This window comes from Pauljensenia sp. UMB3104, assembly GCF_030217285.1.
Taxonomy (GTDB): Bacteria; Actinomycetota; Actinomycetes; order Actinomycetales; family Actinomycetaceae; genus Pauljensenia.
This window is the reverse complement of the sequence record NZ_JASONN010000007.1, coordinates 1-108,151: the sequence shown is the minus strand read 5'-3', so window position 1 is coordinate 108,151 and position 108,151 is coordinate 1. Positions and strand designations below refer to the sequence as shown.

Annotated in this window: 95 protein-coding genes and 4 tRNA genes; 69 read left to right on the top strand and 30 right to left on the bottom strand. The window is 65.1% G+C overall.

Going from position 1 to position 108,151, the window contains the following annotated elements; genetic code table 11:
* A tRNA-Lys gene (locus QP415_RS05535) sits at nt 1-73 on the bottom strand.
* Nucleotides 74-107: 34 nt separating this feature from the next.
* Nucleotides 108-180 (bottom strand) — tRNA-Lys (locus QP415_RS05530).
* Nucleotides 181-373: 193 nt separating this feature from the next.
* On the opposite strand from QP415_RS05530, the gene QP415_RS05525 reads away from it, so the two are divergent.
* A complete protein-coding gene (locus QP415_RS05525; protein ID WP_016461134.1) occupies nt 374-1,042 on the top strand; it encodes a metal-dependent transcriptional regulator in 669 nt (222 codons plus the stop codon).
* 150 nt (nt 1,043-1,192) lie between these two features.
* Here QP415_RS05525 and QP415_RS05520 read toward each other — a convergent pair whose 3' ends face one another.
* Nucleotides 1,193-1,639: an HIT family protein gene (locus tag QP415_RS05520; protein WP_285099245.1), complete on the bottom strand. Its 447-nt coding sequence runs from the start codon at nt 1,637-1,639 to the stop codon at nt 1,193-1,195.
* Between the two features lie 124 nt (nt 1,640-1,763).
* Here QP415_RS05520 and QP415_RS05515 point away from each other — a divergent pair, with 124 nt between their 5' ends.
* Nucleotides 1,764-4,694, top strand: coding sequence for a leucine--tRNA ligase (locus QP415_RS05515; protein WP_285099243.1), 2,931 nt, complete (start codon nt 1,764-1,766; stop codon nt 4,692-4,694).
* A 6-nt stretch (nt 4,695-4,700) separates the two neighbouring features.
* Nucleotides 4,701-5,738 (top strand): Fpg/Nei family DNA glycosylase, encoded by a 1,038-nt coding sequence (locus QP415_RS05510; RefSeq protein ID WP_285099241.1) that lies wholly within the window; start codon nt 4,701-4,703, stop codon nt 5,736-5,738.
* A 58-nt stretch (nt 5,739-5,796) separates the two neighbouring features.
* Here the strand turns inward: QP415_RS05510 and QP415_RS05505 are convergent, their stop codons facing one another.
* From QP415_RS05505 to QP415_RS05490, 4 genes are all read right to left on the bottom strand, one after another.
* The gene (locus tag QP415_RS05505; RefSeq protein ID WP_034475260.1) at nt 5,797-6,288 is read right to left on the bottom strand and encodes a GNAT family N-acetyltransferase; all 492 of its coding nucleotides are present in this window, start codon (nt 6,286-6,288) and stop codon (nt 5,797-5,799) included.
* Nucleotides 6,289-6,373: 85 nt separating this feature from the next.
* Nucleotides 6,374-7,018: a serine O-acetyltransferase EpsC gene (epsC, locus tag QP415_RS05500; protein ID WP_285099238.1), complete on the bottom strand. Its 645-nt coding sequence runs from the start codon at nt 7,016-7,018 to the stop codon at nt 6,374-6,376.
* 93 nt (nt 7,019-7,111) lie between these two features.
* Complete coding sequence (gene cysK, locus QP415_RS05495) at nt 7,112-8,044, bottom strand: cysteine synthase A (protein WP_016461128.1); 933 nt, start codon at nt 8,042-8,044, stop codon at nt 7,112-7,114.
* 37 nt (nt 8,045-8,081) lie between these two features.
* Nucleotides 8,082-8,738, bottom strand: coding sequence for a YigZ family protein (locus tag QP415_RS05490; protein WP_285099236.1), 657 nt, complete (start codon nt 8,736-8,738; stop codon nt 8,082-8,084).
* A gap of 175 nt (nt 8,739-8,913) precedes the next feature.
* Between QP415_RS05490 and rpmF the strand changes: the two genes are divergently transcribed.
* The 6 genes from rpmF to QP415_RS05460 all read left to right on the top strand — a co-directional run bounded on the left by rpmF (nt 8,914) and on the right by QP415_RS05460 (nt 15,957).
* Entirely contained in the window at nt 8,914-9,084 is a 171-nt protein-coding gene (gene rpmF / locus QP415_RS05485) for a 50S ribosomal protein L32 (RefSeq protein WP_003792889.1), read from the top strand.
* Between the two features lie 131 nt (nt 9,085-9,215).
* Nucleotides 9,216-10,487, top strand: coding sequence for a cation:proton antiporter (locus QP415_RS05480; protein WP_285099230.1), 1,272 nt, complete (start codon nt 9,216-9,218; stop codon nt 10,485-10,487).
* 35 nt (nt 10,488-10,522) lie between these two features.
* Nucleotides 10,523-10,598: transfer RNA gene (locus QP415_RS05475), tRNA-Arg, on the top strand.
* A 1,245-nt stretch (nt 10,599-11,843) separates the two neighbouring features.
* The gene (locus QP415_RS05470; protein ID WP_285099228.1) at nt 11,844-12,827 is read left to right on the top strand and encodes a methylenetetrahydrofolate reductase; all 984 of its coding nucleotides are present in this window, start codon (nt 11,844-11,846) and stop codon (nt 12,825-12,827) included.
* Nucleotides 12,828-12,907: 80 nt separating this feature from the next.
* Nucleotides 12,908-15,229: a 5-methyltetrahydropteroyltriglutamate--homocysteine S-methyltransferase gene (gene metE / locus QP415_RS05465; RefSeq protein ID WP_285099226.1), complete on the top strand. Its 2,322-nt coding sequence runs from the start codon at nt 12,908-12,910 to the stop codon at nt 15,227-15,229.
* Between the two features lie 296 nt (nt 15,230-15,525).
* Nucleotides 15,526-15,957, top strand: coding sequence for a winged helix-turn-helix domain-containing protein (locus tag QP415_RS05460; protein ID WP_016461123.1), 432 nt, complete (start codon nt 15,526-15,528; stop codon nt 15,955-15,957).
* A gap of 177 nt (nt 15,958-16,134) precedes the next feature.
* Here the strand turns inward: QP415_RS05460 and ilvA are convergent, their stop codons facing one another.
* Nucleotides 16,135-17,421 (bottom strand): threonine ammonia-lyase IlvA, encoded by a 1,287-nt coding sequence (gene ilvA / locus QP415_RS05455; protein WP_048674552.1) that lies wholly within the window; start codon nt 17,419-17,421, stop codon nt 16,135-16,137.
* A gap of 85 nt (nt 17,422-17,506) precedes the next feature.
* Between ilvA and orn the strand changes: the two genes are divergently transcribed.
* On the top strand, nt 17,507-18,154 hold the full coding sequence (gene orn / locus QP415_RS05450) for an oligoribonuclease (RefSeq protein WP_285099251.1): 648 nt from the start codon (nt 17,507-17,509) through the stop codon (nt 18,152-18,154).
* A gap of 236 nt (nt 18,155-18,390) precedes the next feature.
* Nucleotides 18,391-19,179, top strand: coding sequence for a single-stranded DNA-binding protein (locus tag QP415_RS05445; RefSeq protein WP_048674549.1), 789 nt, complete (start codon nt 18,391-18,393; stop codon nt 19,177-19,179).
* Here the strand turns inward: QP415_RS05445 and QP415_RS05440 are convergent.
* From QP415_RS05440 to QP415_RS05420, 5 genes are read right to left on the bottom strand one after another with little or no spacing between them, the layout of a single operon-like run.
* On the bottom strand, nt 19,176-19,640 hold the full coding sequence (locus QP415_RS05440; RefSeq protein ID WP_048674546.1) for a holo-ACP synthase: 465 nt from the start codon (nt 19,638-19,640) through the stop codon (nt 19,176-19,178). The two genes, QP415_RS05445 and QP415_RS05440, sit on opposite strands and share 4 nt — an antisense overlap.
* Before the next feature lie 3 nt (nt 19,641-19,643).
* On the bottom strand, nt 19,644-28,871 hold the full coding sequence (locus QP415_RS05435; RefSeq protein WP_285099221.1) for a type I polyketide synthase: 9,228 nt from the start codon (nt 28,869-28,871) through the stop codon (nt 19,644-19,646).
* A 44-nt stretch (nt 28,872-28,915) separates the two neighbouring features.
* Nucleotides 28,916-30,472: an acyl-CoA carboxylase subunit beta gene (locus tag QP415_RS05430; protein WP_048674541.1), complete on the bottom strand. Its 1,557-nt coding sequence runs from the start codon at nt 30,470-30,472 to the stop codon at nt 28,916-28,918.
* Entirely contained in the window at nt 30,469-32,262 is a 1,794-nt protein-coding gene (locus tag QP415_RS05425) for an acetyl/propionyl/methylcrotonyl-CoA carboxylase subunit alpha (protein WP_285099219.1), read from the bottom strand. Before QP415_RS05425 ends, QP415_RS05430 begins: the two co-directional genes overlap by 4 nt.
* Entirely contained in the window at nt 32,249-33,133 is an 885-nt protein-coding gene (locus tag QP415_RS05420; RefSeq protein WP_285099218.1) for a biotin--[acetyl-CoA-carboxylase] ligase, read from the bottom strand. Before QP415_RS05420 ends, QP415_RS05425 begins: the two co-directional genes overlap by 14 nt.
* A gap of 318 nt (nt 33,134-33,451) precedes the next feature.
* On the opposite strand from QP415_RS05420, the gene ettA reads away from it, so the two are divergent.
* The 3 genes from ettA to malQ all read left to right on the top strand — a co-directional run bounded on the left by ettA (nt 33,452) and on the right by malQ (nt 37,881).
* Nucleotides 33,452-35,134 (top strand): energy-dependent translational throttle protein EttA, encoded by a 1,683-nt coding sequence (ettA, locus tag QP415_RS05415; protein WP_016461114.1) that lies wholly within the window; start codon nt 33,452-33,454, stop codon nt 35,132-35,134.
* 270 nt (nt 35,135-35,404) lie between these two features.
* A complete protein-coding gene (locus QP415_RS05410; protein ID WP_048674533.1) occupies nt 35,405-35,689 on the top strand; it encodes a PTS transporter subunit EIIB in 285 nt (94 codons plus the stop codon).
* A gap of 41 nt (nt 35,690-35,730) precedes the next feature.
* Nucleotides 35,731-37,881, top strand: a complete 2,151-nt coding sequence (gene malQ, locus QP415_RS05405) for a 4-alpha-glucanotransferase (protein ID WP_285099214.1) — start codon at nt 35,731-35,733, stop codon at nt 37,879-37,881.
* Nucleotides 37,882-37,953: 72 nt separating this feature from the next.
* On the opposite strand, the gene QP415_RS05400 is transcribed toward malQ, so the two are convergent.
* The 4 genes from QP415_RS05400 to QP415_RS05385 form a co-directional block, all read right to left on the bottom strand.
* Nucleotides 37,954-38,427: a PTS sugar transporter subunit IIA gene (locus QP415_RS05400; protein ID WP_285099212.1), complete on the bottom strand. Its 474-nt coding sequence runs from the start codon at nt 38,425-38,427 to the stop codon at nt 37,954-37,956.
* Complete coding sequence (locus QP415_RS05395; protein WP_048674525.1) at nt 38,424-38,654, bottom strand: glucose PTS transporter subunit EIIB; 231 nt, start codon at nt 38,652-38,654, stop codon at nt 38,424-38,426. Before QP415_RS05395 ends, QP415_RS05400 begins: the two co-directional genes overlap by 4 nt.
* 106 nt (nt 38,655-38,760) lie before the next feature.
* A complete protein-coding gene (locus QP415_RS05390; RefSeq protein WP_285099210.1) occupies nt 38,761-40,023 on the bottom strand; it encodes an MFS transporter in 1,263 nt (420 codons plus the stop codon).
* Nucleotides 40,020-40,919, bottom strand: coding sequence for an HAD hydrolase family protein (locus QP415_RS05385; RefSeq protein ID WP_048674522.1), 900 nt, complete (start codon nt 40,917-40,919; stop codon nt 40,020-40,022). The genes QP415_RS05390 and QP415_RS05385 overlap by 4 nt, the downstream gene beginning before the upstream one ends.
* A 130-nt stretch (nt 40,920-41,049) precedes the next feature.
* Between QP415_RS05385 and QP415_RS05380 the strand changes: the two genes are divergently transcribed.
* The 3 genes from QP415_RS05380 to QP415_RS05370 are packed head-to-tail and all read left to right on the top strand — an operon-like array spanning nt 41,050 to nt 45,208.
* On the top strand, nt 41,050-43,509 hold the full coding sequence (locus tag QP415_RS05380; protein ID WP_285099208.1) for a glycoside hydrolase family 3 C-terminal domain-containing protein: 2,460 nt from the start codon (nt 41,050-41,052) through the stop codon (nt 43,507-43,509).
* A 45-nt stretch (nt 43,510-43,554) separates the two neighbouring features.
* Nucleotides 43,555-44,166, top strand: a complete 612-nt coding sequence (locus QP415_RS05375) for a hypothetical protein (RefSeq protein ID WP_285099206.1) — start codon at nt 43,555-43,557, stop codon at nt 44,164-44,166.
* Nucleotides 44,167-44,197: 31 nt separating this feature from the next.
* On the top strand, nt 44,198-45,208 hold the full coding sequence (locus QP415_RS05370; RefSeq protein ID WP_048674513.1) for a glycosyltransferase family 2 protein: 1,011 nt from the start codon (nt 44,198-44,200) through the stop codon (nt 45,206-45,208).
* 9 nt (nt 45,209-45,217) lie between these two features.
* Here QP415_RS05370 and QP415_RS05365 read toward each other — a convergent pair whose 3' ends face one another.
* Genes QP415_RS05365 through QP415_RS05355 form a run of 3 tightly spaced genes read right to left on the bottom strand, consistent with a single transcriptional unit; the run spans nt 45,218 to nt 47,806 of the window.
* Nucleotides 45,218-45,739, bottom strand: a complete 522-nt coding sequence (locus tag QP415_RS05365) for a GNAT family N-acetyltransferase (protein WP_285099204.1) — start codon at nt 45,737-45,739, stop codon at nt 45,218-45,220.
* A complete protein-coding gene (locus tag QP415_RS05360; RefSeq protein WP_285099203.1) occupies nt 45,736-47,094 on the bottom strand; it encodes an ATP-binding protein in 1,359 nt (452 codons plus the stop codon). Before QP415_RS05360 ends, QP415_RS05365 begins: the two co-directional genes overlap by 4 nt.
* 1 nt (nt 47,095) lies before the next feature.
* Nucleotides 47,096-47,806 carry a LytR/AlgR family response regulator transcription factor gene (locus QP415_RS05355; RefSeq protein ID WP_048674505.1) on the bottom strand — a complete coding sequence of 237 codons (711 nt, stop codon included), beginning with the start codon at nt 47,804-47,806 and terminating at the stop codon, nt 47,096-47,098.
* A gap of 161 nt (nt 47,807-47,967) precedes the next feature.
* Here QP415_RS05355 and glf point away from each other — a divergent pair, with 161 nt between their 5' ends.
* The 5 genes from glf (at nt 47,968) to QP415_RS05330 (ending at nt 52,750) form a co-directional block, all read left to right on the top strand.
* Nucleotides 47,968-49,110 carry a UDP-galactopyranose mutase gene (glf, locus tag QP415_RS05350; protein WP_285099200.1) on the top strand — a complete coding sequence of 381 codons (1,143 nt, stop codon included), beginning with the start codon at nt 47,968-47,970 and terminating at the stop codon, nt 49,108-49,110.
* 16 nt (nt 49,111-49,126) lie between these two features.
* Nucleotides 49,127-50,065 (top strand): AEC family transporter, encoded by a 939-nt coding sequence (locus QP415_RS05345; protein WP_285099198.1) that lies wholly within the window; start codon nt 49,127-49,129, stop codon nt 50,063-50,065.
* 184 nt (nt 50,066-50,249) lie between these two features.
* On the top strand, nt 50,250-51,836 hold the full coding sequence (locus tag QP415_RS05340; protein WP_285099196.1) for a sodium-dependent transporter: 1,587 nt from the start codon (nt 50,250-50,252) through the stop codon (nt 51,834-51,836).
* On the top strand, nt 51,833-51,994 hold the full coding sequence (locus QP415_RS05335; RefSeq protein WP_016461098.1) for a methionine/alanine import family NSS transporter small subunit: 162 nt from the start codon (nt 51,833-51,835) through the stop codon (nt 51,992-51,994). Before QP415_RS05340 ends, QP415_RS05335 begins: the two co-directional genes overlap by 4 nt.
* 9 nt (nt 51,995-52,003) lie before the next feature.
* Complete coding sequence (locus QP415_RS05330; RefSeq protein WP_285099195.1) at nt 52,004-52,750, top strand: HAD-IIB family hydrolase; 747 nt, start codon at nt 52,004-52,006, stop codon at nt 52,748-52,750.
* Nucleotides 52,751-52,853: 103 nt separating this feature from the next.
* Here the strand turns inward: QP415_RS05330 and QP415_RS05325 are convergent, their stop codons facing one another.
* The 4 genes from QP415_RS05325 to QP415_RS05310 form a co-directional block, all read right to left on the bottom strand.
* Nucleotides 52,854-53,726: a TrmH family RNA methyltransferase gene (locus QP415_RS05325; RefSeq protein WP_048674491.1), complete on the bottom strand. Its 873-nt coding sequence runs from the start codon at nt 53,724-53,726 to the stop codon at nt 52,854-52,856.
* Between the two features lie 7 nt (nt 53,727-53,733).
* Nucleotides 53,734-54,798 (bottom strand): quinone-dependent dihydroorotate dehydrogenase, encoded by a 1,065-nt coding sequence (locus QP415_RS05320; RefSeq protein ID WP_048674488.1) that lies wholly within the window; start codon nt 54,796-54,798, stop codon nt 53,734-53,736.
* An 18-nt stretch (nt 54,799-54,816) separates the two neighbouring features.
* Nucleotides 54,817-55,371, bottom strand: a complete 555-nt coding sequence (locus tag QP415_RS05315) for a hypothetical protein (protein WP_048674486.1) — start codon at nt 55,369-55,371, stop codon at nt 54,817-54,819.
* Nucleotides 55,372-55,562: 191 nt separating this feature from the next.
* Nucleotides 55,563-56,144 (bottom strand): DUF3043 domain-containing protein, encoded by a 582-nt coding sequence (locus QP415_RS05310; protein WP_048674577.1) that lies wholly within the window; start codon nt 56,142-56,144, stop codon nt 55,563-55,565.
* A 97-nt stretch (nt 56,145-56,241) separates the two neighbouring features.
* On the opposite strand from QP415_RS05310, the gene QP415_RS05305 reads away from it, so the two are divergent.
* From QP415_RS05305 to trpD, 6 genes are all read left to right on the top strand, one after another.
* The gene (locus QP415_RS05305) at nt 56,242-57,615 is read left to right on the top strand and encodes a M20/M25/M40 family metallo-hydrolase (RefSeq protein WP_285099192.1); all 1,374 of its coding nucleotides are present in this window, start codon (nt 56,242-56,244) and stop codon (nt 57,613-57,615) included.
* Nucleotides 57,612-58,580 (top strand): glycerate kinase, encoded by a 969-nt coding sequence (locus tag QP415_RS05300; protein WP_285099191.1) that lies wholly within the window; start codon nt 57,612-57,614, stop codon nt 58,578-58,580. The genes QP415_RS05305 and QP415_RS05300 overlap by 4 nt, the downstream gene beginning before the upstream one ends.
* An 85-nt stretch (nt 58,581-58,665) precedes the next feature.
* On the top strand, nt 58,666-59,019 hold the full coding sequence (erpA, locus tag QP415_RS05295; protein WP_003792846.1) for an iron-sulfur cluster insertion protein ErpA: 354 nt from the start codon (nt 58,666-58,668) through the stop codon (nt 59,017-59,019).
* Nucleotides 59,020-59,038: 19 nt separating this feature from the next.
* Nucleotides 59,039-60,037: an FKBP-type peptidyl-prolyl cis-trans isomerase gene (locus QP415_RS05290; protein WP_016461090.1), complete on the top strand. Its 999-nt coding sequence runs from the start codon at nt 59,039-59,041 to the stop codon at nt 60,035-60,037.
* A gap of 113 nt (nt 60,038-60,150) precedes the next feature.
* Nucleotides 60,151-60,543, top strand: coding sequence for a response regulator transcription factor (locus tag QP415_RS05285; protein WP_016461089.1), 393 nt, complete (start codon nt 60,151-60,153; stop codon nt 60,541-60,543).
* A complete protein-coding gene (gene trpD, locus QP415_RS05280) occupies nt 60,543-61,598 on the top strand; it encodes an anthranilate phosphoribosyltransferase (RefSeq protein ID WP_016461088.1) in 1,056 nt (351 codons plus the stop codon). The genes QP415_RS05285 and trpD overlap by 1 nt, the downstream gene beginning before the upstream one ends.
* 13 nt (nt 61,599-61,611) lie before the next feature.
* On the opposite strand, the gene QP415_RS05275 is transcribed toward trpD, so the two are convergent.
* Nucleotides 61,612-63,345: an exonuclease domain-containing protein gene (locus QP415_RS05275; protein WP_285099190.1), complete on the bottom strand. Its 1,734-nt coding sequence runs from the start codon at nt 63,343-63,345 to the stop codon at nt 61,612-61,614.
* Between the two features lie 58 nt (nt 63,346-63,403).
* On the opposite strand from QP415_RS05275, the gene QP415_RS05270 reads away from it, so the two are divergent.
* From QP415_RS05270 to QP415_RS05260, 3 genes are all read left to right on the top strand, one after another.
* Nucleotides 63,404-64,216 carry a lysophospholipid acyltransferase family protein gene (locus QP415_RS05270; protein ID WP_016461086.1) on the top strand — a complete coding sequence of 271 codons (813 nt, stop codon included), beginning with the start codon at nt 63,404-63,406 and terminating at the stop codon, nt 64,214-64,216.
* Nucleotides 64,217-64,430: 214 nt separating this feature from the next.
* On the top strand, nt 64,431-65,648 hold the full coding sequence (locus QP415_RS05265; RefSeq protein ID WP_016461085.1) for a pyrophosphate--fructose-6-phosphate 1-phosphotransferase: 1,218 nt from the start codon (nt 64,431-64,433) through the stop codon (nt 65,646-65,648).
* A 10-nt stretch (nt 65,649-65,658) separates the two neighbouring features.
* Complete coding sequence (locus QP415_RS05260; RefSeq protein ID WP_016461084.1) at nt 65,659-67,098, top strand: class II 3-deoxy-7-phosphoheptulonate synthase; 1,440 nt, start codon at nt 65,659-65,661, stop codon at nt 67,096-67,098.
* 88 nt (nt 67,099-67,186) lie between these two features.
* Here QP415_RS05260 and pknB read toward each other — a convergent pair whose 3' ends face one another.
* The gene (pknB, locus tag QP415_RS05255; RefSeq protein ID WP_048676321.1) at nt 67,187-69,124 is read right to left on the bottom strand and encodes a Stk1 family PASTA domain-containing Ser/Thr kinase; all 1,938 of its coding nucleotides are present in this window, start codon (nt 69,122-69,124) and stop codon (nt 67,187-67,189) included.
* 83 nt (nt 69,125-69,207) lie between these two features.
* On the opposite strand from pknB, the gene QP415_RS05250 reads away from it, so the two are divergent.
* Nucleotides 69,208-69,561, top strand: coding sequence for an Rv2175c family DNA-binding protein (locus QP415_RS05250; RefSeq protein ID WP_285099186.1), 354 nt, complete (start codon nt 69,208-69,210; stop codon nt 69,559-69,561).
* A gap of 15 nt (nt 69,562-69,576) precedes the next feature.
* Here QP415_RS05250 and QP415_RS05245 read toward each other — a convergent pair whose 3' ends face one another.
* On the bottom strand, nt 69,577-70,680 hold the full coding sequence (locus QP415_RS05245) for a polyprenyl synthetase family protein (RefSeq protein ID WP_285099184.1): 1,104 nt from the start codon (nt 70,678-70,680) through the stop codon (nt 69,577-69,579).
* A 144-nt stretch (nt 70,681-70,824) separates the two neighbouring features.
* Here QP415_RS05245 and QP415_RS05240 point away from each other — a divergent pair, with 144 nt between their 5' ends.
* The 17 genes from QP415_RS05240 to QP415_RS05160 all read left to right on the top strand — a co-directional run bounded on the left by QP415_RS05240 (nt 70,825) and on the right by QP415_RS05160 (nt 86,467).
* The gene (locus QP415_RS05240) at nt 70,825-72,366 is read left to right on the top strand and encodes an RNA polymerase sigma factor (protein WP_285099183.1); all 1,542 of its coding nucleotides are present in this window, start codon (nt 70,825-70,827) and stop codon (nt 72,364-72,366) included.
* Nucleotides 72,367-72,492: 126 nt separating this feature from the next.
* Nucleotides 72,493-72,879 carry a hypothetical protein gene (locus tag QP415_RS05235; RefSeq protein WP_016461079.1) on the top strand — a complete coding sequence of 129 codons (387 nt, stop codon included), beginning with the start codon at nt 72,493-72,495 and terminating at the stop codon, nt 72,877-72,879.
* Between the two features lie 70 nt (nt 72,880-72,949).
* Nucleotides 72,950-74,191, top strand: a complete 1,242-nt coding sequence (gene ftsY / locus QP415_RS05230; protein WP_285099181.1) for a signal recognition particle-docking protein FtsY — start codon at nt 72,950-72,952, stop codon at nt 74,189-74,191.
* 102 nt (nt 74,192-74,293) lie between these two features.
* Nucleotides 74,294-75,877, top strand: coding sequence for a signal recognition particle protein (gene ffh / locus QP415_RS05225; protein ID WP_285099180.1), 1,584 nt, complete (start codon nt 74,294-74,296; stop codon nt 75,875-75,877).
* Nucleotides 75,878-75,879: 2 nt separating this feature from the next.
* Entirely contained in the window at nt 75,880-76,986 is a 1,107-nt protein-coding gene (locus QP415_RS05220; protein ID WP_285099179.1) for an amidohydrolase family protein, read from the top strand.
* A 214-nt stretch (nt 76,987-77,200) separates the two neighbouring features.
* On the top strand, nt 77,201-77,668 hold the full coding sequence (gene rpsP, locus QP415_RS05215) for a 30S ribosomal protein S16 (protein ID WP_285099177.1): 468 nt from the start codon (nt 77,201-77,203) through the stop codon (nt 77,666-77,668).
* A gap of 2 nt (nt 77,669-77,670) precedes the next feature.
* Nucleotides 77,671-77,910, top strand: coding sequence for an RNA-binding protein (locus QP415_RS05210; RefSeq protein WP_003792828.1), 240 nt, complete (start codon nt 77,671-77,673; stop codon nt 77,908-77,910).
* 89 nt (nt 77,911-77,999) lie between these two features.
* Nucleotides 78,000-78,512 carry a ribosome maturation factor RimM gene (gene rimM, locus QP415_RS05205; protein ID WP_285099174.1) on the top strand — a complete coding sequence of 171 codons (513 nt, stop codon included), beginning with the start codon at nt 78,000-78,002 and terminating at the stop codon, nt 78,510-78,512.
* A 4-nt stretch (nt 78,513-78,516) separates the two neighbouring features.
* Nucleotides 78,517-79,869, top strand: coding sequence for a tRNA (guanosine(37)-N1)-methyltransferase TrmD (gene trmD / locus QP415_RS05200; protein ID WP_285099173.1), 1,353 nt, complete (start codon nt 78,517-78,519; stop codon nt 79,867-79,869).
* 172 nt (nt 79,870-80,041) lie between these two features.
* Nucleotides 80,042-80,398, top strand: coding sequence for a 50S ribosomal protein L19 (gene rplS, locus QP415_RS05195; protein ID WP_007588732.1), 357 nt, complete (start codon nt 80,042-80,044; stop codon nt 80,396-80,398).
* A 110-nt stretch (nt 80,399-80,508) separates the two neighbouring features.
* A complete protein-coding gene (gene lepB / locus QP415_RS05190) occupies nt 80,509-81,255 on the top strand; it encodes a signal peptidase I (protein WP_016461072.1) in 747 nt (248 codons plus the stop codon).
* Entirely contained in the window at nt 81,252-81,923 is a 672-nt protein-coding gene (locus QP415_RS05185; RefSeq protein ID WP_285099171.1) for a ribonuclease HII, read from the top strand. The genes lepB and QP415_RS05185 overlap by 4 nt, the downstream gene beginning before the upstream one ends.
* Before the next feature lie 54 nt (nt 81,924-81,977).
* Nucleotides 81,978-82,277, top strand: a complete 300-nt coding sequence (locus QP415_RS05180) for a DUF2469 domain-containing protein (RefSeq protein WP_003795316.1) — start codon at nt 81,978-81,980, stop codon at nt 82,275-82,277.
* Nucleotides 82,278-82,408: 131 nt separating this feature from the next.
* Nucleotides 82,409-82,849 carry a YraN family protein gene (locus QP415_RS05175; RefSeq protein WP_285099249.1) on the top strand — a complete coding sequence of 147 codons (441 nt, stop codon included), beginning with the start codon at nt 82,409-82,411 and terminating at the stop codon, nt 82,847-82,849.
* A gap of 29 nt (nt 82,850-82,878) precedes the next feature.
* A complete protein-coding gene (locus QP415_RS05170; RefSeq protein ID WP_285099167.1) occupies nt 82,879-84,393 on the top strand; it encodes a YifB family Mg chelatase-like AAA ATPase in 1,515 nt (504 codons plus the stop codon).
* Entirely contained in the window at nt 84,386-85,546 is a 1,161-nt protein-coding gene (gene dprA / locus QP415_RS05165) for a DNA-processing protein DprA (protein ID WP_016461068.1), read from the top strand. The genes QP415_RS05170 and dprA overlap by 8 nt, the downstream gene beginning before the upstream one ends.
* Nucleotides 85,547-85,555: 9 nt before the next feature.
* Nucleotides 85,556-86,467: a tyrosine recombinase XerC gene (locus QP415_RS05160; protein WP_285099166.1), complete on the top strand. Its 912-nt coding sequence runs from the start codon at nt 85,556-85,558 to the stop codon at nt 86,465-86,467.
* 58 nt (nt 86,468-86,525) lie between these two features.
* Here QP415_RS05160 and QP415_RS05155 read toward each other — a convergent pair whose 3' ends face one another.
* Complete coding sequence (locus QP415_RS05155; RefSeq protein ID WP_285099165.1) at nt 86,526-87,056, bottom strand: M23 family metallopeptidase; 531 nt, start codon at nt 87,054-87,056, stop codon at nt 86,526-86,528.
* A 406-nt stretch (nt 87,057-87,462) separates the two neighbouring features.
* On the opposite strand from QP415_RS05155, the gene rpsB reads away from it, so the two are divergent.
* The 18 genes from rpsB to aspA all read left to right on the top strand — a co-directional run bounded on the left by rpsB (nt 87,463) and on the right by aspA (nt 103,562).
* Nucleotides 87,463-88,293, top strand: coding sequence for a 30S ribosomal protein S2 (rpsB, locus tag QP415_RS05150; protein ID WP_285099163.1), 831 nt, complete (start codon nt 87,463-87,465; stop codon nt 88,291-88,293).
* Nucleotides 88,294-88,318: 25 nt separating this feature from the next.
* Complete coding sequence (gene tsf / locus QP415_RS05145; protein WP_016461064.1) at nt 88,319-89,146, top strand: translation elongation factor Ts; 828 nt, start codon at nt 88,319-88,321, stop codon at nt 89,144-89,146.
* Between the two features lie 130 nt (nt 89,147-89,276).
* Nucleotides 89,277-89,987 carry a UMP kinase gene (gene pyrH, locus QP415_RS05140; protein WP_016461063.1) on the top strand — a complete coding sequence of 237 codons (711 nt, stop codon included), beginning with the start codon at nt 89,277-89,279 and terminating at the stop codon, nt 89,985-89,987.
* A gap of 38 nt (nt 89,988-90,025) precedes the next feature.
* Entirely contained in the window at nt 90,026-90,583 is a 558-nt protein-coding gene (gene frr / locus QP415_RS05135; RefSeq protein ID WP_048676278.1) for a ribosome recycling factor, read from the top strand.
* Nucleotides 90,583-91,494: a phosphatidate cytidylyltransferase gene (locus QP415_RS05130; RefSeq protein WP_285099159.1), complete on the top strand. Its 912-nt coding sequence runs from the start codon at nt 90,583-90,585 to the stop codon at nt 91,492-91,494. Before frr ends, QP415_RS05130 begins: the two co-directional genes overlap by 1 nt.
* A 56-nt stretch (nt 91,495-91,550) precedes the next feature.
* On the top strand, nt 91,551-92,771 hold the full coding sequence (rlmN, locus tag QP415_RS05125; RefSeq protein WP_285099247.1) for a 23S rRNA (adenine(2503)-C(2))-methyltransferase RlmN: 1,221 nt from the start codon (nt 91,551-91,553) through the stop codon (nt 92,769-92,771).
* Complete coding sequence (locus QP415_RS05120) at nt 92,768-93,181, top strand: DivIVA domain-containing protein (RefSeq protein ID WP_285099157.1); 414 nt, start codon at nt 92,768-92,770, stop codon at nt 93,179-93,181. Before rlmN ends, QP415_RS05120 begins: the two co-directional genes overlap by 4 nt.
* Nucleotides 93,182-93,183: 2 nt before the next feature.
* A complete protein-coding gene (locus tag QP415_RS05115) occupies nt 93,184-93,732 on the top strand; it encodes a DivIVA domain-containing protein (RefSeq protein WP_016461058.1) in 549 nt (182 codons plus the stop codon).
* Nucleotides 93,732-95,003: a 1-deoxy-D-xylulose-5-phosphate reductoisomerase gene (gene dxr, locus QP415_RS05110; RefSeq protein ID WP_285099155.1), complete on the top strand. Its 1,272-nt coding sequence runs from the start codon at nt 93,732-93,734 to the stop codon at nt 95,001-95,003. Before QP415_RS05115 ends, dxr begins: the two co-directional genes overlap by 1 nt.
* A gap of 2 nt (nt 95,004-95,005) precedes the next feature.
* A complete protein-coding gene (locus tag QP415_RS05105) occupies nt 95,006-96,247 on the top strand; it encodes a M50 family metallopeptidase (protein WP_285099246.1) in 1,242 nt (413 codons plus the stop codon).
* A 126-nt stretch (nt 96,248-96,373) separates the two neighbouring features.
* Entirely contained in the window at nt 96,374-97,540 is a 1,167-nt protein-coding gene (gene ispG, locus QP415_RS05100; RefSeq protein WP_034475418.1) for a flavodoxin-dependent (E)-4-hydroxy-3-methylbut-2-enyl-diphosphate synthase, read from the top strand.
* Between the two features lie 20 nt (nt 97,541-97,560).
* Nucleotides 97,561-98,064, top strand: a complete 504-nt coding sequence (locus QP415_RS05095; RefSeq protein WP_048676259.1) for a hypothetical protein — start codon at nt 97,561-97,563, stop codon at nt 98,062-98,064.
* 109 nt (nt 98,065-98,173) lie between these two features.
* Nucleotides 98,174-98,590, top strand: a complete 417-nt coding sequence (locus tag QP415_RS05090) for a hypothetical protein (RefSeq protein WP_285099153.1) — start codon at nt 98,174-98,176, stop codon at nt 98,588-98,590.
* A 77-nt stretch (nt 98,591-98,667) separates the two neighbouring features.
* Entirely contained in the window at nt 98,668-100,476 is a 1,809-nt protein-coding gene (locus QP415_RS05085) for a proline--tRNA ligase (RefSeq protein ID WP_285099151.1), read from the top strand.
* A gap of 1 nt (nt 100,477) precedes the next feature.
* Nucleotides 100,478-100,969 (top strand): peptide deformylase, encoded by a 492-nt coding sequence (gene def, locus QP415_RS05080; protein WP_016461051.1) that lies wholly within the window; start codon nt 100,478-100,480, stop codon nt 100,967-100,969.
* A gap of 170 nt (nt 100,970-101,139) precedes the next feature.
* Nucleotides 101,140-101,643 carry a DUF3145 domain-containing protein gene (locus QP415_RS05075; RefSeq protein ID WP_048676248.1) on the top strand — a complete coding sequence of 168 codons (504 nt, stop codon included), beginning with the start codon at nt 101,140-101,142 and terminating at the stop codon, nt 101,641-101,643.
* Nucleotides 101,643-102,014, top strand: coding sequence for a phosphopantetheine-binding protein (locus tag QP415_RS05070; protein ID WP_285099147.1), 372 nt, complete (start codon nt 101,643-101,645; stop codon nt 102,012-102,014). Before QP415_RS05075 ends, QP415_RS05070 begins: the two co-directional genes overlap by 1 nt.
* Nucleotides 102,015-102,149: 135 nt before the next feature.
* Entirely contained in the window at nt 102,150-103,562 is a 1,413-nt protein-coding gene (gene aspA, locus QP415_RS05065; RefSeq protein ID WP_016461048.1) for an aspartate ammonia-lyase, read from the top strand.
* Between the two features lie 73 nt (nt 103,563-103,635).
* Here aspA and QP415_RS05060 read toward each other — a convergent pair whose 3' ends face one another.
* On the bottom strand, nt 103,636-104,205 hold the full coding sequence (locus QP415_RS05060) for a flavin reductase (protein ID WP_016461047.1): 570 nt from the start codon (nt 104,203-104,205) through the stop codon (nt 103,636-103,638).
* Between the two features lie 150 nt (nt 104,206-104,355).
* Entirely contained in the window at nt 104,356-107,100 is a 2,745-nt protein-coding gene (gene aceE / locus QP415_RS05055) for a pyruvate dehydrogenase (acetyl-transferring), homodimeric type (RefSeq protein ID WP_285099145.1), read from the bottom strand.
* A gap of 323 nt (nt 107,101-107,423) precedes the next feature.
* Here aceE and QP415_RS05050 point away from each other — a divergent pair, with 323 nt between their 5' ends.
* Together QP415_RS05050 and QP415_RS05045 are read left to right on the top strand one after the other, a co-directional pair.
* On the top strand, nt 107,424-107,825 hold the full coding sequence (locus tag QP415_RS05050; protein ID WP_016461045.1) for a DUF3052 domain-containing protein: 402 nt from the start codon (nt 107,424-107,426) through the stop codon (nt 107,823-107,825).
* Nucleotides 107,826-107,927: 102 nt separating this feature from the next.
* Nucleotides 107,928-108,001, top strand: a tRNA-Val gene (locus tag QP415_RS05045).
* Nucleotides 108,002-108,151 lie beyond the last annotated feature (150 nt).

The window sequence follows — 108,151 nt, the reverse complement described above, 5'->3', positions numbered from 1 at the left end:
TGCGTCATGGGGGACTTGAACCCTCAACCCGCTGATTAAGAGTCAGCTGCTCTGCCAATTGAGCTAATGACGCGGGGTACTTTCGCCAGCCGGAGCCGGGAAAGCTGTGCGTCATGGGGGACTTGAACCCTCAACCCGCTGATTAAGAGTCAGCTGCTCTGCCAATTGAGCTAATGACGCGGGGGTTTTGCAACCGAGAGATAAATATACAGGCGTGGCATGCTGCGCGCAAGTTATCCAGGGGTGTCGTGGCCTATGTCGCACGCGTGGCGTGAATCTGGTGGACTGACGTTAACGAGTCTCGCGCAGGGGTGGGCAGTGAGCGGGCAGACTCGGACACTTACAATGGGATCGCGGATGAAAGGGGAACGTCATGTCGGACGCGTCGAGCGCGTATTCCACCGTCGTGGAGGACATTCTCAAGCTCGTGTGGAGCGCCGAGGAAGCCGGGCGCGACGGCGTCAAGCCCAAGGATGTCTCCGAACACATGGGCGTCGTTCCCTCGACTGCGACGGAGAACATCCAGCGCCTGGCCCGCCAAGGCCTCGTGACGCACGAGCGCTACGGCAGAGTGCGTCTGACCCCGCAGGGGCGTGCGATCGCCCTGGGTATGGTGCGCCGTCACCGACTCCTCGAAACGTACCTGCACGAGGCCCTGGGGTTCTCATGGGACGAAGTGCACGAAGAGGCGGAAATCCTTGAGCATGCTGTCTCAGATCGGCTCCTCGATCGCCTCGACCGCGTGCTGGGCTACCCGACCCGTGATCCCCACGGGGATCCGATTCCGCGTGCCGATGGCTCCAGTGATGGCCTCGCCGGTAGCCCTCTCGATGAACTCGACGCTGCGGCTGGGGGAATCGTCGACCGGCTGCCTGACCGCGACCCCGAGGCACTTCGCGCCTGGGAGGAGATTGGCCTCGTTCCCGGCGCTCGCATCGCTGTCGTCGCTACCGGAGCCGACGGCGTGACGGTCCTTCTCGACGATGGGCAGATGCTTCTCCTGGATCCCTCCCAGGCCTCGGGCATTATCGTCCGGGACTGAAGACGTCGGGGCGAACCTCCTGTAGCGGGTTCGTTTGCGCCTGACGCATCCTCATTGACGAGGCCCGGGTACGACCCAGCCCACCTGACCGATGGGGCCGGGTGGGCTGGGAGCGCCCTCGTGGGGCGCACAGGCGGGGAGCGATGGCACTCAGGCGAGCGCAGCGGATCCCATCGACGGGGGCACGTGTGCGCCGTGGCCTGCCGACAGGAGAGCCTGACGCAGCGCCGTCATCGCGCTATCGAGCTCCTCATCGGTGGCCGGCGCCGCCTTCGAGAGCAGCACGTCGGACTCGTCGCGCAGAGGAATCACGTGCAGGTGCGTGTGGGGGACCTCGAAGCCGGCGATGACGAGGCCGGCGCGCGGGACGTCAAAGGCCGCCTTCTGGGCGAGGCCGATCGCGCGCGCCACCTTCATCAGGTGCGCGGCCACGTCGGAAGGGGCGTCGGTCCACGCCTCGTAGGAGGTGCGCGGAACGACGAGAACGTGCCCGGGGGAGGTGGGTTCGATCGTTGCGAAGGCGACGCACAGGTCGTCTGCCCACACGAAGCGTCCGGGCCAGACGCCCGTGATGATGTTGTCGAAGACAGTGCTCATGCGACTATTGTCACCTATTTGCGTCCGTTTCGTACGGTCATCGCATCCGGCGGGGCGCGCGGGCGTGAACTACCCTGGTGGGGAGTATTGTTACGCGACCCATCGTTAAGCGAGGAACGCACAGATGAGCGAAAATCCGCAGAGTGCCCCGGCCCAGCGCTACACCGCTGAGCTCGCAGGCCAGATCGAGACGAAGTGGCAGGACCGCTGGGAGGAACTGGGCACGTTCTACGCGGACAACCCCACGGGCGACCTGGCTGGCCCCCTGGCCTCCCGCAAGCCCTACTTCATCCTCGACATGTTCCCCTACCCCTCGGGTAAGGGCCTGCACGTGGGGCACCCGCTCGGATACATCGCGACCGATACGCTCGCGCGCTACCGCCGCATGAAGGGCGACAACGTCCTGTACACGATGGGCTACGACGCGTTCGGCCTGCCCGCCGAGCAGTACGCCGTCCAGACCGGCCAGCACCCGGCTATCACGACGAATCAGAACATTGCGAACATGCGCCGCCAGCTGCGCCGCATGGGCCTGTCCCACGACTCGCGCCGTTCGTTTGCGACGACCGACATCGAGTACGTGCACTGGACGCAGTGGATCTTCCTGCAGGTCTTCAACTCGTGGTTTGATCCGCAGGCCACGGCACCCGACGGCTCCCAGGGCGCTGCCCGCCCGATCAGTGAGCTGGTCGCCAAGCTTGAGTCCGGCGAGATCCGCCCGGAGGATGGCTCCGACTACAACTCCCTGGACCGCGCAGCCCAGGCGAAGGTCGTCGACTCCTACCGCCTCGCCTACGTCTCCGAGGCGCCCGTCAACTGGTGCCCCGGCCTGGGCACGGTTCTGGCCAACGAAGAGGTCACCGCTGACGGACGTTCCGAGCGCGGCAACTACCCGGTCTTCAAGCGCAATCTGCGTCAGTGGATGATGCGTATTACCGCCTATGGTAAGCGCCTCGCCGATGATCTCGACACGATCAATTGGCCCGAGAAGGTGCGCACCATGCAGCGCAACTGGATCGGCCGCTCGGAGGGTGCGACCGTGCGCTTCGACGTGCCCGGCGCGCGCGAGGCTGGCGCCTCCCTCGACTCCCTGGACGTCTACACGACGCGCCCCGATACGCTGTTCGGCGCGACCTTCATGGTTGTGGCTCCCGAGCACCCGATCCTCGGTGGAACCGTTGGCGGCGACGCCGGCGACGAGGCTGCCCTCACCCTGCCCGCCTCCTGGCCCGAGGGCACGAAGGACGCCTGGACGGGCGGCGCTGCCTCCCCGAAGGAGGCCGTGAGCGCCTACCGCGCCCAGGCCGCAGCCAAGTCCGAGGCCGAACGTGCCGACGAAGAGCGCACCAAGACCGGCGTGTTCACCGGCCTGTTCGGCATCGACCCCGTCAACGGCCGCGAGATCCCGATCTTCGTCGCCGACTACGTCCTGTGGGGCTACGGCACCGGTGCCATCATGGCCGTGCCCGCCCACGACGACCGCGACTGGGCCTTCGCCCGCGCCTACGACCTCGACATCGTGCGCACGATCGGCCCCGCCGACGACCCCTACGGTCCCGACCTTGAGGCCGGCGCGTACACGGGTGATGGCGTGGCCGTCGACTCCGCGAACGACGAGATCGACCTGAACGGCCTGGCCAAGGACGAGGCCAAGGCCGCCATGATCGAGTGGCTGGCCTCCAAGGGCCTGGGCCACGGCACCGTCACCTACCGCCTGCGTGACTGGCTCTTCAGCCGTCAGCGCTACTGGGGCGAGCCTTTCCCGATCGTGTGGGACGAGGACGGTGTGGCGCACGCCCTGCCCGAGGAGATGCTCCCGGTCGAGCTGCCCGAGGTCAGCGACTACAGCCCGCGCACCTTCGATCCGGATGACGCCGATTCGTCTCCCGAGGCTCCGCTGGGTCGCGCCGAGGAATGGGTGAATGTCACCCTCGACCTGGGTGATGGTCCCAAGCGCTACCGCCGCGAGACCAACACGATGCCGCAGTGGGCGGGCTCGTGCTGGTACGAGATGCGCTACACCGACCCGACGAACTCCGAGCGTTTCGCCGGCGAGGAGAACCTGGCCTACTGGATGGGTCCGCGTGAGGGTAAGGTCAGCGGCGGCACCGACATGTACGTCGGCGGCGTCGAGCACGCGGTTCTGCACCTGCTCTACTCGCGCTTCTGGCAGAAGGTCCTCTTCGACCTGGGCCATGTGCCCGACTCCGAGCCCTACCACACGCTCTTCAACCAGGGCTACGTGCAGGCCTACGCCTACACGGACTCGCGCGGCCAGTACGTGCCCGCCGACGAGGTCGAGGGCGACGAGACCAACGGCTTCACTTACAAGGGCGAGCCAGTGGGCCGCGAGTACGGCAAGATGGGCAAGTCCCTGAAGAACATCGTCACTCCCGACGAGATGTACGACGCCTACGGTGCCGACGTCTTCCGCGTGTACGAGATGAGCATGGGTCCCCTCGACCTCTCGCGTCCGTGGGAGACCCGTGCGGTCGTCGGTTCCCAGCGTTTCCTCCAGCGCCTGTGGCGTAACGCCGTCGATGAGGAGACCGGCGAGGTCACCGTGTCCGATGCGCCCTCGGACGACAAGACCCGTCGCCTCGTGGCCCGCACGATCGCCGAGGTCACCGAAGAGTACGAGAACCTGCGCATCAACACCGCGATCTCCAAGCTCATCGTCCTCAACAACCACCTGACCAGCCTGGACGCCGTCCCGCGTGACGCGATCGAGCCCCTGATCCTCATGCTCGCCCCGGTCGCCCCGCACCTGTGCGAGGAGCTGTGGAGCCGACTGGGTCACGAGGCCTCGCTGGCTCGCGAGCCCTTCCCGGTCGTCGAGGACGTGTCTTTGCTGGTCGAGGACACGGTCACGGCCGTCGTTCAGGTCAACGGCAAGGTGAAGGCCCGTATCGAGGTTGCCCCCTCGATCTCCGAAGAGGACCTCGTCGCGGCTGCCCTGGCTGAGGCTCCGATCGTCAAGGCCCTCGGCGGCGCGGAGCCTCTCAAGGTGATCGCCCGCGCACCGAAGCTGGTTAACGTCGTCGTTAAGAAGTGAGGTCGCATGCCTGAAGGCGATGCAGTCCGTCGCCTAGCCGGTACCCTCGACGAGCTTTTCGTCGGGGGTATCGTCTCGGCCTCGTCCCCGCAGGGGCGCTTTGCGTCCTCCGCAGCCCTCCTCGATGGGTGGGTCATGCAGCGGGTGCGAGTGCACGGCAAGCACATGTTCATTGGGTTCGTCCCGCCCATCCCGGGTGAGACGTACGAGGCCGGTGTGTCCCTCCTGGAGGGCGCCGCGGCGGGCAGCGGGGAGCCGATCCTCGGTGAGGACGCCCCCTGGCCGGACCGCTGGGTGCACATCCACTTGGGGCTGTACGGCTGGTGGCGCTTCAACGGCGATGAGACCGTCGTCGACGAGGGCCACGGTGTCGCTCACCGTATCCCCAACGTCGCGAAGGGGGAGTGGAACGGCCACTCTGAGACCCGCTGGGGCGAGGGCTTCGGCGAGTCCAAGGCAGGGGAGTGGGAGCCGCCCGAGCCGGTCGGTGCCGTGCGCCTACGCGTGTATAACGACCACGCGGTCGCCGACCTGATCGGACCGAACCGCTGCGATCTCATCACGGATGAGGAACGCATCAAGGCGGAGTCGAAGCTGGGCCCGGATCCCCTGGATGCCGGGGCGCGTTCGGATGCCGAGGCCATGGAACGTTTCGCCCAGGTCGCTCATTCCAAGAAGCGCGCGATTGGCGAGATTGTTATGGATCAGTCGATCATCGCGGGTGTCGGTAACATCTACCGCGCCGATGCTCTCTTCCTTGCGGGTATCTCGCCGCACCGTAAGGGCGCGAATATTTCGATCAAGCGCCTGCGTGAGCTCTGGGTCCTCATCTGTGACCTGATGAACCGCGGCTTGGCCGCCGGTCGCCTGGACACGATGGATCCCGAGGAGGCCCCCAATCCGCCGATCGAGGGGGACGAGGAGGCCTCGCGCTGGTACGTGTATCACCGTACGGACCGGCCGTGCCTGCATTGCGGGACGCCGATCCGCGAGGCGCTCATGCAGAACCGACGCCTGTTCTGGTGTCCGTCCTGCCAGCGCTGAGCGCGCGAACACGCCTCAGGGGAGTGCGGGCCGACAGGCTCGCACTCCTCGCCCTTTGTCAGGCGATCTCTTCGAATCCGAGCACCGAGTAAAGTTCACGGGCTCCGCCGTGACGCCTGTCGAGGCGCAGGGCGAGAGAGTCGAATCCCCACTGCGAGCAGCGCGTGGCGACCTCGGAGACGAGGGCTGTCGCGATGCCGCGCCTGCGGTAATCGGGGGCGACGATCAGGTCGACCACGAAAGGCCCGTCGGGAGCATCATCCCAGGGGGATTCACGCACGACGAGGATTGCCCCGACGAGCGTCCCCCCGTCCCACGCGCCGATGAACGAGTCTTCCGTGGTCGCTCCGAATGCGCCCTCGAATGTCAGGCGTAGTTCCTCGGAGGTTTCCATGAGCGCCTCAGGCGTGACGTCGTCGTCGTACGCCTCGAGGGTGAGCACCGCGAGCGCGGGGATGTCGAATGTCGTGAGCGTGGCGATCTCAATACCCTGGGGGCGATTCGCCGCTGACAACGCGTCCAGTGGGGCATGTAGAGTTCGAGCTTCCATAAACCAACTATAGGTGAGGGCGCTCACTTTGTCACGGTTCGTGAACGGATTCTCACAGACCACCGGTGACGAGGGCGAACGTCCCTCAGATGTAGAGGGCGGGCTCCTCGAAGAAGTAGTTGGGATCGACGATCAGGTCGCGGTCGCGCGTGTCCTTCTCGGGCTTGGGGAGCAGGCGCGCGGGCACGCCAATCGCGACGTTCCCGCAGGGTACGTCCTTGACGACGACGGCGTTCGCGCCGATCTTGACGCCGGTACCCACGGTGATGGGGCCCAGGACCTTCGCGCCGGCGCCGATCATCACGTGATCTCCGACGGTGGGGTGACGCTTACCCGGAGTCATGGCGACGCCGCCCAGAGTGACTCCGTGGAAGATGACGACGTCGTTGCCGACCTCGGCCGTCTGTCCGATGACGACCCCCGTCGCGTGGTCGATGAAGACGCGTCGCCCGATGGTGGCCTCGGGGTGGATGTCCACGCCGGTGACGGCGCGGGCCATGGAAGACAGGACGCGTGCGGGGGTGCGGGCGCCGTGTGCCCACAGGGCGTGGGAGACGCGGTGGGTCCAGAGGGCATGCACGCCCGGGTACGTCAGGGCGATCTCCAGGGCGGACGTGGCCGCGGGGTCGCGGCGCTGAGCCGTGACGAGGTCCTCACGGAAGAGCCCAAGCGCCTTGGCGGGCAGGGCGCTTGACAGGGTCTTCGACAGGGCGCGTACGGTGAGCTTCACTTCGGTCCTCCTGGATGGTCGTCTGGGTCGGGAACGCACAGGTGGCCCCGGATATTCCATCCGAGGCCACCTTAGCGCGTGAACTGCGGCAGATCAGTCCTCGAGGCCGGCGAACAGCGCGGTCGAGAGGTAACGCTCACCCGTGTCGGGCAGGAGCGTGACGATCTTCTTGCCGGCCAGCTCGGGACGGGCGGCGACGGCCGCCGTACCAGCCAGGGCAGCGCCCGAGGAAATGCCCACGAGCAGGCCCTCTTCAGCGGCCGCGCGGCGAGCGAACTCGAGTGCCTTGGCGGTCTCGACCGAGATGACCTCGTCCACCAGGGAAGCATCGTAGGTCTCGGGCACGAAGTTAGGCATGAGGCCCTGGATGCCGTGCGGACCGGGGGTGCCGCCGGTCAGCAGGGGAGACTCAGCGGGCTGCACGGCGATGACGCGCACGTTCGGGTTCTTTTCCTTGAGGACCTTCGCGACGCCCGAGATCGTGCCGCCCGTGCCGACGCCGGCGACGAACACGTCGACCTGGCCGTCGGTGTCGGCCCAGATCTCCTCGCCGGTGTGCGCCACGTGGGCGGCCGGGTTCGCAGGGTTGGTGAACTGGGAGGCGATGATCGCGCCGGGACGCTCGGATGCGATGCGCTCGGCCTCGGCGACGGCGGCGGAGACGCCGCCCTTCGGGTCGGTGAGGACCAGCTCGGCGCCGAAGGCGCGCACGATTGCGCGGCGCTCGACGGACATCGAGGCGGGCATGACGATGACGACCTTGTAGCCGCGAGCGGCACCCACCATCGACAGGGCGATACCCGTGTTGCCGGAGGTGGCCTCGACGATGGTGCCGCCGGGGGCGAGGGCGCCCGCAGCCTCGGCTGCGTCGATGATCGAGCGGGCGATGCGGTCCTTCACGGAGGACGCGGGGTTGAAGGCCTCGACCTTGGCGACCACGTCGACGCCGTCGCCGGCCACGTGGTTAATGCGGACGAGGGGGGTGCCGCCGATCAGATCGGCAACGGTGGAGGCAATGCGAGCCATGAGGGGTCCTTCCATAGGCAGGTGTACCCCTGAATTGTCATACCCTGGTCGGATCCTCGTCTAGTTCAACCCGACGGGTTTCCACGTAGCGAAACTTTGCAACACCGGACGAGGCCTGGGCCAGGCACGCGTCAATGGCGTCTCGGTCGCTCGGATCGATCGCAATGCGTAGCGTGACGTCCGCGCCCCAGATCGTGTCGACGATCGCGGCTCCTCGCGCGCGCAGCTCGGCTTCGATGCGGCCTGCGTCCCCGGGGCTGAGGTGCGTTTCGAGGACGTCGCGCCCGACCAGGTAGGCGATGGGAGCTTGTGCAACGGCTTCGGACACGGACGTGGAGTAAGCACGTACGAGGCCTCCTCCGCCCAGGAGGATGCCGCCGAAGTAACGCGTGACGACTGCCGTGGCGTTCCAGGTATCGGAGGCGCGTAGGGCCTCCAACATGGGTGTGCCCGCCGTGCCCGAGGGCTCACCGTCGTCCGATGAATGCTGCAAAGGGGCGGCATCCGGCGGGTCGATGAGGTATGCGGAGCAGTTGTGACGCGCCTGAGGATGCTCGGACTTGACCGCGTCGATGAGCTCGCGCGCCTCCTCGGGAGTATCCGTCCTGGCGAGCGTCGTGATAAACCGGGAACGCTTAATCTCAATCTCGTGGGTGAGGAGCCTACCGGAGGCGAGCGTGCGAAGAACGGGCATGCGCCCAGTCTACCGAGAGCTCGCACCCGTCCGTCTGTAACCAGGATCGCAGGCGCGGAAGGCAACGCAATGTGCTTCAGCGCGCTGTTCGTGGTAGTCTTGTCGGGTTGTCGCCGTGCGCCCGCGTGGCGCACCGATCAGAATAGTCGTCGAGAAAGAAGAGGAGCGGTAAGACATGGCAGTTCCCAAGCGCAAGATGTCCCGTGCGAACACCCGCACCCGCCGGTCTACCTGGAAGGCTGATCTTACCGAGCTGAACACCGTCAAGGTTGCCGGCCGTGAGATCCGCGTGCCCCGCCGCCTGGCCAAGGCCTACAAGAACGGCCTCCTGGACGTCGAGGGCTGACCTCGCTTCCACACACGGGCCCGGGACTTGTCGTCCCGGGCCTTTGTCATGCCCGCAATCCCCGAGTGTGAGTCGTCGGCCCCTGCGATCGTCGGCGCACGCCCCATGAGAGAACCCGAGAAGGAACGCACATGAGCCTACCGACGACCATCCTTACTATGAGCGGGGGAGTGGGCCACGGCCTCGTCGCTGCATCCGCCACCGGAGGTACCGAGGACGCCATCGTCTCCCTCTTCCTGATTGCCGCTGCGGCAGCCGTCGCACCCCTGCTCTCGTCGCTCACCCACAAGCGTGTGCCGGACGTCGTCTGGCTCCTGATCTTCGGCGTGATTATCGGTCCGAACGTTCTCGGACTGGCATCCGTCACCGAGCCGATCTCCCTGTTCCGCGAGGTCGGCATGGGCATGCTCTTCCTCATCGCGGGCACCGAAATCGACGTACAAGAGGTGCACGGACGGGCAGGTCGGCGCTCGCTGCTTACCTGGCTGGTGTGCTTCGGCATCGGCTTGGCCGTGTCGTGGGTTGCGGTCGCCGCATCGGGAACGACGGGGGTCGCCACTGCGACGTACATCGCGCTGGCGATCGCGCTGACCTCAACGGCGCTGGGCACCCTCCTGCCCATCCTCATGGAGGCCGGCGTCATGGGGACCACGATCGGCAAGGCCGTCCTCGTTCACGGTGCCGTTGGTGAGCTCGCCCCCATTATTGCCATGTCGCTGCTCCTCTCCGCCCGTAGCCCCTGGGCGTCGGCAATCATTCTTCTCGTGTTCGCGGTGGCATCGGTCGTTGCCGTCGCCCTTCCGACGCGTTTCATCCTGAAGCACCCCGCGTTCGGGCGGACGATCCTGCACGGAGCGCAGACCTCGCAAAAGACACTCATGCGCGTCGTCATGGTTGTCCTCACCGGCCTTATGGCCCTGTCTGCGGTCATGGAACTGGATATGGTGCTCGGCGCGTTTGCTGCCGGCATCATCGTGCGGGCGCTGGCACCCGGCAACTTCACGATGGTCGAGGGGGAGCTGCGTACGCTTGGCTTCTCGTTCCTCATTCCGCTGTTCTTCGTCACCTCGGGCATGAACATTTCGCTGAGCGCCGTCGCGGGCTACCCGTCCCTGCTCGTCGCCTTCGTTGGCGCGATTCTCGTGGTGCGCGGCGTCCCCATCGTCCTGATGGAACGCTTCTATGGATCGATCGAACGAGTCGACTGGACGGACGCGACGCGCGTTGGCCTGTACGGGGCGACGGGCCTGCCCATCATCGTTGCCGTCACCGAGCTGGGAGTCACGACGGGCGTCCTGCCCTCGTGGCTCGCCTCCCTGCTGGTTGTTGCTGGCGCGATGTCCGTGCTCCTGTTCCCGCTCCTCGCGTTCCTGCTTGGGCGCGGCAGTGGAAAGGCGCGCTAACCTCCGCTAGTCTTGCAGGCGGCGCACCGCGCCACGCCTCCGTAGCTCAATGGATAGAGCAAGGGCCTTCTAATCCCGAGGTTGCAGGTTCGAGTCCTGTCGGAGGCGCCAGCTTGTGATGCGGGGCCCGCGACGAAGCATCTTGTTGGTCGCTATGTGGCCGCCCGAACCGGAGCAGCGTGGCATAATGGGGGGAGCCGAACAGTTGCCGCTGTTCGACTCCCCGGTTTCCGGGATGGTCTTAGCTCCCCATCAGGGTGCTAAGCAGGAATGCAATCGCCCAGATCAGCTGCGGCAGTGTCGTGATCACTGCTACAGCGATCTGGGCTTTCTGCTTCCTGTCACAACCTCGCCGCCGTCGAGGCTAGCGATGGTCTTTAGCCATTGCCCAGTCACCTCCTCTCATCGGAACCGCTCCCCGGCAGGAATACAGGTGTCCCGGGGCGGTACCGTGGAGGCAGCTCTATCGTCCCACTGCGTACAGTCATCTCGGGTTAAACGACAAAACGTGGGTTAAAGGACAAAACGTGTTGGTTTTGTGCTGACTTTTCGGCTTGCTGGTGCGGGAAAATCAACATTGAAGGTGGCTGTTTCATCGTGGGGTTATGAATAGCCCCAAATGCCCAGCGTGTGGGCGAACGCGTGGTCGAACGCGTGGGCCAACGCGTGGCCCGGTATGGGCGCTCAGGTTCAGGGGTGCAGTTCAAGAGCTGACCAGCCGGGGTGCCGATAACGCTGGTGAGTCCTCGTGATGACGGGTGTGCGCTGCGGGGCTGCCTCGCGCATGTGGATAGGTTACGGCGATGCGGATAGGTTACGACGATGCGGATAGGTTAATAGGCTATCCGTATGCGCATAACCTATCCGTATGCGCATAACCTATCCGCGAACGCGCTGGATGAAGTGTGCCGCGGGGCCCAAGCGGAACTTCGGATACGATCCCGTGCAGCACCGCGGCTGGGGAGTACAGTCCGACCCGTGGGATGCGGGTGGGGTAGGCCTGCGCCTCCGAGTGCAGCTCGCTGCGGGCGTGTCTAGCACGCTCACAGGCCGTGCGACGATGTGAAGCCTCGTGGGGCACAGCCAATACGAATGACCATCATCCTCACTGTCGACATGAGATGGACGCTGTCACAAACTCCCGTTCCGTGGACCCCTTGTGCGTCACCCACGCGAAGGCGGACATACTGGGGGCATGAACGCACGAACGAACATCACCCGTCGCATGTGCGGGTCTATTCGTGCCCGAATGTGCAGCTGACGCCGACGTCCGCCATTCCCTAGGCTGACCCCACTCCCAAAACCCGCGCCGATGCGCACCCACGTGAGGGCTAGCCGCAACACGAGAGTTACATCGTGCCCTTCTCCGACGACGAATACGCCTGTCCCTGCACCCACGACCACGAGCCCACGCTCCTGTCCTTCGAGGTCATGCCCCCGCGCAAGCCCTCCCTGGAGGAGCCCTTCTGGAACACGGTTGATCAGCTGCTGCGCGTGCGCCCCGACTTCATGTCCGTTACCTATGGTGCCGGCGGCAAGGACCGTTCCAACGCCCGCTCGACGGTCCACCGCCTCGTGCGTGACACCCCGATTCAGCCGATTGCCCACCTGACCTGCGTGGGTAACTCGACCGAAGAGGTTGTCTCCACCGTCTACGACTACCTTGATTCCGGTGTTCGTACCTTCCTGGCTCTGCGCGGTGACCCGCCGGTGGGGCAAGAGGACTGGGAGCCCGGGCCAGGCGGTGTCGGCAGCGCCACCGAGCTCATCCACCTCATCCGCACTGTCGAAAAGCGCCGCTGCGATGCCCATCCGGGCGAGGCCCTGCGCTCCGCGTTCAAGCCGCTGACCATTGCGGTGGCCACCTTCCCGGCGGGTAATCCCGCCGCCGGGACTACGCCCGCGCAGGAAGTCGAGCGACTCCTCGTCAAGCAGGCTGCAGGCGCATCCTTCGCGATCACCCAGCTCTTCTGGGATGCCGAGGTCTACGCCTCCTTCGTCGAACGCGCCCGCCGTGCTGGCGTCACGATCCCGATCGTGCCCGGTCTGCTGCCGGCCACCGACCCGGCTCGCTTGCGTCGCGTCCAGGACCTCACCGGCATCGAGGTCCCCGAATACCTGCTGACGACGCTGTCGGACTACCCGCACCAGGAGGCGCGCGACGAGTTCGGCGCGGTCTTCGGCTCGCGCCTCTTCCACTCCGTCCTCGATGCTGGCGCGCCCGGCGTCCACCTCTACACCTTCAACAAGGCCAAGCCCGTCCTGGACATCCTGGCCCTGCTGGGAGTCACACCCGACTCGCTGCGTCCCGGCGCCTCGACCCCCGATACCCGCGCCTAAGCGCACCACCATCCACCCTGCGGCAGGGTGCGGGCCCCGCCCGCGCACGCCGAACGAGTAGCACACCCAAGGAGAAAACCATGTCCGCTGCGACCACGCAGTTCCCCACCGCCACGATCCTGGCGTATCCCCGTATCGGCCGCGGCCGTGAGCTCAAGCGCGCCCTCGAGGCCCGCTGGGCAGGGCGTATCACCGACGCCGAGCTAATCCAGGCCGCCAACGATCTGCGCAAGGAGAACCTCGCGCGCCTCGTAGAGCTCGGCCTGAACCCCTCCGACGCCTCCCTGGCCGACGCGCCCTCCCTGTACGACCACGTCCTGGACGCGACCATCCTCCTGGGTGCCATCCCGCCGCGCTTCGCCGGCCGTGAGGGCCTCGACCTCTACTTCGCGCTCGCCCGCGGCGATGACAAGGTCGGCCCCGAAGAGATGACGAAGTGGTTCGACACGAACTACCACTACCTCGTTCCCGAGATCGGCCCCGATACGCCCCTGCGCTTCGCTGATGACACGATCACCCGTCGCTTCACCGACGCCCGCGAGTGGGGCTACGTGACCCGTCCCGTCCTGGTCGGTCCGGTCACCTACCTGGCCCTGGCCAAGGCCGACCCGGCCACCCCCGACTTCGACCCGCTCACCCGCATCGACGAGGCAGTGGCCGCGTACGAGGAGGCGCTGGCCTCGCTGCACGCGGCGGGCGCCCCGTGGGTCCAGCTCGACGAGCCGGCCCTCACCTCCGACAACCTCTCGCGCAGCCGCGCCGAACTGGGGGAGCTGGCCGCTCGCGTCTACGAGCGCCTGGCCGCCTCGCAGAACCGTCCGCAGATCCTGCTCACCACCCCCTACGGCGACGCCTCCCACGCGGTGGCTGCCCTGGCCAAGACGGGCGTCGAGGCCCTCCACGTCGACACGCTGCGCGGCTCGCTGCCGAAGGACGCGGACCTGTCGGGCGTCACCCTCGTCGTCGGCGCCGTCGACGGCCGCTACATCTGGCGCGCCGACCTGGCCCAGCTGCGCGAGACCCTGAAGGCCGCACAGGCCCTGGGAGCCACGCGCGTCACCGTCGCCACCTCCAACTCGCTCCAGCACGTGCCCCACGACACCGCGCTGGAGACCTGGGACGACGAGACCCTCAACGCAAACCTGCATGCTTGGCTCGCCTTCGCCGACCAGAAGGTTCTCGAGGTCGTTACTCTGGCTCGCGGCCTCGACGAAGGATGGGACGCCATTGACGCCGAGGTCGCCGAAGCCACCCGCGTCCTCGAGCAGCGCGCCGCCGCCCCCGGCGTCGTGCGCCCCGAGGTCCGTGCCCGCACGGCCGCTCTGACCGACGCCGATCGCGCCCGCGAGCCCTACCTCGAGCGCGAGGCCGCCCAGACCGAGCGTCTCCACCTGCCCCCGCTGCCCACGACGACCATCGGATCGTTCCCGCAGACCACCGAGATTCGCAAGGCCCGTGCGGCCAACGCCCGCGGCGAACTCTCCGACGCGGACTACGAGGCTCGCATGCGCGAGGAGATCGCTTCGGTCATCGCTCTCCAGGAGGAGCTGGGTCTGGACGTCCTCGTCCACGGCGAGGCCGAGCGCAACGACATGGTCCAGTACTTCGCCGAGCTGCTCGACGGCTTCGCGGCCACCCGCAACGGCTGGGTGCAGTCCTACGGTTCGCGCTGCACGCGCCCGTCGATCCTGTGGGGCGACGTCTCGCGTCCCGCGCCCATGACCGTGGGGTGGACCAGCTACGCTCAGTCGCTCACCGACAAGCCCGTCAAGGGCATGCTCACCGGTCCCGTCACGATCATCGCGTGGTCCTTCCCCCGCAACGACCTGCCGCTCGGCGAGATCGCCGACCAGATCGGCCTGGCCCTGCGCGACGAGGTCTCCGATCTCGAGGCAGCCGGCATCGCCGCCATCCAGGTCGACGAGCCCGCCCTGCGTGAGCTCCTGCCCCTGGACGCCGACCGACACGCCGACTACCTGAACTGGTCCGTGGGATCCTTCCGCCTGGCCACCTCCTCGGTACGACCCGACACCCAGATCCACACGCACCTGTGCTACTCCGAGTTCGGCCAGATCATCGACGCCATCAAGGGCCTGGACGCCGACGTGACGTCTATCGAGGCCGCGCGCTCCAAGATGGAGGTCGTCCCCGAGCTCGCCGAGGCCGGATTCGACCACGGCATCGGCCCCGGCGTGTGGGACATCCACGCCCCCCGCGTCCCCAGCACCGAGGAGCTCGCCGAGCTCATCGGCCTGGCCGCCGACGCCGTGCCGGTCTCGCGCCTGTGGGTCAACCCCGACTGCGGCCTCAAGACCCGCGGCTACGAGGAAACGAAGGCGTCGCTGGACAACCTTGTCTCTGCTACTCGGCAAGTGCGTGCCCAGCGCGGCCTGGAGGGCTGAGCGTTCTCCTAGGCGATAGGTGAGGGGCGGGCCCAACGGGCCCGCCCCTTTCCGTCTGTCCCGTGAACACCTGCTGTTACACAATCTCATTCTGTGAACATCATGTTGCCCGGAGTGAATACGTCCGACAAACTAGAGGCATGACGACCTTCGCGAACCCCATGTGCTGCCCCTGCGGTGGCATGATGTCGCGAATGTGTATGTGATTGACGCCCCAGATACCCCTGTCAATCACCGCCGCAGTGATATACCCACGCCGATAGTGGGAGTGCGGCCCCGAAGAATCGGATACACTCATGACCCTCGTCAACACCCCTGCCGCCTCCGTCCGCGCTGACAACGACACCCCCACCTCCTACGAGGAATTCCTCGACGTTCTCGCCGGCCTGCGACTGAGCTCCTCCCGCATCGACATTGACATCGACCGCGGACAGGTCACCCTCGACGGACGCGACGCCGGCCTGTCCGCCAAGGAACACGACCTCCTGGCCCACCTCGCCGCCAACGCCGACCGCTCCGTCACCCGCGACGAACTCTTCGCCTCCGTCTGGGCAGATGCCGACCTCGGCTCCGACTCCCGCACCGTCGACGCCCACATCCGCCGCTTGCGCAAGAAGCTCTCCATCCTGCCCGACCTCATTTCCACGGTCCGCGGCGAAGGTTACCGCTTCAACTCCACACCCTCGGTGCGCGTGCGCGTCACCCGCCCCGTCACCCTCGCCGCCTGATTTCCCATCACCAACGGACCCCGCAGTCACCACGCGGCGCGCCACCGCGCGCATGTACGCAGCGGCCACCCAGGCGGCTCCCAAGCCAGCCACGCGCCCAGGGACAGACAAAAGGGGAGAGGGGCCACGGCCTCGTCCCCGAAACCGCGCCCCTCTCCGACGCTATGCGTGACGCGCTCAGATCACGAGTCGCGTGATCTCCGAATCCAGCGGTAGCTCCTCGACATGCAGGGGAGAGGCCTCCATGCGGTGTCGAAGCCCGTCGATGTCATCCGGGTTCGACAAGTCAATGCCCACCAGCGCGGGGCCGAGCTCGCGGTTGTTCTTCTTCGTGTACTCGAAGTGCACGATATCGTCCGCGGGACCCAGGACATCCGAGAGGAAGACACGCAGCATGCCCGGCTGCTGCGGGAAGGTCACGAGGAAGTAATGACGCAGACCCTCGTGGCGCAGCGAACGCTCCATGACCTCGGCGTAGCGCGTCAGGTCGTTGTTACCGCCCGACACGACGCAGACAATCGCGCCGTCGGAGCGGCCGAGCAGGGCCTTGCGATCCGCGGGATCCGTCAGGTACACGTGCGCGGCCGTGGACGCGAGAGCGCCAGCAGGCTCGGCGATAACGCCGTCGGACTGGTAGAGCTCCAGCATCTCCGTGCACACTGCGCCCTCGGGTACGACTAGCACGGAGTCAACGAACTGTGACGCGATGTGGAAGGGGAGCGAGCCCGCGCGGCCCACCGCCGTGCCGTCCACGAAAGGATCGACCTTCGCCAGGGACATCGGCTGCCCCGCCTCGAGGGCCGCGTGCATCGACGCTGCCCCCGCAGGCTCCACGCCGATGATCTTCACCTCTGGGCGGTTCGCGCGCAGCCACGTCGCGATACCCGCGATGAGGCCGCCGCCGCCCACAGGAACGAGCACCGCCGCCGTGTCCTCGGGCATCTGCTCCTCGAGCTCGACGCCGATCGTGCCCTGACCTGCGATCGTGAACGGATCGTCGTAAGGATGGACGTAGGTGCGGCCCGTCGCGCGAGCGGCCTCCTGAGCCAGGGCATTGGCACGGTCGAACGTGCCATCCACGATGACCTGCTCGACCCACTGCCCACCAATCGTCGCGATACGGCGGCGCTTCTGGCGGGGAGTATTCGACGGCAGGTAGATGGTGCCGCGCACGCCCAGGTGAGCGCAGGCATAGGCCAGACCCTGCGCGTGGTTGCCCGCCGACGCGCACACGACGCCGCGCTCGCGCTCGGCGGGGGACAGCAGCGACATCCGCGCGTACGCACCGCGCACCTTGAAGGAACGGCACTTCTGCTGGTCCTCACGCTTGAGCAAAATATCGACGCCGGCCTCGGTAGACAGGCGCTCCGAACGATCCAGGTTCGTGCGGACGGCCACCCCCTCCAGGGCGGTCGCAGCCTGACGGATGTCCTTCGGTGTCGTCACGTGAGAACTAGCGGTCATGAGAACTCCTTCCAATACCCTCCTAGTGTAGTAGTGGCCACCGTGAGTGCGACCCACCCAACCGTATGACCCAGAGCGCACTACCATAGAAGGCGTGAAAACTCTGAAAGACCCCTTGGTCTGGATTGACTGCGAAATGACCGGCCTGGACGTCCAGCGTGACGCCCTCATCGAGGTGGCGGTCGTCATCACCGACGGCGACCTCACGATTGTCGACCCCGGCATGGACGTGCTCATCACGCCGCCCGCCGAAGCCCTCGACAACATGAACGACTTCGTGCGCAACATGCACACGTCCTCCGGGCTGCTCGATGACCTGAAGACGAGCGCCGTGTCGATGGAGGAGGCGACCGAGCAAGTCCTGTCCTACATCAAGCGCTTCGTGCCCCAGCAGGGGAAGGCTCTCCTGGCGGGTAACTCGGTGGGCACCGACAAGATGTTCCTCGAAGCCAACATGCCCTCCGTTATCGACCACCTGCACTACCGCCTGGTGGACGTGTCCTCCATCAAGGAACTGGCCAAGCGTTGGTACCGTGCCGCTTTCGCGGAGTCGCCCAACAAGCATGGCGGCCACCGCGCGCTGGCGGACATCCTGGAGTCCATCCAGGAGCTCGAGTACTATCGCCGCGTGCTGTTCCCGGCCGAGCCGGTGACGACTGAGCGTGCCCGCGAGGTGGCGCGCGAGGTCGTTGCCCTGGGCATCCCCTCCATGGGCGAGGGCACCGAGGCCTGATCTGAACGCTGAGCGGCGGTATCCCTGCTGGGTGCCGCCGCTTTGCTATGTCTGGCGTGCCCGCCGTGAGAAGCGCTGTGCACAGGGACTATCGGGATATTCCGGTTATCCACAGGGCCGCAAGTGGCACGTGCGTTATCCACAGGGGGAGTGCGAGCGCTTGAAAGGACATGCCTCGCGGGGCTTTCCTGGACGTATCCGGCCAGCGCCGGCCAGACCAGACAAAGGATGCAACGATGCAGGATATTTCGACGACCCTGAGGGGCCGCATCGGGTCAGAACCCTCGATGAAGCACGTCAAGGGTGACATCTGCGTGACGACCTTCCGGCTCGCGATCACGCGATGGCGCTTCACGACGGATGCGCGCACAGGCAACGCTTCCTACGTGGAGGACGGTGCCTACTGGTACACCGTGGAAACCTGGGACACGCTCGCCTCTAACGTGTTCCGCAGCTGCCGTAAGGGCGATCCCGTTGTCGTGGTTGCCCGGCCCGTTCCCAACGGGTGGGTCGACGGGGCGGGACAGATCAGATCATCGATCGTCTACCGGGCCTCCTCGGTCGGCCATGACCTGGCGCGGGGAACCTCCCAGTTCAGAAAGAATGGATCGCATTCGACCGACGAAGCCGCGGGAGGTACGGAGGGCGATCCCTATTCGACGAGGTCTGGGCCGGGTTCTGCGGTGATGCCGCAGGGGTCGGGATCGGAGCCCGAGCTCACGAACGAGACGCACACGAACGCGGTTGCTCGGGACGGAGGGACGGATAGTGTGCCTGATGAAGCAGGCACACAGCACGAAGAGTTGGCGCTTCACGCTCCGATTGCTGGGGCGGGAGGCGACCTGACGCCTGTGGCTGCACCGGAGGGAGACGTTGGGTCCGAGGATGAACCCTCGGACCCGGGCACAAACGCTGTCTCGTGCTTTGACTATTCGGCGGTGGACCACGGCGGTATCGATGCGACGAAAAACGCGTCGTTCGATCCTCTTGACGCTGATGCAGTCGAACCGTCCGACGCCGCCTAGGCGGGCGCGTCCACGATCGCGACCTGCGCGATGGCGTACGTCCCGTCGTGGCTGATGGAGACGAGCACGCTCCATGAGGAAGGAACCCCGAACGATTCCTCGCAGGCAGCCGCGACTTGGCCGTGCAGCGCGAGAGCGGGACGGCTCCACTCGTCGTGGATCACCTCAATCTCGCGCCAGTCCACGTCGTCGGCTCCAATGCGGGGTGGAGTACCGAAGAGGGCACACGACCAGGCCTTCACGAAGGCCTCCTTTGCGGCCCACAGGCCGCCCGCGTGACGGGCCACGGCCTCGTCATAGCGGGCGGAACCGGGCTGAGCGCCGGACGTGGCGGCTGCGCGGGCGCGGACCCGGCGGGCCTCCCTGGGCGTCAGAACGCCGTCTAGGAAGGCCGACCCCGGCTCCCTCACCTGAGCGGCAAACTCAGGGAGGGAGACCAGGTCAACGCCGAGCCCGCGCATCGCTCACTTGCTTTCCGGCAGGTGGTAGAAGCCGTCCTCGCCGAGGCGTGCATTCGGATCCAGCAGGATCGCGGCCTCGACCTCGTGCGCGTCTCCCGCAGCGCCCGCAGCCGGATCGTCGGGCAGACGGCGACCCTCCACCGAGGTGAACAGCGGGGCGTGGCCCAGCATGCCCATCTCGATGTGACGCTGGCCGTTGCGCAGTCGGCGATCCGATGCTGCGCGCCACGCCTCGAGACGCTCGCGTCCGGCCTCGCGCTCCACGATGGCCTCGAAGGCGGCCGGGTTAACCAGTGCCAGGAAGCCGGAGACGTGACCGAAGCCAAGCGAGGTCGCGAACGCCGCACGCACCGGTCCGCGAGAGGACAGGTTGAGCGGGGAACGCAGCCACACGAGCGGGCTGTACTGCTCCATCGCGTCGTCGACGCAATCCAGCGCGACGTTCGCGGGGATCAGACCCGTGCGGAACACATCGATGATGCCGCCCACCTGGAACACGCAGGCGCCGCCCTTCGCGTGACCCGTGAGGGTCTTCTGCGAGATGACGAGCAGCGGGTTGCCGGGGGTGCGGCCCAGCGCCATGCCGACGCGGGTGTGCAGATCCGACTCGTTGGGATCGTTGGCGTTCGTGGACGTGTCGTGCTTGGACACGAAGGCCACGTCGTCGATACCCACGCCGAGCTCAGCGAGGTTGCGGGCGATGACCGAGTCACGTCCGCCGCGTGCCACCGCGAGGGCACCCAGTCCGGGCGCCGGAATCGAGGTGTGGGCGCCGTCGCTGAAGGTCTGTGCGTGTCCCACGACTGCCAGGACCGGCAGGTTCATGTCGAGCGCCACCGACGCGCGGGTCAGCAGCACGGTGCCGCCACCCTGCGCCTCGACGAAGCCACCGCGGCGGCGGTCGTTGGCGCGCGAGACGAAGCGCGAGGAAATGCCGCGAGCGAGCAGCTCGTTCGAGTTCGCCGTCGCGTTCATCGCGCCGAAGCCCACGATCGACTCGACCTGGATGTCGTCGATCGCGCCGGCCACGACGAAGTCAGCCTTGCCAGCCTTGATCTTGTCGACGCCCTCCTCGATGGACACCGCGGCGGTCGCGCAGGCGCCGACCGGGTTGATCATCGAGCCGTAGCCGCCCACGTAGGACTGCATCGTGTGTGCAGCCACGACGTTGGGCAGGGTCTCCTGCAGGATGTCCTGCGGGTATTCCTCGCCCAGGAAGCGGTCAACGAACAGCTTGTGCATCGAACGCATGCCACCGAAGCCGGTGCCCTGCGTGGAAGCAACGGTCGCCGGGTGGACGACGCGCAGCAGTTCGGCGGGGCTGAAGCCAGCGGACACGAACGCGTCGACGGCGGAGACCAGGTTCCACACGGCGATCGGGTCGATCGAGTCCAGCATCGAGGCCGGGATACCCCAGCGAGCCGGATCGAAGTCGGTGGGGAACAGGCCACCGATGCGGCGGTTGAGGGTCGCGCGACGAGGCACGCGCACCTGTGCGCCGGACTTGCGGGTCACCTGCCACTCACCGAACGCGGTCTGCTCGACCACGGTGAACTGCGGGTCGGCCTCGGCGTAGGAGCGGGCCTCGGCCTCATCCTCCACGGTGAACGTGATGTCGCGGTCCAGGAAGACCATCGCCGACTCGGGCGTGTAGCCGTCGTGCAGCGGTCCGTCGTCGTGGAAGAAGCGCACGCCGGAGCGGGCCACGACCTCGTCGCGGTAGCGATCGAAGATCTCCGACTCGGGGACGAGCTGGTCGTCCTTGTCGTACCAGCCGCCCACGGGGGTGTCCGACCAGGTCAGCAGGCCGGTCATCCAGGCCAGCTCGAGCACGCCCGCAGGGGTGAGCTCGACGGTGCCGTCGGTGTGGATACCGAGCTCGGCCTGCACGCGGGTACGAGCGCTGCCCCACGGGCCGACCTCGCCGTGACCGACGATGACGACCGTGTCGGCCAGCGACGCCGTGGTGTGACCCCACTGCGACGGCTCGACGTGCGGCACGGTGACCTGCGAAGGCGAGGGCAGCGCGGAGACGGTCGCGACCGGCTCAGATGCGGGTGCCTCGGGAGCGGCGGCCTCGGCCTGGGCGCGCAGGGCGCGCAGGTCGATGGAGGAGTCCAGGCCGCCGGTCAGGTCGGCGTCCACCGGGGCGTTGGCGGCCTGGGCGCGAACCTCGGCGCTCGAGAGCGCGAGCAGCTGCTCGGCCATTTCCTCGGTCGACCAGGTACGAACGCCCGCAGCCTCGACGGCGGCGACCATCGGGTCGTTGCCGCCCATGAGGCCGGTGCCACGCACCCAACCGATACGCGGGTGAGCAATCGACACGCGCGAACCCCAGATCGGCTCGGCTGCCCAGCGGGTCGCGATCGCGTCGAAGGAAGCCTTCGCCTCGGCGTACGCGCCGTCGCCGCCGAAGATGCCGCGGTTCGGAGAACCGGGCAGCACGACGTGCAGGCGGTGGTCGGCGTGCGTGTCGGAGCCGATCGCGCACAGGCCGGCGATGGAGCGCTCGACGCTCCACAGCAGCAGGCGCATCTGGTTCTCGGAGGCAGCGCCCGCGTCGGCCAGCGTGCCGGAGACGCGCGGAGCGGCGAAGGGGTAGAACAGTGTCGGGACCAGGGCTTCCTTGGTCACCTTGATGTCGGCGCCCACGGACTTGGTCTGCTCGGTACCGATCCACTCCACGAGCGCATCCACGTCGCGGTAGGAGGCCAGGTTCGCGGGAACCAGCCACAGCTTCGCGCCGCCGGCGGCGTGCGTGCGGTAGAGCTCCTTGGCGAAGGCCAGGCGCGCAGCGGAGATCGACGAGGAGGTCGCGATGACGGTGGCGCCCCCGGCAAGTAGGCCACCCACGACCGCGCCGCCGATGGACGCGGGGGTCATGCCGGTGACCACCGCGACGTCGTTCGCGTAGGGCAGCTCGTCCGAGGAGGAGAGCGCGTCGGCCGCGATCTGTTCCAGGCGAGCCGCGCGCTCGTGATCGCCCTCGGCGCGCAGGCGGTTCGCCCAGTACGAGGCCTGATCAGCCACGGCGCGGCCGGTGCCCACGAAGGACGCGCCCTCGGCGAGGGTGCCTTCGGTGACAAAGCGGGCGACGTCCTCACGAGCGGATGCCCAACGGTCGTCCAGCAGGACGGCGCGCGCGGCGTCGAAGCGAGGCTCAACGAGGTCGACCCAGCCCGAACCGAGCTCGGCCGCAACTGCGTCGATGACGCGCGCGTCATCGGAGGAATCCTCGCCGGTGGGGGCAGGAGCGTTTAGGCCCAGCTCGGACAGGATCGTGCGAGCGGTCTTGGCCAGGACGCCGTCCTCACCGGTCACAGACGCGGCGTAGGCGTCGAGAGCGGCGGAGTCGACGACACCGCCACCGGCGGAACCGCCTGCGCTGGGCAGGGACACGGCAATACCTTCGCGGGCCGCGACGGCAGCCACGGCAGCATCGATGAGGGCATCGACGCCGGCGGCGTTCGTCGGAGCATCCAGCGGCAGGGTCGCCAGGTCACCGTCGCGGGTCGAGACGCCCTCACGGGTGCCCAGGACGATTTCGGCGGTCACATGCTGGGCCCAACCGGTGCCCAGCTGCCACGTTCCGGTGACACGCTCCGTGATACGGCCCGCCTTGACGCCAGCGGCACCGAACAGCTTGCGCGTGCGCTCCTTGACGGCTTCGGCCAGAACCGGGCCGAAGGGCTTGTAACCCTTGGCAGCCTTGTCGACCGTCGCAGACAGCGTGGCCACATCGGCCTCGCCGGCGCCGTCGATCGAGTTCAGGCCCAGCTCGGAGGACATGTCCATGAGCAGCTGGTTGCGACGCGAGGAGACGCCGTTGGTGAGCGACTCGGTCGTGTCGGTGGCGCCGATCTCGTCGATGCGGATCTTCGCGGAGAGCGCCAGCAGGGCGTGAATCGCAGAGGACGCCGTGAAGGGCAAATCTGCGACGTCGGCACCCGAGGGGCCGCCGGTCGGAGCGGCGGGGGCGGGGGCCGGAGCAGCCTCGGCCACGGCGGCGGCCGGAGCGGGCGAGGGAGCGGCCTCGGCGGCGGGAGCCTCCGGGGTGATCTCCTCGTCCTCATCGTCCTCGATCACGGCGACATCGGTCGCGTAGACGCGAGACTCGTCGCGCTGGACGTTGAAGACATCCACGCGCGAGAGCGCGAACTCGGGGGCGAGCAGGGTGCGGGATGCCAGGTTAGCCAGGGTCGGGGCGGCACCCAGGCCGACCTCGATAACCTGATCGACGCCCAGGCCAGCAACGCCGGGGGCGGCTTCTTCGGTCGAGAGCAGCACGCGCTGTGTCTCGATCCAGCGCACCGGGGAGGCGAACTGCCAGCACAGCAGCTCGATGAGCAGTGTGCGGGTCAGGACACCCGGGTTGGCCAGAGCCGCGTCCCACGCGCCTTCCGTCTCGAGCAGGTTGCGCACCGTGTCGGAGGGAACCACGTCGAGGATGGACTGGGCGAACTCGCGGGTCAGCTCGAAGGGACGCGCCACCAGGTTCGGGATGTAGCGGCCCACGAGCTTAGCGGGATCAATCTCGGCAGGGATGCGTTCGTCGAGCTTCGTACGGAAGTCCGCCACACCGCTGCGCAGGACGGTGGAGTGGAAGGGCACGTCGATGCCGGGAACGTACATGAAGGGACGCTTGCCGCCGCGCTCGGCGGCGCGCTTGGTGGCGTCTTCCTCGAGGGCCTTCAGGCCCGCGACCGTGCCGGCGACCGCGTACTGCTGGTCAGCCAGGTTGAAGTTCACGATCTGGAGGAACTCACCCGAGGCCTGAGCGATCGAGTCGACGTACTCCACGACGTGCGCATCATCGACGCCGAACTGGTTCGGACGCAGGGCGCCCATACGGTAGTTCGAACGGCCGTTCTCATCGCGGGGCACGAGCGAGTGCATCGTGGAACCGCGCTGGAAGACCAGGTCGAGGACGGTTTCGAGGGGGAACACTTCCGCGTAGGCTGCCAACGCGTCGTACTCGCCCAGCGAGTGACCCGCGAAGGCAGCGCCCGGAACCAGGACACCCTCTTCGCGCATGCGGGCCGTCTGGCCGATCGCCAGCGTCGCGAGCGCAACCTGGGTGAACTGGGTGAGGTTCAGAACGCCCTCGGGGTGACGGTAGGTCACGCCGCGCGCCACGATCTCGGTCGGGTTATCGCGCACGATCGACAGGATGGAGAAGCCCATCGCCGAGCGGGTGTGCGCATCCGCGCGGCGCCAGACCTCGTCGACCGCCTTGGACTTGGTGCGCTCGTCGAGGCCCATGCCGGCGCTCTGGATGCCCTGGCCGGGGTAAACGTAGGCGACCTTCGGGGCGAAGGTGTAGGCGGAGGCGCGAGACACGACCTGCTTGTTGATACGGCAGGTGACCTCGAGGGACAGGCCGCCGCCGACGACGCGACCCACGCGCTCGACGGTGATCTCAACCTCGTCGTTCAGGTCGACGGTGCCGTACATGTAGTACGTCCAGCCGGCGATCTGAGCGCCGCCCTGACCGGCGACGACAGCCTCGGCCGCGTGCTGAGCGGTGGCCGACAGCCACATGCCGTGCACGAGGGGCGCGTCCATGCCTGCGACCTTGGCGGCCGCGTAGGAGGTGTGGATCGGGTTGTAGTCACCCGACACGATCGCAAACGGCGTCATGTCGTCGGGGGCCTTGACGCTCACGCGACGCAGGACCGAGCGGGGCGTGTCCACGACCTCGATGGTCGCGCCACCGAAGGGCGCGGCCTCGGAGGGCGCGCGGTTGCCGGTGGCGCGGCCACGGATCGCGAAGCGCTCCTGCGTGGAACCCACGTGCTCACCGTTGGCGGTCAGCTCGAGGGCGACCGTGACGATGCGACCGGAGGAGGACTCGTCGACGGCGGCCACGTGGCTGGTCACGTCGATCGTGGTGATACCGCGCTGAAGCATCTGCTCGGGCGTGTATTCCAGGGTGATCGAGTGATCGAGGTGGACGGCGTTGAGCAGGCCCTCAATGACCGGGTAGTCGTTGTGGATGGCCGAACCAAGGGCTGCGTAGATCGCGGGCCAGGCGGGACCGAGCAGGGCGTCGGGAGCCCAGGCCGCCAACTCGTAGTCGGCGGGCAGGGCAGCGCCCGTGGCCTCGGCGTGATCGAAGCCCAGGGTGGGGGCCAGCGTGAAGGAGTAGTGGGCCTCGCCGAAGACCGACTTGGAGGAGGGCACCATGACCGGCAGAGCGTCCACGGTGTCACCGGCGACGGACACGGAGGTCACGCCAGCGGTGGCCGCGAGCATCGCGTACATGTGCTGGGGCAGCTTGGCCTCATCGATGACGGGGACCGCGCCGTCTTCGCCGGACAGAACCAGCGGGAAGACCAGCTCGCGCACCGCGTGCTTCTCGGCGCCGCGCGGATCGTTGTCCCACGCCGTGTCCAGGTGGATGACCATGTCCACTCCGGTGTCGGTCGGGTTCAGGGAGACGCGCTCCTCGTCGAGGATGGAGGCCGGGTTGGTCATGAGGTGGCCGGTCCACGAGATGAAGGGGACCTTACGCAGCCATTCCTCGCGGGTAGCGGCGGGCTTGCCGTTGCCCAGGCGTGAAGCGACGGGCGTCGCGACCACGCCGGAATCGGCCAGACGCGAAGCCGCGGCGGCCTCTAAGCGGCCCAGCAGGGAAGCGACGGGCTCGTCGACGCGGTCGATGCCGGCCACGGAGACGGGACCGGGGATGATGCGGACCTGGTCGGCGGTGTAGCGCTCGTCCTGCGCCTGCCACAGGCAGTCCTGGCCCCACCAACGGATGAGGTCGTCGTCCAGGATCGGGACGAAGGGCATCGGCTTGGGGTAGGAGCGGCACAGGGCCGGGAACCAAGCGGCGTCGATGGGGGTGACGTGCGTGGTCGCGGCGTTCGGGTAGGCGGCCATCAGGCGGTCGGCGGCGGCGTGCGCGTCGGCGACATCCTCGACGGTCGGGAAGAGGGTCTCCACCTCGCCGTGGTCCACCGGTGCCAGACGAGCCTCGACGCGCTGGAGCAGGTCGTGGTAGCGGATCTGCCAGGTGGGATCGACCCACGGGTAGGACAGGTCGGCGAAGCGGCGTACCCAGGCCTCGTAGGTCATTTCTTCGAGGTCACCGAAGTAGGGCTTGGCCGTGTGGGAGAGGATCTCGACGATCTCGTCCTTGCGGGCGCGCACCTGGGCGCCGTCGGAGCCGATCTCGGCGATGATGCGAGCGGCAGCGGCGGCTGCGTTGGAGACCTCGTGCATGTCGGCGCGCAGGTGGGACAGGCCTGACGTCATGCCGCCGCGGGTCACGCCCTCGCCGACCCAGCCGCCGAGCTCGTCGTTGTCGGGCACGCCCGGCGTGGCGACGAGGAGTTCCTTGACGGCCTTGGTGGTGTGTGCTTCCTTCGTGGTCATCGCGGCGGTACCCACGAGGACGCCGTCGACGGGCATGGGCGGGCGGCCGTAGCGGGCCGACCATTCGCCGGTGAGGAAGTCAGCGGCGCGCTCGGGGGTGCCGATGCCGCCACCCACGGTCAGGACGATGTTGGACTGGGCGCGCAGCTGGGCGTAGGTGGCCAGCAGCAGGTCGGAGAGGTCCTCCCAGGAGTGGTGGCCGCCGGAGTGGCCGTCTTCGACCTGGACGATGACCTTGATCGGGTCGGCCTCGCGGGCGATCGCGATGACCTTGCGGATCTGGTCGACCGTGCCGGGCTTGAAAGCCACGTAGGGGAAGCCGTCAGCGCGCAGCTGCTCGATGAGGGCGAGGGCCTCGTCCTGCTCGGGAATACCCGCGGAGACAACGACGCCGTCAATGGGGGCGCCGGACGCGCGCGAACGCGACACGATGCGGGCCTGGCCGAACTGCAGGTTCCACAGGTAGCGGTCCAGGAACATGGAGTTGAACTCGGCGGTGTGGCCGGGGCGCAGCTGGGCGCGCAGGCCCGCCAGGTTCTCGTTGTAGACCTCTTCGGTGACCTGGCCGCCGCCGGCCATTTCGGCCCAGAAACCGGCGTTCGCGGCAGCGGCGACGATCTCGGGGTCAACGGTCGTGGGGGTCATGCCGGCCAGGAGGACGGGGGAGCGGCCGGTGAGGCGCGAGAAAGCGGTGTCGACGACGGTCTTGCCGTCGGGGAGGGTCACGAGGCCGGGGCGCAGGTGCGACCAGTCGGTGCCGGGCTCGGGGGCCCAGCCGGGGGTCGCGGCCTTGTCGCGGTCGGAGGCGGTTCCGGCGGCGACGACGCCGACGCCGGTGCCTTCGACGAGGGCGCGGGTCATGCGCACGGTCGTGGCGCCGGGGCCCATGTCGACGATCCACGTGGCACCCGATTCGGTGGCAGTGCGGATCTGAGCCGGCCAGTCCACGGGGGTCGTGAGAACAGCGGCGGCGAGGGAGTGGGCGAGCTCGGCGTCAATACCGCACTGGGCGGCCCACTCGTCCACGAGGGCGAGGGCGTCGGCGAGCATGGGGGAGTGGAAGGGCACGTAGACCGGCAGGTATTCGCATACGGGGGTCAGCGGACGACCGCCGCGCTCGTGCGCATCGTGCGCGGCCTTGTCCTTGGCAGCGGCGCGCTCGATGGCGGCGACCAGGGACGCCAGGTCGTTGGGCGCTCCCGAGACGACGTGGGTGTCGGTGTCGTTACGCAGTGCGATCGACAGCGGGTGCGAGGTCGAGGGCAGGGAGGAGATGATGCGCTCGAGGAGTGCGTCGGACACGCCTCGGACGGACACCATGTAGGTCGCATCGCCCGCGTGCGGGGCACGGGCACGACGCGTGATACGGGCAGCAGCCGCGCCGATCAGGCGGGCGAGCGCGAACACGGAAGCGGCGCGGGCCTCGTCCCCGGCGATCCACGCACGCGCAATCTCCACGCCGAGCACGCCCTGCGAGTGTCCCTCAAACGCGGTGGGCTGATTGGCAACGATATTCAGGCCTGCGCGCGTCAGGTCGATGAGTGCACCCAGCTGGGCAGCAACGATACCGGGAACCGACAGAGCGGCCTCGTCCGGGCCAGCAACGTCGCGGGTCACAGCCGCCTCGCCAGCCTCGGCCGGGATGGCGAAGGGCAGGGACGCAACCGACTGGGTGGCCAGCGAACGGCGCACCGGGGAGAGGACCTGGTCCGAGGCCTTGATAACTCCGTCAACGATCGCAGCGATCTCGGGATCATGGGCGATCTCGTCGAGTGCGGATCGCCACGGGGTGGCCTGACCGGCAAAGGTCAGCGCGTAGGGGGTCTCATTCAGGGAGGTCACAAACGACATGTTCTTACTTTCCTTCGGGGACAATTCTTCTCAAACGACGCGGGTCACAGGGGACCGTTGTCGTGACGCTTGACGTGGGGCGCACGCTGGTCCTTGGAGGCCAGCAGGTGCAGGGAATCGATAATGGTCTGTCGGGTATCCGCGGGGGCGATGATGGCGTCGAGCTGCCCGGAGGAGACGGACACCTCGGGGTTGACGGTTTCCTCCTCGTATCGGGCAACAAGCTCGGCCTTCGTCTCTTCGAAGGTTCCGTTCTCACGGGCGGCAGCCAGTTCGCGGCGGTACATGATCGACGCCGCGCCCTCGGCACCCATGACAGCGATCTGCGCGTCGGGCCACGCGAACGCAAGGTCCGCACCGATCGACTTCGAACCCATGACGATGTAGGCGCCGCCGTAGGCCTTACGTAGGATGACGGTGACCATGGGGACGGTCGCGTTCGCGTAGGCGACAATCACCTTCGCGCCGCGGCGAATGATGCCCGCCTGCTCCTGCTCGGTGCCCGGGCGGTAGCCGGGAACATCCACGAAGGTCACGATCGGCAGCCCGAAGGCGTCACAGAAGCGAACAAAACGAGCGGCCTTCTCCGAGGCATCCACGTCGAGCGTGCCCGCATCGCTGATCGGCTGGTTCGCGACGATACCCACCGACTGGCCATCGACGCACGCGAAACCGATCGTCACGTTGGGAGCGAACAGGTCCTGAATCTCCACGTACTCGCCGTGATCCACGAGGGAACGCACCACGTCGCGTACGTCGTAGGGCTGGCGCGCCGACGTCGGAACCAGATCAGCAACCGCGCGGGCCGCCGCCTCGTCCTCGGGGTTGGGAATGTATTCGTACTTGGGAGGCGCGACCTCGCACGAGGACGGCAGGTAGTCGAGGAGCGAGCGCACGTAGTCGATCGCCTCTTCCTCCGTATCGGCCATATGGTGGGCGACGCCCGACTGGAAGTTGTGAATCGCCGCGCCACCCAGCTCATCAAGCGTCACCTTCTCGCCGGTCGTCGCCGCGACGACATCCGGACCCGTGACGAACATGTGCGAGTTCTCGCGCGTCATCACGATGAAGTCGGTAAGGGCAGGCTGATAGACGGCACCACCGGCGCAAGGGCCCAGGATGATCGAAATCTGGGGAACCAGACCCGAGGCCTCGCACGTCTTCTTAAAGATGCGGCCGTACTGGGCCAGGGCGACGACGCCCTCCTGGATGCGGGCGCCGCCCGAATCCTGAATACCGACGATCGGAATGCGCATCCGAATACCACGGTCAATCAGATCGACGATCTTGTCGCCCTCAACCTTGCCCAGCGTGCCGCCGAGAACCGAGAAATCCTGAGCGTAGGCAGCGACCATGCGCCCCTGCACGCGACCGTAACCAGCGGCGACGGCCGAACCGATACGGCCCTCACGCACCGACCCACCGATGAACTGACCGACCTCATGCCACACGCCATCGTCAAAGAACAGGGACAGACGCTCGCGGGCCGTCAGCTTCTTCTTGGCGTGCTGGCGCTGCGCGGCCTTCTCTTCGGCGGCCTGAGCGATTGCGTCCTGGGCCTGAATGAAGCCGTCACGCGTGAGCGGACTGGGTGTACTCATCGTGCCTCCTCTTCAGTGGCGATGTGGGCGATGCGGGTACCCGCGGTCACGGTGTCACCCTGCTTGATCGACAGGGAGGTGACGGTTCCGGCGCGGGGAGCGAGCAGCGGCTTTTCCATCTTCATGGCCTCGAGGACGGCTACGAGCTGGCCTTCCTCGACCTGGTCACCCTCGGAGACGGCCAGGGCAACGACGATGGCCTGCATGGGGGCAACGATGTCGCCGGGGGCGCCCTGGTGGGGCCCAGCCTGAACGGCGGATGCGCTTGCGCGGCGCGGGGAGGAGCGCAGCGGCTGAGGCGGGCGCGGGGCACGAGCCGCCGGCGCGTTGAACATGCCCGCCGGCAGAGTCAGGGACACGCGGCGTCCATCCAGCTCGATGATGTACGTCTGGCGCGGCAGATCAGCAGTCGACGAGGCCTCGGCCGGCACCGCCAGATCCGAGTAGTCGTGCTGGGGCATGAACGTCGTCTCGAACCAACGCGTCGAGACGTTGAATCCGCCTACTCCGCAGAAGTCAGGATCGTTAATGATGTCCTGGTAGACGGGCACCGGCGTGGCCACACCCTGCACCGAGAACTCGGCCAGCGCGCGGCGTGAGCGAGCCAGAGCCTGCTCGCGGTCGGCACCCGTGACGATGATCTTGGCGATCATCGAGTCGAAGGCGGTCTGGACCGAATCGCCCTCATCGATGCCGAGCTCCAGGCGGATGCCGGGTCCCAGGGGCCAGTGCACCTCGTCGAGGCGGCCTGCGGTGGGGGTCAGATCCTTCGAGGGATCCTCCGAGGTCACGCGGAACTCGAAGGAGTGACCGCGAGGCTCCGGGGGAGTGGTGAGCGGCAGTCCCTGCGCGATACGGATCTGCTCGCGCACCAGGTCGATACCCGTGACTTCCTCGGAGACGGGGTGCTCGACCTGCAGGCGCGGGTTGACCTCGAGGAACCAGATGTTGCCATCGGGCTCCAGCAGGAACTCGACCGTGCCCACGCCAACGTAGTTCACGTGTTCGAACAGTGCGCGCGATGCGTTCACGAGCGTTTCGTGTGCACCCTCGGGCAGGAACGGCGCGGGCGCCTCCTCGACCAGCTTCTGGTTGCGGCGCTGCACGGAGCAGTCACGGGTGGAGATGACGTGGAAGTTACCCAGCGAGTCGCGCGCCGACTGCGTCTCCACGTGACGGGCGACCTCCACGAAGCGCTCGACGAAGTGAGCACCCAGGTCGTCTGCGTCCGTGTGACGAGCAAAGAACAGGTCCAAGTCAGCCTGCGAGCGAATGATGCTGATGCCTCGGCCACCGCCGCCGTCGGCGCGCTTGAGCACCACGGGGTAACCGGCCGAGGCGATGAACGCCTCGACCTCCTCGCGCGAGGTGACGGGCTCAGACACGCCGGGGACCGGCGAAACACCGCAGGCTTCGGCCACGCGACGAGCCTTGATCTTGTCCCCCAGAGCATCGATCACGTCTGAGGCGGGACCCAGCCACGCGATACCAGCGTCCTCGACGGCGCGCGCAAAATCGGAGTTCTCAGACAGGAATCCGTAGCCCGGGTGAATCGCATCCGCGCCGGTCTCCAGCGCAATCGCCAGGATCTTCTCACCATTCAGGTACGTCGACGCAGCATCGTCACCGCCCAGGGACAGCGCCTCGTCGGCCTCGCGCGTGTGCGGTGCGGCCATATCCTGATCGGCGTAGACGGCGATCGTGGAAATGCCCATATCGGTGGCCGTGCGGCACACGCGCAAAGCGATTTCTCCACGGTTAGCGACGAGGATTCGATTAATTGTTCGCACGCTTCTCCTTGGTGTCGTGAGCGGTTGTCAGAGGAATTCCAGTAGCCAGGACATCCCCGGCATTAATGTCGTGAGTGCGACCGTCATCCGTGCGCACCAGCAGTGAGCCACTTGACGTGAGCGCGACAGCCACGCCCTCCAGTGCCACACGCCCGCTGGGGTCTGTCGGCTCGGCGAGGGCAATGCGCTGGCCAAGGAGGGCAAGGGCACTCGCTGCTTCGTTCGCGAGGCCACTGTCGTGGGCGTTGCCGTGGGCGATGAGGGCGCGGACTCGCTTCTCAAGTCCGGACAGCACGTCGGCGAGGACGGCCCGCGTGACGGCGGTGGTTGCCTGGGCTGCCTCATCGTCGCCCTCGGCGTACAGGGAGGTCGCTTGCTCGGTGGCAAGGTTGTCGGGGCGCTGGGCAACGTTGATGCCGTAGCCGAGGATGACTGCGGTCGTGAATGGGGACGAGGCCGGGGCGAGCTGAGCGAGAATGCCACAGATCTTGCGTTCTCCGTCGACGAGGACGTCGTTGGGCCATTTCAGGCAGGCACTGTGGCCGAGAGGTTCGAGGCGCCGGGCGAGCGCGTCGCGAACAGACAGGCCGCAGGCGTAGACGAGCCATCCGAGTTGGTCGGTAGGAACTGAGGTGGGGACAGAGACGATGGTGGAGGCGAGGAGCCCCTGGCCTTCGGGGGCTATCCACGTCCGTCCGAGGCGGCCGCGCCCGGCGCTTTGGCAATCGGCGATGATTGTTGTGAGATGCGGGGTGGGCGTCGCTGTGTCGGCGAGGAGGGTAGTAGCCAGATCGTTTGTCGAGGGGGTGGAGTGGACGTGATAGATCAGCGCACTGATGCCGTCGATGGTGAGGCGTTCGGGCGTATCCAACGGCGTTCCTCCCTCCGGGTGATGCTGTTTGACAGTGGGGACACTCGTCCCCGGTTACTTAAAAGTTTGTCTTAAAAATCAAACCTACGCATGCGTTTTTTAAAAAATTGGAATAGTTTTCGACAAATCACTACGCATCCGTAACCATCGCGTAAGCCTTGCGGAAAGCGGAAGGTGGGAAATCCGCGAAATAGTGCGCTGAGATGAGGATCACCGACCCCTGCATCCCGCTGTGCGGCTCATCGGCCCGTACCGGGTCGGTACCATAGGGGTGAACACGCGCGCATAGGCGCGCCCGAACCACTCGAACGGAGTAACGTGGCGGAGTTTATTTATCAGATGATCAAGGCTCGCAAGGCCATCGGTGACAAGGTCATCCTCGACGATGTCACCATGAGCTTCTTTCCGGGCGCCAAGATCGGTATGGTCGGCCCCAACGGTGCCGGTAAGTCCTCGATCCTGAAGATCATGGCTGGTCTGGACGAGCCCAGCAATGGTGAGGCCCGTCTGACCCCCGGCTACACGGTCGGCATTCTGATGCAGGAGCCCATCCTCGACGACACGAAGACCGTCATCGAGAACGTTCGTATGGGCGCCGCCGACATCTTCGGCAAGCTTGCGCGCTTCAATGAGATTTCCGAAGAGATGGCGAATCCCGACGCGGACTTCGATGCGCTCATGGAGGAAATGGGCAAGCTGCAGACCGAGATCGATGCTGCCAACGCGTGGGATATCGATTCTCAGCTCGACCAGGCCATGGATGCGCTGCGCTGCCCACCCCCGGACCAGCCTGTCTCTGTGCTCTCCGGTGGTGAACGTCGCCGCGTGGCGCTGTGCAAGCTCCTCATTGAGGCCCCCGACCTGCTCCTGCTCGACGAGCCCACGAACCACCTCGACGCCGAGAGTGTGCTCTGGCTTGAGAAGCACCTTGCGTCCTACCCGGGCGCGGTCATTGCCGTGACCCACGATCGTTACTTCCTCGACCATGTCGCCGGGTGGATTGCCGAGGTCGACCGCGGTCATCTGTACCCGTACGAGGGTAACTACTCCACGTACCTGGAAACGAAGGAGAAGCGCCTCGAGGTTCAGGGGCAGAAGGATGCCAAGCTGGCCAAGCGTCTGAAGGAAGAACTCGAGTGGGTTCGCTCCAACGCAAAGGGGCGCCAGGCCAAGTCGAAGGCCCGTCTGGCTCGATACGAGGAGATGGCAGCCGAGGCCGAGCGCACTCGCAAGCTCGACTTCGAGGAAATCCAGATCCCGCCGGGCCCGCGCCTGGGTAGCGTCGTTATCGAGGCGAAGGATCTCCAGAAGGGCTTCGGCGACCGTTCCCTCATTAGCGGTCTGTCCTTCTCGCTGCCGCGCAACGGTATCGTCGGCATCATCGGCCCCAACGGCGTTGGTAAGACCACGCTGTTCAAGACGATTGTCGGTCTCGAGCCCCTCGATGGCGGCGAACTGACGATCGGTGAGACCGTCAAGATCAGCTATGTTGATCAGACGCGCGCCGGTATTGATCCGGACAAGACTGTGTGGGAGGTTGTCTCCGACGGACTGGATTTCATTCAGGTGGGTAACGTGGAAATGCCCTCGCGTGCCTACGTCTCTGCTTTTGGCTTCAAGGGGCCGGATCAGCAGAAGCCTTCCGGTGTGCTCTCCGGTGGTGAGCGCAACCGCCTGAACCTGGCTCTGACCCTCAAGCAGGGCGGTAACCTCCTCCTGCTTGACGAGCCGACGAACGACCTTGACGTTGAGACCCTGAGCTCGCTGGAAAATGCACTCCTTGCATTCCCTGGCTGTGCCGTTGTTATCACCCACGACCGCTGGTTCCTCGACCGCGTCGCCACCCACATCCTCGCGTGGGAGGGGACCGAGGAACATCCGGATAGCTGGTACTGGTTCGAGGGTAACTTCGAGGCGTATGAGAAGAACAAGGTCGCTCGCCTTGGCGAGGCGGCCGCGAACCCGCATCGCGTGACGCATCGTAAGCTGACGCGCGACTGAATCGCGTCATTGGCTGTGGGGGGAGGGCCGAAAGGTCCTCCCCCCAGTTGTGTGTTGGTGGGCAAGCGCAATATCTGGTCGTTGTGCCAATCTGGAAGAAGTCTGTGCTTGACAGGCTGGGGGATTGTAGCTGCTCGCGGGAACTTTCGCTTCTGTCATGTGTGATCGGCGGACATTTGTTCATGTAGCGGATGCCACTTGCCTTTTGCGCAGGTCACATCTACTATGTGACACGTATCGCAAGTATTCGACCGCGCGAAAGGGGCTCCGATGGCGATTGAACAAACGCTCATCGACGCGCTGGGTGGACACCTCAATATCGTCGAGGTTGAACCCTGCACGATGCGCATCCGAATTCAGGTGAAGTCTCAGAGAGACGTTGACGAGGCAGCGCTGCGCGTCGATGGCGTGCTGGCCGTCGTACGTTCCGGTGACGTTGTCCAGATCGTGTGTGGCGCCCAGTCGGATGATGTAGCGGCGGCAATGATCTCAATTCTTTCACGCGTGGCCCATGACACGTCCACCAAGTCTTTGTCGCAACGCGTCCACGCCTAGTATTAATGGTGTCATCAGCCCGCAACGTAGAAGGCTTTTCTGTGGATATTCACGCTCCCGCATCTGACAACATCGATGAGCTGCGCCGTATCGCCGATGCTAATGGCGTTGCTACCGGATTCTGGGATTGGTACGGGAATTGGGTGGGCGTCAGCGCCTCCACCCTTCTCAAGGTCCTGGGTGCTCTCGGCCTGCCCCTTGATGAATCCTCCACGGTGGGGGATGTTCATGAGGCGCTGCGCATCACCGACGAGCGCGAATGGCGTCGTACCCTCCCTCCGACGATTGTCGCCCGCCAGGGCGGCGGGTACCTCTTCCCGGTGCATGTGCCAGACGGCTCGTGGGTCAACGTCCAGTGGGTGCTCGAAGATGGTCGCAAAGGTGCGTGTGACCAGGTGGATCGCTACGTTCCGCCCCGTATGATCGATGGCGAGCTCGTCGGCCGTGCGACCTTTGATGTGCCGCACTGGCTGCCTCTCGGCTGGCATCGTCTCGTGGCCACGGTTGAGGGCGGCCACGTAGAGTCTGCAACCCTGATCATTGTTCCCAATACGCTCTCGCTGCCGCTCCTGGAGTCCTCGCGTCGTGCGTGGGGTGTCAACGCTCAGCTGTACTCGACGCGTTCGGCTTCTTCGTGGGGTATTGGAGATGCGGCCGATCTCGCGGATCTTGCAGCCATCTGTGCGGACAAGGGTGCAGACTTCCTGCTCATTAACCCGGTGCACGCATCCCAGCCGGTTTCTCCGCTGGAGACCTCGCCGTACCTGCCGGTGTCGCGTCGCTGGCTCAACCCGATCTACATTCGCCCTGAGAACATCGAAGAGTTCGCATCCCTGTCGCAGGCCTCTCGCGAGGCTATCGAGCAGCTGCGTGACGAAACCCGCCAGTTCGACAGTCGTGAGGACCTGATCGATCGTGATTGTTCCTGGGAGGCCAAGCGTAAGGCTCTCGAACTGATCTTTGCGGCTCCTCGCTCGTATCATCGCCAGAGCCAGCTGGATCACTTCATCGAACGTGGCGGTTCGGAATTGTCCAACTACGCGCTCTGGTGCGCTCTCGTTGAGCGCGAGGGCACGATCGAGTTGCCCGAGGACCTGGCGCGTTCCTCCGCGCCTCGCGTCGAGATGGAACGTCTCGAGCTGGCCGACCGTGTTGACTTCTACCAGTGGTGCCAGTGGGTTGCCGCCGAGCAGCTCGAGCACGCGCAGCACGTGGCGCGCGAGGTCGGTATGGAGATCGGCATCATGGCCGACCTGGCCGTCGGCGTGCACGGCTACGGTTCCGAAAAGTGGAGCCGTCCCGAGCTCTTCGCCAACGGTATGTGTGTGGGTGCTCCGCCGGACGTCTACTCTCAGCAGGGGCAGAACTGGTCGCAGCCGCCGTGGTCGCCGCGTAGTCTCGCGGAGTCGGGCTATCTGCCACTGCGCGATATGGTCCGTGCCGCCCTGGCTAACGCTGGCGCCGTGCGTATCGACCATATCTTGGGTATGTTCCGCCTGTGGTGGATCCCGGACGGGTGCTCCGCCACCGAGGGGACCTACGTGTACTACGATCACGAGGCCATGATGGGCGTCATCCTGCTGGAGGCTCAGCGCGCGGGTGCCGTCGTTATTGGCGAGGATCTCGGCGTGGTCGAGCCGTGGGTGCGTGACTACCTGCGTGAGCGCGGAGTCCTCGGCACGTCCGTCGTGTGGTTCGAGAAGGAGGGTGGCGGCTGGCCGCTGCGTCCCGAGCACTACCGTGACCGCGCGCTGGCAGCCGTCAATATCCATGACCTGCCGCCGACGCTCGGCTACATTCGTGGCATTCAGACGACCCTGCGTTCCGAGCTCGGTCTGCTGACGGATGATATTGAGACGGTGCGTGCCGGTGATCGCCTCGAGCTGGAGCAAATGAATGCGCGCCTGCTTGAGTACGGTTGCGTTGACGGTGCCCAGCCCAGCGAGCGCGAGACTGTTGAGGGCCTGTACCGATACGTCGCGCAGACACCGTCGAAGCTTGTCGTCGCGTCGCTCGTGGATGCGGTTGGGGATGTGCGTCCGCAGAACATGCCGGGTACGGGTGCGGATCTGTATCCGAACTGGTGCGTGCCGCTGTGTGATTCCAACGGGGACGAGGTGCCGATTGAGGAGCTGCCCGCGGATGAGCGCCTCACCTCGTTGTTCGCGCTGCTGCGCGGCAGTGTCAACTGACGAGGCCCAACGTTCCTGCGAATGAGCCCCGCGACTCGAGAGAGTCGCGGGGCTCATTGGTCGGAGTAGTGATTACTCACCGTCCGGAGTTGAGAACAGGGGAGCGAGTGCGTCCACCGAGGCGGCGTCCTCGTCATATTCTGGGCATACCTGCAGGCCCGATGGGTTCACAACGATGACGGGCACGCAGGGGGAGAGGTGTGCTTCCTGTACTGGCGCCAGGTCCCAGTGGATGAGGGGCCTGCCGACGTCGACGATGTCTCCCTCATCGATGAGGGGCGCGAAACCCTTTCCGCGCAGTCCCACAGTATCGATCCCCAGATGGATGAGGACGGACACCCCGCGCGTCGAGGTAACGATCGCAGCGTGTGACTTGAGCTTGGTGACGACGCCGGCGATGGGGGAGCGTACCGTGATGCACGATGCGTCGGCATTGGGAAGAAGTGCGCGGCCATCTCCAACGACGCCACTGGCGAAGACCGCGTCAGGTACGTTGCTGAGTGGCAGGATGTGTGCGGCGAAAGGTGCGCGGACGAGGAAGCTCACCGGCTCGCGTTCATCTGTTCGACGAGGTCCTCAGAGTCGGGACCCATGACGACCTGAACCGCGTCGCCGACGATGACGACGTCGAAGGCTCCGGCCTCGCGCAGCTTCGCCTCGTCGATGAGGTCGGTGTTGGCCGCATCGAGACGGATGCGCGTGATGCACGCTTCCAGGTTGGAAATGTTGTCCCAGCCGCCCAGGGCTTCGATGATGGTCGTTGCGGTGTCCATGGTGTCCTCCTTGGCTCAATGACCCAAACCGCTGCGGTTTGCCTCACACTTATGGTATCGCGACGGTGCGCGAATAGACACTCTTGCGCCTACCGAGCGCGTCACATTATGAGACGTCGGCGGCGCTCGTTCCTCGAATGCGTGCTGCAGGTGTGAAGCCCATGGCGATGCCCGCCGCGATCGACGCTGCGGTAAAGATGTACATGGTTGCCTCGACGCCTACCCATGACGCGATGATGCCCGCGACGAAGGATCCGAGGGGCATGACTCCCCAGACCGCGAAGCGGAAGATCGCATTCATTCGTCCGAGCATGTCGGGCGGGCAGATTTCCTGGCGGAGGCTCATCTGGGTGACGTTGTAGATCGTGATGAAATACGACGAGATGACGCCGGAGCAGGCGATGACCCACGCGGCGGCGAATGGGACGTGGACCGATGCGGGTTGGGCAAGGAGTGCTGAAACGCCAACGATGTTCGTGATGACGATGCAGCGCCCGATTCCCAGGCGCGTGATCCACGCCGGCCTCGTGAGAGCGCCGAGGATACCGCCGAGCGCACCCGCGCTGAGTAAGAGGCCGAGCTGTGTGGCGCTCATGCCGAGGGTTCGCAGGACCAGGATGGGGAGGAGGACCTGAATGCCCGCCCCCGCGAACGCTGCGCACGCAATGCATGAAAAGAGCGGAAAGAGGAGGCGTTGTCCGCGCACGAAGGAGAGCCCATCGACAATCTGAGAACGAAGGGACGCATCGGAGTGAGCAGGACGCGGTTCGGGGGTGCGGATGCGCCAGATCGCCCACGTCGAGCACACATAGGTCGATGCCGTCAGCAGGTAGGCCAGGGGAGGGGCGAGCACACCGAGGAGCCAGCCGCCCAAGCCCGGCCCGCCCGCACGCCCCACCTGGTAGGAGGCCTCGAGGCGTCCGTTCGCAGCTCCGATGTATCGCTTTGAGGCGATCATGGGCACGTAGGACTGATAAGCGACGTCGAAGAAGACGGTGGACAGGCCGAGGAGTGCGGCAACGACCATGAGGTGGGCGATTGTGAGAGAGAAGAAGGCATAGGCAATCGGGATGGAGACGAGCGCTGCGATGCGCGCGAGGTTCGCAGTGATCATGACGTGGCGCTTACGCCAGCCGTCCACCCACGCGCCTGCGGGGAGCCCGACGATGAGGAAAGCCAGCGTCTGCAGGCCTGACAGAATACCGATCTGCGTTTCGCTCGCATGTAGGACGGTAATCGCGATCGCGGATGTTGCGAGAGTGCCGACCTGGAAGCCCACTTGCGCCGCAGTTTGGCCCGCCCACAGGTGCATGAAGGCGGAGTTGCGGGTGAGGGGATGGTGCAGCCAGCGCTGCAGTGATCCGCTCACTGCGTATCGCCGAGGCCGGAGCCCCTCGTGTGGTTGTGTCCAGTCAGCCCGGCGGCACTCAAAGCCCACGCGAGTCCATCTTCGGAGACGCTGGGGGCGACGATGTCCGCGACCTTCACGAGGGTCTCGCATCCGTTTCCAATACTGATGCCGAGCGCGGCGGTGTCCACGGCCTCGACGTCGTTGTTGGAGTCGCCAAGTGCAACGGTGCGGGAGAGGGGAATGCCGATGTATTCGCAGACCGCCCTGATACCGACGGCCTTCGACAAGTGGGCGGGCACAACCTCGAAAGGCACGTAGCCTGCTGCTCCCACCGAGCCGATAATCGCACGGTATCCGGTCGGCAGTGCAGCGGTCACTCGCTCCAACGAGGCCTTCTCGGGTGGCACGTACGCGGTGACCTTCGTGAAGGCGCCGCCGTCAATGTCGACAATGAAGGGCGTGATCGACTGGGCATATTCGATCCAGTCCTCGGGGTGTGCGCCCGCCCTGGGGACGAAAAAGTCGAGATAGCCATCGGAGGGGCCCATCTGGTCGGGCCCCTGCCAGATGTAGAAGGCGTCGAGCTCCTCCCACAGGGCCGTCAAGACCTCGACGTGCTCGCGGGGCATGCGCTCATCGACGAGTACCCGGTTGCCGACGCGGGCGTATCCGCCCGCACCTCCGACAAGTCCTTCGAAACCGACGTCCCAGAAGCGAGGGTAGACCTCGGGTGCCGAGCGCCCCGTGCAGGCGAAGAGGCGGTGTCCGTTGCTCTGGACCTCGTGCAGAGCGTCGATCGCTGAGCGCGGGATGCGCTGGCGTGAATCGCACAGCGTTCCGTCGATGTCGACGAAGACCGCGCGGGGAGAGTCAGCCTCGTTGCATGCCTGTGCAGAACCGTCGGTGTTCGTCATAGAGCAATCTTATCTCAGGGAAGAAATGGCCTCGAATATGCAGAACGGGCCTCGCAAACGACAAATCATGCGCACGGTCGGTTGCTCAGCGCAAGGAAGGCACACACTAGAATCATCGACGATACCCGCGATGGAGCACGAAAGGCAGTTCACGACGATGGAACACCAAGCACTGACGGACGCCAATGAGCTGACGCTGCTGCAGGCGGCGGCCCTTCTGTCGGGAGCAAGCGCCTGGGACTCGCGCGCTATTCCCGCTGCAAACGTTCCTTCTTTTGTCATGAGTGACGGCCCGCACGGCGTGCGCCGCCAGCTCGGCGACGCCGACCACCTGGGCATTGCCGAGTCCGAGAAGGCGACTTGTTTCCCGACAGCGTCTGCCGTTGCCGCGACCTGGAACCCTGACCTGGCCCGCGAGATGGGCGAGGCGCTCGGGCTGGAGGCGAGGTGCCTCGGCGTCGACGTCCTGCTCGGTCCGGGCCTCAACATCAAGCGCTCGCCCCTGTGCGGACGTAACTTCGAGTACTTCTCCGAGGACCCGATCCTTGCCGGACGCATGGCTGCGGGCCTCGTCCAGGGAATTCAATCGACGGGAACCGCCGCCTGCCCCAAGCACTTCGCCGTCAACTCCCAGGAGCTGCGTCGCATGGCGTCGGATTCCATCGTGGACGAGCGCACGATGCGTGAAATCTACCTGACCGGCTTCGAGATCGTGTGCCGAAGCGCCAAGCCGCGAGCGATTATGAGCTCCTACAACCTCGTCAACGGTACCTACGCCCACGAGAACAAGCACCTGCTGACCGACATCCTGCGCACCGAGTGGGGATTTGACGGCATGGTCGTCTCCGACTGGGGTGGTTCGAACAGCGCCGTCGCAGCGGTGCGCGCCGGCGGTAGCCTCGAGATGCCCGCCCCCGGCCTTGCTGGTGCGCGTCAGATCGTCGAGGCGGTTGAGGCTGGAGAATTGGATGCGGCCGATGTTTACGCGCGTGCCCAGGAGGTCTTGAACGTCGCTGCTGCTAGCGCCGGCCTGCCTGCTCCCACTCCCTACGACCTGGACGAGCACCATAAGTTGGCCACGCGCATCGCCTCCGAGGCGATCACACTTCTGCGCAACGAGGGCGATCTCCTGCCGCTGAGCGCGGGCACAAGCGTTGCGCTCATCGGCGACCTCGCTGACACGCCTCGTTTCCAGGGATCGGGTTCCTCCCAGGTCAATCCGACGCGTACCGAAGCTCCGCGCGAGCTGCTCGAGGCTGGGGGAGAGGATGCCCGAGGCCTCGTTCTCACCGGGTACGCCCGCGGTTATGACCGTCATGGGGGAACGAACGACGCCCTCATTTCCGAGGCCGTGGCCCTCGCCGCGAGCGCTGACGTCGCGCTCGTCTACGTCGGTCTGGACGAACTCGCCGAATCCGAGGGGCTGGACCGCCCCCACATGCGCCTGCCCGAGGGACAGGATCGTCTCATCGAGGCCGTCGTTGCAGCCAATCCGCGCACCGTGGTCGTCCTGACCGGCGGGGCCAGCGTCGAGATGCCGTGGGCTGATTCCGTGCCCGCCCTGGTCAACGGATACCTGGGTGGTCAGGGTAGTGCCGGCGCGATGCTTGACGTCCTCACCGGCGCCGTGAACCCCTCGGGACGACTCGCTGAGACCTACGCGCGTTCCCACGAGGACCATCCGACCGCTGCCTGGTACCCGGCGACCGGCCCGCTGTCGTACTACCGCGAGGGCCCCTTCGTCGGCTACCGATACTTCACGACCGCGGGCGTCGACGTTGCCTTCCCCTTTGGCTATGGGCTGTCTTACTCGCGCTTCGAGTACTCCGATCTCGAGGTGAACCAGGAGGGCGCGACTCTCACGATCACCAATACGTCCGAGCGAGACGGCGCTGACGTCGTCCAGCTCTACGTAAGCGCGCCCGGCGGCGTGTTCGGCCCGGCCCGCGAGCTCAAAGGATTCGCAAAGGTCGAGGTTGCCGCCGGTGAGTCGGTGCGCGTTACCATCCCCTTCGATCGCTACACTTTCCGCCACTGGGAGACCTCGCGCGGCGCGTGGGAGACCGAGGCCGGAACCTGGACGATCTACGTCGGCCACACCGTGGAGGACACGCCGCTGAGCGCCACCCTTGAGGTCGAAGGAACCACGCCCTCGCCAATCGACCCTGCCCTCGGTCACTACCTGAACGCCGACGTCTCGGGCATTACCAACGGAGAATTCGCCGTCCTCCTGGGCCGCACCATTCCTACCGCTCACCCTGCGGACGACCTGGGAGCAGCCGATCCGCTGTCCGAACTGACACGCGCCAAGACCTGGCTCGCCCGCGTCGCCGGACGCAAGCTCCACGCCATGAAAGCCAAGGCCGATGCCAAGGGCACCCCGGATCTCAACATTCTCTTCATCCTGAACATGCCCTTCCGTGCCTTCGCCAAGATGACGAATGGTGCGGCCAGCCCCGACATGGTGGATGCGATCCTTCTGGCCGTGAACGGACGGCCGCTGCGAGGCCTGACCCGCGCTGCCCTCGGCTACCTCTCCAACGCGCGCGCCAACAAGGCCACCCAGCGCGAACTCGACCAGACCCGATGACGCGGCCCCAGCCTCGTTACTCCCAACTGACGTAAAGGAACACCCATGCAGGCTCTTTCCCGGTGGTGGAAGAACTTCGAAACCGAGCACACGACGGTCGCGCAGTTCATTGTCTTCTTTATCCTCTCCAACGGCATCACGGTGCTGCAGCTGGTCCTCATGCCAGCCTTTAAGGCGTTGTTTGCACACACGAATCTTGTCGACACGGCGTTCCAGTTCCTACCCGTCGGCGTCTCGCATGGACACACGGTCTTCCTCTTCGACTACCCGGCAGGCTCGATGTCGGTCGGGGGCGGCGGTGGCCTCGCGTATTTCCTCGCCGTGGAGATCACCCTGCTGATCGCGCAGGTCATCAACTTCTTCGCGCAGCGCAACGTCACCTTCAAGTCCAACTCGTCCGTGGGTAAGGCGGCCTTCTGGTACGCGGTCGCCTACGTCGTCATCACGATCGCAGCCGCCGCCCTTCAGGTTCTCTACAAAGACCCGATCTACGCGTGGGCGATTTCGGCGATGGGCGCGGCCGGCGAGACTGTCGCCGATGTCATCACTATGATCATCAACGCGGCTATTTCCTTCTGGGTGTTCTTCCCCATCTTTAAGGTGATCTTTAAACAGGAACCCTCGGAGAAGGACACACAGGTCAGCGAGGCACAGTAGACTACTGGCAGACTTCACGAGAGGAGACTCCATGAGCGCGCCACTGCTGACGGTGATTGTGCCCGCCTATAACTCCGAGGACTATCTTGATCGGGCGCTCACGACGCTCGTCGGTTACGGCGACGAACTCGAGGCGATCATCGTCAACGACGGTTCGAAGGACGCTACCGCGCAGATCGCCGATGAGTGGGCCGCTCGCTACCCCTCCGTCAAGGTCATCCACCAGGAGAACAAGGGGCACGGTGGCGCCGTGAACGCCGGTCTCGCCGCCGCCACCGGCACGCACGTGCGCGTTGTCGACTCCGACGACTGGCTGGATCGACGCGCCACGAACGCCGTCCTTGACGTGTTGCGTGAGGAGCGCGAGGCCGGGCGCGACCTGGACCTACTCGTCACCAACTACGTCTACGACAAGCAGGGTAAGGCTCACAAGGCCGTTATCCGCTACCGCAACGTGCTGCCTCGAGGTCGCACCTTCGGTTGGGCGGACCTGCGCCGGTGCCGCTACGACCAGTACCTCATGATGCATGCCCTGACGATGCGCACGGAGGTTGTGCGCGCGTCCGGCCTGGTGATGCCCGAGCACACGTTCTACGTGGACTACCTCTACTCGTTCGTGCCGCTGCCCTACATTTCTACGATCCGCTACCTGGACGTGGACCTGTACCACTACTTCATTGGGCGCGACGACCAGTCCGTCAACGAGAAGGTCATGATCACGCGCCTGGACCAGCTCGCTCGCGTGAACGAGGCCATGACCCGTGCGCTGCCCCCGCGCGCCGAGGTCGAGGACAAGCTCTGGCGCTACATGGTCCACTACTTGCGTATTAACGCCGTCGTCTGCTCGGTCATGGCCCAGCTCTCGGGCACGCCCGAACACCTGGCCTTGAAGGAGCAGATCTGGGAGACGATGGACCAGATCAACCCGGAGGCCACGGATCGCCTGCGCCAGGACCTGCTCGCCGGCCTCGTGCGCCACGCGTCGCCCAAGGTCGTTCGCGGCGGCTACAAGGTCGCGGCGGCTGTCCTCGGCTTCAACTGAGACGCACCCTCAGGGCGCGGCGAGCGCCAGCTCCGTCCGGTGGACGGTGAGGCGCTTGCCGATGAGTGGGTATTCCACGTCCTCTTCGCGGCTTTGCCACGTAAAGCCGAGCTTTTCGGAGACCCGGCGCGACGCGTCGTTTCCATCGAAGTACTTCAGGATGATCGTCGACACGCCCAGCTCCCGCGCGCGGTCGATGATGGCGTTCCCAGCCTCCGTCGCATAACCGTTGCCCCAGTAGGGCGCGCCGATCCAGTATCCGATGTCAGCGACGCTTGCCTCGGGGGAGTCTGTGTCAATGCGCAGCGCAATCGAACCAACCAGCTCACCGGTCGACGCGAGCGTCACCGCGTAGCTGTCGGGTGCAGCCAGGAACGTCGACAGAGCCTCGTGAGCGTCGTCGATGTGCTTGTAGGGCTTCCATCCGCACAGCATCCCGATGCGGGGATGGCGGGCGAGCTCAAAGAGAGCGGGCGCGTCGGTATCACCCCAGGGGCGCAAGCGCAGGCGCGGTGTGTCGATGATCGTCATTCGTCCTCCTGGGGGTGTGTGGACGGAAGCAGGACCGTCAATGTGAACCAGTGGTCGGCCACGTCCGTGACCGCTTGCCCGCCGTACTTGCGGGCCGTCCACTGGATGGATTTGACGCCCCACCCGTGCCGGACGGTGTCGGGTTTGATCGTCGTCAGTCGCCCACCTGCGTCCGTGTTGAGGCGACCGTCGAACCAGTTGTCGACCCGGATGACCACCATCTGGCCCTGGCGGAAGAGCGCGAGCTTGATGAGGCGTTTGGCCGGATCATCGACGCGGCGCGAGGCCTCGATTGCGTTATCAAGCGCATTGCCGAAGAGCGTGGCGATATCCATCGACGACATGGTGCCTAGAAGCGCGCCGTCGGCAACCGCCGTGAAATTGATGTCGGCGGCTGCGCACGTGCGCCCCTTCGTGGTGAGGATAACGTCGAGAACAGCATTGCCGCTGTGGTACTGCTGACCGATCTGCTCGATTGAGGATTCGAGTTCCGCAAATGAGGTGGCGGCGCGCTCCGGGTCCAGCTCCGCTCGAATTGCTGCGACCTGGTGCTTGAGGTCGTGGTGGGCGCGGGCCACCTGTTCCATGTCCTCTTTGGCGGCCAGGTACTGGTGGTGTTGGGCATCGAGGGAGGCCTGGATGGACGCCAGCTCGCGCTCGGTCGCACTTTGCTGGATGCGCTCAAACTGGGCGAAGAGAATCGCGTAGCCCGCCAGGTCAACAAGCGTGCGGATGTAGAACACTTCCACGCCGGAGCGTCCCGAGAACGGGGTTTCCGTTGAGATGAAGCTGAGGTTGGAGAGGGCAAAGATGGCGATGCCAATGAAGACAGCCGAGGCAAGGTCTGCGAGGCGCAAGACGGGAAGCGCTCCCTGGCGGCAGACGCGGCGTTCAAAGTAGTAGACGACGGCCAGGCATGTCGCTGAGATCGCGGTGTATCCGAGGAGGGATGCGGGGTGCCAGAAGGGTTTGTCAGCGTGGGAGTAGACGACGACCTGCCAGGCCAGGGATGCAGCGAGCTCGGCCACGATGAAGGCGCGTGCGCTCATGTGGGTCACCCAGCGCCAGTCCAGTGCAGTTCCCAGACGGATGACACTCCACATGAGACCGTAAGCCGTCATCATGCCGGGCACCCACAGGGACAGGGGAGCGTGGCCGAGTAGTTCCTGGGCGCCGACGAGCACCACGAGGCCGCCGACGGCCGCAGCGGCGATGCGCCAGCGGGGGATAGCAGCGTTCGGGTTCAGGGCATTGGACGACGCCGAGCGCGCGACGACGAAGACGTACACGAGGGCGGCGCCCCACTCCGCGAGGGCGGTGAACAGGCGCGGGATGTCGGGGAGGGACTCGAACACGTCAGTGGATCCCGCCCGCGAAGCTCGCCAGAGCCGTCATGAACGCCTTTTTACGAGGCCGGGAAATGCGCAGGTTGTCCCCGCCCGTCATGAGGCACTCCTGGTCGGCGACGCCGCGCACGTGCGCGAGATTGACGAGGTAGCACGAATTTGAACGGAAAAAGTCGTGCCCGGGGAGCTGTTCCTCCATGGCCTTCAGTGAGGAAGTGATCGAGTAGGTGCCGGAGACCGTGTGCACGTCCAGGCGGTGCTTGATCGATTCGACGTAGACGATGTCAGCGACGTCGATGCGGTGCGTTGATGTTCCCGATTGGAGGAGGACACTGGCTCCGCGCCGCTTAGCAACGGCCTGAAGGCACCGTGACAGCTCCTGTGAGAACGCGAACCACGGCAGGGGTTTCATGAGGTAGGACAGTGCCCCCACCTGATAGCCATGAATCGCGAACTGTGCGGCGGATGTGATGAAGACGAGGATGACCTCCTGGTCGACCTCGCGAATTGCCCGAGCGGCGGTCATACCATCCACGTTCGTCATCTGGATGTCCATGAGGATGATGTCGTAGACCGGCTTGTAGCCGCCGATGATCGCTCCGCCGTCCTCGAAGTAGGTGATGTCAAAGGTGACGCCGTTTTCGTCGCTGTAGCGGGCGAGGTAGTCGGCGAGGAGCTGACGTGAGAGCGCCTCGTCTTCGACGACGGCGATGCGCACCATGATCCGACCCTCCCTGACGTACTGACAGATGCCAACAAGGATATGTGAGCGCAGCCTCGCCCTCCGCGCGAGTCCACACCCCGGCCTCGTCGATCACATGCAGACGCACCCGCAGGTGGGGGCCGCTACCATTGTCCTGACTACCGTGAAAGGGGAGTAGCGTGGATCTGCTCGTTGTTGGGTCGGGCTTTTTTGGCCTGACGTTTGCCCGCGAGGCCGCGGAGCGATTCGGAATGAACGTGACCGTCATCGAGCGTCGCGACCACATCGGAGGCAACGCCTACTCGTCGATCGACGAGGCCACCGGCGTCGAAGTGCACCGCTACGGCACGCACCTGTTCCACACATCGAACGAGCGCGTGTGGTCCTACGTCAACCGATTCACGGCCTTTAACGACTACCGCCACCGCGTCTACGCCAACTACCGGGGCGTCGTCTACCCGCTGCCCATCAACCTGGGCACCATTAACCAGTTCTTCGGCGCAGCCTACTCGCCGGCCGAGGCCCGTGTGCTCATCGAGCAGCAGGCCGCCGAGATCACGGGTGAACCGGGCAACCTCGAGGAGAAGGCGATTAGCCTGATTGGTCGCCCCCTCTACGACGCCTTCATCGCGGGCTACACGGCCAAGCAGTGGCAGACCGACCCGCGTGAGCTGGCCGCGTCCATCATCACGCGTCTGCCCGTGCGATTCACCTATGAGAACCGCTATTTTCAGGATCGCTACGAGGGCTTGCCCTTGAACGGCTACGGCGCGTGGATCGCGAACATGGTTGACCATCCGCGCATCAGCGTGCACACGGGTGTGGACTTCTTTGATGAATCCTCGCAGTTCTCGAAGGCGGCGACGGTGGGCCAAGTGCCCGTCGTCTACACGGGCGCGATTGACCGCTACTTCAACTACGACGCGGGTGAGCTTGGTTGGCGCACCCTCGATTTCGAGACCGAGGTTGTCGACGTGCCCGACTACCAGGGCTGCTCGGTCATGAACTACTCGGATCGCGACGTGCCCTTCACGCGCATTCACGAGTTCGCCCACCTGCACCCCGAGCGTGATCGCGCAGGTGCAACGAATACGATCATCCAGCGCGAATACTCGCGATTCGCGCGCCCCGGCGACGAACCCTACTATCCGATCGCCTCGCCGTCGGACCGCTCGACGCTCGCGGCATACCGCGAGATGGCGGCGGGGGAGCAGGACGTCCTCTTCGGCGGGCGCCTGGGCTCCTACCAGTACCTGGATATGCACATGGCGATTGCGTCGGCCCTCACCAAGGTCGACGAGGCCGTGGCCTCCTGGCGCTGACGGGTTTCCTGCTGCCGTGGCGTCGATCGTCTGGTCGGTCCTGTCGATCGCCCTCATCATCGGTGTTGGCTGGGTTGCTCGTCTTGGCGGTGCACTCGGCCCCGAGGCCGCAGGCACGCTTGCCTCGGCAACGTATTGGGTGGCTAGCCCCGCGATGCTCTTCCACGCCATCGTCTCGACTGGGACCTCGGGAGTCTTCGGTGTTCCGCTCGCCGTGGCCGCCGCATCGGGTGTGGGCACCGCGCTGCTGTTCGCGCTCGTTGGCAGGTTCTTCCTGCGCCTGACTCGCGGCGAAATCGCCTTGGGGGCCATGGCCTCGTCCCTCAATAACGGCGCGTACATCGGTATCCCGATCGCCGTCTATGTCCTGAATGACGCGTCCGCGGTCGTTCCCATCCTGGTGTTCCAGCTGGGTTTCTTTACGCCGATGTTCTTCGTTCTGGCCGACCTGGTGGGTTCCGGGCAGCGGCCATCGATTGTCGGCGTTGCGAGGGTCGTCGCGCGCAATCCGATGGTCATCGCAGCGGTGTGCGGTTTCCTGTTTTCCGCTGTGGGGTGGCCGATGCCGACCCTCCTCGACGTGTCGACGTCCATGCTGGGGGCTGCCGCGCCCCCGATGATTCTTCTGTCGTTCGGTGCCTCGCTCGTGGATCGACGTTCGGCGTCCGGGGATTCCGGTATTGCTGCGACCAACTGCGCCATCGTTGGCAAGCTCGCCCTTCAACCCGCGATTGCGTGCGGCGTCGGGATGCTGCTCGGTCTGACCGGTCCCGCGCTCATGTCGGTGACCATCATGGCGGCGCTGCCCTCCGCGCAGAACGCCTACATCGCTGCGACGCGTGCCAAGGCGGGGGAGCGGATCGCGCAGGGAACGGTCCTCGTGACGACTTTCGCGTCGCTTCCCGTTGTCGTTGGTATTGCAGCGCTTTTCCACGCCTTGGGGCTCGTGGGCTAACGGTTTCGTCCATCGTTTGACGCTTTGCGTCCACCCCCCGGCGCAGCTTCAGAGTGTCAAGACTACGTAAAAAAGAGTGCAAAAACACGTTCTGTATCGTGGACTCTGGCTGACTTCTGGGTATATCAGCCCTAGTCTGGCTGGGAATTATCCCGTATAGACACGAATGCAAGGAACTCACTCCATGTCATCCTCCGCATCCAAATCCGCGCCACGCGCGCGCGACTCGTGGAGCGGCCAGACAGGCTTCCTCCTGGCAGCCATCGGCTCGGCCATCGGCCTGGGCAACATCTGGCGTTTCCCCGGCGTCTCCTACTCCAACGGCGGCGGCGCCTTCCTGGTCCCGTATCTCGTCGCTCTGATTTTCGTCGGCATCCCCATGCTGTGGCTCGATTACGCGGTCGGCCACAAGTTCCGCGGTTCACCGCCGTGGGCTCTGCGCAAGATTATCGGAGGCGGCGAGTTCATCGGCTGGTTCCAGACCTTCGTGTGCTTCGTCATCATGGTCTACTACGGCGCGGTCCTCGCGTGGGGCGTGCAGTACACGATCTACTCGGTGAATGCGGCTTGGGGCGACGACCCGACGACGTTCTTCACTGACACGTTCCTGCAGGTTGTCCCCGGTGATACGTTCTCCTGGGCGCCCGCCTGGTCGGTGATGATTCCCCTCGCGCTCGTGTGGGTCCTCGTCCTCTTCGTGATCGGACGCGGCCTGTCCAAGGGCGTCGAGGCGGCCAACAAGGTCTTCCTCCCGCTGCTTGTCATCCTCTTCCTGGCGCTCGTCGTTCGCGCGCTCTTCCTGCCCGGTGCCGTTGAGGGCCTCAACGCCTTCTTCACCCCGAACTGGGGCGCGCTCGCCGATCCCAAGGTCTGGCTGGCCGCCTTCGCGCAGATCTTCTACTCGCTGTCCGTGGGCTTCGGTATCATGCTGACCTACGCCTCCTACCTCCAGCGCAAGTCGAACCTGACCGGCACCGCGCTCGTGGCTGGCTTCGCGAACTCGTCCTTCGAGATCCTCGCGGGCATTGGCGTCTTCAGCGCCGTGGGCTTCATGGCGCACCAGGGCGGCGTGAGCGTCTCCGAGGTCGAGGGTCTGACCGGCCCGATCCTCTCCTTCGTGACCTTCCCGAAGATCATCTCGATGATGCCCGGTGGCCCGATTTTCGGCGTCCTCTTCTTCTCATCGCTGGTTCTGGCGGGCGTGACCTCGCTGCTTTCTCTCCTCCAGGTCGTCTCCGGTGGCCTGCAGGACAAGTTCGGCTGGTCGCCCGCCCGCTCGGCGCTGGTCCTCGGCGTTCCCGCCACCGTCATCTCCCTGGTGCTCTTCGGTACCCGCTCGGGTCTGAACAACCTCGACATTGTTGACAACTTCATCAACTCGATTGGTGTCGTGTCTTCGGCGATCATGTTCGCCGTCTTGTGCGCGGTCGCCGGCCCCCGCCTCGGGGTGCTGCGTGCCCACCTCAACTCGGTGTCCAGCGTGAAGGTCCCCAAGCTGTGGGAGCCCCTCGTCGGCATTGTTATCCCGCTCGTTCTCTTCGTCATGATGGCAATGTCCATCGTCGACCTGCTGACGCACGGTTACGGCAAGTACCCGACGAGCTACGTGCTGATCTTCGGCTGGGGTTCCGTGGCGGTTGCGGTGATCGCATCTCTGATTTTCACGCTCATTCCATGGAAGCACCGCCCCGTGGACACTCAGGCGACAGTCGCTCAGATTCTCGCTGACGACGCCGATGACACCGCTTCGATCGAAGGAGGCGCCAAGTGACCGCTCCCGCTATCGCCCTCATGATCCTGACGATTCTGCTCGTCTGGGGTGGCCTCGTCGCTTCCGTCGTCATGCTGCAGGTTCTCTCGGTCCCGTCGGACGAGGAGACCGAGGCAGCGCAGCGCGCTATCGAAGCCGCCGAAGCTGCGAAGCAGTAGGGTGGCATCGTGAAGCTCGTTGCCTTTGATCTCGATGACACCCTGGCGCCCTCGAAGTCGCCGTTGCCCGCGCGCATGGACGTGGCTCTGCGGTCCCTGTTGGACCACGTGGAGGTGTGCATCATCTCCGGTGGTCAGATGGGCCAGTTCCGCACCCAGGTGCTGGAGAACCTGAACGCCACTGATGAGGAGCTCGCGCGCCTGCACCTGATGCCCACCTGCGGCACTCGCTACTACCGCTACGAGGATGGCGCGTGGGTTGAGCGTTATGCGCACGACCTGGATCCCGAGGTCGCTGCTCGCGCGGTTGCCTCGCTTGAGCGTCACGCACGTGAGCTCGGCCTGTGGGAGTCCAATCCGTGGGGCAACATCATCGAAGACCGTGGCTCGCAGATCACCTTCTCTGCCCTGGGCCAGGAAGCTCCGCTCGATGCGAAGCGTGCCTGGGATCCTGATGGCACCAAGAAGGCGGCTCTGCGCGACGCAGTTCAGCCCGATGTCCCTGAGCTCGATGTGCGCGGAGGTGGCTCGACCTCGGTCGACATCACGACGCGTGGCATCGATAAGGCGTACGGCATGGGCAAGCTCGTCGAGGAGACGGGAATTCCCGCCTCCGAGATGCTCTTTATCGGCGATCGCCTCGATCCGGAAGGCAACGACTATCCGGTCAAGGCCGCCGGCTACGCGACGCGCGCCGTGTCTGGTTGGGAAGAATGCGTGGATGTCATTGACGAGATCGTCGCATCCATGAGCTGAACCGTCGGACATACGACGACGAGGCCGGGGCTGGGCAACCAGCTCCGGCCTCGTTTCGTTGTCCAGCGGTGGTCGCGGAACCGCTCGGGCGACGGACTACATGTTACTGCGCCCCAATGCCCCTGGTGGCCCAGAAGACGACGGCGGATGCGGCTGCGACGTTGAGCGAGTCGACACCGTGGTCCATGGGGATTTTGACGGTGTAGTCGGAGGCTGCGATGGTGCGACGCCCGAGTCCGTCACCTTCAGTGCCCATGACCATCGCGAGGCGCGCGTCGGGGCCTTGGAGCGCGGGCAGTGAGGCGAAGTCGTCGAGGGACACGGAATCGTCGGAGAGAGCCAGGGAGGCCACGGTGAAGCCGGCCTTCTGGAGGATCGTGATGTCCCCGGGCCACGATTCGAGTCTGGTCCATGGGACCTGGAAGACGGTTCCCATGGAAACGCGCACGGATCGCCGGTAGAGGGGGTCGGCGCACTGCGGGGTGACCAGGACGGCGTCCACGCCGAGCGCGGCGGCGGAGCGGAAAGCTGCGCCCACGTTCGTGTGGTCGACGAGGTTTTCGAGGACGACGACGCGGCGAGCGCCCTGGCCGCCGCGCGCGGTGGCGAGTAGCTCGTCCAACGAGGGTAGGATCGGGCGCTGCATGGCGGCCAGGGCGCCGCGGTGCAGGTGGAAGCCCGTCATCTGTTCCAGGACGTCCTCATCGGCGACGAAGACTGGAACCTGCGCGCCATCGGGAGCGCCCGTCGCTTCTGAGATGAGCGCTTCGAGCGTGGGCAGCCAGCGCTTGGACATGAGGAAGGAGCGCGGGTGGTGGCCCGCGCGGATGGCGCGTTCGATGACGTTCGCGGATTCGGCCATGTACAGGCCGCGTTCCGGCTCGATCTTGGAACGAAGCTTGACGTCTTTGAGGCGCGTGTAGTCGTCCAGGCGCGAGTCTGCGGCCAGATCCGCGCTGGTCAGTTCGATGATCATGGTGTCCTCAGGCGCGCTGGAGGGCGCGAGAGACCTCGCCCGGCCAGGACGGGCCCTCGAAGATGAAGGCGGAGAAGGCCTCGACCAGGTCGGCGCCCGCTCCGATCATGCGCAGCGCGTCCTCGGGCGAGGAGATGCCGCCGGTTCCGATGAGGATCTGTTCCTCGTCGAGGTGGCGAGCCACCAGGGAGACGACCTCGAGCGCGCGGGGCAGCAGCGGAGCGCCGGAGACGCCGCCCTCGCCCAGGTCGTGGTTGATCGTCGTGTTCGTCGCGACGACACCTGCCAGGCCGAGCTCCTTCGTCAGCTCGACGACGGCGACGATGTCCTCATCGGCGAGGTCGGGGGCAATCTTGACGAAGAGGGGCATGACGCGGTCGGGGGCCCCTGCCTCGCAGCCGCGGCGGGCTGCCTGCAGGATTGGGCGCAGGTGATCGACCGACTGCAGGTCACGCAGTCCGGGCGTGTTGGGGGAGGAGACGTTGACGACGACGAAGTCGACCCAGTGGGCCAGCGTCTTCGCGCAGTACTCGTAGTCGGCCGGGGCGTCCTCCTCGGAGGTCACCTTGTTCTTGCCGATGTTGGCGCCCACGATGGCGGCGCGGCCCGCGGACGTCGAGCGCAGCTCGCGCAGCTTGTCCGCGGCTGCGTCCGCGCCAGCGTTGTTGAAGCCCATACGGTTGCGCAGGCCGCGCTCTTCCATGAGGCGCCACAGACGCGGGGCGTCGTTGCCAGGTTGGGGACGCGGGGTGACGGTTCCGATTTCGACGAAGGCGTAGCCGAGGGCACACATGCCGAGCACGGCCTGCGCGTCCTTGTCCATTCCGGCCGCGAGGCCCAGACGCGAGGGCAGACGGCGCTGTCCCAGCGTCAGGGGGACCTCGACTCCGTTCACCATCCGGGTGGGGCTGTGGTGGGGATCGAGGTAGCCCAGTGTGGCGCGCATGAGGCCGCGCGTCGGGGCGAATCGTCCGGCCAGAGAAATTGCTCCCAGACCCAGGTGGTGTGCATCTTCCGGGTCGGAACGTGAGATGAAGTGTGTGAAAGCCCAGTTGTACGCGCGTCGGATCATGCTTCCTAGGATAGTTGATCAGTCCCACCATGCCCACCACCACCGCGTGGATGATCCGTCTCGAGCGAGGAGGCGCATCTCGTCGGGCGGGATTGCCTCCTCGCCAAGCCCGAGGACCGTGGCAAGCGTGAGCCAGTGCTGGTAGCTCGGATACCGCTCGTCGTCGATGGGGGTACCGGTGTGTGCGATGATTGCCGACTCGGGGACGAGCACGGTGTCGATGCTGACGCGTTCGTCTCGGCGAGGGGCACGGATGACGTATCCCTCGAGGCTCAGACCATCGATGCGCGAGGCAGCGCGCAGCAGGTCAATGATCCGAGGCGCGTTGTTCTGTCTATCCTCGCGTGCATCCTTGGGCAGGAGCGAGGCGAGGCGCCGCGCATCCGTACCTGTGAGGTCAGCGAAACGCGCGTAATCTCCCAGGTCCCACCCGTCGCACAGGTAGGGGGCGAGGAGAGTGGCAATTCCGCGGTCGTCGAGCCAGTGGGCGGGGCCGTACATGCCCTCCGGGGCCGGCTCGTCATCCTCACATCCGATAGCGCAGGCGGGCAGCAGTGTGGTCGTCGTGTGCATGATGCATCCTTCTCGTCGTTGTCGGGGCGCCGATGCTCCGACACGACCAGGATGACCCGCGTAAGGAGGTGGAATCCAGCGCGACGGTGACCCCTGTGGATACAGGTTCAGCCGCGACGGACCCTGTGGATAAAATGCGTCGGCCCCGCCACCATGTGAATGGGGCGGGGCCGACGTGATGGATCAGGGAATTACTTCGGGAACTGCCCGCGATCAACCTGGGGGCGCGGCGAGCGCCAGCGACGCGGCATGATCATGCGGGAGAAGGTGTAGTACCCGGTGCCGGAGGGAATGTCGTCGCGCGGGTGTGCTTGCGCAAACGTGCGCTTGACCTTGCGCCACACGAGGAAGGACTCGACTGCGGTGATGATGAAGGAGCCGTACATGAGGATCGACGACCCGTAGAGCAGGTAGGCCTGGTACTGCAGCGGGATCTTGTTGCCGAGCATCGAGAGCAACATGATGAGGATGATGGAGACCATCATGACGGCGAGGATCCACTCGGAGAAGGAGTGTCGTGCGTCCACGTAGTCGCGCACGAAGCGACGGGCAGCGCCCTTATCGCGTGCCGGGAGGTATTTCTCCTCGCCGGTCACCAGCGCGCGCTGTTCAGCGTCGAATCGCGCGTTGCGGGCGGCGCGTGCGGCACGTTTGGCTTCCTTGCGGTCCTTGGGAACCAGCGGGTGGATGCGGGCGGCCTCGGCGTCCTTACGCTTGGGCGTGGGGCGGCCTTTTTTGCCGCCGGGCGTCGTTGAGACTGGCTCAACGTGCATCGAGGTCTCGTCGTTGTTGTTCTTGCTTCGTCCAAACACGCTTCAAGGCTAGCGGATAGCCTGCCCGCCTCGCACTCCCATGGTCTACCCTGGTCGTATGGCTGATACTTCACACACATTGTCGTCGTCCGTTTTGAGGGAGCGCCTGGAGGCTGCTTTCCCGTCTCTGCTGGAGGAACTCACGCAGCTCGTTGCGATTCCGTCGGTGTCGTCGGATCCTGCGCACGCCGCCGACGTGGAGCGCAGCGCCGAGCATATTCGTGAGCGCTTTGCGGCCCTTGGTCTGGATGCCAAGGTCCTGCGCGAAACCGCTGAGGATGGGACCGAGGGCAAGCCCGCGCTCGTTGCGCATTCGCCCCGCATCGAGGGCGCCCCGACGGTTCTGCTCTACGCCCATCACGACGTGCAGCCGGTGGGTGAGCTGAGCCGTTGGAGCTTGGATCCCTACAAGGCGGAGGTTCGTGGAGACCGCATTTACGGGCGCGGTTCTTCCGATGACGGCGCCGGCATTACGGTGCACCTGGGGTCCCTGTCGATCCTCGGCGAGGACCTGCCGGTCAACGTCGTCGTGTTCATCGAGGGTGAGGAAGAGATCGGCTCTCCCTCGTTCACCGCGTTCCTCGACGCGCACAAGGATGAGCTTGCCGCCGACGTCATCGTCGTGACGGATTCGTCGAACTGGAAGGTGGGCGAGCCCGCCGTCACCTCGACGCTGCGCGGCAACGCGATCGTGACCGTCGACGTGACCGTCGCGGACCATGCGGTGCACTCGGGCGCCTTCGGTGGCCCGCTGCTCGACTCTGTCGCGATCTCCTCGATGCTGATCGCCTCGCTCTTCGACGAGAAGGGTGACGTTGCGGTTCCGGGCCTGGGCGGTTCGGATCACGCGGACGTGGATTGGCCGGAGGAGGAGCTGCGCGCTGCGGCCGGTATGGTCGAGGGCCTGCAGTTGGCGGGTTCGGGCGACATCGCCGCCCGCATGTGGACCAAGCCCTCGATCTCGGTGATCGGTTTCGACGCGCGTCCCGTTTCTAACGCCTCGAATACGATTGCCCCGCACACGCGTTTCCGCCTGTCGATGCGCACGGTGCCCGGCGTTGATCCCGTCGAGGCTCAGACCAAGCTCGTCGACTACCTGCTCGCTCACGCGCCCTTCGGTGCGCGCGTCGAGGTGACGGCCGAGGATGCTGGTGCTGGCTACCAGGCGGACATGACCTCCCCCGTGACGAAGGCGCTGCACGAGTCCCTTACCGAGGCCTGGGGCGTTCCCTCGGTCAATATCGGCGTGGGCGGCTCGATTCCGTTCATTTCTGACTTCCAGCGCATCTTCCCGAGCGCGCAGGTCGTCGTCACCGGCGTTGAGGACCCGCTGACGAACGCTCACTCGGAGGATGAGTCGCAGTCGATTTCCGACCTGAAGGCCGCGATCCTCGCCGAAGCGCTTCTGCTGACGCGCGTGGCGGCCCTGTGAGTCGTGTTGTTATCGCCGGTCGGTGGGACGGGGGTATTCCCGCCTCGCCGACCGGCGACGCACTTGCTGCAATCGCTCGGGGCGTTCTTACCGGCGCCCCCAGTTCGACGGTGGTGACGCTTCCCGTCGGGACTGGACCAACCTTCGACGAGGCCGTGGCTGCGTTGCACTCCCAGGCCTCGTTCGTGCGCGTGCCGACGGATGCCTCGTCGTCGCGTGAGGCGGGCGTGTGCGTGGCGGAAACGCTCGGGATGCAGCGGACGGTCATCGTTGAGGGGGGACACAACGCTTCCCCGGACTGCGGCATCGGCTTTCTCGAAGGACTTCTCGGCGATAGCTGTATTGATCCGAGGCGGCCCGAGGTGCTTGCCGATGCGCTGACGCGCGCCCAGGGCCTCGTCGCTGATGCGGGCGTCGATCTTGTGTGCGCAGCGTCCACCGCGCGTCCACTGCTGGGCCTCGACTCGGTCCTTGCGGTCGCACCTGACCTGGAGCCGCTCGAGAACCAAGATATCGCCCTTACTGCTGCCCTCACGCAGGCGTTTGCGCATCGTCCGCTGGGGCGACGCCAGCTTTTAGAGGGCCAGGACGTTCACCCGGCGCGCCTGCGTGGCTCTGGAGCCGGCGGCGGTGTGGGAGCCGTCGTAGCTGCGATTGGTGGGCGCATCGTCTCCACCGGGGATCTCCTGTCCCAGTTGCTCGATCTGGACGACATTATGGAGGGCTGCGACCTCGTGATCGTCGCCGAGCCCGAGCTATCCTCGCCGCTGCTCGCAGAGTCGACGCTCGATCGTGTGACGAGCGCCGCTGCGGCGCATGCCCTGCCCGTCGTTGCCATCACTCGCAGGTCCAGCATCTCGCATTTTGAGAAGGCTGAATGGGGGCTTCACGGAGTGTTCGAGACGGAGGGATCCGTCATGCTCGAAGACGCCGGACGGCGCATCGCTCGCACCTGGTTACGCTGAGCGCGCACCCCAGCCGTGGCGCGTGGTCCACGCGGGGGAGTAGTGTGTCAAAGGAATACGTCTATCCGTTACGAAAAGGAGCATCATGTCCGAGTCCGCAACTCAGGCTCCCACCCACGAGGTCATCCTCACCGACGTCGCAGCTGCGAAGGTGAAGAGCCTCCTTGAGCAGGAGGGTCGCGACGACCTGCGCCTGCGCATTGCCGTTCAGCCCGGTGGCTGCTCCGGTCTCATCTACCAGCTGTACTTCGATGACCGCACCCTCGATGGCGACGCGATTCGCTCCTTCGACGGCGTTGAGGTTGTCGTCGATCGTATGAGCGTTCCCTACCTGAGCGGTGCCACGATCGACTTCGCCGACACCATTGAGCGTCAGGGCTTCACCATCGATAACCCGAACGCCCAGAACACTTGCGCCTGCGGCGAATCCTTCCACTGAGTCGAAAGAACACTTTTCCATGATGTCCTCCCTGCGCCGCTTCGGCGCCATCGTCGGCGCAGCCGCCCTCGTTGTCGGGCTCGCGGCCTGCTCCGATGCTTCGTCGTCTTCGTCTTCCGCTCCCGCGGAGATCGACTACTCCGCCTGCTCGACGGACGATTCCGCTGACCAGAATGCGAACGTTGACCGCAGCGGCAAGGGAAATTTCCCGTCGATCTCCGGCGACGACACCCCCGTGATCGCCGCTGGCAAGGGTAGCGAGCCGACCGACAAGGTCCTCGTCAAGACCCTCAAGCAGGGCGATGGCGCGCTTGTGTGCCCGGGTGCCACGATCAAGGCGAACTACGTGGGCGCCCTGTGGAACGGCACCGTCTTCGATTCGTCCTACAAGAAGGGCGAGCCTGTCGAGTTTTCTCTCGAACAGGTCGTGAAGGGGTGGACCTACGGTCTGGCGCACACCCATGTCGGCGATCGCGTCGAGCTGGTCATCCCGGCATCCCTTGGCTACGGTGGCCAGGCTCGCGGTAACATCCCCGCGAACTCGACCCTCGTGTTCGTCGTGGACATCGTGGGTGTCGCCACCGAGAACCTGGCCGACGAGTCGGTTCTCAGCGGTGCGACGGCGACCGGCGAGGAGCTTCCCGCCGGTGTGACTGTGACCGGTGATCCCGGTGTCGAGCCGACTCTGACAATCGACGAGAGCGTCGCCGCGCCCACCGAGCAGAAGATCTACACGATCTACAAGGGCTCGGGCGAGGCACTCACAGATGACCAGACCGTCCTGTACAAGCAGGTTGTCGGAGGCTTCGGTGCGAGCGGACAGACGCAGTCCTCGTGGAGCCAGGCTCCCCTCCAGGCGCCCGTGAAGGACGCCGATCTGACGGGTGTGACCATTGGTTCTCGTCTGCTGATCGTCGCCCCGATCCAGGGCCAGGAAGCGCAGTCCGGCCAGGCGGCGACGCCCAACCGAGCGACTGTCTTTGTCGTCGACATCGTCGGCACGTCCTCGATGCAGTGACGATACGCCGACTCAGGTGACCATGAGCGGGCGGCTCCCAGTGTGGGAGCCGCCCGCTACCCGTTAGAATGGGGCCATCGCGTCGAATTGGCCGACATACGCAAGGAGATTCCATGAGTGAAGAAACCGTTCAAATCCTGGTTTTCAGCGACGATAAGGACAGGCGTCAAGCTGTCATCAACGGCGTCGGACTGCGTGCTTCCAAGGACACGCCCCGCATCGAATGGGTGGAGGCTGCCACGGCTTTCGGCGTTCGTGACGCCTTCGATCAGCAGGATTTCGCGATGCTGATCCTCGATGCTGAGACGAAGAAAGAGGGCGGCATGTCTGTCGCCCAGGATCTGCGTGAGACCCGTGACGGCGTTCCCCCGATCGTGTTCCTGACCGCGCGCCCGCAGGACGAGTGGCTGGCCACGTGGGCCGGAGCAGCGGCGGTTGTGGCCGATCCGATCGACCCGATCATCCTGCAGGAGACCGTCGCCGACGTGCTGCGTGGAGCCAAGTGATGGCTGCTCAGGAGTGGGCGCCGATCATTCAGGCGCTGACCGCGGGGGAGAGCCTCGATTACGGTCAGTCGTACTGGCTGATGGATCAGGTGATGAGCGGTGAACTGGGTGAGGCGCGTCTTGCCTCCTTCCTGACCGCCATGGCCATGAAGGGCGCCACGGTTGACGAGATCCACGGCCTCGCCGATGGCATGCAGGATCACGCCGCACACGTCGATCTGCCCAGCCGCGCCCTCGATATCGTGGGGACAGGCGGCGACGGGTACAAGACCGTGAACATTTCGACAATGTCCGCCATCGTGCTCGCAGCGATGGGCATCCCGCTCGTCAAGCACGGCAACCGTGCGTCGACCTCGAAGTCGGGATCCGCGGACGTTATTGAAGCGCTCGGTGTCAACCTCGACCTTGACGCCGACGCCCTGCGCCGCGTCTTCGATGAGGTGGGCATCGCGTTCCTGTTCGCCAATAAGATGCACCCCTCGATGCGTTTTGCCGCCCCCGTGCGCCGCGCGCTCGGTTTCCCCACGGCCTTCAACGTCCTGGGGCCGCTGACGAATCCGGCGCGCGTGCAGGCGTGCGCGATCGGCGCGTCGCGTGAAGAGAACGCGCGACTCATGGCGGGCGTCTACGCCTCGCGCGGCCTGAGCGCGCTCGTCTTCCGGGGCGCGAACACGGGCCTCGATGAGCTGACCACCACCGACAAGAATCAGGTGTGGATCGTCTCGGGCGGATCGGTGACTCCGACCGAGTTCGACGCCCGTGAGTCCCTGGGTATGGCCTCGTCCTCCATTGAGGATCTCGCCGGCGGTGAGGCAGCCGAGAACGCGGCCGTTGCCCGCGATGTGCTGTCGGGCGGCGGCGCGGATGCCGTTCGTGACGCCGTCGCGCTCAATGTCGGTGCCGGCATCCTGGCCTGGGAGGGCCTGGAGAACCCGGTGACGCAGGCCGACTTTGCCGAGCGCATGCGCGGTGCCGTCGAGCGCGCCCTGGGTGCGCTGGCCGATGGCTCGGGTGCGCGACTCATCGAGCGTTGGGTAGAAGCGTCGAACGCATAAGGAAAAACCTGCGTCAGGTGCGCGGGTCTGTACGTCGATGGGCGGTTGCGTGGGCCAGGAGCTCGCGCAGCCGCCCGTCGCATAGCGGGCTGGCCGTCGGCTGGGCCCAGGGGAGAGGTCCGTTCCATTCGACGAGGCGCGTTCCCTCGCGGGCCAGCTCGGCGCACAGAAGCGCTGTTTCTGCCCACGACGCGCAGCTTGCTGCGACGCCGTCGGTCTCGATGGGTGTCGTGGACGTCAGAACGTCGATCCATGGGGATGGGTCGGTGTGCGGCGGAATGACGACGGAACTGAGATAGCGGCCGTGGGAGGCGACGTGCATGATCCAACCTTTCTCGCCCCCGTCTCTGCGTGATCCCCACACGATGCGCGGTGCTGCCAGGATCGGTCGCATTGTCGCGCGTTCGACGCCCGTCATGTAGGCGCTCAGGTCATCGCGAGCGGCCGCAGCGGGCTCGTATAGTCCCTGGGAGGAGAGCCTCTCCATGAGCGCGGTGAGCGTGTGTGGAACGGCCAGCGTCGATGCGGCCACGGCCTCGTGAAGGAGCTCCGGCCTGTGGGCGGGATCGGCCTGGGCTAAGACGCGTTCGATCGCTCTCGCTGCCCGCAGGGCGTGCGCGCGCGTGCCGAAGGGACCGAGGGCGCACGGTAGCTCATCGAGCGTGACGGACTGTACCACGCGAGGTTGGTCGGCCTCGGCAATGACCCAGTGCTGGGATCCCTGACGCGTCGATGCTGAATTGTAGGGTGGTGCCAGTTCCCTGATATCGCGCAGTTCCCGGATTCTCGCCTCGAGAATGGAAGCGGTGGGATAGGGGCGCACGCCCGCGGCGATGGAGACCATGCGCTGGACTTTCGAGCGCTTCTCCGCCTTCGTGTAGTAGCTGCTCACGCGCGAGCGCAGGGACGAGGCCGACCCGACGTAGAGCGTGTCCCCAGCCGTATCGATGAAGTGATACACCCCCGGGGAGGTGGGTAAGTCCGCGACGAAGGACGGAGCGGAGGGGCGACGCGCGGGTGCTTGTTCGGTGAGAGCAACGAGGTCCTCGACGTCGGTGGCGCCTGCCCCTGCGAGCAAGTCGATGAACCCCAGGAGGATTTCAGCGGTTGCGCGTGCATCTCCGAGCGCGCGGTGCTCGGGGACGGTGGCGGTACCGAAGTACGACGCGATCGTGCCGAGCTTGTGATTACGCACGAGCGGGCGGGGCAACGCGAGGCGCGCGAGAGCCAGCGTGTCAACAACGCGGATGCGAGGCCACGGGAGGGAGGATGCGCGGGCTGCTCGGCGCAAGAACCCCACGTCGAAGGAGGCATTGTGAGCGACGAGGACCGGGCCTCCCTTCGTCCCGAGGCCAGACCAGTCCATGAACCGCTCCAGCACCGAGGCGATCGGCTCGGCGTTCGCGACCATCGCGGGCGTAATCCCCGTGAGCGACGTGATGAATGGCGGAATGGGGCGCGAGGGCTTCACGAGCGAAGAAAACTCGTCCATGATGGCACCGTCTTGCACGCTCACTGCGCCGATCTCAGTGATTTCCGCGCCAGCTCCGAGTCCCGTCGTTTCCAGGTCGACAATCACCCAGCGTCCGCCCGAGGCCGGGGTCCCAACGGCGTCCAGGCTGGGCTGTAGCTCGACGGATGAGGCCCGGGACAGGGCTTGCGACACCACCGATCGGGCGAAAGGACGGGCCGACTCGCCGGGCGCTATGGTTTCCCCACAATCGCGCACGGGAGTCTGTTTCGTCATACAGTTGATACTAATTCGTTCGCGCGCTCGCGCGCCCGTCGAGACTTCAGGAGTGACAGTGGCGTTCTATCAGGCTCTCAAGGCGACCGGCAGCCCCGTTCTGAAGGCGGCCTATCACCCGTGGATCCGCGGCAAGGAGAACATTCCCGCCGAAGGACCCGCCATTCTCGCGTCCAACCACAACGCTGTGTGGGACTCCGTCTTCCTGCCGATGATGCTCGACCGTGAGGTCGTCTTCATGGGAAAGGCCGACTACTTCACGGGCACCGGTCTCAAAGGGTGGATGACGAAGGAGTTTATGCGTGCCGTGGGCACCATCCCCGTCGACCGTACCGGTGGCCGCGCGTCCGAGGCGGCGCTGAACGCCGGACTCAAGCGCCTGCGCGACGGTGAACTCTTCGGCATCTACCCCGAAGGAACACGCAGCCCCGATGGGCGCCTCTACCGCGGCAAGACCGGCGTCGCGCGCCTTGCCCTCCTCTCCGGCGCACCCGTTATCCCCGTGGCGATGATCGGCACCCATGCCGCGCAGCCGATCGGCCAAAAGATCCCGTCCCGTACGAATATCGGCATGGTGATCGGCGAGCCCCTGGACTTCTCGCGTTACCGCGGCCTCGACAAGGACCGCTACGTGCTGCGGGCCATCACCGACGAAATCATGTACAACCTCATGCTCCTGTCTGGGCAGGAGTACGTGGACCTGTATGCCGCTGACGTCAAGGCGCAGCTGGCAGCAGAGGGCGCTTTCGAGGGGCCCGTTCCCTCCAACGGTCGCCCCGCACCCGGTGGGCGCACCGCCCCCGACGTCCCCGTGCCCACCGCCCCCGAGGAAGAGAGCGGCGAGGAGCAGGAGGCCTCGGACAAGGAGTAATGGCTGTTCGCCGTCATCTCACGATTGGGGCACGCATTCGCGTTTCGTGGGACGGGTGTCCTTGGCGAAAGGCGATGTGGGCCGGGTAGAATGAACTGTGCCCTGCACACGCGCGCCTTCGCGCACTAGGCAGCCCCATCGGGCAGCCGGGGTGACGCGGAGCGTGCATGCACGCGCGGGGCCGTACCTAACCAACCTGAGAAAGGTGACATTCATGTCGGTCCGTCGTGTTGCCCTGCTGACCGCAGGTGGCTTCGCCCCGTGCCTGTCCTCCGCCGTCGGTGGACTCATCGAGCGCTACAACGAAATTGATCCCACGGTTGAGATCATCGCTTACCAGAACGGCTACCACGGCCTGCTCACCGGCAACTACGTGCTGGTCGACGAGGAAGCTCGCAAGCACGCTGCCGTCCTGCACCGTTTCGGCGGCTCCCCGATCGGTAACTCCCGTGTCAAGCTGACCAACAAGAAGAACCTGGTCGAGCGCGGCCTCGTCTCCGAGGATGAGGACCCGCTGCAGAAGGCTGCCGAGCAGCTGCGCGCTGACGGCGTTGACGTCCTGCACACCATCGGTGGCGACGACACCAACACGACGGCCGCCGACCTGGCCGCCTACCTGGAGGAGCACGACTACCACCTGACCGTCGTGGGCCTGCCGAAGACGATCGACAACGACGTTGTGCCGATCCGCCAGTCCCTGGGCGCCTGGACCGCGGCTGAAGAGGTCTCCGAGTACTCCCAGAACATCATCGGCGAGCACCGCTCCAACCCCCGCATGCTCATCATCCACGAGATCATGGGCCGCCACTGCGGTTGGCTGACGGCCGCCGGTTCGCAGCGCTACCACGAGTGGCTCAAGACCCAGGAGTGGGTGCCCTCGATCGGTCTGTCGAAGGAGCGTTGGGACATCCACGCCATCTTCCTGCCCGAGATGAAGATCGACCTGGATGCCGAGGCCAAGCGCCTCAAGGCCATCATGGACGAGCAGGGCAACGTCAACATCTTCCTGTCCGAGGGCGCTGGCGTCCCCGAGATCATCGCGGAGATCGAGGCTGCCGGCGGCGAGGTCCAGCGTGATCCCTTCGGCCACGTCAAGCTCGACACGATTAACCCCGGCCAGTGGTTCGCCAAGCAGTTCGCCGAGAAGATCGACGCTGAGAAGGTCATGGTCCAGAAGTCCGGCTACTTCTCGCGTTCTTCGCGTGCCAACGCCGATGACCTGCGCCTCATCAAGTCGATGACCGACCTCGCAGTCGAGTGCGCCTTCAAGGGCGAGTCCGGCGTTATCGGCCACGACGAGGAGGACGGTGACCGCCTGAAGGCCATTCCGTTCCCGCGCATCGCGGGCGGCAAGCCCTTCGACATTACCGCGCCCTGGTTCGTCGAGATGATGGCTGAGATCGGCCAGACCGTCGAGCCCGCTGGCGAGTGAGTCGCTGCGCGTGATTCCTTCGATCACTCCCGGACGCGGCGGTGAGCCTGTGCGTAAGCCTCGCTCCCGCCGCGTCCCCGAGCGTCTGTGGTCACCCGAGTCCGGGGAGCGTGCTCCCTGGGACACGTGGCGTGGCCTGGACGCAGCCCAGCAGCCTACCTACGCGGACGCGGAACATCTCAGTGATGTGACGGCGCAGCTGCGCCGCCAGCCGCCGCTCGTGTTCGCCGGGGAGGTTGACGATCTGCGCACGTGGATGGGTGCGGCTGCCCGCGGCGAGGCCTTCGTCCTGATGGGCGGGGACTGCGCTGAGACCTTCGCTGAGGCGACGGCGGATCATGTGCGCTTGAAGATTCAGACCCTGCTGCAGATGGCGGTCGTGCTGACCTACGGCGCGTCTTTGCCGGTCATTAAGGTCGGCCGTATTGCGGGTCAGTACGCCAAGCCGCGCTCGTCCGACATGGAGACGCGTGACGGTGTGACGCTGCCGAGCTACCGCGGCGATGCGGTGAACTCCTTCGAGTTCACCCCCGAGGCGCGCGAGCCCGATCCGCAGCGCCTTCTGTCGCTGTACAACCACGCCGCGTCGACGCTGAACCTGATTCGTGCGTTCACGAAGGGCGGCTACGCGGACCTGCGTCAGGTGCATCGCTGGAATCAGGGCTTCATGTCGAATCCGGCCTATGCGCGCTATGAGTCGCTCGCGGAGGACATCCACCGCGCGATCAAGTTTATGGGTGCCGCCGGCGTCGATTTTGAGACACTGCGCGATGTTGACCTGTACTCGTCGCACGAGGCGTTGCTGCTCGAGTACGAGTCGGCGATGACCCGGATCGATTCGCGCACCGGCGAACCGTACAACACGTCTGCCCACTTCCTGTGGGCGGGGGAGCGGACCCGTGACGAGGAGGGCGCTCACATTGAGCTGCTGTCGCGCGTTCGTAACCCGATTGGGGTCAAGCTTGGTCCGTCGACCACGCCGGACCAGATGCTGTCGCTGATCGATCGTTTGAATCCGGATGGTGAGGAGGGGCGTCTGTCGTTCATTACACGTATGGGCGCCGGCCGTATCCGCGAGGCTCTTCCGCTGCTGCTGGAAGCCGCCCGTAAGGATGGTCGCCCCGTCACGTGGATGACCGATCCGATGCACGGCAATACGATCACGTCGTCGACCGGATACAAGACGCGTCGTTTTGAGACGGTCATGGATGAGGTCCGTGGCTTCTTTGAGGCTCACGAGGCTGCGGGCACTGTGCCTGGTGGCCTGCACGTCGAACTCACGGGTGATGATGTCACCGAGGTGATCGGCGGCAGTGAGCATATCGATGACGAGGCCTTGCGGGACCGTTACGAGACGCTCGTGGACCCGCGTCTGAACCATCAGCAGAGCCTGGAGATGGCCTTCCAGGTTGCTCAGTACCTGGCGCAGGGTTCCTCACACGAGGAGTGATCCCTCGAACGAGTAGATCCCCGGCCTCGTCAAATGACGAGGCCGGGGATCTTTCGTTGGATGCGTGGGCGTCGGACGCGGCGTCGCGTCAGACGATGGTGATCGTGACGACGCTACCCTTCTTGAGCATTGTGCCAGCGGCGGGATCACTCTGGCGGACGGTGCCGAAGAAGCCGCCGAGAATCGCTTCCTCTTGGACGGTAAAGCCGGCTGCTTCGAGCACGCTCCTGGCATCGTCGCGCTGGCGGCCAACGACGTCGGGCACCGCGACCTTTTCGGGGCCCTTCGATACCGTGTAGGCGACGGTGTCGCCCCGGTGCAAGATGGAGCCCTCTGCGGTCTGCTGAGAGATGACCTGGCCTTGTGCGACCGTGTCGGAGAACGCTTCGGTGGGCGCTGCGGCGAGGCCGAGTCCTTCGATCGCCTTCTTCGCGGCGTCCGCGCTCATCCCGTTGAGGGAGGGTACGGTGAGAGGTTCGCGTCCCTTGGACAAGACGACGTCGATGGCCGTGTCGTGCGGTACCGAGGTACCGGACGGCGCGGACTGGGAGATGACCTGTCCCTGTGGTACCTCCTCGGAGTAGGCGTCCGTGATTGCGCCGAGGGCCAGGCCTGCGTCGGAGAGTGCCTTCTTCGCATCGTCCTGGGTCTTGCCGCCCACGTCGGGTACGGTTTTCATGTCGACACCCTTGGACACGTAGAGCTGCACGTCGGCTCGCTTATGGACCGGGGTTCCACCCTCAGGGTCGGAGCGAGTGACGGAACCGGTTGCGACGTCGTCCGAAAACTCCTCCTCGACGGAGAAGGCCAGCCCCATCGCGCCCAGATCGGTCTCAACGTCTGCGAGGGGGCGCCCATCGGTGGCGGGCATCGTCAGGTAGGAGCCGGGGCCGTATTCGGTCCACCACCAGGTGCCTCCAATTCCCGCCACCGCGAGGAGGAGGACGACCAGGCTCACCCACAGGGCTGCACGCTTGTATGTTGTCGTCGTGCCCGCCTCCTCGGGCGTTGGGATCGGCGCAGAGGTGTGGACCGTTGTGACGGTTGAAGGGGCAGGAAGCGGCCTCGTGAACTGTGCGGACATCACCTCCGTGTTCAGTGCTGTAGTTTCAGAGGCGCCGGAGCGGTCGGCGGGGGCGATATCTGCGCGCCGACTCGCCAGCTCGGCCGGAATGGCGGCGGCTGCTCGCGTCACCAGGTCGATGGCTTCGGAGGCGTCGGCCGGGCGAGAGGCGGGGTCGCGGGCCGTCAGCGCCGCGACGAGATCGTCGATTTCGCGGGGGATCCAGGGCTGGGAAGCCGAAGGCTTGGGGACGTCATCAGCGACGTGATGGGTGGCGATCTGCAGCGGTGATTCGCCTGCCCACGGCACAGTGCCGGTCAGCATCTCGTACAGCATGATGCCCACGGAGTAGATATCCGAGCGTGCGTCGGCTTGCGCTGTGGTGGCTATTTCCGGCGCGATGTACGCCACGGTTCCGAGCATGTTGCCCGTCGAGGACATGGAGACCTCGGAGGCCGCGCGTGCCAAACCGAAGTCAGTGACCTTCGCGGGGCCGTCGGTTGGAACGAGGATGTTCTCTGGCTTAATGTCGCGATGGATCACGCCGACGCGGTGAGCGGCACGCAGAGCCTCAAGGGTATCGGTCGTGTAGCGCAGGGCCTGGGGAATAGTAAAGGCGCCCTGCGCGCGCAGCAGCTGGCGCAGGTTCGTTCCGTCGATGAGCTCCATGACGAGGAAGCCCTGACCGGTGATGACACCCTGGTCGAAGACGGAGACGACACCGGGGTGAACGATGCGTGCTGCGGATCGTGCCTCGCGGCGGAAGCGTGCAACGAAGTCCTGGGAGTCCGCCAGGTGAGGATGCATGACCTTGAGGGCGACGGGTCGATCAAGGCGTTCGTCCTGTGCGATGTACACGGTGGCCATGCCGCCACGCGCGAGCCTGCGCGTCACTCGGTACCGTTCGTCGACGAGGAGGCCGATCAACGGGTCCGTCTGGTCGAATGTCTGTTCATCGCTCACTTGCTCGATTCTATGGGAGTTTTCGCGAAATTATCGGAAGTGCCCACCTCGGTGCGGCGCATGAATGGGGTAGTCTTGCGCTCATGACCAGTGTTGATATCACCGTGTTCTCCACCGACGAGGTGTGTCGTCTCCTCGGCATCGAAGAACGTCGCCTCAAGCAGCTGATCCGCGATCGTGTCCTTATCGAGGCGCGCGACGGTAACGGGGCGCGTGGCATCCCTCAGGACGTGATCGTCAAGGGCGTCAACGGCTGGGAGCCGCTCCCGTTCTTGCAGGGAACGCTCACGCTCCTGGCGGATGATGGCTTCACGGCCGAGGAATCGTTGGCGTGGCTGTACACCGTTCAGGACGAGCTCGGCGAGCGCCCGATCGATGCACTGACGTCGGGTCGCCATCACCGGGTCAATCGCATCGCCTCGACGCTGGCCTTCTAACCCACCGCCTCGGGCTCAGGCTCGCCTCGCGGTGAGTATCGAGCATAGCTCGCGCAGCATCTCGCGGGAATCGTCGTCGAAGGTCGACGCCTCGAGCGCGGCGTGCCCGTCGGCGACCAGGCGCGCGATCTCAGCCTCGTGGGGGCCGCGACCGTTGGACGCAACGATCCGGGTCGCCGCGCTGATCTGCGTCGCCGAGGCTTCGGCCACCCCGAGGACGTCGGTGAGGGCGGACCGCTCGGCGGGGGAGGAGGCCTCCCAGGTGAGAGCCAGGAGGACCGTGCGCTTTCCTTCGCGCAGATCATCGCCCGCTGGTTTTCCGGTCACCGCGGGGTCTCCGAAAACGCCGAGGTCGTCGTCGCGTAGCTGGAATGCCAGTCCCCAGGGCGTCAGGATCTCTTCGAGGCTGTGGGTGAGTGCGTCCCCGTCGTCGAGCGTGGGCGCGCCGCAGATGGCTCCCAGGACTGCGGGGTGAACGACCGAGTAGTGAGCCGACTTATGGAGTGCGACCTCCAGCGCGTCACTGACGTTCAGTGCGTCCGTGCGTTCGGGGTCCAGAGGGCTCTGCTCGGCGACGATATCGAGGTATTGGCCGAGTGCCACCTCTGCGTGCATGTCGGCAAAGCGGCGCGCGAACGTCTGTGCGCGTTTGTCGTCGAGTGTGAGCGCCTGCTCGTCTGCGGCGGCGGTCGCGGCGGAAAACAAAAAGTCTCCAACGAGGATCGCGGCGTGTGTTCCGAAATCTGAAGATGAGCCGATCCACGAGTGTGATGCGTGATGGGTGGCGAGGCTGCGATGAGGGGTCGGCATGCCGCGACGCTCATCTGCCTTGTCGATGATGTCATCGTGAACGAGGGCGCTGGCCTGGTAGAGCTCGAGCGCTGCGCTGAGGTGGGGCAGGGCAACGTCTTCGACTGGAATTGCTGCCCCGAGCGAGTAGCCGATATGCGCCATGAGAGCCCGGAACCGCTTCCCTCCGGCAACGGACGCGAGCACGGCCTCGGAAAACTCCTCGGATCGGCACGATGCGCCGGCGCGTGTCAGAAGGTGGGCGAGGCTCGAGGCCGTTGCCTCGTCAATGCGCGGACGCAGCGTCGCGAAACTGTCGCTCAGAGTCATGAGGTAACTCTAACTGAGGTTGCGCTCGAAGCGGAGGCCAATGCGGGGCATCCTCACACCTACCGTCAGGAAAACTACGAAGCAAAGCACTAGACTGGCAACGATATGCCGATTTGCAATCGGCTCTGTTGTGCATGCCCATCAATGAAAGGGACCCGTGTGAGTGCATCTCGCGCTTCGGCAAAGGACTCCGCGACGACTGAGGAAACCACGGAGGTGACGACCCCCGCGAAGAAGACGACGCGCGCCAAGAAGGCCACGGCCACCGCGGCTAGTGCACCAGCCGAGGAAAAGAAGTCGGCCGCGAAGAAGGCGCCGGCGAAGAAGGCTCCCGCGAAGAAGACGACGAAGAAGGCCGACGCCGCCGAGGCTGATAAGCCCGTGGCGAAGAAGGCTCCTGCCAAGAAGACCGCGAAGAAGGCCGACGCCGCCGTGGAGAAGGCTGCGAAGAAGCCTGCGGCCAAGAAGCCGCGCGGTCGCAAGAAGAAGGACGAGGAAATCGTCGAAGAGGTTGCCGTCGAGGAACTCGATGACACCGTCGAGGAAGACTTCGAGCCCACGGGCGCAGATCTTGAGGATCCGGATCTCGAGGCAGACGCCGACGATGAGGAAGTGACCGACGCCGAGGAAGACGCCGAGGAAGAGGACCCGAAGGTCGCTGAGGGTGCTGCGTTGCGTGAACGCACCAACGCCGGCATTCATGTCAAGGGTGGATTCGTTGTCTCGGATTCCGACGAGACCGACGAGCCTGTTCAGCAGGTGACTGTCGCCGGTGCGACCGCCGACCCGGTGAAGGACTACCTCAAGCAGATCGGTAAGGTTTCCCTGCTGAACGCGGAGCAGGAAGTTGACCTTGCTCGCCGTATCGAGGCTGGCCTGTACGCCGAGTACAAGCTGAAGAACCAGGCCGATGAGATGACCAGTCGCGAGCGTCGTGAGCTGCACTTCCTTGCGCAGGATGGTCAGCAGGCAAAGAACCACCTGCTCGAGGCGAACCTTCGTCTGGTTGTGTCGCTGGCCAAGCGATACACCGGTCGCGGCATGCAGTTCCTGGATCTCATTCAGGAGGGCAATCTCGGCCTCATTCGCGCCGTGGAAAAGTTTGACTACACCAAGGGCTACAAGTTCTCGACCTACGCCACCTGGTGGATCCGTCAGGCGATCACCCGTGCGATGGCGGACCAGGCCCGCACGATTCGTATTCCCGTTCACATGGTGGAGGTCATCAACAAGCTGGCTCGCGTGCAGCGTCAGATGCTGCAGGACCTGGGTCGTGAACCCACGCCGGAGGAACTGGCCAAGGAACTCGACATGACCGCCGAGAAGGTCGTTGAGGTTCAGAAGTACGGCCGCGAGCCGATTTCGCTGCACACGCCTCTGGGCGAGGACGGCGATTCTGAGTTTGGTGATCTCATTGAAGACTCCGAGGCTATCGTCCCGGCGGATGCGGTGTCCTTCACCCTGCTGCAGGAGCAGCTCCACCACGTGCTGGATACGCTCTCCGAGCGTGAGGCGGGCGTCGTGTCGATGCGCTTCGGTCTGGGCGATGGGCAGCCGAAGACCCTCGACGAGATCGGCAAGGTTTACGGCGTGACGCGTGAGCGTATCCGCCAGATCGAGTCCAAGACGATGTCGAAGCTGCGCCACCCGTCGCGTTCGCAGGTGCTGCGCGACTACCTCGACTGACGCGCAACCGTCATTCATGGGGGGCTGGGAACGAACGTTCCTGGCCCCCATGACAATATCGTCACAAAGCTCGTTTGTTCGGGTGCCTCCATCGCACAGCGGGGTCCGATAGGGCAGGATGATGACATGCTTGAGGGTGCGTTGATTCTTGTTGTGACTGTCGTTCTTGTCCTCGTCGTCGCCGGTGGTGTCGTGGCGGTGCTGGCTCTGTCTCGTCGTAGCGCGGACGAGTGGAAGGGTGTCATCAAGCGAGAAAGCGAAGAAATCGCGGACGAGGTGAAGACTCATCATTCGCTTCCCAAGCGCGCCTCGACGTCCCCCGATGGTCCCGTGGTGCCGCGGACAGCTTCCCTGCAGTCTCTCCTTCAAAATGCTGAGTCGCGGAGCGCATACTTCGACGCTGACCGCTTGCCGGGCATTGATCGGCTGGAGACGGTCACCGGCCGCGTGAGTGAACGCTTTGATCGCGGTCGTCGGGGCTCCGACGGGGCGAACACGTCAGCCCAGGAGTAGACGCAGGCCCCAGGCAGTGATGCTGCGCTCAGGTTTTCTGTGAAGAGCGTCCATAGGGGATAATGACCCTATGGACGCTTTTATTTCCACTCTCCAGTCGCCGTGGGCGGTCGTTATCGGCCTGGTGGTTGCTGTGCTGATCGGTGTGCTCATCCGCATCGCCGTCAGTTCCAAGCGCCGCTCCACGGACGACGTCAGTATCCCCGTTCAGCCGCAGGTGTCTGCCGAAGCACCCGGTGACGCGCCCGCTTCTGCCCCGCAAGAAGGTGGCGATGAGCCTCGCGCTGGCCCGTCTGATACACCTGTGTCGGCCTCCGAGGAGCCTTCTGAGGCACCCGCCACCCCGGCCTCGTCCATCGAGCGCCCAGAACCTGTGCGCGGTCGCATGGAGCGTCTGCGCGAACGCCTCGCATCCTCCGGTTCACTGGGGCGCGCCATTCTCGGTGTTCTGAGCCGAGGCCAGCTCAGCGCCGCCGACTGGGAGGAGATCGAGGAATCGCTCCTTATCGCCGACCTCGGCCTTGAGGCTACCGACACGCTGATGGAGGCGCTCAAGCGCCGCGTCGCCGTCGAGTCCGTCACGGATGAGGCGCGCATCCGCGAGATCCTGCGCGAGGAGTTGCTCGCCCTCGTCGGCCCCGACATGGATCGCTCCCTCAACCTTGAGCGCCCGGAGGTCGACGGCGCCACGAAGCCTGCCGTTGTCCTCATGGTGGGCGTCAACGGTACCGGTAAGACCACGACCGTCGGCAAGCTGGCGCGTATCCTCGTGGCAGAAGATAAGTCTGTGATCCTCGGTGCCGCCGATACCTTCCGCGCGGCCGCTGCCGACCAGCTCGCAACATGGGGCGAGCGCGTGGGCGTGGATGTTGTCCGTAGCGATCGTGAGGGTGCCGACCCGGCTTCCGTCGCCTTCGAAGCGGTGCGCGAGGGTGTGGAGCGTGACGTCGATGTGGTCCTCGTCGATACGGCGGGACGTCTGCAGAACAAGTCCACGCTGATGGACGAGCTCGGCAAGATTAAGCGCGTGATGACGAAGCAAGCGCCCGTGTCCGAGGTCCTCCTTGTCCTCGACGCCACCACCGGCCAGAACGGCATGAAGCAGGCTGAAGTGTTCGCTGAGGCTACCGGCGTGACCGGCATCGTGCTCACGAAGCTCGACGGCTCGGCCAAGGGCGGTATCGTCGTGTCCGTCCAGCGTGCGCTGGGTGTGCCCGTGAAGTTCGTCGGCCTCGGCGAGGGCGCGGACGATCTCGCTCCCTTCGATCCGCAGGGCTTCGTCGACGCGATCGTGGGTTCCGCGCAGGGCTGAACCTTCTCGTCATGACGCGCACCTCGGCCCCGGTGAGGAGACTCCCGGGGCCGAGGTGCGCTAACCTGTGCCTAGTACAGCCGCCATCTTGGGAGTAAACACGTGTTTGGAAACCTGTCAGATCGCCTGACCCAGTCCTTCCGCAGCCTGCGCAGCCGCGGCGTCCTGACCGAGTCGGACGTTGATCACGCGATTTCCGACATTCGGCGCGCCCTGATCGACGCCGACGTCGCGCTCCCCGTCGTTCGTCAGTTCACCACACAGGTCCGTGAAAAGGCCTACGGCGCGGCCCGCTCCAAGGCTCTCAACCCCGGCCAGCAGGTCGTCTCCATCGTTCACGAGGAACTCGTCGAGATCCTCGGTGGTGCGACGCGTGAGCTGACCTTCGCCGAGTCTGGTCCCACGGTCTTTATGCTCGCGGGTCTCCAGGGTGCCGGTAAGACCACACTGGCGGGCAAGCTCGGCAAGTGGCTGCGCGAGGAAGGTAAGACGGTCCTCCTCGTCGCCTCCGACCTCCAGCGTCCCAACGCCGTCCAGCAGCTGCAGGTTGTTGGCGAGCGCGCCGGCGTCAAGGTGTGGGCACCCGAACCCGGCAACGGTGTCGGTGACCCCGTCGAGGTCGCGCGAAGCGGCGTCGAGTTCGCGCGCCAGAGTGGCATCAACGTGGTCATCGTCGATACGGCCGGTCGCCTCGGCGTTGACCAGGAGATGATGGACCAGGCGATCGCGATCCGCGATGCTGTGAATCCTCACGAGATCATGTTCGTCCTCGACGCCATGGTCGGTCAGGACGCGGTCTCCACCTCCACCGCTTTCCGTGACGGCGTCGGCTTTACGGGCGTTGTCCTGTCGAAGCTGGATGGCGACGCGCGCGGTGGCGCCGCGCTGTCCGTGCGTGGCGTGACGGGCGCGCCGATCCTCTTTGCGTCCACGGGTGAGGGGCTCGACGACTTCGAGCGCTTCCACGCCGACCGTATGGCGGGACGCATCCTCGACATGGGTGACATTCTCACCCTCATCGAGCAGGCCGAAAAGAAGATGGACGCCGAGGAGGCGGAGAAGGTCGCGGCCAAGGCGATGGCCGGCCAGCTGACCCTCGCCGACTTCCTGAGCCAGCTGCAGCAGATCAAGAAGCTGGGCTCGATGAAGAAGATGCTCGGCATGATCCCGGGTGCCGCGCAGATGCGCGAGCAGATCGAAAACTTCGACGAGCGCGAGGTGGATCGTGTTGAGGCCATCGTCCGCTCGATGACCCCCGCCGAGCGTGAGGATGTCTCGATCCTCAACGGGTCGCGTCGCGCGCGTATCGCCCGCGGTTCTGGCACGACCGTCACCGAGGTCAATCAGCTCGTGCAGCGCTTCGAGGCCGCGCGCGAGATGATGGCGCAGATGGGTCAGATGGGCGCCGGCGTGCCCGGCATGGGCGCGCTTCCCGGACGCGGCGGCAAGGCCAAGCAGAAGGCTAACGCTCGTAAGGCGCAGGCTCAGCGTGCACGCATGAAGAAGAGCGCGCGTTCTGGTAATCCCGCGAAGCGTCGCCAGCAGGAGCTTGAGGCCATGCTGCCGCCGTCGGAGCGTAGCGCTCCCAAGGGCTCGTCCTTCGGCGTTGCGCAGGAGGCTCCCGCTCCGCGTCCGACGATCGACGATCTGCCGGATGACGTCAAGCGGATGCTCGGCCAGCTCTGAGCATGGAGTTCTCCGGGCTCGCCCTGTGGGCGGAGACTGAGTCCGAGCGCCCGCAGTGGGCGAGGGGTACGTGGCGTGTCGATGGCGGGGTGATTCGCCGTGTGAGCGACGAGGAAACCGCGCCCTCGGTCGGTTTTATCGTCCCCGGCATGGTAGATACTCACTGTCATATCGGATACTCGGCAACGGGTTCGGTGTCCGAATCCGAGATGGTGGAGCAAGCCCGAGCAACGCTTGCGAGCGGCGTCACGCTCGTGCGTGATTGCGGCGTACCGCTCGATAACTCGCCCGCGGCTCGTGCCACCGGCCTGCACCTGATCCGCTGTGGTCGCCACGTCGCGCGCCCCAAACGCTATATGCGCGATCTGCCGCTCGATGTTGAGGACCAGAGCGAGCTTCCCGACGTCCTCGCGTCGATGGCATCTACCTCAGACGGGTGGGTAAAGATCGTCGGCGACTGGATCGATCGCAGCGCCGGAACCGACTCGGACCTCATGCCCCTGTGGGATCCCGCGGTCCTGAGCGACGCGGTCTGCGCCGTGCACGAGGCCGGGGCGAGGATCGCGGTGCACGCGTTTTCTCATCGCGTCATCGATTCGCTCATTGAGGCCGGGGTCGACGACATCGAGCACGGAAGCGGAATCGATGCGGATCAAGCCAGCGAGATTGCCACGCGCGGCATCGCGGTGACGCCCACCCTCCGACAGGTAGAGCTCTTCCAAGACTTTGCCGCGCAGGCGGGGGAGAAGTATCCCGTCTACGCCGCGACGATGCGGGGCATGTACGAGACGCGCCGCGAGCACTTCGAGATGCTCGTGGACGCGGGAGTCCTGTTGCTCATGGGCACGGATTCGGGCGGCTACCAGGATCACGGAACAATCGCCGGCGAACTTGCGCTGTGGCTTCAGTGGGGAGCGCCCGCTCAGTTCACTATCGATGCGGCCACATGGGTGAGCCAGCGCTATCTGGGATACCCCGGCCTCGTCGAGGGCGGCCCCGCCGATTTTCTCTTCCTGAATGAGGACCCGAGGATCGATCCCCTCGCGTTGTCGAGGCCCTCTCGCGTCACGCTGGGAGGAAGCACTGCGTGGGAGCGAACCTCCGCCTGAGCGGTAGGCGTGATGGAATTAACCGACTCATGCGACGCCGCGCACGTCCCCGGCTTGGGATATCGGTGCGAAATATGGCATAATCGCTAGCTGTACCCGGCGGTTCGTAGACCCTCTCACTGCGTGCCGTCGTGTCCCGGTCCAATGCGACCCCTGTGTTTCCCACCTTGGGACGCAAAGGTCCACACCAATCTGAAATGGAGAGACCACTCAAGTGGCAGTTCGAATTCGCCTGAAGCGCGTGGGTAAGATCCACGCTGCCCAGTACCGTGTTGTCGTTGTCGATTCGCGCAAGAAGCGTGACGGCCGCGTCATCGAAGAGGTCGGCTACTACGATCCTCAGCCCAACCCGTCGATCATCCGCATCGACTCTGAGCGCGCCCAGTACTGGCTCGGTGTTGGCGCTCAGCCCTCCGACCAGGTCCGCAACCTGCTGGTCCTGACCGGTGACATCGCCAAGTTCAACGGCAAGGCCGACGCGGTTTCCCGCGTGCAGGTTTCCGAGAACGACAAGGCCGCCCAGGCCGAGCAGGCCATCAAGGACGCCGAGGCTGCTGCCGAGAAGTCCAAGGCCGCTGCTTCCGCCAAGAAGGCCGAGGAAGAGGCCGCCGCTGCCGCAGCCGCTACTGAGGCTGAGGCTGGCGAGCAGGCTTCCGAAGAGGCCGCCGGAGAGGATGCCTGAGCATGCTCGCCGACGCGTTGGAGCACCTGGTCAGCGGCATCGTTGACCACCCCGAAGATGTCGAGGTGACGCCTCGTTCCATGCGACGCGGTCAGCTTCTTGAGGTTCGCGTGAACCCCGAGGATCTGGGTCGCGTCATCGGACGCGGCGGTCGGACGGCTCGCGCCCTGCGCACCGTCATGGGTGCGCTGTCCACGCGTGGCACTGTCCGCGTTGACGTCGTCGACACGGATCGCGAGTAAGACTCGCACACGTCGCGAAGGGGTCCGGCACTGCCGGGCCCCTTCGTTGTATCCTTCGGGGGAGTCCCCGTTCATCGTGAGGAGAACATATGCAGCTCACCGCCGCTATCGTCGGCCCCGCCCATGGCCTGCGTGGAGAGGTTATCGTGGACGTGCGCAGTGATGACCCCGAGGTCCTGGCACCCGGTTCCCGGCTGGATATTGCGGGGGAGAAGCGCCACCTCACGGTGAGGAGCGTTCGCGTCCACAAGGAGCGTGTGCTTGCCTCGTTTGAGGAATGCAATTCCCGTGAGGAGGCCGAGGCCCTGCGTGGAGCGCGCCTGCTCGTCGATGCACATCCGGAGGAGGATGCCTGGTATCCGCACGAACTCAAGGGGCTCCAGGCGCGCACTCCGTCAGGTGATCCGCTCGGTACCGTCAGTGGGTTGACGCCCGGTGCCGCTCAGGATCTGCTCCTCGTGGCCACCGATCATGGCACAGTTATGGTGCCTTTCGTGACGGCGCTGGTCCCGACCGTCGACGTCGAGGGAGGTATTGTCGTCATCGATGCGCCTCCGGGCTTGTTTGACGACGATGCTGTCTCGGAGCGCGAGGGTCTCTAAGCTCGTGCGTTTCGATCTGATCTCTATCTTCCCCGACTACTTCGCGCCCCTGCGTCTGTCCCTGATGGGCAAGGCGGAACAGACGGGCCTTGTGGACCTTCACGCGCATGACCTTCGCGACTGGGCGACCGGCAAGCATCGCAGCGTTGACGATACGCCGTACGGTGGTGGCGCCGGCATGGTGATGCGCGCGGACGTGTGGGCCCGTGCCTTGGACGAGGTACTCTCCGTCCCGCTTCCGGAGCCTTGTGGGGAAGGTGCCCCGGCCTCGTTCCGCCGTGTCCTCGCTATCCCGACGCCTTCAGGAACGCCGTTGACGCAGGCCCGCGTGGAGGACCTTGCGCACGCCGACCAGATCATCGTCGCCTGCGGACGCTACGAGGGGATCGACGCACGCGTCGCCGAGCATTACCGAGGCGCGGGGGTTGAGGTTGTCGAGTTTTCCATCGGCGACTACGTCCTCAACGGCGGTGAGGTTGCGGCGATGGTGTTGACGGAGGCGGTTGCTCGTCTGCTCGATGGCTTCATGGGGAACCCGGATTCTCTGGTGGAAGAGTCGCACTCCGGTGCTGGGTTGCTCGAGTATCCCGTGTATACGAAGCCGCGGGAGTTTCGCGCCCTTGAGATTCCCGATGTCCTTCTCGGTGGCAACCATGCGGCCATTGAGCGCTGGCGGCGCGACCGCGCGATTGAGAAGACGACGCGGGTTCGTCCCGATCTCGCGCTGTCGTTGGATGCCTCCTCGCTGACGGCCGAGGATCGTGCGGCACTCGCTTCTTGCGGCGTCGCCTACACCCGTGACGGAACGGCATATCGCCTTCAGGTGCGGCTCGCACAGCCCGACGATGCCGCCGCTGTCAGCGAGCTTGCTGCGCGTACCTTCCCGGATGTGTGCCCTTCTTCCCTCCCGGCTGAGGCGATCGAGGAACACATCGCGACGCAGCTGTCGCCGACTGTCTTTGAGGCTGTCCTCTCCTCTCCTGAGGAGCATCGGCTTTTTGTCGCCGAGGTCGAGGGCGCGCTCGTCGGTTATGTGCTGACACACGTTGGTGCCCACGCGCTGCCCGGTGATCTTGTGCGCCCCGGGCGCGTCGAGGAAGGCAGTGCCTACCTGTCCAAGTGCTACGTGGACGAGGAGTGGCGGGGGAGCGGTATCGCCGATGCGCTGATTGAACGAGCCGTCGCCGACGCAGGCGAGGCCGGTCACGCGGCCGTCGTCCTGGGTACTAATCGCAGCAATAAGAAAGCGCAGAACTTCTACAAGCGCCACGGCTTCCGCAAACGCTCGAGCCGTACGTTTGAGGTGGGAGGCGTGCGCAACTACGACGTCGTCATGGTGCGTGATCTCACCGCATAATGCGGCGGCGCACTGGCAGATGTATTCGGGGTTGTGGGATAATAGCCGGGATTGTGCGCGGTTCATCCTGCCGCAGGGGGACACCGTGGCGCACGATCACACGTCAGATGAGCGGGCAAGACCCGCCCAACCAGGCGCTTCCGACCTGCGGCAGATGCGTCAAGGAGAAGAAATGCAGAAGCTGGACGCCGTTGATGCGGCATCGCTGCGCGATGACATCCCCTCGTTCCGAGCTGGCGACACCCTCAAGGTGCACGTCAAGGTTATCGAAGGCAACCGCTCTCGTATCCAGGTCTTCCAGGGCGTCGTGATTGCTCGTCGCGGTCACGGTGTGTCCTCCACGTTCACCATCCGTAAGGTTTCCTTCGGTGTGGGCGTCGAGCGTACCTTCCCGGTTCACGCCCCCACGATCGACCACATCGAGGTCGTCACCAAGGGCGACGTGCGTCGCGCTAAGCTCTACTACCTGCGTGAGCGTCACGGCAAGGCCGCGAAGATCAAGGAACACCGTTCCGGCAAGGCCGAGTGAGGTCGGCCGGGCTCAAGCCTTGGCATTTTTCACGGAAAGGCCCGACACCGCGCGCCGGTGTCGGGCCTCGCCGTATCCTGGGATGGTTGACGTAACGACAAGGAGATTGCATGACCCCGACTGCAGGCCCGACTCTCGGACCGTTGCATGCGCCTTCGCTCCGAGATCGTGACCGTGCGGAAGCCCGCGCGCGGCGCAACCCGCTCGTGTGGCTGCGTGAGATTCTCGTGATCATTGTCGTTGCGCTTGTGATTTCGTCGCTCCTGCGCGCCTTCATCGTGCAGGTCTTCTGGATTCCGTCACCGTCGATGCATAACACGCTCGTTGAGGATGATCGGATCGCTGTCTCGCGTATCGACGCGTTGACATCGAACGTTCGCCGTGGCGACGTCGTCGTTTTTGACGACACTCTTGGTTGGCTCGGCACGTCGGAGACGACGGCACCTTCTGTTCTGCGTCGGCTTGGTGAGTTCACCGGGTTTGTCCCCGGTGGCGGTGAACAGACTCTCGTCAAGCGTGTGATTGGCGTCGGGGGAGACCACGTGACGTGTACGAGCGCGACCGGCAAGGTCAGCGTCAACGGGGTTGAACTGGATGAAACCTACGTTCCAGAGGGCCAGGTGCCCTGTGGTGAACGCACCTTCGACGTCGTCGTTCCCGAAGGGCACCTGTGGGTGATGGGCGACAATCGTTCTAACTCTGCAGATTCTCGTTATCACATGGGGACGGGGCAGTCACCCTACGTGCCTGTGTCCTCGGTCGTGGGCACCGTCCAGGCCGTTATCTGGCCGACGTCGCGATGGACGACCGACATCGCGCATCACGAGGTCTTTGCCTCCGTCCCCTCCGCATCATGACCACAGCGTCGCGTGAGCTGGAGGTCTCCCTGGCCAGGCGGTGGGGTGTCGTCGCTGGCATGGACGAGGTGGGGCGCGGAGCTCTCGCTGGTCCCGTCGCCGTTGGTGTTGCGCTGATCGGCGTCGATGCGCCACCCGTTCCCGAGGGACTCACAGATTCCAAGGCACTCACTCCGCGTAGGCGCGAGGCCCTCGTCGATCCCGTGCGCTCGTGGGTGCTCGCGTCATCCGTCGGCTACGCGTCCGCGCAGGAGATTGATCAGTGGGGCATCATCGCGGCTCTGCGCCTCGCCGGACGCCGTGCGCTTGCGGAAGTAGCCGAGGGGGGCCTCGTCCCCGGCGGTGTTCTCTTGGACGGTTCCCACAATTGGCTCTCCGCTCCGGATGACCTCTTCGGAGCAATCGATGGCCCCGAGGATCCTTTCGGGCGTGAACTTCCCGTGCACATGCAGGTGAAGGCCGACGCTTCCTGCGCGGTTGTGGCCGCCGCGTCCGTTCTTGCGAAAGTTGCACGTGATCACCTCATGCAGGGGCTCGATGACCCGGGATACGGGTGGGCCTCGAACAAGGGCTACGGATCTGCAGCGCATGCACGCGCTATCGCGCGCCTCGGTGTCTCGGATCATCACCGCTGCTCATGGAAGATGCCGACGCAGGCCACAAAGTAGGGCGCGCCGGGGTGGCACCGCGGTGCTTGGGGCCTGGCCCGGCATGATGGGGTCGTGAGCGAAGAGATCGAAGGTTACGAAAACAATCTGGAGCTGGAACTCTTTAAGGAGTACCGCGACGTCATTGGGTTGTTCAAGTACGTTGTGGAGACCGAGAGGCGTTTCTACCTGTGCAATCACGTTGATGTGCAGGCCCGCCCGGTCGGCGGTGACGTCTTCTTCGAACTGACGCTGAGCGATGCGTGGGTGTGGGACATCTACCGTTCGTCTCGTTTCGTGCGCTCGGTGCGCGTCATCACCTACAAGGACGTGAACGTCGAGGAACTGTCTAAGCCTGAACTTGATATTCCCTGAGCTGACGCCGCGATAGCCCCGCGAGGTTATCCACAGGCCTTTTTGCGAGCCGCCCCCTATCCACAGGGGGCGGTTTTCGCGTTGTTGGATCCGTGCGGTTGGGAGCACTGTGGGCGTGGAGGTGATCCGTGATGGGATGCAACGTTCGGCCCGATCGTCGGGTGCTGGGTGCAGCGGGTGAATATACCGCCCGTCTCCTGCTGCAAGAGAAAGGACTGCGGATTCTCGAATCAAACTGGCGGGACGGTCGCCGGGGAGAGCTCGACATCATTGCACGCGATGATACTGATTCGTCGTGTTCGTGGACCGTGGTGGTGGAGGTGCGTACGAGGGTTGGGCGCAGGCGGGGGAGCGCGCTCGCGTCGGTCGATCCTCGCAAGGTAGCCAGGCTCCGTACGCTGACGGGGGCGTGGTGTCGCGCTCATGGTCCTTTGTCCTCTCGCTTGCGCATCGACGTCGTTGCGATCACGGTGGATGCACGGGCGCTTCGCTCCTGGCCCGCTGCCATGGACGAGGCCGTGGACCTTCGTGCACTGGGCGCGCAGGTGACGTGGTTGAGGGGTGTGCAATGAAGGGGCCGGGGCTTGCTCGCACCTATTCGATGAGTGTCGTCGGCATCGACGGGCACCTCGTCGACGTGGAGACCTATGCGGGCGTGGGGCTTGTGGCGTTTACGCTCGTGGGGTTGCTCGATACCTCGGTGCGTGAGGCGCGAGACCGTGTGCGCGCTGCTTTCGAGTCGTGCGGATTGGACGTGCTGGACCAGAGAATTACCGTCAACCTTTCTCCGGCTGGTATTCCGAAGTCCGGATCCGCCTTCGACCTGTCGATTGCCGCATCAGTGGCCTTGGCCACCGGTCTCGTGTCACCCGCCGCGTTTGAGGATGCGGTCATCGTGGGCGAACTTGCCCTTGACGGCAGTATCCAGCCGGTACGAGGCGTCTTGCCGGCTGTGCTGGCCGCGCGGTCTTTGGGAGTGCGGCGGGTGATCGTGCCGACAGCGTGTGCCCAGGAGGCTCGTTTAGTCAGCGGCATCGAGGTGCTTGATTTTGGGCACTTCGCCGACCTCATCGCGTGGGCCGGGGGCGATGCCGTCAAGGCGCCATTCCACGGGAGGCTGGGGATATGCCGTGAGGCTGCGGATGTCGTCGATCCGTTGGCGCTCGACATGGCGGACGTTCGCGGGCAGCCGGAGGCAATCGCGGCGATGGAGGTTGCGGCCGCCGGTGGGCATCACGTGTTTCTTCTGGGTGAGCCTGGAGCGGGTAAGACGATGCTCGCCTCGCGCCTGCCGACTATTCTGCCGGACCTGGATGCCGACACCGCGCTTGTCACGACCTCGTTGCATTCCGTCGCGGGTTTACTGCCCTCTGGCATGTCTCTCATGAAGCGCCCACCATTCCAGGCGCCGCACCACTCCGTGACGATGCCCGCGCTCATTGGCGGCGGCACCCGCATGCTTGTTCCTGGGGCCGCGTCCCTCGCGCACGGTGGGATTCTCTTTCTCGACGAGGCTGCTGAGTTTGCCCCCTCCGTGCTCGACTCGCTCCGTGAGCCGCTGGAATCCGGTGCGGTGCACCTGCATCGATCGGGGGTGCAAGCCCGTTATCCCGCCTCGTTCCAGCTGGTGATGGCATCGAATCCGTGCCCGTGCGGCGGGGGAAGCGGCGGACGGCGCTGCACGTGCTCATCCATCAACAGGAGGCGGTATCTGGCGCGTTTATCCGGCCCGCTGCTCGATCGGATGGACATACGCATCGACGTGCACACACCGAGCCGCGCGGACATGTCGGCAACGATAGTCCAGACTTCCGACACGATTCGCCAGCGTGTCATCGAGGCGCGCGCGAGGACACGACGGAGGCTTGCGGGCACGCCGTGGACGCTCAATGTACAGCTTCCCGGGTCGTGGCTGCGCCACCACTCAGGCATCGAGACACCGCTCATCAATGAACTTGATCGGCTCGTTGAATCGGGGCACTCCTCGATGCGTGGGGTGGACCGGATGTTGCGTCTGGCGTGGACGCTCGCCGATCTCGAGGGGGCTCCGCGCCCCACTTTTGACCACATCGTTGCAGCGCAGCAGCTGCGAAATGGAGCAGATCACTATGAATGAGACTAAACGATGGGAGGCCGCCTGGTGGTCGGCTGTTGCCGAGCCGGCCGACCCCGCTGCCCGCACGGTCCGCCGAGCGTTGGGTGACGGCGCAGCCCGTGAGTGGCTTCAGAAACAGTGGGTTGGCGTGCCGGAAGCTCTGCGTGGGTACCCGAACATTGACTGGTTGACGCAGTGGAGTAGGTGGCGCGAGCGCGCTCTGTCCGTCGATATCGATGTCGAGCTTGCACGCGTGGCTCGAGGAGGCGGTGGATTCCTCATCCCCACCGATCCGCGCTGGCCGGAGCAACTCGTCTGTCTGGGTGAGGAGGAACCGATGGGCTTGTGGTACCTGGGGAGCCTGCCCGCGGCCCCTCGTATGGGAGACTACCTGTCCATCGTGGGCGCACGTGCCTCCACGGGTGCAGGTAACCGATGCGCCCGCAACATGGCGGCATACGTGGCCTCTGCTGGAGTAACCGTTGTCTCCGGCGGCGCGATTGGGATCGATATCGAGGCCCACCGTGGAGCTCTGTCCGCGCATGGTGGCACGATCTGCGTGCTTGCAGGGGGAGTGTCCAACCCGTACCCGGCCGCTCACGGGAGTGACTTTCGCGCCGTCATTGAGGGCGGCGGCGCCCTTATCTCCGAGGTCCCTCCGACCGCGAGGCCCGCGAAGTGGCGTTTCCTGACACGCAACAGGCTGATCGCGGCGTGGAGCGCGGCGACCGTCGTCGTCGAGGCCGGAGCGCGTTCGGGTGCTCTCGCGACGGCGCGTCGTGCGATGGAATACGGCCGGGAACTCGGCGCGGTACCCGGAGCGGTGGATGCCCCGATGTCCGTTGGCTGTCTGGAACTGGCACGTAACGGTGCCACGATTATTCGCGATGGTCGTGATGCCCTTGAGCTTGTGCGTCCCGTCAGTGCGCAGGGGACGGAACCTCTTTTCGGAATGCCGATCGAAGAAGACCGGGGCATCGCTGCCCTGGAACCGATTCAGCGCCGAGTGTGGGAAGCGCTGCCCAGACGCGCACCGTCGTCGGTGGAGGCAATCTGCGTTGCGGCTGGCCTGTCACGAGCGGAGGTTAATCGTGCCCTCATGGATCTGTCTGTTGCGGGCCTCGTGTCGGGGTCGACGCGTGGCTGGGCGCGAGTCAGTGCAGGCGCATCGTAGGATAGCTCCATGACACGCACGGTGGGGGAGCGCTGGGAAGAGTATCTACGCCTCGGACGACGGATGAGTCCCCACACGATTGCCGCCTACCGTGCCGACCTGCGCTCGCTGATGGAATTTCTGGCTCTCGAGGAGGACGTCTCGCCTGAGAGTCTGCGCGAGACACTGACTGCGCGCGCTATTCGCTCCTGGCTCGCTCAGACGCTTGCGGCGGGGGGTGCGCGATCGACGATTGCGCGCCACACCGCAGCGGTCCGCAACTTTACTGCGTGGGCGTTGCGGGAAGGGATTCTGCCCAGTGATCCGGCTGCCCTGCTGTCGTCACCGCGTGCCGATCAGCGCCTGCCTTCCCCGCTCGACGAATCGGACGCGCGGGTGCTCCTCAATACCGCTCGCGACGAGGCCATGAGGGGTGGGGCGTCGCAGTTACGCAACTGGGCAATCCTCGAACTAACGTATGCGTGTGGCCTGCGAGTCTCCGAGGTCTGTGCCCTCGACGTGTCTTCGCTGAACTGTGAGGCACTCACCGTACGCGTCGTCGGTAAAGGAAATAAGGAGCGCGTGGTTCCGTATGGGCCGCCGGCGGCGCAAGCCCTCGATCACTGGCTCGTCCGAGGCCGCCCGCAGCTGGTGAGAGAGGGGAGCGGCCACGCCCTATTCCTGGGAGACAAAGGGGGTCGCATCGATCCGCGTGTCGTGCGTTCAATGGTGCACAAGATGGCTGCAGGCGCCGGCGTCCACGACATCGCGCCCCACGGGCTGAGGCACTCGACGGCGACTCACCTCCTGCAGGGCGGGGCTGATCTGCGCGCCGTCCAGGAGATGCTCGGGCATTCGTCGCTGTCGACGACCCAGCGCTATACCCACGTGGATACCGCTCGTCTCAGCGCGATCTACCAGCGCGCGCACCCGCGAGCGTAAGGATCGGAGCTCACCCTCAACGTGCGGCCCCAATGCACAGATGGAGCGCCTATGGGGCTTACTGCGCCGATGCCTTGTCCCACGGGAGCAGACGCGGGCGCCCGATTGTCAGGCGGATTGGGTCGATGTACGTGCGCCGCCCGGTTTTCGCACCCCAGTGCAATGTGTGCGAGTCTGCCTCGACGGTGCCGATGACGTCACCTTTCTCAACGTGGTCGCCGACAGCGACCGCGGGAGTGACGGGGAGGTAGGTCGACCAGATATCGCGGCCGCGCACGTTGTGGCGAATCGAAATGACTCCACGCCCTGCAACGGGACCTGCCACGGTCACTGTCCCCGGTGCGCAGGCGTAGACCGGCAAGCCGACCGGATACTCTAACGTCACGCCTCGACGCCCGGACAGCCAATCATGGGCAGGCGGTGCGAATCCTTCGACGATGGGCACCGGCTCGCCCGTGGGCCACTGCCACCGCTCGTCGTGTGGCGTTGCGCTTGCGGGCAGCGCATCTGCGGCAAACAGGGCGACAGCGATAGTGACGATGAGTGATGCTGCGGCGACACGGACGCGCGACGACCTCTGTAAATCCATGACAACAGCGTCGGAGATACAGGCCTTCCCGTCTAGCTGTTTCGAGACCCCTGTGGATAAAAAAGGCCACGGACATGCGCCTGTGGATAACGAGCGGTCGACACGTGTCCCCGGGTGGGAGCCCCGGCCTCGTCGGGGGGAAACCAGTAGGCAACGTCTCATCCGCTTGGCGTCGGACATTGACGCTGTTGTGAGGTAAGATAGCCGGGCACTTGCCATGTGCAGGTGACTTCGCGTGCCATTATCGCGACCCACGGGAAACCGCCAGGGGAGCGAGGCGTGGCGGCTTCGGTCCCTTCGGGGATGGTCGCCGGTCATGGCACCAGGGTGCGCCCAGCGCACAGCAAACCGATAACCCGGGGGAAACCCCACTGATCACTCGCGATTTGCGGGGAAAGGACGAACCATGGCGATCGTTACCATGCGTCAGCTCCTCGAGTCCGGTGTCCACTTCGGTCACCAGACTCGCCGTTGGAACCCGAAGATGAAGCGCTTCATCCTCACCGAGCGCAACGGCATCTACATCATCGACCTGCAGCAGACCATTGCTGACATCGACATCGCCTTCGACTTCGTGAAGCAGACCGTCGCCCACGGCGGCACCCTGCTCTTCGTCGGCACCAAGAAGCAGGCCCAGGAAGCCGTGGCCGAGCAGGCCCAGCGCGTCGGCATGCCCTACGTGAACCACCGTTGGCTCGGCGGCATGCTCACCAACTTCTCGACCGTTGCCACCCGTCTGCAGCGTCTGAAGGAACTCGAGCAGATCGACTTCGACGACGTGGCCGCTTCCGGTCACACCAAGAAGGAACTGCTCATGATGCGTCGCGAGAAGGACAAGCTCTCGCGCACGCTCGGCGGCATCCGCGACATGACCAAGGTTCCCTCGGCCGTGTGGATCGTCGATCCCAAGAAGGAGCACCTGGCGGTCTCCGAGGCTCGCAAGCTGCACATCCCGATCGTCGCCATCCTCGACACCAACGCTGATCCGGACGAGGTCGACTACCGCATCCCCGGCAACGACGACGCCATCCGCGCCGTGTCCCTGCTGACCCGCGTGATCGCCGACGCCGTCGCCGAGGGCCTCATCGCCCGCTCCGACGTCCGCAAGGGCAAGGGCGACGAGACCACCGCCGAGCCGCTGGCCGAGTGGGAGCGCGAGCTCCTCGAGGGCGAGGTCAAGGCTGACGAAGCTGCCGCCGCTGAGGTCGCCGAAGAGTCGGCCACCAAGCAGGACTGAACTTTTTACTGAGAGGAATCATCCGATGGCGAATTTCACCGCTGCAGATGTGAAGGCGCTGCGTGAGCAGACCGGCGCCGGCATGATGGATGTCAAGAAGGCTCTGACCGAGGCCGACGGCGACGCCGAGAAGGCTCTCGAGATCATCCGCCTGAAGGGCCTGAAGTCCCTGTCCAAGCGCGAGGGCCGTCAGGCCTCCGCCGGCCTGCTGGCCGCACAGACCGACGGCACCGTCGGCGTGCTGGTCGAGGTTAACTCCGAGACCGACTTCGTCGCCAAGAACCAGAAGTTCATTGACTTCTCCAACGAGGTTCTGGCTGCCGCCGTTGCTTCCGGCGCCGCCGACCTCGACGCGCTGCTCGCCGCCCCCATGGGTGAGGGCACCGTCAAGGACCGTCTGGATGCTTTCGCTGCGATCATTGGCGAGAAGCTTCAGGTTGGCCGCATCGTGCGCGTTGAGGGCGAGAATGTCGACCTCTACCTGCACCAGACCAACCCCGACCTGCCCCCGCAGGTTGGCGTCTTCGTCGTCACCGATGCCGCTGGCAAGTCCGTTGCCCACGACATCGCGATGCACGTCGCCGCCTACATGCCCGCATACCTCGATCGCGATTCGGTTCCGGCCGACGTGCTCGACAAGGAGCGCGCCACCCTCGAGAAGATCACGCTCGAGGAAGGCAAGCCCGCCAACATCGTTCCCAAGATCGTTGAGGGCCGCCTGAACGCATTCTTCAAGGACAACTGCCTCGTCGACCAGGCCTTCGCGCGTGACCCCTCGAAGTCCGTCGGTCAGGTCCTCAAGGAGGCCGGCGCCAAGGTCACCAACTTCGTGCGCGTGCACGTGGGTGCCTGATCTGGTGACGTCGTCAGCTTGCTGACAAAAGAGAGCGGTCCCGCCCAACGGCGGGGCCGCTTTCCTTTTACCAGGTAGTATTGTTCCTAAGCGTTCCGCCCTCTCAGGGCCGTCATAAAGGAGAAGCGTCATGTCGACGAACCGCCGCGTTTTGCTCAAGCTGTCTGGAGAGGCGTTCGGAGGTGGATCGATCGGCTTGGATCCGAAGGTCGTTCGTAACATCGCTGAGCAGGTCGCGACGGCCGTGCGCGAGGGCGTGCAGGTTGCGATCGTCGTCGGCGGCGGTAACTTCTTCCGCGGCGCGCAGCTGGCGCGCGAGGGTCTTGAGCGTTCGCGCGCTGACTACATGGGTATGCTCGGCACGGTGATGAACGCCCTGGCCCTTCAGGACTTCATTGACCAGTCGGGTATTCCGGCTCGCGTGCAGACGGCGATCACGATGGCTCAGGTGGCTGAGCCGTACCTTCCGCTGCGAGCGATTCGTCACCTGGAAAAGGGGCGTGTGGTTGTCTTCGGTGCTGGTGCGGGCCTGCCGTACTTCTCGACGGATACCGTTTCCGCGCAGCGCGCCCTGGAGATTCACTGCGACGAACTCCTCGTTGCCAAGAACGGTGTGGACGGGGTTTACGACGACGATCCGAACAAGAACCCCGATGCCCACCGCTTCGACACGCTGACGTATTCCGAGGCTCTGCGTCGTGATCTGAAGGTGATCGACGGTTCGGCGTTGGCTCTGTGCCGCGAAAATGGGCTGACGACGCGCATCTTCGGCATGGGTGAGGATGGTGCCGTGACCCGCGCGCTGATGGGCGATGAAATCGGTACGCTAGTGACGGCGTGATATAACCTTCACAGACCACTGACTGAATGGAGCACATAGTGATCGACGATATTCTCCTCGAAGCCGAGGAAAAGATGGACAAGGCCGTGGAAGCGGCTAGCCACGAGTTTGCGAACATTCGCACCGGACGTGCGACGTCCTCGATGTTCGAACAGCTCCTGGTTGACTACTACGGCGCCCCCACGCCGATGCAGCAGCTTGCCAGCTTCCAGATCCCCGAGGCTCGTACGGTTCTGATTTCTCCCTTCGATCGCACCGCGACGCAGGAAATCATCCGTACGCTGCGCGAGTCCGACCTCGGCGTCAACCCGACGGACGATGGCAATGTCGTGCGCGTGGTCCTGCCCGCCCTGACGGAGGAACGCCGTAAGGAGTACGTCAAGCAGGCAAAGAGCAAGGCCGAGGACGGCCGCGTATCTGTCCGCGGTGTGCGTCGTAAGGCCAAGGATCAGCTCGACCGCCTGAAGAAGGACGGAGAGGCGTCCGAGGACGACGTTGAGCGCGCGGAAAAGTCGCTGGACGGCGCGACGAAGGCCCACACCGAGCAGATCGATAAGATGCTTGCCGCGAAGGAAAGCGAACTGCTGACGATCTGATGGCGTCAACTGATCGTTCGTTTCTCGCCCGCATCTTTTCCCCGGGGCCCGCTCGTGAGAATCATCCCGCGAGTGGGCCGACGGGGAAGGCTGGGCGCAACCTTCCGCAGGCCATCACGACTGCGGTTGTATTGATTGCTGCTGTCGCGGTCCCACTCTTCACGTCGCTTCCCGCATTCGTGGGCGTTATTGCGTTCGTGTGCCTTGTCGGCATCTGGGAACTTGCTGGTGCGTTTGCCCGCATGGGGATTACGTTGACTGTCACGCCGCTGTACGTCGGTGCGATCGGCATGGTCACGTGCGCATGGTGGCTGGGTAGCGAGGGGATGCTCTTCGCCCTGTACATCACGGTGTTCGTGTGCGCCGCGTGGCGTCTGCTCGATCACCGGCAGGAATCGCGGATGAGCGACGTCGTGTCTTCGACGTTTGCGGCCGTGTACGTTCCTTTCCTGGCATCCTTTGTCGTGCTCATGCTCGCCGCGTGGCACAACCCGTGGGTGTTCGTTGTCTTCGAGCTCATGGTCATCGCTAACGACACGGGAGGCTGGGCCGCTGGCGTCATGTTCGGCAAACACCCGATGGCACCTGCACTCTCGCCGAAGAAGTCGTGGGAGGGATTCGCGGGCTCTGCTGTGACGGCTATGGCGGTCGGATCGGTCGGCTTGTGGTTGCTCGGTGCCTCGTGGTGGTGGGGCCTGATCGCAGGTATCGCTATCGCCTTCGTGGGGACGATGGGTGATCTCACGGAGTCTCTGATCAAGCGTGAGTCCGGCCTGAAAGACATGTCGCAGATCCTGCCTGGGCACGGAGGTGTTCTCGACCGAGTGGACGCGCTGCTCATGAGCGCGCCGGTTGCCTACTTTATTTTCGCGTGGGCGCTGCCGGGTATTTCTTGGGAGTCTACCCATTGAGCCAAGCAACGAAGAAGCCCCGCGGGGCACATGACCGTACGCCGAATGCCCAGGCGTTGCCGGATCCAACTCGTCGCAGCCCGCGACGTGAGGTTCGGCCGACAGATCAGCCGCCGGAGGGCGCAACGCACAAGGACGCAAAGCCCGTCCTGTCGTTCACGGCGAAGCGCCGTGGAAAGGCTCCCTCGCACCTCGCTGACCTGGATGCTGCTGGCCGTAAGCAGGTCTTGAAGGACCTTGGGCTTCCCGCTTTTCGAGCCGATCAGCTCTCGCGTCACTACTTCACGCATTTTGAGGCTGACCCCGCGAAGATGAGCGATATTCCGGCCGGTATGCGCGACGCTGTGTCACAAGCCCTGTTGCCGAACCTCGTGACGAAGGTCGTGTCGCTGGAGGCTGACGGTGGCCGCACGATCAAGGACCTGTGGCGTCTCTATGACGGTGCGCAGGTCGAGTCCGTGCTCATGCGTTACCCGCAGCGTACGACGCTGTGTGTCTCGTCGCAGGCGGGCTGCGGTATGGCGTGTCCGTTCTGCGCGACGGGGCAGATGGGCCTCACTCGTAATCTCTCGACGGCCGAGATCGTCGATCAGGTACGCGAGGCCCAGGCCTCGTGCCGTGATGGCAAGCTGGCGGGTGGGCCGACCCACCTGTCGAACGTGGTCTTTATGGGTATGGGTGAGCCTCTGGCGAACTACAAGACGGTGATCAGCGCCCTCCATCGCCTCATTGACCCGGCCCCCGAGGGTTTCGGCATGAGCGCCCGCAATATCACGGTCTCCACGGTCGGCCTCGTGCCCGCGATTAAGAAGCTCGCGGGGGAGGGCATGCCCGTGACCCTCGCGGTGTCCCTTCACGCTCCCGATGATGACCTGCGCGATGAGTTGATCCCGATTAACTCGCGTTGGAAGGTCGGTGAGCTTCTGGATGCTGCGCGCGCCTACTTCCTGGCCACGGGGCGACGCGTGTCGATCGAGTACGCGCTGATCAAAGATATGAACGATCAGGAATGGCGTGCTCAGCTCTTGGCTGATGAACTCAATAAACGAGGCCATGGCTGGGTTCACGTTAACCCGATCCCCCTGAACCCGACACCGGGATCGATTTGGACGGCGTCCACGAAGCACGCCCAGGATACGTTCGTTGAGCGCCTGCGCGACAACGGCATTGCGACCTCCATTCGCGATACGCGCGGTTCGGACATTGATGGTGCGTGCGGCCAGTTGGCGACGGCGGTCGCCGAGGGCAAGCGCCCGGTTGGGCAGGGACGCGCATGATCAGGACAGATTTCTCGCGGAGCTTCTGGCGCATGGGCTACGACGTGAGTGAGGTGGTGAGCTTCCTCGCGGACGTTGAGCACACGATCACGGGTGCTCAGACGGACCCGGAGAAGGTCATCACCGCGCAGAAAGCGACGGATGTTGAGTTCACCGTCAGGCTGCGAGGCTTCGACCAGGAGGAAGTCGACACCGAGATCGATCGGCTCATCGAGGTGCTGCGCCACCTTGATGACAAGCGTGCGCAGCGCAGCGGTGACAGTGTCGATGGTGTTGGCGTGTCTGACTCCGGTCAGCCTGTCGTCACCCCCGATACTGAACCGGTGGAGATGCCCGACGAGTATGCCGATTTCGGTACCCCCGAGGCTGTCGATCAGATTCTTCGTTCCATGACACAGGAGAAGGAGTAGTCATGACTGAGTTTCCTAGGGTTGGTCTCTTCTCGAAGGGCTACGACTGTGAGCAGGTCGATGCTTTCTTCGAGGATGCCCGACGTGCATACGAGGGCGCTGTCCCCCCGGAGCAGTTCAGCGCGGAGCAGGTTCGTCTCGCGACGTTTGAACTCAAGAGCCGCGGCTACAACATCGAGGCCGTCGATGGGGCGATGAATCGTTTGGAGGCAGCGTTCGTGAATCGCGACCGTGCGGATTCCGTGGCCGCCGAAGGCGAGGCAGCGTGGTACGACCGCGTGGCGGATCGTGCGACGACTCTGTATCCGCGTTTGCAGCGTCCGCGCGGTGAGCGTTTCTCGCACCCGAGCTCGGGCCGTGGCTACGCCTGCGACGAGGTGGATGACCTGCTGGATCGTCTTGCAGCCTACTTTGACGAGGCCGGCGAGCTGACTGCCGATGAGATCCGTACGGCGACTTTCCGGCCGAAGCGCGGTAAGAAGGCATACGCGGAGGGACCGGTGGATGCCTACCTCGGGCGTGCTGTCGAGATCCTGCTCGCGGTCGACTGATGCTGGCGAGCGCGGAGCAAAGCGGCAGCGTTGTTCCCGTCATCCTGTTGGGATCGACGGGATCGATCGGTACGCAGGCTCGAGAGGTTATTGATGCGCATCCGGGGCGGTTTCACGTCGTCGGTGTGAGTGCTGGCGGCTCGTCGATTGAGGTGCTCGCCGAGCAGATTGTTGCACTTGCCCCCGCGTTTGTGGGCGTTGCGCGCGACGTGCGCGAGGAACTCGTCGTGGCTGTGCGCGCCCTGGGTGGCCAGTGCCCACAGGTGTTCGTGGGTGAGCAGGCGTCGGTTGATGTCGTTCGCGCGTCGGTGGAGCGGGCGGGGGAGGACTATCCAGGCCTCGTTCCCGTCGTGCTGAACGGAATCACGGGCGGCGTGGGTCTGTCCTCGACCCTTGCGGCGTTGGAATGCGGGGCGCGCCTGGCGCTGGCGAATAAGGAGTCGCTGGTTGTTGGCGGCGCCCTCGTGAAGAACGCGATGCGTTTTCCGGGGCAGATTGTCCCGGTGGATTCCGAGCATTCTGCGATTGCGCAGGCACTTGCCTCGGGTGTGCATGAGCGCGGCCTGACGTCTCCGGTTGTGTCGGGTCGCTCCGAGGTCGCTGACCTGGTTCTCACCGCCTCCGGTGGTCCGTTCCGTGGACGCACGCGCGAGCAGCTGCGTGGTGTGAGGGCGCAGCAGGCTCTCGCGCACCCGACGTGGCAGATGGGTCCCGTCGTGACGATCAACTCCTCGACCCTGATCAATAAGGGCCTGGAACTGATCGAGGCGCACCTGCTCTTCGACGTGGCGCCTGAGCACATCATCGCGACCGTTCATCCGCAGTCCATTGTGCATTCGATGGTGACGTGGTGCGACGGTGCGACGACGTTGCAGGCCTCGCCCCCGGATATGCGTCTGCCGATTGCCCTGGGCCTGACCTGGCCTGAGCGTCTGGAGGGCGTGGAGAAGCCCTTGACGTGGACGGCGGCCTCGCAGTGGACGTTTGAGCCGGTGGACAATGAGACGTTCCCGGCGGTGGACCTGGCGCGCTTTGCCGTCGGAGAGTCGGCGACGCATCCCGCGGTGTTGAACGCTGCCAACGAAGTGCTGGTTGATGCTTTTATTGCGGGGGAGGTCCCGTGGCTTGCGATTGTTGACACCGTGTCGGCGGTCGTGCATGAGCACACGGGCGTTGTTGATCCCTCGTTGGATGACATTGTGGCCGCGCAGCGCTGGGCTGATCAGCGCGCACGCGAACTTGTTCGCGCGGGCCAGTGGAAGGATATGTGAGCGTGGGCTCTCTCGTCGGTATCGTTGTTGTCGTTATCGGAATTTTGGCGTCGGTTGCCCTCCACGAGGTGGGGCACATGCTCCCGGCAAAGAAGTTCGGCGTGTTGGTTCCGGACTATGCGGTGGGCTTTGGTCCGGCCCTGTGGAAGAAGAAGATAGGGGAGACGACCTACGCGCTGCGCGCCATTCTGCTTGGCGGTTACGTGAAGATCGTTGGCATGTACGCCCCTGCACGTCCCGGCACGAGGCTCGTCGGACGCGGCGGGAAGCTGACGCTTGCTCAGGAGGCCCGTGAGGCCTCGGCTGAGGAGATCCCTGAAGGGCAGGAACACCGCGCGTTCTATCATCTGAGTGCGCCCAAGAAGGTCACCGTCATGCTCGGTGGCCCGATCATGAACCTGCTCATTTGCTTCGTGCTCTCCGCGATCGCGATGATGGGGATTGGTGCCCCGACGGCGTCGCGCACGATTGCCGAGGTGCCGGCGACGATCACGAGTGCGTCTGGCGAAGTGGCTTCTCCCGCGTACGAGGCCGGGGTTCGTCCCGGGGATACTGTCGTCGCGTGGAATGGGGCGCCCGTATCGACTTTCGCGGACCTGCAGCGCGCTGTTGGTGCGACTCCTGACGGCGAGTCTGCTGTCCTGACTGTCGAGCGCGACGGTGGGACCGTCGACCTGACGGTCACTCCCGTCACGGGGGCGCAGGGGGTCCACATTGTTGGCGTGACCGCCGGGTATGAGTACGTGTCCGCGTCGCTGTCCGACGTTGCCGCCGCTAACTGGCAGATGTTCACGGGCACGGCGTCGGTCGTCGTGCGCCTTCCGCAGGCTGTGTGGCAGGTGGGGCGCTCGATCGTCACGGATGAGAAGCGCGATGCATCCGGTGTGGTGTCCGTCGTTGGCGTCGGTCGTATGGCCGGCGAGGTGACCGGCGACTCGCAGGCGCTGGGCCTGCAGGATACTCGCCAGGTCGTGGCGGTGCTGCTGAGCCTGCTGGCTTCGTTGAACATGGCGCTGTTCGTCTTCAACTTGATTCCGTTGCCGCCCCTGGATGGTGGGCACATTCTCGGCGCCCTGTACGAGGGGGCTCGCCGTACGTTCGCTCGTGCGCGTGGCGCGCAAGATCCAGGGCCAGCTGATACTGCCCGTCTGGTTCCGCTGACGTGGGCCGTGGGAGGCGTGCTGGTCGTCATGAGTGTCATCTTGATTGTGGCGGATATCGTCAAGCCGGTGTCCCTGGGCTGATAAGCCTTGACAAAGGCGGGCGAGCGCCCCGCCGATGAAAGCGAGTCTGACCACGCGTGCGTGGTCCGTGTGGGAAGGATGCGCACAGTGCGCGATAATGAATCGGTGAGTGAAATCAATCTTGGAATGCCCGGCATTGCGGCGTCGCCGTTCCCGCGCAAGCAGACGCGTCGGATCATGGTGGGCGACGTGCCCGTGGGCGGGGGTGCTCCCATCTCCGTTCAGTCCATGACGACGACGAAGACACACGACATCGGGGCGACGCTCCAGCAGATCGCTGAGCTGACCGCGGCCGGTTGCGACATCGTGCGCGTTGCGTGCCCGACGGATAAGGACGCGGATGCGCTTCCGATTATTGCCAAGCAGTCGCGTATCCCGGTGATCGCCGACATCCACTTCAAGCCGAAGTACGTCTTTCAGGCGATCGAGGCGGGCTGTGGTGCGGTGCGCGTCAACCCCGGCAACATCCGCAAGTTCGACGATCAGGTCAAGGACATTTGCAAGGCTGCCTCCGATCACGGTGTGTCGCTGCGCATCGGCGTCAACGCCGGTTCTCTGGATCCGCGCCTGCTCAAGAAGTACGGCCGCGCGACGCCCGAGGCTCTGGTTGAGTCCGCGATCTGGGAGGCGTCCCTCTTTGAGGAGAATGACTTCCACGACTTCAAGATCTCGGTGAAGCACCATGATGTGCTCACGATGATCGAGGCCTATCGCATGCTGTCGGAGGCGGGGGATTGGCCGCTGCATCTGGGCGTCACCGAGGCTGGCCCGGCCTTCCAGGGCACTATCAAGTCTGTTTCCGCGTTCTCGATCCTGCTCGCTGAGGGTATTGGCGACACGATCCGCGTCTCCCTGTCCGCTCCTCCGGTTGAGGAAGTCAAGGTCGGCACGAAGATGCTGGAGTTCATGGGCCTGCGAGACAAGACTCTGGAGATCGTCTCGTGTCCGTCGTGCGGTCGCGCTCAGGTCGACGTGTGGACGCTCGCTGAGAACGTGACCGAGGGCCTGAAGGACCTGACTGTTCCGCTGCGTGTCGCCGTCATGGGCTGCGTTGTCAACGGGCCGGGCGAGGCCCGAGAGGCAGACCTCGGTGTTGCTTCCGGCAACGGTAAGGGACAGATTTTCATTCGAGGCGAGGTTGTTGAGACCGTGCCGGAGGATCAGATCGTCGAGACGCTGATCCGACGTGCGAATGCCCTTGCCGAGGAGCTCGGGCTCGAACCGGGTTCCGGTAGCGTCGAGGTTGCCCCCATCACTGCCCCGGAGGTTAAGCTGCCGGGCATTGACTTCTGAGCGTTCACAAGGAGTATCACATGCGTTTTCGTACTCTCGCGTGCCTGTCACTCGTTGCGGGTGCTTGCGCTGTGGCGGCTACGGGCTTTCCGCGGCGCATCGGCCTGACAGCGTCTCAGGCGGATGTGTCGCTGCCCGGTGACCTGGTTCTTCCCGGCGCGAACGTGGTCGTTGATCGCGGCATCGCGATCGACGCGTCAGCGTCTACTGTCTGGGATGTGCTCGGTCATGTATTCGAGCCTGAGGACGAGTCCACGATCATCGATATCGAGGACGAGGATCATATCCTGATGCGCGTTGCACCGCCCGGCGCCCCGGAGGGAGCCGAGGCCTCGGGCACGTGTGTGATCGCTCTGCTGCCCTTGTCTCCGTCGCGTACGCTGCTGCACATTCGTGAGCGTCATGTGGCGCAGGGCCGTGAGCGCGCGCTCGCGTGGGCGGGAGTCACCGCAGAGTCCCTCTCGTCGCTGTCCATGCTGCGTGATTTGCGCGATGCGTGCGTTGGTGGGCTTGTTGATGCCTGATTAGTCTCGTTTCGACTCTTTCAGTTGGACAGATATCCCCGTTGATGTTGTAGTATCGCTAGGTACGCAACGCCAACGGGGATGTTGCTTTTGTCCGAAGGGGGACGCAATGGTCGCCAACTCCACTGCTCTGATCGCACTCGTGGGCCTCGCTATCGCTCTTGTCTGGGCGTGGGCATGGTTCGGAATCGGCGCGAGCGCGCGCCGTGTCTCCGTGCGTCTGGAGCTTGGCGGTGGCAATGCGGCTGGCGAAATGGGGCGGGTCGTGTGGCCGCTGATGCCGATGCTGTCCGTCCTGTGGTTCCTCACTGCCGATCTGATGGCTCGCGAGGCACGCGGACTCGACACTCTTGGTTCCCTCGGCCTCGTGATTGGTGTTCTTGCCCTGATGGCGGCGGTCGCTGTTCAGGCTCTCTACTTTGGTGGCCTGCCCGAGTGGGCATACCCGGGGTGGATGGCCCGCCGTTACTACGCGGCACACCCGGGCGCCCGCGAGCGCGAACTTGGTGCGTGCGCCGCGATCTGAGCCGCTACATGCCTCGATGAGCCGCTACACGGCTGTGCCGGTGGCCTTCGAGGCTTTGCGTGCCGTACTCTTGGAGCATGCTTCGAAATCTCTCGACTTTCTTCCTGCGAACCCTGCGTGAAGACCCGGCTGACGCAGAGGTCAATTCGCATAAGCTTCTGGTGCGTGCCGGCTATATCCGCCGCTGCGCCCCCGGTATTTACACGTGGCTGCCCCTCGGCCTGCGCACCCTGCGCAAGATTGAGGACATTGTCCGCGAAGAGATGGATGCGATGGGAGCGCAGGAGGTCCATTTCCCGGGCCTGATCCCTGCAGACCCCTACAAGGCAACGAACCGCTGGGAAGAGTACGGTCCGACGCTGTTCAAGCTCAACGACCGCAAGGGTGGCGACTACCTGCTGGCCCCCACGCACGAGGAGATGTTTACTCTCCTTGTGAAGGACATGTACTCCTCGTACAAGGATCTGCCCGCCACGCTGTACCAGATTCAGACGAAGTATCGCGACGAGGCTCGTCCGCGCGCGGGTCTGATTCGTGGCCGTGAGTTCGTGATGAAGGACGCCTACTCCTTCGACATCGACGACGAGGGCCTGAACGCTTCCTACCAGGCCGAGCGCGACACCTACGAGCGCATCTTCCAGCGCCTGGGCCTGCCGTACGTCATCGTTTCTGCAATGAGTGGTGCGATGGGTGGTTCGCGCTCGGAGGAGTTCCTGCACCCCTCACCGATCGGCGAGGACACCTTTGTGGCTTCCCCGGGCGGCTACGCCGCCAACGCGGAGGCCGTGACGACCCCCGTTCCTGACGTTCAGGACGCCTCCGGCGTTCCTGCACCGGTTGAGGTGCCGACTCCCGATGCGCCGACGATCGAGGCGCTCGTGGACCTGCTCAACGAGAGCTACCCGCGCGAGGACCGTCCCTGGACCGCGGCGGACACACTGAAGAACGTCGTCGTGACGCTGACGCACCCGGATGGCGAGCGCGAGCTCCTCGTCGTGGGCGTGCCCGGTGACCGCGACGTTGATATGAAGCGTCTCGAGGCTTCCGTTGCTCCCGCCGAGGTTGAGATGGCCTCTGACTCCGACTTTGAGCCGCACCCTGAGCTGGTGCGCGGCTACATCGGCCCCACGGTGCTTGGCCCCAACTCGCCCAAGCGCGTCGTGGACGAGGAGGGCAACGTCTCCGGTTCCGTGCGCTACCTGGTCGACCCGCGCGTCGTCGAGGGGACCGCCTGGGTGACCGGCGCGAACGCCGAGCAGCGTCACATTCTGAACCTGGTCATGGGCCGCGACTTCACGGCTGACGGCACGATCGAGGCCGCTGAGGTGCGCGAGGGCGACCTGGCTCCTGATGGTTCGGGTCCCCTCCACCTCGAGCGTGGTATCGAGATCGGCCATATCTTCCAGCTGGGACGCAAGTACGCCAAGGCCTTGGGCCTGACCGTGCTCGACGAGAACGGCAAGACTCAGGTCGTCACGATGGGTTCGTACGGCATTGGCGTCACTCGCGTGATGGCCGCTCTGGCCGAGGCCAACTGCGACGAGAAGGGTCTGAGCTGGCCTGCTCAGATTGCGCCCTTCGACGTGCACGTGCTGGCGACCGGCAAGGGTGACGAGGTCTTCGACACCGCGCAGTCTCTCGGCGAGCAGCTCGACGCTGTCGGCCTGGACGTCCTCGTCGACGATCGCCGTAAGGTGAGCGCTGGCGTGAAGTTCAAGGACTACGAGCTCGTGGGCGTGCCCTTCGGCCTGGTCGTTGGCCGCTCGCTGGCCGACGGTGAGGTGGAGATCCGCGTGCGCGCCACCGGCGAGACCATCGTCGTCCCCGTCGACGAAGCCGTCACTCGCCTGCGCGAGCTCCACGCCGCGGCCCTGAAGGGGGAGTGACATGGCTATTCGTCCCATCCGCATTATCGGCGACCCGGTCCTGCGTACCGTGTGTGACCCGATCACGGAGATCACCCCGAATGTGAAGGCCCTCGTTGAGGATCTTCTCGAGGGCGTCGACATGGACGGTCGCGCTGGTCTGGCCGCCAACCAGATTGGCGTCAGCCTGCGTGCGTTCTCTTGGAATATTGACGGCGAGATCGGCTACGTGCTCAACCCTCGTATCGTGGCGTTGAGCGAGGACGAGTACCAGGACGGCGACGAGGGTTGCCTGTCGGTTCCCGAGCTCTGGTACCCGACCGAGCGCGCCTGGTATGCGCGTTGCGAGGGCACCGACCTGGACGGCAAGAAGGTTGTCGTCGAGGGTGAGGAGCTGATGGCTCGCTGCATTCAGCACGAGTGTGACCACCTCGACGGTCACATTTACATTGATCGCCTGGATCGCGCGACCCGCAAGAAGGCGCTGCGAGACATTCGCAACGCCGGTTTCTAAGCATCGAGCGTTGTCGTGGCGTGGACGCGCCGGGGAATGGAGTGCATTCCCCGGCGCGTTCGACTATCCTGTAACTACATCGTGTGCGTCGTTAAGGCGCAGATCATTGCGACTCTCGGCAGTTTAGGGCGTAGGGGAAGACGATCCTGACAAAGCCAACAGGAGGAACAATGAGAGGGTCATACACCCGCGGTGTACTTTTCGTGCACTCAACACCGCCCGCTCTGTGCCCGCACATCGAGTGGGCGCTGGGCACCGCGCTCGGCCAGGAGGTCCACCTCCAGTGGTCGGATCAAGAGGCGGCGCCGGGCATGGTTCGCTGCGAGTTCTCGTGGGTCGGACCGGTTGGCTCGGGCGCCCGTTTGGCGTCCGCTCTGCGCGGTTGGGAGCACCTGCGCTATGAGGTGACGGAGGAAGCCACCGCCTCGAGTGACGGCGGACGCTGGTGTCACACGCCTTCCCTGGGTATTTTCCACTCGCAGATGGACACGGTCGGCAACGTCGTTGTCCCCGAGGATCGTATTCGCGCGGCCCTGGAGTCTGCGACCACGTACGAGGAGCTCCGCGAGGGCCTCGACCTGGCCCTCGGCCAGGCGTGGGACGATGAGCTTGAGTCCTTCCGCCATGCGGGTGCCGGCGCCCCCGTGCGCTGGCTGAATAACCGGGTCGGCTGATGGGTTCAATCGCCGATCTGCTCGGTGACCAGCTGCGCGCAGGCTTAGCGCAGCTGGTCGATCCCGATACGTCTGACGACGCGCCCGGCGCGGCCCCGGCCTCGTCGGAGAGCAGAGTTGACACCGCGCAGGACCGCGCCCGAGAGGCCGCGATGGAGGCTGTGCTCGACGAGGTGGAGCTTGACCCCGCCGACGCTCGCGGGGAGCTCACCTTGCGTGGCGACCTCGACATGGACGACGTCTCCCTCTACGCCGTCGTCGCGCGCGTCGAGCGCGAGGCCAAGGTGACGCTCACGGACGCTGCGGTCGAGGAATGGGTGACGCTGGCCGACCTGCTTGACGCGGTTACTGACGCCGTGTCCAATCACTAACGAAAGAGCTGATTACGGGAGTCTCAACGACTTCTCCAATGTTCGTAAAGTGCCGGAATTTCGGGCCTACAGGGCCTACCATGGAGGCGCATCGGCCGGAAGGAAACGGCCGGAGAACAGACGGAAGGAACAACGTTGACCCGCACCGAAGAAGATCTGCTTGGCACCCGCGAAGTACCCGACGACGCGTACTGGGGCATTCATACGTTGCGCGCCATCGAGAACTATCAGATCTCGGGGCGCACGATCAATGAGGCGCCCGAGCTGATTCGCGCTTTCGCCCAGGTGAAGAAGGCGTGCGCGATGGCGAACATGCAGCTCAAGGCGATGAAGCCGTCAAAGGCCGAGGCGATCATCGCCGCGTGCGACGAGATTATCGAAAACGGCCGCTGCATGGACCAGTTCCCCGTCGACCAGTTCCAGGGCGGTGCCGGTACCTCCGTCAACATGAACGCGAATGAGGTCATCGCGAACCTGGCACTGGAGATCCTCGGTGAGGACAAGGGCCGCTACGACATCATCAACCCCAATGACCATGTCAACCGCTCGCAGTCGACGAACGACGCTTACCCGACGGCCTTCCGTATTGCGCTGTGGCGTAAGGTGAATCGCCTGCGCAAGGCCATCGATGAGCTGGCCGATGCTTTCGATGAGAAGGGCGCCGAGTTCCGCCACATCCTGACGATGGGGCGCACGCAGCTGCAGGACGCTGTCCCGATGTCGCTGGGCAGCGAGTTCTCGGCCTTCGCGCACACGCTCCGCGAGGAGGATGAGCGCCTCGTGAACAACGCCGAGCTGCTCCTCGAGACGAACCTGGGCGCGACCGCTATCGGTACCGGTCTGAACACGCCCGATGGCTACCAGCAGGTCGTCGTGCGCCACCTGCGTCGCATCACGGGTGCGCGCGTTGTCGGCTCTCCCGATCTCCTCGAAGCCACCTCTGATACCGGCGCCTATGTCTCCATGCACGCGACCATCAAGCGCAGCGCCGTCAAGCTGTCGAAGGTCTGCAACGATCTGCGTCTGCTGGCTTCCGGCCCTCGCGCTGGCCTCAACGAGATCAACCTTCCGAAGATGGCCGCGGGCTCGTCGATCATGCCCGCCAAGGTCAACCCGGTTATCCCCGAGGTCGTCAACCAGGTCTGCTTCAAGGTGATCGGCAACGATCAGACCGTGACCATGGCGGCCGAGGCTGGCCAGCTCCAGCTCAACGTCATGGAGCCCGTCATCGCCCAGGCGCTGATCGAGTCGATCAACCTGCTCGTGAATGCGTGCGACACGCTGCGTGAGCGCTGCGTCACCGGCATCACGGCGAACCCCGACGTGTGCCGCCACTACGTCGAGAACTCCATCGGTATCGTCACCTACTTCAATGACGTGATCGGTCACCACCTGGGCGACGTCGTCGGTAAGCGTGCCGCTGCCGAGGGTAAGACCGTCCGCGAGGTCATCCACGAGATGGAGCTCCTCTCGGAGGAAGAGGTCGAGCGCATTCTCTCGCCCGAAAACCTCGCGCACCCGAAGTACGCGGGTACTGACGAGAGCTGAGTAGCCTCTACGTACAGACGAGGCCGGGGATCCTGCGTGGGTCCCCGGCCTTTGTTGTTGGTACGTGACGGCGCTAGGGGAGGAGTGATTCCTTAAACGAACGCACGAAGGTACCGAAACGCTCCACACGGTCCGAGAAGTAGCGGTAGATGCGCCTGCGCGCGTCTCCGACGTATTCGACGGTCTGCAGATCCTCGTAGCGGAAACGACCCTGCTCGTCGATGAGTGAGGGGGCCACCAGGCGCTGGGTAATCTCGCAGCGGAAGTGCGTGTAGGTCCCGTCCTCCGTGGCCTCAAGGACGCGGCAAACGAGGCTCATCTGGGAGTCGTCGAGGACGGGGACGCCGTCATAGTCGCTCGATGCGACGTGGGCATCGCCAAGCTTATTCCCACCAGAGACGGTACCCGCATACTCGAAGAGGCCCATGGCCTCGGGCCCGAAGAGGTTCAGTGAGCACACGCCTGAGCGCTTGATGGAGCGTGCTGCGTGTGTCGTCGAATCGCAGCCGATCATGACCATCTGTCCCAGTGAGTACGAGGAAGACCCCGTCGTGATTCCGACGCCGACAGCGTCGTCGGGGTAGGCCAGGATGTAGACGGGAAAGCCGTAGTAGAACTTTTCGGTCTCGTAAGGAACGTGCATGCATCCATTGTGCGCCGCGGGCTTCAGGAGGGCAGGAGGTATCCCACCTGTCGGGGAATGAGAGGAGGCCGGGAACCCCGCGTGGGGATCCCCGGCCTCGTCCTCATAACCGCTGGGCGCCGCGATGGAGGAGCGCGGGCCTAGCGACGATCACTCCTCGCCAGCGTGGTCATTGCCCTGGATCGCGTAGTTGAAGAGCTCGTACTTGTCGATCGCCTGCTGGACGACCGACGGGTCAACCTGGCCCTTCTCGGCGAGGGCTGCCAGCGTGCGCACGACCATCGACTCCGCGTCGATGTGGTACCAGCGGCGAGCAGCGCGGCGGGTGTCGGAGAAGCCGAAGCCATCCGCACCGAGCACGTGGTAGTCGCCCGGGACCCACTGACGGATCTGGTCAGGCAGCATGCGGTCGAAGTCGGAGGAGGCCACGAACGGACCCTCGCGACCCGCGAGCTTCGTCGACACGTAGGGGGTAAGGCGCGGTGCGGACGGGTGCAGGAAGTTGTGTTCCTCGGCATCCAGGCCGTCGCGGCGCAGCTCGTTCCACGAGGTCACGGACCACACGGCGGCGTCCACGCCCCAGTCGCGAGCCAGCAGCTCGCGAGCCTCGCGCGCCCACGGCACGCCGACGCCAGAAGCGAGCAGCTGAGCCTTGGGGCCGCCGAAGTTCTGGTGCTCATCGACGTTGTAGATGCCCTTGATGATGCCCTCGACGTCCACGTTCTCCGGCTCGGCGGGCTGACGGATCGGCTCGTTGTACACGGTGATGTAGTACATGACGTTCGGATCGCGGCCATCCGCGTCGCCGTACATGCGCTGCAGGCCATCCGCCATGATGTAGCGGATTTCGTACGCGTACGCCGGGTCGTAAGACACGAACGCGTGGTTCGTCGCCGCCAGGACCTGCGAGTGGCCGTCCATGTGCTGCAGACCCTCGCCCGCAAGCGTCGTACGGCCCGCGGTGGCGCCGATAACAAAGCCCTTCGTCATCTGGTCACCCGCCGCCCAGAACTGGTCGCCCGTACGCTGGAAGCCGAACATCGAGTAGAAGATGTAGATCGGCACCATCGGCAGGTCGTGCGTAGCGTATGCCGTGCCGACGACCTGGAAGGCGGCGGCCGAGCCGGCCTCGGTGATGCCCGTGTGCATGATCTGGCCGCGCTCGGACTCGCGGTAGGACAGCATCATGTCCGCATCCACGGGCGTGTACGACTGGCCGGTCGTGTTGAAGATCTTCGCCGACGGGAAGATCGCGTCCAGACCGAAGGTGCGAGCCTCGTCGGGGATGATCGGCACGAAGTACTTGCCGACCTGCTTGTCCTTGATGAGGTCCTTGAACAGGCGCACGAGGGCCATGGTCGTGGCGACCTCAAGCTTGCCGGAGCCCTTCGAGAGCGCCTCGAAGGGGCGGGTGGGCAGCTCGGGGAGCTTGGGCTGGCGGTCGGCGCGGCGCTCGGGCACCCAACCGCCGAGGATCTCGCGGCGCTCCTTCATGTACTGCAGGGCCGGGTGATCGGCCGGCGGCATGTAGTACGGCGGCATGTAGGGATCGCGCTCGAGTTCCTCGTCCGTGATCGGGATCTGGAGGCGATCGCGCAGCTGCTTGGCGTCCTCGAGGGTCAGCTTCTTCATCTGGTGCGTCGAGTTACGGCCGGCGAAGTGCGAGCCGAGGGCGTAGCCCTTAATCGTGTGCGCGAGGACGACGGTCGGCTGGCCGGTGTGGTCCATGGCTGCCTTGTAGGCTGCGTAGACCTTGCGGTAGTCGTGGCCACCGCGCTTGAGCTCCCAGAGCTGCTCGTCCGTCCAGTTCTTGACCATTTCCTTGGTGCGCGGGTCGCGGCCAAAGAAGTGTTCACGCACGTAGGCCCCGTCGTTCGCGCGGAAGGTCTGGTAGTCGCCGTCCAGGGTCTCGTTCATGACGTGGACGAGGGCGTCGTCCTTGTCGGCGGCGAGCAGCTGGTCCCAGCCGCGGCCCCAGATCACCTTGATGACGTTCCAGCCCGCGCCCTTGAAGAAGGCCTCAAGCTCCTGGATGATCTTGCCGTTACCACGCACCGGGCCGTCGAGACGCTGCAGGTTGCAGTTGATGACGAAGGTCAGGTTGTCCAGGCGCTGCTGGGCGGCGAGCTGGAGCATGCCGCGGGATTCGGGTTCGTCCATCTCACCGTCGCCGATGAAGGCCCACGTGTGCTGCTGCGACGTGTCCTTGATGCCGTTCATGAAGAGGTAGCGGTCGAACCAGGCCTGGTAGATGGCCTCGGCGGGACCCAGGCCGAGCGAGACCGTGGGGAACTCCCAGAAGTGCTCGAGCTGGCGCGGGTGCGGGTACGAGGGCAGGCCGTGCTTGGTCGAGACCTGCTGACGGAAGCCGTCCATCTCCTCTTCGGAGAGGCGACCTTCGAGGAATGCGCGGGCGTAGGGGCCGGGGGAGGCGTGTCCCTGGAAGAACACGTGGTCGCCGCCGCCGGGGTGGTCCTTGCCGCGGAAGAAGTGGTTGAGGCCGACCTCGTAGAGGGTGGCAACCGATGCGTAGGACGAGATGTGTCCGCCGACCTTGACGCCGGGGCGCTGAGCGCGCGTCACCTGGACGGCGGCGTTCCAGCGGATCCAGCGGCGGTATTCGCGCTCCATGGCTTCGTCGCCGGGGAAGTAAGGCTCCTGGTCAACGGGAATGGTGTTGACGTAGGGGGTCGTGTACTCCTGGGGGAGTTGAACGCCGTTGCGGCGCGCCTCGTCCAGCATGTGCAGCAGGATGTAGCGTGCACGGGGGCCGCCCTTTTCGTTGATGAGCCCGGACAGGGACTCAACCCATTCGGCGGTCTCCTGGGGGTCGTTGTCGGGAACCTGAGGGATCAGGCCGTTGACGACGGGGTGGGACTCGTGGAGTTGGCTCACGGTGTACCTTCTCGCTTGACTCGGTGCTGCTCGCGCAGCGTGCGTGGGCGATGTCCTCGGGCGACATCGCGCATATCGGGACCATTGTCCCACTATTGGGGATCCTTTGCGAGTGTTTGCCTCGCGTATCGACTATGAGGTGCGTATCACCGGAGCGAGCGTTGTCGCTGCAGGATAAATTCCCAGCTCAGGCGGGGCAGCCGCCGGGGCGGTGTTTCATGGTTGTTTATCCCTTGCATTCCAGTAGCTTCCATGCCCTAGGATGAAGGCGTGAACGTTGATATGACACTGAGCGCCAGCTCGTTGATGGGCGGTGCTGCGTGATGGCAGTGAGCCTGGGTTTTTCGTCCGATGCGATCGTGCAGGAGTTCTACGTCGATGACGACGTCGATCAGGCTGTGCGCGATGCTGTTGAAGGGGAGACGGGGCATCCGCTCGTGGACGTCGATTACGCAGACGTCGTGGATGGCGCGATTGTCTGGTGGCGCGCGGATGATGCTGAGGAAGAGGACCTCGCGGACGTCCTCGTCGATGCGATGTCGAACCTGGACGATGGTGGGCTGATCTGGGTGCTGATTCCTAAGCCAGGTCGGCCGAATTCTGTGCGGGTTGGTGACGTGGAGGAGGCCGCGGAGATCGCGGGCCTGCATGCGACGACGTCGACGGCGCTGGGGCAGAACTGGGCGGGTGTGCGCCTCACTGCGCGTCCGCGGTCGCGCCGCTAGTTTCATCGACGAGGCCGGGGCAGGGCAGCGCTCTTCTGTGCTGTGTTGCTCGGCTTCGGATGTGACCGTACGTGCCTCTTCTGGTAGATTGGCGCGTGCGTGGGGCCTTTAGCTCAGTTGGCTAGAGCATCTGGTTTACACCCAGAAGGTCATCGGTTCGAGCCCGGTAGGGCCCACAAAAGGCAGGGGCCGGAAGCGAAAGCTTCCGGCCCCCGAGCGTATCTGCTCGCGCTACTCGGCGGCTGAGTCGGTCAAGTCCTGTGGAGTGGTGTAATCGTTTTGTGTCCTTCGGGGTGGGTTATGCGCTGAGTTGGAGTGTGGGTTCC

What these genes read in the sequence shown, in the direction of transcription:
- cysK (WP_016461128.1), bottom strand. Translation starts at nt 8,044, where the DNA reads ATGGCTCGCATTGCCTCCACCGTTGCCGATCTGATCGGCGGCACCCCC.
- QP415_RS05235 (WP_016461079.1), top strand. Translation starts at nt 72,493, where the DNA reads ATGCTTGAGGGTGCGTTGATTCTTGTTGTGACTGTCGTTCTTGTCCTC.
- QP415_RS05160 (WP_285099166.1), top strand. Translation starts at nt 85,556, where the DNA reads ATGACACGCACGGTGGGGGAGCGCTGGGAAGAGTATCTACGCCTCGGA.
- QP415_RS05480 (WP_285099230.1), top strand. Translation starts at nt 9,216, where the DNA reads ATGAGCCTACCGACGACCATCCTTACTATGAGCGGGGGAGTGGGCCAC.
- QP415_RS05275 (WP_285099190.1), bottom strand. Translation starts at nt 63,345, where the DNA reads ATGACGAAACAGACTCCCGTGCGCGATTGTGGGGAAACCATAGCGCCC.
- QP415_RS05325 (WP_048674491.1), bottom strand. Translation starts at nt 53,726, where the DNA reads ATGATCATCGAACTGACCAGCGCGGATCTGGCCGCAGACTCGCGCCTG.
- QP415_RS05265 (WP_016461085.1), top strand. Translation starts at nt 64,431, where the DNA reads ATGTCGGTCCGTCGTGTTGCCCTGCTGACCGCAGGTGGCTTCGCCCCG.
- QP415_RS05120 (WP_285099157.1), top strand. Translation starts at nt 92,768, where the DNA reads ATGATCAGGACAGATTTCTCGCGGAGCTTCTGGCGCATGGGCTACGAC.
- erpA (WP_003792846.1), top strand. Translation starts at nt 58,666, where the DNA reads ATGTCCGAGTCCGCAACTCAGGCTCCCACCCACGAGGTCATCCTCACC.
- QP415_RS05380 (WP_285099208.1), top strand. Translation starts at nt 41,050, where the DNA reads ATGGAGCACGAAAGGCAGTTCACGACGATGGAACACCAAGCACTGACG.
- pyrH (WP_016461063.1), top strand. Translation starts at nt 89,277, where the DNA reads ATGTCGACGAACCGCCGCGTTTTGCTCAAGCTGTCTGGAGAGGCGTTC.
- QP415_RS05185 (WP_285099171.1), top strand. Translation starts at nt 81,252, where the DNA reads ATGACCACAGCGTCGCGTGAGCTGGAGGTCTCCCTGGCCAGGCGGTGG.
- QP415_RS05410 (WP_048674533.1), top strand. Translation starts at nt 35,405, where the DNA reads ATGGCGATTGAACAAACGCTCATCGACGCGCTGGGTGGACACCTCAAT.
- QP415_RS05370 (WP_048674513.1), top strand. Translation starts at nt 44,198, where the DNA reads ATGAGCGCGCCACTGCTGACGGTGATTGTGCCCGCCTATAACTCCGAG.
- QP415_RS05075 (WP_048676248.1), top strand. Translation starts at nt 101,140, where the DNA reads ATGAGAGGGTCATACACCCGCGGTGTACTTTTCGTGCACTCAACACCG.
- QP415_RS05310 (WP_048674577.1), bottom strand. Translation starts at nt 56,144, where the DNA reads ATGCACGTTGAGCCAGTCTCAACGACGCCCGGCGGCAAAAAAGGCCGC.
- QP415_RS05085 (WP_285099151.1), top strand. Translation starts at nt 98,668, where the DNA reads ATGCTTCGAAATCTCTCGACTTTCTTCCTGCGAACCCTGCGTGAAGAC.
- QP415_RS05430 (WP_048674541.1), bottom strand. Translation starts at nt 30,472, where the DNA reads ATGAGTACACCCAGTCCGCTCACGCGTGACGGCTTCATTCAGGCCCAG.
- QP415_RS05290 (WP_016461090.1), top strand. Translation starts at nt 59,039, where the DNA reads ATGATGTCCTCCCTGCGCCGCTTCGGCGCCATCGTCGGCGCAGCCGCC.
- QP415_RS05170 (WP_285099167.1), top strand. Translation starts at nt 82,879, where the DNA reads ATGAGTGTCGTCGGCATCGACGGGCACCTCGTCGACGTGGAGACCTAT.
- QP415_RS05115 (WP_016461058.1), top strand. Translation starts at nt 93,184, where the DNA reads ATGACTGAGTTTCCTAGGGTTGGTCTCTTCTCGAAGGGCTACGACTGT.
- QP415_RS05505 (WP_034475260.1), bottom strand. Translation starts at nt 6,288, where the DNA reads ATGGAAGCTCGAACTCTACATGCCCCACTGGACGCGTTGTCAGCGGCG.
- rplS (WP_007588732.1), top strand. Translation starts at nt 80,042, where the DNA reads ATGCAGAAGCTGGACGCCGTTGATGCGGCATCGCTGCGCGATGACATC.
- QP415_RS05375 (WP_285099206.1), top strand. Translation starts at nt 43,555, where the DNA reads ATGCAGGCTCTTTCCCGGTGGTGGAAGAACTTCGAAACCGAGCACACG.
- QP415_RS05340 (WP_285099196.1), top strand. Translation starts at nt 50,250, where the DNA reads ATGTCATCCTCCGCATCCAAATCCGCGCCACGCGCGCGCGACTCGTGG.
- rpsB (WP_285099163.1), top strand. Translation starts at nt 87,463, where the DNA reads ATGGCGATCGTTACCATGCGTCAGCTCCTCGAGTCCGGTGTCCACTTC.
- QP415_RS05525 (WP_016461134.1), top strand. Translation starts at nt 374, where the DNA reads ATGTCGGACGCGTCGAGCGCGTATTCCACCGTCGTGGAGGACATTCTC.
- QP415_RS05090 (WP_285099153.1), top strand. Translation starts at nt 98,174, where the DNA reads ATGGTCGCCAACTCCACTGCTCTGATCGCACTCGTGGGCCTCGCTATC.
- QP415_RS05510 (WP_285099241.1), top strand. Translation starts at nt 4,701, where the DNA reads ATGCCTGAAGGCGATGCAGTCCGTCGCCTAGCCGGTACCCTCGACGAG.
- QP415_RS05365 (WP_285099204.1), bottom strand. Translation starts at nt 45,739, where the DNA reads ATGACGATCATCGACACACCGCGCCTGCGCTTGCGCCCCTGGGGTGAT.
- QP415_RS05050 (WP_016461045.1), top strand. Translation starts at nt 107,424, where the DNA reads ATGGCAGTGAGCCTGGGTTTTTCGTCCGATGCGATCGTGCAGGAGTTC.
- QP415_RS05395 (WP_048674525.1), bottom strand. Translation starts at nt 38,654, where the DNA reads ATGGACACCGCAACGACCATCATCGAAGCCCTGGGCGGCTGGGACAAC.
- QP415_RS05175 (WP_285099249.1), top strand. Translation starts at nt 82,409, where the DNA reads ATGGGATGCAACGTTCGGCCCGATCGTCGGGTGCTGGGTGCAGCGGGT.
- lepB (WP_016461072.1), top strand. Translation starts at nt 80,509, where the DNA reads ATGACCCCGACTGCAGGCCCGACTCTCGGACCGTTGCATGCGCCTTCG.
- QP415_RS05250 (WP_285099186.1), top strand. Translation starts at nt 69,208, where the DNA reads ATGACCAGTGTTGATATCACCGTGTTCTCCACCGACGAGGTGTGTCGT.
- metE (WP_285099226.1), top strand. Translation starts at nt 12,908, where the DNA reads ATGTCCGCTGCGACCACGCAGTTCCCCACCGCCACGATCCTGGCGTAT.
- QP415_RS05060 (WP_016461047.1), bottom strand. Translation starts at nt 104,205, where the DNA reads ATGCACGTTCCTTACGAGACCGAAAAGTTCTACTACGGCTTTCCCGTC.
- rimM (WP_285099174.1), top strand. Translation starts at nt 78,000, where the DNA reads ATGCAGCTCACCGCCGCTATCGTCGGCCCCGCCCATGGCCTGCGTGGA.
- QP415_RS05320 (WP_048674488.1), bottom strand. Translation starts at nt 54,798, where the DNA reads ATGATCCGACGCGCGTACAACTGGGCTTTCACACACTTCATCTCACGT.
- QP415_RS05220 (WP_285099179.1), top strand. Translation starts at nt 75,880, where the DNA reads ATGGAGTTCTCCGGGCTCGCCCTGTGGGCGGAGACTGAGTCCGAGCGC.
- QP415_RS05385 (WP_048674522.1), bottom strand. Translation starts at nt 40,919, where the DNA reads ATGACGAACACCGACGGTTCTGCACAGGCATGCAACGAGGCTGACTCT.
- tsf (WP_016461064.1), top strand. Translation starts at nt 88,319, where the DNA reads ATGGCGAATTTCACCGCTGCAGATGTGAAGGCGCTGCGTGAGCAGACC.
- ftsY (WP_285099181.1), top strand. Translation starts at nt 72,950, where the DNA reads ATGGACGCTTTTATTTCCACTCTCCAGTCGCCGTGGGCGGTCGTTATC.
- QP415_RS05285 (WP_016461089.1), top strand. Translation starts at nt 60,151, where the DNA reads ATGAGTGAAGAAACCGTTCAAATCCTGGTTTTCAGCGACGATAAGGAC.
- QP415_RS05070 (WP_285099147.1), top strand. Translation starts at nt 101,643, where the DNA reads ATGGGTTCAATCGCCGATCTGCTCGGTGACCAGCTGCGCGCAGGCTTA.
- dprA (WP_016461068.1), top strand. Translation starts at nt 84,386, where the DNA reads ATGAATGAGACTAAACGATGGGAGGCCGCCTGGTGGTCGGCTGTTGCC.
- QP415_RS05440 (WP_048674546.1), bottom strand. Translation starts at nt 19,640, where the DNA reads ATGCGCGGGCTCGGCGTTGACCTGGTCTCCCTCCCTGAGTTTGCCGCT.
- QP415_RS05490 (WP_285099236.1), bottom strand. Translation starts at nt 8,738, where the DNA reads ATGCCCGTTCTTCGCACGCTCGCCTCCGGTAGGCTCCTCACCCACGAG.
- QP415_RS05155 (WP_285099165.1), bottom strand. Translation starts at nt 87,056, where the DNA reads ATGGATTTACAGAGGTCGTCGCGCGTCCGTGTCGCCGCAGCATCACTC.
- QP415_RS05460 (WP_016461123.1), top strand. Translation starts at nt 15,526, where the DNA reads ATGACCCTCGTCAACACCCCTGCCGCCTCCGTCCGCGCTGACAACGAC.
- QP415_RS05210 (WP_003792828.1), top strand. Translation starts at nt 77,671, where the DNA reads ATGCTCGCCGACGCGTTGGAGCACCTGGTCAGCGGCATCGTTGACCAC.
- ilvA (WP_048674552.1), bottom strand. Translation starts at nt 17,421, where the DNA reads ATGACCGCTAGTTCTCACGTGACGACACCGAAGGACATCCGTCAGGCT.
- def (WP_016461051.1), top strand. Translation starts at nt 100,478, where the DNA reads ATGGCTATTCGTCCCATCCGCATTATCGGCGACCCGGTCCTGCGTACC.
- trpD (WP_016461088.1), top strand. Translation starts at nt 60,543, where the DNA reads ATGGCTGCTCAGGAGTGGGCGCCGATCATTCAGGCGCTGACCGCGGGG.
- QP415_RS05095 (WP_048676259.1), top strand. Translation starts at nt 97,561, where the DNA reads ATGCGTTTTCGTACTCTCGCGTGCCTGTCACTCGTTGCGGGTGCTTGC.
- QP415_RS05355 (WP_048674505.1), bottom strand. Translation starts at nt 47,806, where the DNA reads ATGGTGCGCATCGCCGTCGTCGAAGACGAGGCGCTCTCACGTCAGCTC.
- QP415_RS05445 (WP_048674549.1), top strand. Translation starts at nt 18,391, where the DNA reads ATGCAGGATATTTCGACGACCCTGAGGGGCCGCATCGGGTCAGAACCC.
- QP415_RS05245 (WP_285099184.1), bottom strand. Translation starts at nt 70,680, where the DNA reads ATGACTCTGAGCGACAGTTTCGCGACGCTGCGTCCGCGCATTGACGAG.
- QP415_RS05520 (WP_285099245.1), bottom strand. Translation starts at nt 1,639, where the DNA reads ATGAGCACTGTCTTCGACAACATCATCACGGGCGTCTGGCCCGGACGC.
- QP415_RS05130 (WP_285099159.1), top strand. Translation starts at nt 90,583, where the DNA reads ATGGCGTCAACTGATCGTTCGTTTCTCGCCCGCATCTTTTCCCCGGGG.
- QP415_RS05240 (WP_285099183.1), top strand. Translation starts at nt 70,825, where the DNA reads ATGAAAGGGACCCGTGTGAGTGCATCTCGCGCTTCGGCAAAGGACTCC.
- QP415_RS05435 (WP_285099221.1), bottom strand. Translation starts at nt 28,871, where the DNA reads ATGTCGTTTGTGACCTCCCTGAATGAGACCCCCTACGCGCTGACCTTT.
- QP415_RS05305 (WP_285099192.1), top strand. Translation starts at nt 56,242, where the DNA reads ATGGCTGATACTTCACACACATTGTCGTCGTCCGTTTTGAGGGAGCGC.
- QP415_RS05315 (WP_048674486.1), bottom strand. Translation starts at nt 55,371, where the DNA reads ATGCACACGACGACCACACTGCTGCCCGCCTGCGCTATCGGATGTGAG.
- QP415_RS05515 (WP_285099243.1), top strand. Translation starts at nt 1,764, where the DNA reads ATGAGCGAAAATCCGCAGAGTGCCCCGGCCCAGCGCTACACCGCTGAG.
- dxr (WP_285099155.1), top strand. Translation starts at nt 93,732, where the DNA reads ATGCTGGCGAGCGCGGAGCAAAGCGGCAGCGTTGTTCCCGTCATCCTG.
- ispG (WP_034475418.1), top strand. Translation starts at nt 96,374, where the DNA reads ATGCCCGGCATTGCGGCGTCGCCGTTCCCGCGCAAGCAGACGCGTCGG.
- rpmF (WP_003792889.1), top strand. Translation starts at nt 8,914, where the DNA reads ATGGCAGTTCCCAAGCGCAAGATGTCCCGTGCGAACACCCGCACCCGC.